The organism is Wolbachia endosymbiont (group B) of Limnophora tigrina, from assembly GCF_964263235.1.
In the GTDB taxonomy this organism is placed as follows: Bacteria; Pseudomonadota; Alphaproteobacteria; order Rickettsiales; family Anaplasmataceae; genus Wolbachia.
Genome location: NZ_OZ181655.1, coordinates 57,672 through 173,014 on the forward strand (window position 1 = coordinate 57,672; position 115,343 = coordinate 173,014).

94 protein-coding genes, 1 tRNA gene and 3 pseudogenes (2 of these 98 cut by a window edge) are annotated in these 115,343 nt (G+C 35.3%); 42 read left to right on the forward strand and 56 right to left on the reverse strand.

The genetic code is table 11. The features are described 5' to 3' along the window. Positions 1 to 225, forward strand: the 3' portion of a protein-coding gene (locus ACE38O_RS00260) for an SURF1 family protein (protein ID WP_374698661.1). The gene continues 393 nt to the left of window position 1, outside the view; the window shows 225 of its 618 coding nt (coding positions 394-618); its start codon lies beyond the left edge, outside the window; the stop codon is at positions 223 to 225. Positions 226 to 255: 30 nt separating this feature from the next. On the opposite strand, the gene ACE38O_RS00265 is transcribed toward ACE38O_RS00260, so the two are convergent. Further along, complete coding sequence (locus ACE38O_RS00265; protein WP_374698662.1) at positions 256 to 1,974, reverse strand: monovalent cation:proton antiporter-2 (CPA2) family protein; 1,719 nt, start codon at positions 1,972 to 1,974, stop codon at positions 256 to 258. A gap of 5 nt (positions 1,975 to 1,979) precedes the next feature. Then, positions 1,980 to 2,552: a thioredoxin family protein gene (locus ACE38O_RS00270; RefSeq protein ID WP_374698663.1), complete on the reverse strand. Its 573-nt coding sequence runs from the start codon at positions 2,550 to 2,552 to the stop codon at positions 1,980 to 1,982. Between the two features lie 102 nt (positions 2,553 to 2,654). Between ACE38O_RS00270 and tmk the strand changes: the two genes are divergently transcribed. Beyond that, on the forward strand, positions 2,655 to 3,245 hold the full coding sequence (gene tmk / locus ACE38O_RS00275; RefSeq protein WP_374698664.1) for a dTMP kinase: 591 nt from the start codon (positions 2,655 to 2,657) through the stop codon (positions 3,243 to 3,245). A 74-nt stretch (positions 3,246 to 3,319) separates the two neighbouring features. Here the strand turns inward: tmk and ACE38O_RS00280 are convergent, their stop codons facing one another. From ACE38O_RS00280 to ACE38O_RS00300, 5 genes and pseudogenes are all read right to left on the reverse strand, one after another. Further along, a complete protein-coding gene (locus ACE38O_RS00280) occupies positions 3,320 to 3,448 on the reverse strand; it encodes a hypothetical protein (RefSeq protein WP_374699115.1) in 129 nt (42 codons plus the stop codon). Then, positions 3,443 to 3,550: pseudogene (locus ACE38O_RS00285) on the reverse strand (WPE palindromic element domain-containing protein); the annotation flags it as partial. The pseudogene ACE38O_RS00285 and the gene ACE38O_RS00280, both read right to left, overlap by 6 nt. 647 nt (positions 3,551 to 4,197) lie before the next feature. Then, positions 4,198 to 6,030 carry an ATP-dependent zinc metalloprotease FtsH gene (gene ftsH, locus ACE38O_RS00290; RefSeq protein ID WP_374698665.1) on the reverse strand — a complete coding sequence of 611 codons (1,833 nt, stop codon included), beginning with the start codon at positions 6,028 to 6,030 and terminating at the stop codon, positions 4,198 to 4,200. A gap of 12 nt (positions 6,031 to 6,042) precedes the next feature. Next, entirely contained in the window at positions 6,043 to 7,335 is a 1,293-nt protein-coding gene (gene tilS, locus ACE38O_RS00295) for a tRNA lysidine(34) synthetase TilS (protein WP_374698666.1), read from the reverse strand. 142 nt (positions 7,336 to 7,477) lie between these two features. Further along, positions 7,478 to 7,957, reverse strand: coding sequence for an OmpA family protein (locus ACE38O_RS00300; RefSeq protein ID WP_374698667.1), 480 nt, complete (start codon positions 7,955 to 7,957; stop codon positions 7,478 to 7,480). A gap of 277 nt (positions 7,958 to 8,234) precedes the next feature. Here ACE38O_RS00300 and ACE38O_RS00305 point away from each other — a divergent pair, with 277 nt between their 5' ends. From ACE38O_RS00305 to ACE38O_RS00350, 10 genes are all read left to right on the forward strand, one after another. Further along, positions 8,235 to 9,650 (forward strand): carboxypeptidase, encoded by a 1,416-nt coding sequence (locus tag ACE38O_RS00305; protein ID WP_374698668.1) that lies wholly within the window; start codon positions 8,235 to 8,237, stop codon positions 9,648 to 9,650. Positions 9,651 to 9,670: 20 nt separating this feature from the next. Beyond that, a complete protein-coding gene (locus ACE38O_RS00310; RefSeq protein ID WP_064124930.1) occupies positions 9,671 to 10,747 on the forward strand; it encodes a rod shape-determining protein in 1,077 nt (358 codons plus the stop codon). A gap of 229 nt (positions 10,748 to 10,976) precedes the next feature. Beyond that, the gene (gene mnmA, locus ACE38O_RS00315) at positions 10,977 to 12,089 is read left to right on the forward strand and encodes a tRNA 2-thiouridine(34) synthase MnmA (protein WP_374698669.1); all 1,113 of its coding nucleotides are present in this window, start codon (positions 10,977 to 10,979) and stop codon (positions 12,087 to 12,089) included. Positions 12,090 to 12,187: 98 nt separating this feature from the next. Continuing rightward, on the forward strand, positions 12,188 to 13,417 hold the full coding sequence (locus ACE38O_RS00320; protein WP_374698670.1) for a hypothetical protein: 1,230 nt from the start codon (positions 12,188 to 12,190) through the stop codon (positions 13,415 to 13,417). Between the two features lie 70 nt (positions 13,418 to 13,487). Beyond that, the gene (ppa, locus tag ACE38O_RS00325) at positions 13,488 to 13,994 is read left to right on the forward strand and encodes an inorganic diphosphatase (protein WP_182319818.1); all 507 of its coding nucleotides are present in this window, start codon (positions 13,488 to 13,490) and stop codon (positions 13,992 to 13,994) included. Between the two features lie 499 nt (positions 13,995 to 14,493). After that, a tRNA-Ser gene (locus tag ACE38O_RS00330) sits at positions 14,494 to 14,584 on the forward strand. Positions 14,585 to 14,743: 159 nt separating this feature from the next. Then, positions 14,744 to 15,889 (forward strand): SurA N-terminal domain-containing protein, encoded by a 1,146-nt coding sequence (locus ACE38O_RS00335; RefSeq protein ID WP_374698671.1) that lies wholly within the window; start codon positions 14,744 to 14,746, stop codon positions 15,887 to 15,889. Between the two features lie 95 nt (positions 15,890 to 15,984). After that, positions 15,985 to 16,605, forward strand: coding sequence for an oxidoreductase (locus ACE38O_RS00340; RefSeq protein WP_374698672.1), 621 nt, complete (start codon positions 15,985 to 15,987; stop codon positions 16,603 to 16,605). Continuing rightward, positions 16,589 to 17,140 carry a 5-formyltetrahydrofolate cyclo-ligase gene (locus ACE38O_RS00345; protein WP_374698673.1) on the forward strand — a complete coding sequence of 184 codons (552 nt, stop codon included), beginning with the start codon at positions 16,589 to 16,591 and terminating at the stop codon, positions 17,138 to 17,140. Before ACE38O_RS00340 ends, ACE38O_RS00345 begins: the two co-directional genes overlap by 17 nt. Before the next feature lie 90 nt (positions 17,141 to 17,230). Next, positions 17,231 to 18,469 carry an IS256-like element ISWpi15 family transposase gene (locus tag ACE38O_RS00350; protein ID WP_374698228.1) on the forward strand — a complete coding sequence of 413 codons (1,239 nt, stop codon included), beginning with the start codon at positions 17,231 to 17,233 and terminating at the stop codon, positions 18,467 to 18,469. Between the two features lie 77 nt (positions 18,470 to 18,546). On the opposite strand, the gene ACE38O_RS00355 is transcribed toward ACE38O_RS00350, so the two are convergent. Beyond that, positions 18,547 to 19,590 (reverse strand): hypothetical protein, encoded by a 1,044-nt coding sequence (locus ACE38O_RS00355; protein ID WP_374698674.1) that lies wholly within the window; start codon positions 19,588 to 19,590, stop codon positions 18,547 to 18,549. 149 nt (positions 19,591 to 19,739) lie between these two features. Here ACE38O_RS00355 and elbB point away from each other — a divergent pair, with 149 nt between their 5' ends. Together elbB and ACE38O_RS00365 are read left to right on the forward strand one after the other, a co-directional pair. Further along, the gene (gene elbB, locus ACE38O_RS00360) at positions 19,740 to 20,447 is read left to right on the forward strand and encodes an isoprenoid biosynthesis glyoxalase ElbB (protein ID WP_374698675.1); all 708 of its coding nucleotides are present in this window, start codon (positions 19,740 to 19,742) and stop codon (positions 20,445 to 20,447) included. A gap of 178 nt (positions 20,448 to 20,625) precedes the next feature. Further along, entirely contained in the window at positions 20,626 to 20,934 is a 309-nt protein-coding gene (locus ACE38O_RS00365) for a hypothetical protein (protein WP_374698676.1), read from the forward strand. 2 nt (positions 20,935 to 20,936) lie between these two features. On the opposite strand, the gene ACE38O_RS00370 is transcribed toward ACE38O_RS00365, so the two are convergent. Further along, positions 20,937 to 22,562 carry a peptidoglycan D,D-transpeptidase FtsI family protein gene (locus ACE38O_RS00370; protein ID WP_374699101.1) on the reverse strand — a complete coding sequence of 542 codons (1,626 nt, stop codon included), beginning with the start codon at positions 22,560 to 22,562 and terminating at the stop codon, positions 20,937 to 20,939. Positions 22,563 to 22,582: 20 nt separating this feature from the next. Between ACE38O_RS00370 and ispH the strand changes: the two genes are divergently transcribed. After that, a complete protein-coding gene (gene ispH, locus ACE38O_RS00375; protein ID WP_374699102.1) occupies positions 22,583 to 23,512 on the forward strand; it encodes a 4-hydroxy-3-methylbut-2-enyl diphosphate reductase in 930 nt (309 codons plus the stop codon). A 229-nt stretch (positions 23,513 to 23,741) separates the two neighbouring features. On the opposite strand, the gene ACE38O_RS00380 is transcribed toward ispH, so the two are convergent. From ACE38O_RS00380 to rlmB, 4 genes are all read right to left on the reverse strand, one after another. Next, positions 23,742 to 24,719, reverse strand: coding sequence for a quinone oxidoreductase family protein (locus ACE38O_RS00380; RefSeq protein ID WP_374698677.1), 978 nt, complete (start codon positions 24,717 to 24,719; stop codon positions 23,742 to 23,744). A 270-nt stretch (positions 24,720 to 24,989) separates the two neighbouring features. Continuing rightward, the gene (locus tag ACE38O_RS00385; protein WP_374698678.1) at positions 24,990 to 25,526 is read right to left on the reverse strand and encodes a cytochrome c oxidase assembly protein; all 537 of its coding nucleotides are present in this window, start codon (positions 25,524 to 25,526) and stop codon (positions 24,990 to 24,992) included. Further along, positions 25,527 to 26,249, reverse strand: a complete 723-nt coding sequence (locus ACE38O_RS00390) for a Bax inhibitor-1/YccA family protein (RefSeq protein ID WP_374698679.1) — start codon at positions 26,247 to 26,249, stop codon at positions 25,527 to 25,529. Between the two features lie 80 nt (positions 26,250 to 26,329). Next, positions 26,330 to 27,085, reverse strand: a complete 756-nt coding sequence (gene rlmB, locus ACE38O_RS00395) for a 23S rRNA (guanosine(2251)-2'-O)-methyltransferase RlmB (protein WP_374698680.1) — start codon at positions 27,083 to 27,085, stop codon at positions 26,330 to 26,332. 92 nt (positions 27,086 to 27,177) lie between these two features. On the opposite strand from rlmB, the gene ACE38O_RS00400 reads away from it, so the two are divergent. Further along, positions 27,178 to 27,672 (forward strand): Smr/MutS family protein, encoded by a 495-nt coding sequence (locus ACE38O_RS00400; RefSeq protein ID WP_374698681.1) that lies wholly within the window; start codon positions 27,178 to 27,180, stop codon positions 27,670 to 27,672. Positions 27,673 to 28,191: 519 nt separating this feature from the next. Here ACE38O_RS00400 and ACE38O_RS00405 read toward each other — a convergent pair. The 5 genes from ACE38O_RS00405 to rpmF form a co-directional block, all read right to left on the reverse strand. After that, complete coding sequence (locus ACE38O_RS00405; RefSeq protein WP_374698682.1) at positions 28,192 to 28,440, reverse strand: hypothetical protein; 249 nt, start codon at positions 28,438 to 28,440, stop codon at positions 28,192 to 28,194. A gap of 172 nt (positions 28,441 to 28,612) precedes the next feature. Next, positions 28,613 to 28,801: a hypothetical protein gene (locus tag ACE38O_RS00410; RefSeq protein WP_374698683.1), complete on the reverse strand. Its 189-nt coding sequence runs from the start codon at positions 28,799 to 28,801 to the stop codon at positions 28,613 to 28,615. A 202-nt stretch (positions 28,802 to 29,003) separates the two neighbouring features. Then, positions 29,004 to 29,951, reverse strand: a complete 948-nt coding sequence (locus ACE38O_RS00415; protein WP_374698684.1) for a beta-ketoacyl-ACP synthase III — start codon at positions 29,949 to 29,951, stop codon at positions 29,004 to 29,006. Continuing rightward, a complete protein-coding gene (gene plsX / locus ACE38O_RS00420; protein WP_374699103.1) occupies positions 29,944 to 30,981 on the reverse strand; it encodes a phosphate acyltransferase PlsX in 1,038 nt (345 codons plus the stop codon). The genes ACE38O_RS00415 and plsX overlap by 8 nt, the downstream gene beginning before the upstream one ends. A gap of 10 nt (positions 30,982 to 30,991) precedes the next feature. Next, positions 30,992 to 31,174, reverse strand: a complete 183-nt coding sequence (rpmF, locus tag ACE38O_RS00425; RefSeq protein WP_010962967.1) for a 50S ribosomal protein L32 — start codon at positions 31,172 to 31,174, stop codon at positions 30,992 to 30,994. Between the two features lie 332 nt (positions 31,175 to 31,506). On the opposite strand from rpmF, the gene ACE38O_RS00430 reads away from it, so the two are divergent. The 9 genes and pseudogenes from ACE38O_RS00430 (at position 31,507) to ACE38O_RS00470 (ending at position 40,511) form a co-directional block, all read left to right on the forward strand. Then, positions 31,507 to 32,289, forward strand: coding sequence for an MlaE family ABC transporter permease (locus ACE38O_RS00430; protein ID WP_374698685.1), 783 nt, complete (start codon positions 31,507 to 31,509; stop codon positions 32,287 to 32,289). After that, the gene (locus tag ACE38O_RS00435) at positions 32,282 to 32,983 is read left to right on the forward strand and encodes an ABC transporter ATP-binding protein (RefSeq protein WP_374698686.1); all 702 of its coding nucleotides are present in this window, start codon (positions 32,282 to 32,284) and stop codon (positions 32,981 to 32,983) included. The genes ACE38O_RS00430 and ACE38O_RS00435 overlap by 8 nt, the downstream gene beginning before the upstream one ends. A 107-nt stretch (positions 32,984 to 33,090) precedes the next feature. Continuing rightward, complete coding sequence (locus tag ACE38O_RS00440) at positions 33,091 to 35,457, forward strand: hypothetical protein (RefSeq protein ID WP_374698687.1); 2,367 nt, start codon at positions 33,091 to 33,093, stop codon at positions 35,455 to 35,457. Between the two features lie 233 nt (positions 35,458 to 35,690). Then, positions 35,691 to 36,188, forward strand: a complete 498-nt coding sequence (locus tag ACE38O_RS00445; protein ID WP_374698688.1) for a hypothetical protein — start codon at positions 35,691 to 35,693, stop codon at positions 36,186 to 36,188. Between the two features lie 73 nt (positions 36,189 to 36,261). Continuing rightward, positions 36,262 to 37,425: a 1-deoxy-D-xylulose-5-phosphate reductoisomerase gene (dxr, locus tag ACE38O_RS00450; RefSeq protein WP_374698689.1), complete on the forward strand. Its 1,164-nt coding sequence runs from the start codon at positions 36,262 to 36,264 to the stop codon at positions 37,423 to 37,425. Positions 37,426 to 37,668: 243 nt separating this feature from the next. After that, positions 37,669 to 38,810 (forward strand): annotated as a pseudogene (locus tag ACE38O_RS00455) (IS4 family transposase). 224 nt (positions 38,811 to 39,034) lie between these two features. Continuing rightward, positions 39,035 to 39,694: a RadC family protein gene (locus tag ACE38O_RS00460; protein ID WP_374698690.1), complete on the forward strand. Its 660-nt coding sequence runs from the start codon at positions 39,035 to 39,037 to the stop codon at positions 39,692 to 39,694. Between the two features lie 102 nt (positions 39,695 to 39,796). Next, complete coding sequence (locus tag ACE38O_RS00465) at positions 39,797 to 40,126, forward strand: helix-turn-helix domain-containing protein (RefSeq protein ID WP_006012370.1); 330 nt, start codon at positions 39,797 to 39,799, stop codon at positions 40,124 to 40,126. Between the two features lie 22 nt (positions 40,127 to 40,148). Then, entirely contained in the window at positions 40,149 to 40,511 is a 363-nt protein-coding gene (locus ACE38O_RS00470; RefSeq protein WP_374698691.1) for a helix-turn-helix domain-containing protein, read from the forward strand. 180 nt (positions 40,512 to 40,691) lie between these two features. On the opposite strand, the gene ACE38O_RS00475 is transcribed toward ACE38O_RS00470, so the two are convergent. After that, entirely contained in the window at positions 40,692 to 41,765 is a 1,074-nt protein-coding gene (locus ACE38O_RS00475) for a hypothetical protein (protein ID WP_374698692.1), read from the reverse strand. A 198-nt stretch (positions 41,766 to 41,963) separates the two neighbouring features. Here ACE38O_RS00475 and ACE38O_RS00480 point away from each other — a divergent pair, with 198 nt between their 5' ends. From ACE38O_RS00480 to ACE38O_RS00495, 4 genes are all read left to right on the forward strand, one after another. Next, complete coding sequence (locus tag ACE38O_RS00480) at positions 41,964 to 42,887, forward strand: hypothetical protein (RefSeq protein ID WP_374699104.1); 924 nt, start codon at positions 41,964 to 41,966, stop codon at positions 42,885 to 42,887. Positions 42,888 to 42,923: 36 nt separating this feature from the next. Then, positions 42,924 to 43,262, forward strand: coding sequence for a helix-turn-helix domain-containing protein (locus tag ACE38O_RS00485; protein ID WP_374698693.1), 339 nt, complete (start codon positions 42,924 to 42,926; stop codon positions 43,260 to 43,262). Between the two features lie 34 nt (positions 43,263 to 43,296). Then, positions 43,297 to 43,704, forward strand: coding sequence for a helix-turn-helix domain-containing protein (locus tag ACE38O_RS00490; protein ID WP_374698694.1), 408 nt, complete (start codon positions 43,297 to 43,299; stop codon positions 43,702 to 43,704). Positions 43,705 to 44,022: 318 nt separating this feature from the next. Further along, positions 44,023 to 53,586: an ankyrin repeat domain-containing protein gene (locus tag ACE38O_RS00495; protein WP_374698695.1), complete on the forward strand. Its 9,564-nt coding sequence runs from the start codon at positions 44,023 to 44,025 to the stop codon at positions 53,584 to 53,586. A 12-nt stretch (positions 53,587 to 53,598) separates the two neighbouring features. Here ACE38O_RS00495 and ACE38O_RS00500 read toward each other — a convergent pair whose 3' ends face one another. The 5 genes from ACE38O_RS00500 to ACE38O_RS00520 form a co-directional block, all read right to left on the reverse strand. Further along, positions 53,599 to 62,607, reverse strand: a complete 9,009-nt coding sequence (locus ACE38O_RS00500; protein ID WP_374698696.1) for a neuraminidase-like domain-containing protein — start codon at positions 62,605 to 62,607, stop codon at positions 53,599 to 53,601. Between the two features lies 1 nt (position 62,608). Then, positions 62,609 to 63,031 (reverse strand): hypothetical protein, encoded by a 423-nt coding sequence (locus ACE38O_RS00505; RefSeq protein WP_374698697.1) that lies wholly within the window; start codon positions 63,029 to 63,031, stop codon positions 62,609 to 62,611. Then, a complete protein-coding gene (locus tag ACE38O_RS00510) occupies positions 63,032 to 70,249 on the reverse strand; it encodes a SpvB/TcaC N-terminal domain-containing protein (protein WP_374698698.1) in 7,218 nt (2,405 codons plus the stop codon). It lies immediately after the preceding gene. Positions 70,250 to 70,349: 100 nt separating this feature from the next. After that, positions 70,350 to 71,267 carry a patatin-like phospholipase family protein gene (locus tag ACE38O_RS00515; RefSeq protein WP_374698699.1) on the reverse strand — a complete coding sequence of 306 codons (918 nt, stop codon included), beginning with the start codon at positions 71,265 to 71,267 and terminating at the stop codon, positions 70,350 to 70,352. Positions 71,268 to 71,276: 9 nt separating this feature from the next. Beyond that, positions 71,277 to 71,501, reverse strand: a complete 225-nt coding sequence (locus tag ACE38O_RS00520; protein ID WP_065094365.1) for a hypothetical protein — start codon at positions 71,499 to 71,501, stop codon at positions 71,277 to 71,279. 131 nt (positions 71,502 to 71,632) lie between these two features. Here ACE38O_RS00520 and ACE38O_RS00525 point away from each other — a divergent pair, with 131 nt between their 5' ends. Continuing rightward, positions 71,633 to 72,160: an ankyrin repeat domain-containing protein gene (locus tag ACE38O_RS00525; RefSeq protein WP_374698700.1), complete on the forward strand. Its 528-nt coding sequence runs from the start codon at positions 71,633 to 71,635 to the stop codon at positions 72,158 to 72,160. Here the strand turns inward: ACE38O_RS00525 and ACE38O_RS00530 are convergent. The 27 genes from ACE38O_RS00530 to ACE38O_RS00660 all read right to left on the reverse strand — a co-directional run bounded on the left by ACE38O_RS00530 (position 72,126) and on the right by ACE38O_RS00660 (position 96,630). Beyond that, positions 72,126 to 73,115: a phage late control D family protein gene (locus tag ACE38O_RS00530; RefSeq protein ID WP_341824330.1), complete on the reverse strand. Its 990-nt coding sequence runs from the start codon at positions 73,113 to 73,115 to the stop codon at positions 72,126 to 72,128. The genes ACE38O_RS00525 and ACE38O_RS00530 overlap by 35 nt on opposite strands. A 1-nt stretch (position 73,116) precedes the next feature. Next, the gene (locus ACE38O_RS00535) at positions 73,117 to 73,323 is read right to left on the reverse strand and encodes a tail protein X (RefSeq protein WP_264685331.1); all 207 of its coding nucleotides are present in this window, start codon (positions 73,321 to 73,323) and stop codon (positions 73,117 to 73,119) included. After that, positions 73,301 to 73,717, reverse strand: coding sequence for a phage tail protein (locus ACE38O_RS00540; RefSeq protein WP_374698701.1), 417 nt, complete (start codon positions 73,715 to 73,717; stop codon positions 73,301 to 73,303). The genes ACE38O_RS00535 and ACE38O_RS00540 overlap by 23 nt, the downstream gene beginning before the upstream one ends. 3 nt (positions 73,718 to 73,720) lie before the next feature. Beyond that, positions 73,721 to 75,892, reverse strand: coding sequence for a phage tail tape measure protein (locus ACE38O_RS00545; RefSeq protein WP_374698702.1), 2,172 nt, complete (start codon positions 75,890 to 75,892; stop codon positions 73,721 to 73,723). Positions 75,893 to 76,004: 112 nt separating this feature from the next. Beyond that, entirely contained in the window at positions 76,005 to 76,256 is a 252-nt protein-coding gene (locus tag ACE38O_RS00550; protein WP_374698703.1) for a phage tail assembly protein, read from the reverse strand. 16 nt (positions 76,257 to 76,272) lie between these two features. After that, positions 76,273 to 76,776: a phage major tail tube protein gene (locus ACE38O_RS00555; RefSeq protein ID WP_374698704.1), complete on the reverse strand. Its 504-nt coding sequence runs from the start codon at positions 76,774 to 76,776 to the stop codon at positions 76,273 to 76,275. Further along, positions 76,776 to 77,966, reverse strand: a complete 1,191-nt coding sequence (locus tag ACE38O_RS00560; protein ID WP_374698705.1) for a phage tail sheath subtilisin-like domain-containing protein — start codon at positions 77,964 to 77,966, stop codon at positions 76,776 to 76,778. The genes ACE38O_RS00555 and ACE38O_RS00560 overlap by 1 nt, the downstream gene beginning before the upstream one ends. Positions 77,967 to 77,979: 13 nt before the next feature. After that, the gene (locus ACE38O_RS00565) at positions 77,980 to 78,549 is read right to left on the reverse strand and encodes a hypothetical protein (protein ID WP_374698706.1); all 570 of its coding nucleotides are present in this window, start codon (positions 78,547 to 78,549) and stop codon (positions 77,980 to 77,982) included. Between the two features lie 14 nt (positions 78,550 to 78,563). Continuing rightward, positions 78,564 to 79,763: a hypothetical protein gene (locus tag ACE38O_RS00570; RefSeq protein WP_374698707.1), complete on the reverse strand. Its 1,200-nt coding sequence runs from the start codon at positions 79,761 to 79,763 to the stop codon at positions 78,564 to 78,566. Then, a complete protein-coding gene (locus tag ACE38O_RS00575; protein ID WP_374698708.1) occupies positions 79,760 to 79,963 on the reverse strand; it encodes a hypothetical protein in 204 nt (67 codons plus the stop codon). The genes ACE38O_RS00570 and ACE38O_RS00575 overlap by 4 nt, the downstream gene beginning before the upstream one ends. A 3-nt stretch (positions 79,964 to 79,966) precedes the next feature. Next, a complete protein-coding gene (locus tag ACE38O_RS00580; protein ID WP_374698709.1) occupies positions 79,967 to 81,193 on the reverse strand; it encodes a hypothetical protein in 1,227 nt (408 codons plus the stop codon). Between the two features lie 17 nt (positions 81,194 to 81,210). Further along, on the reverse strand, positions 81,211 to 82,758 hold the full coding sequence (locus tag ACE38O_RS00585) for a DUF4815 domain-containing protein (protein WP_374699105.1): 1,548 nt from the start codon (positions 82,756 to 82,758) through the stop codon (positions 81,211 to 81,213). Positions 82,759 to 82,846: 88 nt separating this feature from the next. Then, positions 82,847 to 84,085: an IS256-like element ISWpi15 family transposase gene (locus tag ACE38O_RS00590; RefSeq protein ID WP_374698228.1), complete on the reverse strand. Its 1,239-nt coding sequence runs from the start codon at positions 84,083 to 84,085 to the stop codon at positions 82,847 to 82,849. Between the two features lie 75 nt (positions 84,086 to 84,160). Continuing rightward, a complete protein-coding gene (locus ACE38O_RS00595; protein ID WP_374698710.1) occupies positions 84,161 to 86,119 on the reverse strand; it encodes a PD-(D/E)XK nuclease domain-containing protein in 1,959 nt (652 codons plus the stop codon). 10 nt (positions 86,120 to 86,129) lie between these two features. Next, the gene (locus ACE38O_RS00600; protein WP_374698711.1) at positions 86,130 to 86,651 is read right to left on the reverse strand and encodes a phage baseplate assembly protein V; all 522 of its coding nucleotides are present in this window, start codon (positions 86,649 to 86,651) and stop codon (positions 86,130 to 86,132) included. Further along, positions 86,641 to 87,159, reverse strand: a complete 519-nt coding sequence (locus ACE38O_RS00605; protein WP_374698712.1) for a hypothetical protein — start codon at positions 87,157 to 87,159, stop codon at positions 86,641 to 86,643. The genes ACE38O_RS00600 and ACE38O_RS00605 overlap by 11 nt, the downstream gene beginning before the upstream one ends. After that, positions 87,156 to 87,626, reverse strand: coding sequence for a phage tail protein (locus ACE38O_RS00610; RefSeq protein WP_374698713.1), 471 nt, complete (start codon positions 87,624 to 87,626; stop codon positions 87,156 to 87,158). Before ACE38O_RS00610 ends, ACE38O_RS00605 begins: the two co-directional genes overlap by 4 nt. Beyond that, entirely contained in the window at positions 87,619 to 87,939 is a 321-nt protein-coding gene (locus tag ACE38O_RS00615) for a hypothetical protein (RefSeq protein WP_374698714.1), read from the reverse strand. Before ACE38O_RS00615 ends, ACE38O_RS00610 begins: the two co-directional genes overlap by 8 nt. A gap of 102 nt (positions 87,940 to 88,041) precedes the next feature. After that, complete coding sequence (locus tag ACE38O_RS00620) at positions 88,042 to 89,046, reverse strand: major capsid protein (RefSeq protein ID WP_374698715.1); 1,005 nt, start codon at positions 89,044 to 89,046, stop codon at positions 88,042 to 88,044. Between the two features lie 34 nt (positions 89,047 to 89,080). Continuing rightward, the gene (locus ACE38O_RS00625; RefSeq protein WP_374698716.1) at positions 89,081 to 89,449 is read right to left on the reverse strand and encodes a head decoration protein; all 369 of its coding nucleotides are present in this window, start codon (positions 89,447 to 89,449) and stop codon (positions 89,081 to 89,083) included. 77 nt (positions 89,450 to 89,526) lie between these two features. Then, complete coding sequence (locus tag ACE38O_RS00630; RefSeq protein ID WP_374698717.1) at positions 89,527 to 90,594, reverse strand: S49 family peptidase; 1,068 nt, start codon at positions 90,592 to 90,594, stop codon at positions 89,527 to 89,529. Next, positions 90,591 to 92,018, reverse strand: coding sequence for a phage portal protein (locus ACE38O_RS00635; protein ID WP_374698718.1), 1,428 nt, complete (start codon positions 92,016 to 92,018; stop codon positions 90,591 to 90,593). Before ACE38O_RS00635 ends, ACE38O_RS00630 begins: the two co-directional genes overlap by 4 nt. Further along, positions 92,019 to 92,243, reverse strand: a complete 225-nt coding sequence (locus tag ACE38O_RS00640) for a hypothetical protein (protein ID WP_374698719.1) — start codon at positions 92,241 to 92,243, stop codon at positions 92,019 to 92,021. Position 92,244: 1 nt separating this feature from the next. Next, positions 92,245 to 94,071 carry a phage terminase large subunit family protein gene (locus ACE38O_RS00645; RefSeq protein WP_374698720.1) on the reverse strand — a complete coding sequence of 609 codons (1,827 nt, stop codon included), beginning with the start codon at positions 94,069 to 94,071 and terminating at the stop codon, positions 92,245 to 92,247. Beyond that, complete coding sequence (locus ACE38O_RS00650; RefSeq protein WP_374698721.1) at positions 94,068 to 95,537, reverse strand: ankyrin repeat domain-containing protein; 1,470 nt, start codon at positions 95,535 to 95,537, stop codon at positions 94,068 to 94,070. Before ACE38O_RS00650 ends, ACE38O_RS00645 begins: the two co-directional genes overlap by 4 nt. An 18-nt stretch (positions 95,538 to 95,555) precedes the next feature. After that, positions 95,556 to 96,026, reverse strand: a complete 471-nt coding sequence (locus tag ACE38O_RS00655; RefSeq protein ID WP_374698722.1) for a hypothetical protein — start codon at positions 96,024 to 96,026, stop codon at positions 95,556 to 95,558. Between the two features lie 133 nt (positions 96,027 to 96,159). Further along, positions 96,160 to 96,630, reverse strand: a complete 471-nt coding sequence (locus ACE38O_RS00660) for a Holliday junction resolvase (RefSeq protein ID WP_374699106.1) — start codon at positions 96,628 to 96,630, stop codon at positions 96,160 to 96,162. Between the two features lie 881 nt (positions 96,631 to 97,511). On the opposite strand from ACE38O_RS00660, the gene ACE38O_RS00665 reads away from it, so the two are divergent. From ACE38O_RS00665 to ACE38O_RS00685, 5 genes are all read left to right on the forward strand, one after another. Further along, positions 97,512 to 98,003, forward strand: a complete 492-nt coding sequence (locus ACE38O_RS00665; protein ID WP_264376794.1) for a sigma-70 family RNA polymerase sigma factor — start codon at positions 97,512 to 97,514, stop codon at positions 98,001 to 98,003. A 51-nt stretch (positions 98,004 to 98,054) separates the two neighbouring features. After that, positions 98,055 to 98,852, forward strand: coding sequence for an ATP-binding protein (locus tag ACE38O_RS00670; RefSeq protein ID WP_341820695.1), 798 nt, complete (start codon positions 98,055 to 98,057; stop codon positions 98,850 to 98,852). A 23-nt stretch (positions 98,853 to 98,875) separates the two neighbouring features. Further along, positions 98,876 to 99,364 carry a hypothetical protein gene (locus ACE38O_RS00675; RefSeq protein WP_374698723.1) on the forward strand — a complete coding sequence of 163 codons (489 nt, stop codon included), beginning with the start codon at positions 98,876 to 98,878 and terminating at the stop codon, positions 99,362 to 99,364. Next, on the forward strand, positions 99,361 to 100,587 hold the full coding sequence (locus tag ACE38O_RS00680; protein WP_374698724.1) for an AAA family ATPase: 1,227 nt from the start codon (positions 99,361 to 99,363) through the stop codon (positions 100,585 to 100,587). Before ACE38O_RS00675 ends, ACE38O_RS00680 begins: the two co-directional genes overlap by 4 nt. A gap of 261 nt (positions 100,588 to 100,848) precedes the next feature. Beyond that, the gene (locus ACE38O_RS00685; RefSeq protein ID WP_374699107.1) at positions 100,849 to 102,615 is read left to right on the forward strand and encodes an AAA family ATPase; all 1,767 of its coding nucleotides are present in this window, start codon (positions 100,849 to 100,851) and stop codon (positions 102,613 to 102,615) included. Positions 102,616 to 102,627: 12 nt separating this feature from the next. Here the strand turns inward: ACE38O_RS00685 and ACE38O_RS00690 are convergent, their stop codons facing one another. Both ACE38O_RS00690 and ACE38O_RS00695 read right to left on the reverse strand, forming a co-directional pair. After that, positions 102,628 to 103,737: a hypothetical protein gene (locus tag ACE38O_RS00690; protein WP_374698725.1), complete on the reverse strand. Its 1,110-nt coding sequence runs from the start codon at positions 103,735 to 103,737 to the stop codon at positions 102,628 to 102,630. Further along, positions 103,703 to 104,899, reverse strand: coding sequence for a hypothetical protein (locus ACE38O_RS00695; protein WP_374698726.1), 1,197 nt, complete (start codon positions 104,897 to 104,899; stop codon positions 103,703 to 103,705). The genes ACE38O_RS00690 and ACE38O_RS00695 overlap by 35 nt, the downstream gene beginning before the upstream one ends. A 305-nt stretch (positions 104,900 to 105,204) precedes the next feature. On the opposite strand from ACE38O_RS00695, the gene ACE38O_RS00700 reads away from it, so the two are divergent. Then, positions 105,205 to 106,836, forward strand: a complete 1,632-nt coding sequence (locus tag ACE38O_RS00700; RefSeq protein ID WP_374698727.1) for a recombinase family protein — start codon at positions 105,205 to 105,207, stop codon at positions 106,834 to 106,836. On the opposite strand, the gene ACE38O_RS00705 is transcribed toward ACE38O_RS00700, so the two are convergent. Both ACE38O_RS00705 and ACE38O_RS00710 read right to left on the reverse strand, forming a co-directional pair. After that, positions 106,813 to 107,037, reverse strand: coding sequence for a hypothetical protein (locus tag ACE38O_RS00705; RefSeq protein WP_374698728.1), 225 nt, complete (start codon positions 107,035 to 107,037; stop codon positions 106,813 to 106,815). The two genes, ACE38O_RS00700 and ACE38O_RS00705, sit on opposite strands and share 24 nt — an antisense overlap. Positions 107,038 to 107,097: 60 nt before the next feature. Next, on the reverse strand, positions 107,098 to 108,555 hold the full coding sequence (locus ACE38O_RS00710) for a hypothetical protein (protein ID WP_374698729.1): 1,458 nt from the start codon (positions 108,553 to 108,555) through the stop codon (positions 107,098 to 107,100). Positions 108,556 to 108,711: 156 nt separating this feature from the next. Between ACE38O_RS00710 and ACE38O_RS00715 the strand changes: the two genes are divergently transcribed. From ACE38O_RS00715 to terL, 6 genes and pseudogenes are all read left to right on the forward strand, one after another. Beyond that, entirely contained in the window at positions 108,712 to 108,927 is a 216-nt protein-coding gene (locus tag ACE38O_RS00715) for a hypothetical protein (protein WP_264687826.1), read from the forward strand. 82 nt (positions 108,928 to 109,009) lie between these two features. Then, positions 109,010 to 110,044: an FtsH protease activity modulator HflK gene (gene hflK, locus ACE38O_RS00720; protein ID WP_353282974.1), complete on the forward strand. Its 1,035-nt coding sequence runs from the start codon at positions 109,010 to 109,012 to the stop codon at positions 110,042 to 110,044. Positions 110,045 to 110,046: 2 nt separating this feature from the next. Next, positions 110,047 to 110,919, forward strand: coding sequence for a protease modulator HflC (hflC, locus tag ACE38O_RS00725; protein WP_010962867.1), 873 nt, complete (start codon positions 110,047 to 110,049; stop codon positions 110,917 to 110,919). Positions 110,920 to 110,922: 3 nt separating this feature from the next. Next, positions 110,923 to 112,407: a DegQ family serine endoprotease gene (locus ACE38O_RS00730; protein WP_374698730.1), complete on the forward strand. Its 1,485-nt coding sequence runs from the start codon at positions 110,923 to 110,925 to the stop codon at positions 112,405 to 112,407. A 15-nt stretch (positions 112,408 to 112,422) separates the two neighbouring features. Then, positions 112,423 to 112,536: pseudogene (locus ACE38O_RS00735) on the forward strand (WPE palindromic element domain-containing protein); the annotation flags it as partial. A 57-nt stretch (positions 112,537 to 112,593) separates the two neighbouring features. Next, positions 112,594 to 114,015, forward strand: coding sequence for a phage terminase large subunit (terL, locus tag ACE38O_RS00740; RefSeq protein WP_374698731.1), 1,422 nt, complete (start codon positions 112,594 to 112,596; stop codon positions 114,013 to 114,015). Here the strand turns inward: terL and ACE38O_RS00745 are convergent. Then, positions 114,012 to 115,343 carry the 3' portion of a hypothetical protein gene (locus tag ACE38O_RS00745; RefSeq protein WP_374698732.1) on the reverse strand. 753 nt of this gene lie beyond the right edge of the window, so only the last 1,332 of its 2,085 coding nucleotides appear in the window; its start codon lies off the right edge, out of view — the gene reads right to left on this strand; its stop codon occupies positions 114,012 to 114,014. The two genes, terL and ACE38O_RS00745, sit on opposite strands and share 4 nt — an antisense overlap.

Here is a 115,343-nt window from a genome sequence, read left to right on the forward strand (position 1 = left end):
AACGATACTGCTTCGAATGCATGGTTTACCCTGAGTACAGAAGAAATTTCCAATGAGTTAGGTATTAAGCTAGAGAAGTGTATATTGTGGCCGAACAATTTTGGCAGCAAATTAGCTATACGGCCAATGAAGCATTTGGAATATGCAATCACTTGGTTTGCACTTTCCTTAACTTGGTTGATTATGTGCGTAATTTACTATAGGCAAAACCTCAATAAAGTTTGAAGCTTTCTGTACATAAAATTAGAGGAGTAGTCATTCATCTTTATCACTACCAAGGTCTTTTAACATACTGTAATTGCCTTTTCTAAATCTACTTTTTAAAGACGTAACTCCACTTTCGCTAATACCACTGAGGCTCAGTGCAGCTCCACCTAGCTGCAATCCTATCTCAGATGTTTCAGGAATAATTTTACTAGCTCCTAGATCTCTATAAACCTCCACATTACTCAGATCTGGTAAGCGTATTACAATATTTACATGCGGAAAATTTGCAGCAACTAAGGAAACAACTTTTTTTATAGTAACTTCATTCTTTATTGAAATAACGAGAGCTTGAGCTCTTTCTATTCCTACTGATTTTAAAATTTCACATCTTGTAGCATCTCCAAGATATATAGGAAAACTATCACTTTTTCCTTCTTTGACTATTTTTGATTGAATATCTACAACAACGTAACTTAAATGCTCTGCAGTAAGCATTTTTGTTACCATATATCCCACTCTACCAAATCCAGCAACTATTACATGGTTATAAAGATCTTGTGTATCTGTTTCAACAGCTTCATCATCTAATATTGTTTTCTCAGTGCTAAATGAGTTTGCTATCCAGTCTCCAAGCCCCGATAAAAGAGGAGTGAAAGCCATGGTTACTGTAGTTACCATCATAAGTACTTGAGCGATTTCACTTGGTAGCACATTTAGCTCATCTGCTAAGCGAAATAAAATAAACGCAAATTCACCGCCTTGTGAAAGCAGTAACCCAGCTTGTATAGCAGGTGCACTCTTAAACCCAAAAAATCTACACAATATATATATGATAGATGTTTTTAAAACGATAAGGATAATCGATAATAAAGTAATTAGTGGTAACTTATTGAGTAAAAGTTCGGTATTGATAGACATACCAACAGTCATGAAAAATAAGCCAAGAAACAAATCTTTAAATGGCAATACTGCGTGTTCTACTGAGTGTCTGTATTCTGTTTCTGCAACTAACAATCCAGCGACAAATGCACCTAATGCTAGCGATAGATGAAATTGTTCAGTAATAAATGCTGCTCCTAATACTATTAAAAGCGTTGTTGATATAAAGACCTCATTACTTTCCATTTTAGCAATAACCGAAAATAAAGGTCTAAGCAATAATCTACCAGTTATAAATATCAGCACTAATGCAATAGCTGCTTGCACCAATGAACCTGCCAATGAGCTTATCAGGCTGTGCTCAGAATTGCCAGCAAGTAAAGGTACCAATACTATTAATGGTACCACTGCAAAATCTTGCATTAATAGTACTGCTATTGACAACCTACCAACCTGACTTGCTTGAGAACCTTTTTCTTGCAGAACCTGCAACACTATTGCTGTTGAGGATAGCGCAAGCCCACCACCAATAACTGTTGCTATACTCGTATTCACTCCGAAAGCAAGAGCGATGCACCATATTGCTACCATGGTAACTATAACTTGAAGAGAACCGAACCCAAATACATGAATACGCATAGCGATCAGGCGTTCAAATGTCAATTCAAGGCCTATAATGAATAATAGGAAAACTACACCAAATTCTGCAAGATTATCCATTGCTTCAGCTGAGTGTATCAGATTAAATCCATGAGAACCAATAACTGCACCTGCAACGAAGTAACCGAGCACTGGACTAATATTCATTTTCCAGAACGCTATGACTATAAACACAGCAGCAGAAAGTAAAATTATAATATCAAACAAATGCTGAGAGCTACTGTGCATGATATTTAACCTGTAGAATTAGACCATTTAATTGAGCAGCCAATACTTGATTTTTGGTCAATCGGAGAATTACCAGTTTCTGCAATGAATTTCATAGCTTGAAATAAGTCACTACTTCCTACTTCATAGTTTTGAACCTTTTCTTTTTTTGTGTCATTAAAACGTCCACGATAGCAAAGGTTTAAATTGGAATTAAAGCCAAAAAAGTCAGGAGTGCAAACAGCCCCGTATTCTTTAGCTATTTTCTGTGTACTATCAATTAAATATGGAAATGTAAACTTATTTTCCTTGGCAAAATTAATCATATTTTCAAAGGAATCTTCTGGATATTCATTTACATCATTTGACATTATTGCAACGGTGTTTACCTGATAATCTTTTTTCAATTGATCAACATCGCTTACCAGATTGCTAATAATTGACTGAACGTAAGGACAGTGATTGCATATAAACATTACAATAAGACCGTTTTTTCCACAACAGTCACTTAATGTATAGTATTTATTATCTACCCCCAAAAGATTAAAATCTTTTGCAGTAAAACTAAAATCGACTTTAGGAGTATTCAGAGCAACCATAGACTATTATTATACCGTATGTAATTTACGGTCTTATTATTTAAATGTCAAACGGTTTCTATGTATACTGTTTGCATATTCTTTTTTAGTATTATAAAACTTATGTTCATAACTTTCGAAGGAATAGACGGCTCTGGTAAAACAACACAATCTAAGCTACTTGCAAATCATTTTAAGCAAATTCACGGCGAAAATAATGTAGTGTCAACTCGAGAACCAGGTGGCACTGATTTTGCAGAAAAGATAAGAGGAGTGTTGTTAACAAATAATATTGATCCTATTTCTGAACTCTTGCTACTTATCTCGATTAGGCACGAACATATGAAAAAATTAATATTACCAGCTCTTGCAGAAGGGAAAATAGTGATTTGTGATCGGTTTATTGATTCAACCATTGCATACCAAGGATATGGGTTTGGAGTTGATTTAAAACTAATAGAAGATTTGCACAGGTTGGCTGGAGTTAGATATCCAGATATTACATTTATTCTAGATATTGATGTTAAAGTTGGGTTAAGTAGAGCGAAAGACAAGAATAAATATGAAGAAATGGATGTTAATTTTTATAATAAAGTTGGAAAAGGGTTTAAAGAAATCGCCATAAAAGAGCCCGGTAGGTGCCATGTCATCACTGAAATTGAAACAAAAAATGATAATCAAGTGTATAGTGAAATTATTAGATTTCTTGCATAACCCAAACTAAAAGGCAATTATTTTTGGCATTTTTTGTAACGCTGTGATCAGCTGATAATTGTGATTTAAGTACGTCACACTCCGTTCCTGTCGTCCCATTCTTCTGTTATCCGAGTAGTTTGACTACTTGGATCTAGAAAAAAGGATGATGTCATCCGAGTAGCCCCTTTCTTGTCATCCCAGTACCCTCCTCTCCCTGTCATCCCAGTGCTTGACACTGGGATCCAGCCTTTGTTATACAACTGCCTAATGTGCTCATTTGCGGTTGAATTTTCTGGATCCCAGTGTCGGAGCACTGGGATGACAACAAAAGGGCACTGGAATGACAAGCGTAGGCAAACACCAAGTCTACCACGTCATACCGCGATTCATTCGCGGTATCTCTAGATCCCGCTAACAAGTAGCGGGATGACGGTTGTCGTTTAGCTACAAACATTTAAGAAATTTACCAAACGAAAAAAAGGCAAAAGAAGCCCTGGTCATTATCTATTTTCAGTATTTGGCGTTTTTTAAGTCTTAAACACTGCAATTTAGCTGCTTTTAAATGCAACTCACCTTAGTTTAAATGTTTAAGAAATTTACTAAGCAGAAAAAAAGGCAAAAGAAATCCCGTGTTAGCTAGTTGTCACTCTCTAATCCTGCAAATTGGCGTACTATACTGTCTTAAACGACTTATAAGCGCGTTTCAGCTTATATAGGTAAAAACCTAGAAATATTGTGAAGACATAAGATGCACATAGTGCAAAAAATTAAAAATAAGACGCCAACTACGTTGTTTTCTTGCTGTTTAATCTGCACAGATGAAGATAACTGAATACCTTCAGTTTCATGATAAGGGAGGTGGCGGAGTTTGTCAAGGAATTTTAGCTCCGTTTCTGTGAGTCAGATAGCTACCTGATGACGCCATTGCTGCAACTAAAAACTTTCATTTAGCAGTTAAACAAGGCCAAATTTAATAGAGAGAAGATTTTTTTATTTTCTCATTCTTCTCATTTTCCTCTCTAACAATTTTTTTTCCGCTTAATATGTCCTTTATTTCATCTCCTGTTAAAGTTTCAAACTCCAGTAGATTTTCGGCAATGAGATCTAAGCCTTTCTTATGCTTGGTCAAAATGTCTTTCGCTTTTTCATAGCAAGAAGACACAACTTTCTTCACTTCTTCATCTATAAGTTTTAACGTATCTTCAGAAATTATCTCAGAACCATGCATAGTTTGTTCGCGATTGTGATAGATTGGACCTATTTTGTCGCTCATTCCCCATTTTGTTACCATAGAACGTGATAAATCTGATGCTAGTTTTATATCTGAAGATGCGCCGCTTGTGACTTTATCATAGCCAAAAATTAGCTCTTCTGCCACACGTCCACCCATTGCAACAGTTATATCTGCTAGCATCTTTTCTCTTGTGAGGGACACTCTATCTGTTTCTGGTAGTCTCATAACTAAACCGAGTGCCCTACCGCGTGGAATAATTGTTGCCTTGTGTATAGGATCAGAAGCAGGCATATTAACAGCAATCACCGCATGACCAGCTTCATGGTATGCAGTCAGTCTCTTTTCCTCTTCTGTCATAATGAGAGATCGCCTTTCTACGCCCATCATCACTTTATCACGCGCATATTCGAAATCATCCATGGTAACAATCTTCTTGTTTCTTCTTGCAGCAATAAGCGCAGATTCGTTCACTAAATTTGCTAAATCAGCCCCTGAAAAACCAGGTGTTCCTCTTGCAACTGTTTTCACATTTACATCAGGGGCAATTGATATTTTCTTTATATGCGTATTTAATATTTTCTCGCGCCCATTTATATCGGGTAAAGAAATAGTAATCTGCCGGTCAAAACGACCAGGCCTAAGCAGTGCTGGATCTAAGACATCCGGACGGTTAGTCGCAGCAATTATTATTACGCCCTCATTAGACTCAAAGCCATCCATCTCAACTAATAACTGATTTAATGTTTGTTCTCTTTCGTCATTGCCACCACCAAGACCGATGCCACGATGTCTACCCACCGCATCTATCTCATCTATAAAAATTATACAAGGAGCATTTTTCTTGCCTTGATCAAACATATCACGAACACGGCTCGCACCAACACCAACAAACATCTCAACAAAATCAGATCCAGAAATGCTAAAGAATGGCACATTAGCTTCTCCTGCAATTGCACGAGCAAGTAAAGTTTTACCAGTTCCAGGAGAGCCAATTAAAAGGCACCCTTTTGGTATTTTTCCACCTAATATTTGAAATTTTTGCCTTTGTTTAAGGAAATCAACGATTTCTACTAGCTCTTCTTTTGCTTCATCAATTCCGGCAACATCATCAAATGTTACTTTTTTCCCACTAGTCATGAGTCTAGCCCTTGACTTGCCAAAGCTTATAGTTCTGTTGCCCCCCGCTTGTGTTTGTTTAAGAAAGAATAGCAAAAAGCCAATAAAGATAAATGTTGGAACCCATGAGATAAGTAATCCACCAATTACGTTCATGGCAGAATCTCCAGTTGAAAAGGAGAATCTCACTTTTCTATCATGTAAATTTTTTATTAGGTCGCTATATATAACACCGCTTGAGTTGAAACTTGAACCATCCCTAAACTTGCCCTCAATGCTCTGGTTTTTTATGACAATATTTTCTACATCATTGTCTTCTAGTCTAGTTAAAAATTCCGAAAAAGGTATGGTTGTTTTACTTCTACCTACATTTCCGCTGAACTGAATATAAGCAACTGAAATAAGAACAATAATCACTAACCAGATCAATAAGCCTTCTAAAAATTTTTTCATTTCTACTTCTAACTAAACACTAATCAAGCTTACCAGATTTTGTTTTATTATGCTATTAGTAATGCATTGAACCTTATCATCATTGGTATCTTTCCCGTTATAATTTACATCAGGATAAGCAATCACCTTTCCATCTTTTTGTACTGTAGGCAAAGAATAGAAAACTTCAGGGTAGCAGTTGTAATCCTTCAGAAATTCAGGAACTTTTTGTGTTTTTTTTAATGGAGCGATGATAACTGAACACTCTTGATTTCCGAGTATTGTGCAGCTAAATCTGTTATCCCATTGAGTAGGTTCATTTAAAGGTAGGTTTACGGTAATTTCTTGTATCTTTGACGATTCTCTAATTATTAAGATATTTTCTCCATATTTTCTTATTTTGCACCCAGAAAGTGTACAGTTAACATTACTATCCTTTTGCAATATTTTATTAAATATCGCAATAAGGCTATTGTACCTTGGTTTATAATGTTTACTGGCAATTGCCATTATAGAGTAAAGAAGAAGCCTCAAGGCTATTTCCTCTGGCAATTGATAAAATTCACTTAGTTTAATTTCAATATAACCAAGATCATGAACATTAACACAGTCATTAAATGCAAGGCGTGTGTAGTGCATCAACGCTTTTGCAGCTCTTTTCATATGAAGGGCTGTGAGGCATATTCGCTCTGTTAAAATCTCTTGATTGTCACTTGCTTTAAGTAAGCTACGGTATAAAGTTCGCCTGTATTTTAAGTTATAGTTGCTTCTATCTTCGATCCATTTTAACCGGTGAAGCTTAGCGTACTTTTCTATTTCACTACGACTAAAATTTAACAATGGCCTAAATATATAAATACCATTTAAGAAAGATTTGTAATCCATTGATGATAATCCATCTACGCCACTACCTCGCTCCAATCTTAATAAGAACGTTTCTGCTTGATCATCTTTGTGATGAGCAACGAGCAAACATTTAACATTATTGTTTTCACACCACTCTGCTAGTAACTTATATCGTGCTTTTCGTGCCTGTAATTGAATATTACCTTTAATATTTTGCTTCTCCCAATTTAATATGAACGATTCCTTTGCTCCAAGTTCTTTTGCATAACTTATAACAAAATCAGCTTCTTTTTGAGACTCTGAACGTAACCCATGATTTACTGTTAATGCTATAGGAAGTGAAAGCTTGTTTTTTTTTGCCCAGTTAGTCATTAAGTGCAGTAAGACTATACTATCTACACCACCTGATACTGCAACTGCGATTTGGTTGTAGAAAGCAAAGCTATTAGCTATATTTTGAAATAATAACTCTAATTTCATTATGTTTCTTGATGGTAAGATAGTCTCTACGTCATACAGCGACTTATTTGCGGTATATATAGATCCCGCTAACAAGCAGCGGAATTGCTCTCTTTTGTCATCCCAGTGCTTGACACTGGGATCCAGGTTTTAATGCAAGAAACTATTTCTTTATTCCAGAAAATGAAAATTCCACTCTACGATTTTTAGCATGCTCTTTTTCATATTTAGAATTTCTAGAATCATCTTTTACATTAACTAAAGGCTCAGTTTCACCTTTAGAAGCAGTTTTTATTCTATTTTCTAGGTAGGGTGTACAACTAACCATAAATTTTTTAGCTGCATCTGCCCTTCTAGCGCCTAGCGCAAGATTATATTCATGAGAACCACGATTGTCAGCATGACCAGTTACAGTAACCTTCGCGTCAGGGTTATCTTGTAACACTTCCATTACATCAAGTAATGTATCTGCACCTACTTCGGTAACATTAGATTCATCATAACCAAAGAAAACTCTCTTATCACCTATCTGCTTAACAACAGAGTTCATTTTATTTGTTGTATTTGCTCCTTTTTTTGGACAAGAACTTACACCAGTAAGCAGTAAACAAAAACAGCACATTATAACCAGTCTACTCCACATTACTAAACCTCCATAAATTTTAAAATAGTGCGTAACTTTAATTTTAGCACCTAATATCTCCCCATATTGTAATATAGTCAAGAGAAATAAAATACTAAATACTTTTTCTACAACCTTACAATTAATTTTCTTATAATATGCTGGACTCTGAGTAGAAAAATCCAATAAAGGAATAAAAAGTACAATTTTTTATTGTACTTTAAGCAAATATACTTTTAACTTTATTATTAATCTATTACGATATTAAACAGATGTTTTCTAAAACAATGAACAAATTATGAAATCTTATAAGTTTTTAGAGGAAGTATTATATAGGGTAAAGAATATCGAAAATACGCTAAAAGTACTAAACCAAAGCCAATTAAATGTAGAGGACAAAGTTGAACAAATGAGTCTTCTAGAAGAAATCAGACATGAAATTATCTCTCATGACGCAATAAAGGAATCATTAGCAGATGCTCTTGGTAACAAAAAAAGTGCAAATATTCAGCAGCTAAAGTTAATAGAGAGAATACATAAAAGCAACAGTGCTGTTCCTATTGATTTAGTAAAGTCTTTATCCAAAGCTAAGGTTGAATGCCAAAATTTATGGAAACTATCTCATTCTGAAACCAGTAACTTAGAAAAACTAAAAGAACGTTTTACTGATTTAATCACACTCATTCGCGAAGTAGCTTCTATAAAATCGCAGCAATTAAAATGCTCAAAATACGATTCATTGCTTGCTGACTATGATTCTGATATCACAGAAAAGAATATAAAGGAAATATTTCCCAAGGTAGGCAAATTTTTTAGCGAAAATGTGGATGAAATAATTGAAAAGAAGAAAAAGGATAAGGTTACTAATATACAAAGAGTTGCTACTCAGAAGCAGATTGAACTTGGCTCATTATGTTTACAGCAAATGGGTATTGCACTAAATGAGATTCGTACTTCTTATTACTACCCTATAGATTATGATGAATCTGATTTTTGTTATGGTTTATTTTCACTTTTACGGCATAGTGGTTATGCAATTTATCAAAAATGTTTAGCGCAAAATTCTATAAGTAGCTCAATTACGAGACATGTTATGTATGAAACTCAAGGGTTATTCATGGAAAGGATGATTGGAACATCCAGAGAATTTATTGAGTTTATTCAACCACACATAAAAGAGAAATTTGCTATAAAAGGCAAAACTAATAGCAGTGTTGAAAATTTGCACTTGGTTTTCAATGAAATAAACCTTTCCTCTTCTTTAAAGAACGCAGATGAATTTAGTCTGTTAGCTCATATTATGTTGAGAACTAGGTTAGAACAGGATATAATAAATGGTACACTGGAAGTTAAGGATCTGCACGATGCGTGGCTGGAAGGTATGAAGCACTATAAAATTCCAGTAAAAGCTAAAAATGAGCTGGACACTTATTTTCAAGATGAATATTGGGCAAGCGGTGTTATGGGTTACTTTCCTATAAAAATTATTGCTTTAATTGCTGCTGTGCAGATTTTCTCTTTCGTTAAAAAGAATCATTACGAATCATTAAGTGCTATAATAAAAGGAGATTTTAGTTTACTTATCAGTTGGTTATCTCAAAATATATACAGTGCAAAGTGTGGCCTGGAACTGCTAAAAAAAGTAACAGGCAAGGGTTTAGACGTTGAGTGTGTTACTTACTACCTATCTGAAAAGTATAATTTGTCTCAATAAATGATTTTCTTGGGTTGTATATGAGTTTTGTTCGAAAATTGACCGGAAAGTTTTATAGCCTTTTTACTTTCAAAGGTTTGTTTGCTAGCGATATTGCCATAGACCTTGGTACTGCAAACACTTTAGTTTATCAGAAAAATCAGGGAATCGTGCTTGATGAGCCTTCAGTTGTAGCAAGAGTAAAAGAAAAAGGAAGCTACGTTCCTTACGCTTTTGGTAAAAAAGCTAAAATGATGCTTGGAAAAACGCCTGGAGAAATAGAGGCGATAAGGCCCTTAAAGGATGGAGTTATTGCCGATTTTAAAAGTGCGGAAGAAATGCTAAAATATTTCATACGCAGTGCAAACACAAAATTCACTGTTAATAAACCTAATATTATCATATGCGTTCCATCTGGATCCACGCCAGTTGAAAGGCGTGCTATACAAGATGCAGCAGAAAGTGCTGGTGCAAATGAAGTATTTTTGATTGAAGAACCAATGGCTGCAGCAATCGGAGCTGGGCTCCCAGTTACTGAACCTGAGGGTTCTATGATCGTTGATATAGGAGGCGGTACAACTGAAGTTGCAATTATTTCTTTAGGCGGAATTGTTTATTCACGTTCTGCCAGAGTAGGTGGCGATATTATGGATGAAGCAATAAAATCGTATATTCGTGAAAATCATAAGTTATTAATCGGTGAAACAACTGCTGAAAAAATTAAGAAAAACGTAGGTTCAGCAAGTCTGCCAGGTGAAAATAACAAAGAGGGAATGATAATTAAAGGCAGGGATTTAGTGAGTGGCATGCCAAAAGAAATGCTTTTATCAGAATATCAAGTTGCAGAGAGTTTAATAGAGCCTGTACATCAGATAATTTCTGCTATTAGGACTGCACTGGAGAGCACTCCACCTGAACTTTCTTCTGATATAGTCGATAGAGGAATAATTTTATCCGGTGGTGGTGGATTATTGCGTAACTTGGGCAAAGTTATCAGTGAAACAACAAAATTACCAGTTCGTGTTGCAGATGACCCACTTTGTTGTGTTGCCTTGGGTAGTGGAAAAGTGCTTGAAAACATGGATTATTTTGGCCATGTTTTATTCAAGCAAGATTAAATTGTTTTTGAAGGTAGTTTATCGAATTGTTTTGATGGAATTATGTAATATAAATGAGATCCCAGTGTCATGCACCAAGTAATTTGAAGGCAATTGCTAGCAGAAAAGGGTGTCATCCCAGTGCCTAGACACTGGATACTTGACTATAAATAAGTATGCTGTTTCGATGAAATTGTGTAATAGAAACTAGATTCCAGTGCTTGACACCAAGTTTGTGTTTATAAATTATATGCTAAAAGAATTTGAAATTGAACCTTTATTAAAAGATAAAGCTCCGCACCAAACCAAGGCTATTGTTGCAATGTCCGGGGGAGTTGATAGCTCGGTTGCTGCAGCACTGCTACATAACCTTGGGTACCAGGTGATAGGTGTGACTCTTCAACTCTATGGCACCGATGGTAATGCTAACGCAAAAAAAGGTGCATGTTGTGCTGGACAGGATATTTACGATGCTAAGCGTGTAGCTGAAAGTGTTGGCTTTCCTCACTATATTTTAAACTATGAGGAAATATTCAAAAAGGAAGTAATAGAGGATTTTGCGAGTACCTATATGCGTGGGGAAACTCCCATACCATGCGTGAGATGTAACCAAACGGTAAAATTTCGTGATCTATTGCAAGTTACAAAAAATCTTGATGCGGATGTGCTTGTAACAGGACATTACGTGAGAAGATTAGAAAAAAATGGTGAGGTAAAGTTGTGCAGAAGCATTGATAAAAGTAAAGATCAAAGCTATTTTCTATTTGCTACAACAAAGGAGCAGTTGAAACTTTTGCGATTTCCACTCGGTGGGTTCTATAAAAGTGATATAAGAAAATTAGCAAAGTATCTTAGTTTGCAAGTTTCTGAAAAACCAGACAGCCAAGACATATGTTTCGTTTCTGAAAGCTATAGCAAAACAATAGCTAAACTAGCTCCACAATCTGTACAGAAAGGTAAAATAGTGGATGTTAATGGAAAAGTGCTAGGCGAGCACAGTGGCATAGTAAATTTTACAGTAGGGCAGAGAAAGGGCTTGGGTATCGCACACAGCGAACCTCTTTATGTGATAAAAATTAATACAGAAAATAATGAGGTTATAGTAGGTCCGATCAACGCATTAATGCAAAAAAAAATATTGATCAAGGAGTTAAATTGGTTAGAACAACCAAAGGAAGGTATGGAAGTAACTGTGAAGCTGAGATCATCACATGCGGGAAGTTTAGCAACAATACATTCAACTGACGAAAAAAATAAAGCCTGTGTCATTTTAAACGACGATTACTTTGGCATCAGTCCTGGTCAAGCTTGTGTGGCATATAAAGGTGAACAAGTTATCGGTGGAGGGTGGATATGTTCTTAACTAAAAGCTTTAATGCAGAGTGCAAACGTACAATAATATTTATTGCTATTTTACCCTGTATCACTTATACTATAAAGTAGGATATTATAGGTTTTGCAATGGTAAAAGAAATTGAAGAGCTGATAAAAATTGTTGGTAAGGGCAATTTACTAGAGGCTGCATTTATTTATTTGGGCAGTTTTCAACATGCTGACTTAGATCGTAGTATGGACCGCAGAAATCACATAGGTCTTTCTGCATTCATACAGAAGCAAGATGAACAATTAGATTACTATTTTAACTTAAAATTTAGTCTACAAGGGCTGTTTTTAATTTATGCTCAAGCTTATAAGATACTTAGTGAAAATAATGAACTAAGTACTGAGGATGTTATTAATCGAATATATAAAGTTGTTGAAGAGTCTGGACTAAATCAAGATATAAATGAAGTAGTAGATGGAAGAAAATTAGATTTACTTAACATCTTAGCAAATCCAAAGAGAGAACCAATATTTAAAACAGAAGAAGATTTTGAAAATAAGGTACTTATTGATGTTAGAAAGTTATTAAGTGAAGAAAATATATTAACCAAATATGACAGAGAATTTGCATTAAATAAGTACATTATCAACAGATATTATTCCACCCACAATATAAAAGTAGATAAGGATGTAGCATTGTTGCTTTCCATAGGTAGTCACTATAAAGAACTCTCACCATCTAATAAAATAGTAAAAAGAGAAATATTAGAGCTAGTTGAGAGTCCGTTAATATCATTCTTAGCTAAAATGCTAGAGTGTATCGATTTACCAAATGAGAATGGACCTACTCAATATACGCTGAACCGTGAAAAGATAGGTGGAGTAAACAGAATATTTAATATATTGGCAAATCAGAATAATCAAGATTTTTTAACCTTTAAAAGCATTGGGCCGATCTTGAAGCAATTGCTAAAAAAGCAAGATAGTGATGAATTTGAACAATTAGTAACAAACCCTAAAAATATACACTACTCAGTACCACAAAAAGAAAATGAATGTAAGCCAAGTTTCATTATTAGCAAGAAAAATCATAAAAATACATTCTATAAACTAGCTTTAGGCATGTTTATATTGTCTGTTGGATTATATGTTGCTGACTATTTTCTTATGGAACAAAGGTTATTCAACTCAATAACAAATATCTTGCCACAAAACAATCTCATCAATTTTATAGTTGCTACAGTACTGACTATCGTAATAGTATATGCTTTATTTCAACTATTGAAATCACCACAGGAACCACCGCTTTCAACAGTCGATGATGTGCAGAATAAAAAATTAGAACCGCTCCATGCAAAACAAGCTTAGAACTACATAAATGTAGCAACTTAAAAGTACATATTGTATAATGCTTATTCTTAAGTTAAGAAGGTAATTTATGGATTTAAGTAAAATAACAGCGGTACCAAATGCGGTGAATGTGGTAATTGAAATAAGTGCAAATGCTGAGCCTGTAAAGTATGAATTTAATAAAGAGCTTGGGTTGTTACAAGTTGACAGATTTTTATCTACCTCAATGACTTATCCTTGCAATTATGGGTTTATACCAAATACCTGCGCAGGTGATGGTGATCCTGTGGATGTTTTGGTGCTAACTCAATTTCCCTTAGCATCTAGTGTTTTAATATCGGTGCGTCCGATAGGCGCATTACTCACTAAAGATGAAAAAGGAGAAGATGAGAAAATATTAGCTGTGCCTGTTTCCAGTGTTGATAGCTATTATGACAATATAAAGGACTATTCTGACTTATCTAAAAACCTACTAGATAAAATTGCTCATTTCTTTTCTCATTATAAAGATCTAGAAAAGGGAAAAACGGTAACAGTTGGAGAATGGGTCGGTGTAGAAGAAGCAAAGAAAATCATTGAAAAAAGCAGAAATTAGTTTTTATTGATTTATAGCTAAAGTGGCTTAGGTTTGCCTACAATTTGAAAAACAACAAATTCGTCATTCCGCTACTTGTTAGCGGAATCTATGCTGAGATACCGCGCACAACTGTACGAACATTCATTCTTGAAGGTAAACTGCACAGCAAATGGTGTCATGCAAGTAGCTGACACTGGCTTGCCGTAATCTCATCAAGAACGTTGTGTTTTAACATAAGATCAGCCACTTTTATGCTTACCAACTTAGTGCCCAATCAAAATTCCTGGATCCCAGTGTCTGGGCACTGGGATGACATTCTTCTGGTAGGCTCAAATTGTAATGTTCGTACAGTTGTGGAATGAATCGCGGTATGACGTAGGGAGACCTTTCTTGGGTTAGCTATAGATTTTTGTACCACAGATCTAAAAATTACAGTTGTTCGGAAAAATGTTGCTGTTAAAAGCATTAGACAGGCGGTAGAGGTCTTGGTATTATATAATCTTTAGGTTCTAAATTTGGAAGGGTGGCCGAGCGGCTGAAGGCGGCGGTTTGCTAAACCGTTATACGACCCAAAAGTCGTATCGAGGGTTCGAATCCCTCTCCTTCCGTATACTGTTTTAGCACGGTCTGAATTCGCTATATTGGCATGTTTTTAGCCTGTTTACCTGATCTTGTTGCAATAGTTTTTATTTCCGTCTTTAGCTATTAAAAAGTTGGCTAGCGTTGACTCAGTATTTATTATAGAATTAGTTATTAACCTTACTTATATGCATAAAATACTAATTTTGCTGTTGATAGTGTTGCCACTTAGGTTGCTTGCAACCGAGATTGAAATTGTTGCAGATGTAAATGGTGAGCCAATTTCAAATTTAGATATCGAAAAACGCATCAACTTTATAAATTCATTGTTTGGCACTCAAAGTGTTAATCAAAAAGAAGCAAAACCTCAAATTCTTAGGGAGCTAATAGACGAAATTATCATTATCAATGAAGCGCAGAGGCTGAATATAAAATTGAGCAACGAGGAGTTAGATAATGCTATCATATTATTTTTAACCCAAAGTTTTAAACTTAAGGCTAATGAAGTTGATCAATACATAAAAAAGCATAATATAGATCTTAGTATTTTAAGAAAACAAATAAAATGTCAGTTACTATGGAGCAAAATTATTGAAGTAAGAATTGTGCCATTTATTAATATAAGCGATAAAGAAGTGAATGATGTAAAAAGGCAAACAGAAAAGCCAGATTATCTTATCACGTTCCAAGAGTTTATAATTCCTGATCAAAAAGACAAGGATGTTTATGGCATAGCTAAAGATTTAGTAAAAAAATTACGTAATAGTAATAACCCGGAATCTCCAATAAAGATGCGTAAAGCAACAGTTAATTTAAGTCAGCTCAAAGATAAACTTAAGAGCGTTTTAGAAAGACTAGAAACCGGCGATATAGCAGGTCCATTCAGTTTCAGTGAAGGTTACTCTATTATAAAAGTCATAGACAAGGTACAACTTAATTATGCACTGCTGGAAAGCACTTTAAAATTAAAACAGATTGTGGTTGAGGGTTCAGAAAGTTTATTGGATAATTTTAAAGAGCAAAAGGTCAATTGTTTAAATTTTGACAAATTAGCAGATGATTTTAAGTTGCCAAACGCAAAAGAGTTTGAAATAAAAATGCGAGATTTAAATCCTGATTTACAGATTTTATTTAGTAAAACAAGTGTGAATGAAATAGTAGAATTAAGAGAAAATGGCACTGCAAAGTTAATGATGTTGTGTGATATCAAGAGTAATGCAGCGGATATAGAAGCAATTAAACAGCAGATGTACCAACAAAAGATTATGATACAAAGCAACTTGTTATTAGATGATATGCGTAAAAATTCAGCTGTCAGTTATCGGTATAGTTGAAGTCAGAGAGTGTCCTTGTCTCTGTCTTTGTGTACGAAAATTACTTTGTTCTATAAAATTTCAAAAAATTTGAACAAATATAGTTAAAATAGCACATGAAGAATATAATGCTAATTGGTGGTGGAGTTGGAAATGCAGTATTATTTTCGATAGGGAAGGTGTGTCTTAAAAATAATAATAAGGTTTTGTATTTTGCTGGCTATAAGAAATTAAGTGATGTATTTAAACGAGCACTGATAGAGCGTGCATCAAATGCAGTAGTTTGGGCATGTGAAGAAGGATTGATAGAAACAAGCAGAGATCAAGATAAATCCTTTCATGGTAATATAGTTGATGCAATAGTCTCTTATCAACAAGGAAGATTAGGTATTAATTTAAACACTATAGATAAAATTATCACTATTGGTTCTGATAAAATGATGAAAGCTGTGAATGAAGCTAGAAAAACAATTTTAAAGCCATATCTGAAGTCAAGTCACATAGCAATATCGTCAGTTAATTCTCCTATGCAGTGTATGATGAAAGAAATCTGCGCTCAGTGTGTTCAGCAACATATAAATACGGAAACAGGAGAAAGGAGTTTTGTTTATAGTTGCAGTAATCAAGACCAGGATATGGAATTTATTGACTTTGATTTTTTAAGTGAGCGCTTAAAGCAAAATAGTTTACAAGAAAAACTCACTGCGAAATGGATAGATCATGTTCAAAGATATTAAACAGCACAAAAAGGAAATAAGAGAGCAATATAGAGCTATAAGAAAAGATATTGATGAAAGTTATTCCAGTTATGCGGCAAGTTCCCTTATTAATCTCTTTAATCAGAACTTAAGTTACGTTAAAGGCAAAACAATTGTGGCTTACATTCCAATGGATGGGGAAATAAATGTTGTCCCTTTGATGTGTCGTTTGCTCTATTTAGGTTATAAAGTAGCAATTCCTGATAAAAATCAGTTGCTAAGATTTGAGGGATGGAACGAAACAAATGAAGATGTAGTTCCCGACACAATCATTACTCCTGTTATTGCTTTTGATGATCATTTTAATAGATTAGGTTTTGGCGGTGGTTGGTATGATACAATGATAAAAAAATTACGGCCGCTTGGAAAAATATTTATAGGTGTAGCTTATGAGAAACAATATTGTAAAAATTTACCTGTAGAAAAACATGATCAAAAATTGGATATTATAATCACTGAAATGTGTGTTAGGTGTAGAAGTGGATTGCTCAAAAAAGTGGATGAAAAGGAGTAGCGTAACCCCACTTTCTGAGGGAGTGTTAAATAAACTGTGTCAAACCGAAAAAAAAGTAATAAATTGATATAAAAAAATGGAGGTTTGACAATGAGTCAGAAAGTAGTAAACAGAACTACCGGTTTGGTAGATTATAAAGAATTAGAAACAAATATCCTGTCGTCTATACGAGAAGGAAGACCGTTGACAGGAAGAGATGGAGCATTAACACCGTTTATAAAAAAGTTGCTGGAGGTAAGCCTGGAAGGTGAAATAGAAAACCACTTGTCGGCTGAAAGCGAAGAGAATAATCGAAGAAATGGGAGGAATGCAAAGACTTTACGTACAAGCGCAGGGTCATTTGAGCTTTTGACGCCAAGAGATAGGGAAGGAAGTTTCGAACCACAAATAGTCAAAAAAAGGCAAACAAACTTACATCCAGAGCTTGAAACGAAGATTTTGAGCACATTTGCCAGTGGTATGGGCTATAGAGATATAGTGTCACATGTTGAGGAAATTTATGATCACAAAATATCGGCGGCAGAGATATCAAGTATTACTGACAAATTGCTACCAGTAATCAACGAATGGCGTAGTCGCCCGCTGCAGTCTGTATATCCGATAGTTTTCATGGATGGCATGTTTTTTAAAGTCAAAGAGGACGGGCATTGCGTAAGTAAATGCATGTATAACATATTAGGCATAGATCAAAATGGCAAAAAAGAAGTATTAGGTTTTTATTTGGCTGAAAGTGAAGGAGCTAACTTCTGGTTGGGAGTGCTAAATGACCTCAAAGAAAGAGGAGTAGAAGATATCCTTATTGCCTGCGTTGATGGGCTGAAAAGCTTTCCTGCAGCTATAAACAGTGTCTTTCCTAATGCGGAAGTGCAGATGTGTATAGTGCATCAGATACGCAACTCACTGAAGTATGTGGCCAGTAAAGATGCGAAGAGTTTTTTGAGCGATTTAAAGAAGGTATATCAAGCTTCAAGCAAGGAAATTACCGAGAATTATCTGTTGGAATTGGATGAAAAATGGGGCACAAAGTACCCTATGGTTATAAAATCTTGGCAGAATAATTGGGAAAACTTGTCTGGTTATTTTAAGTATTCTGGTCCAGTTAGGAGGATAATCTACACCACCAATCCCATAGAGGGGCTACATAGGCAAATTAGGAAATTCACTAAGACCAAAGGCTCATTTACCAGCATAAATGCCTTGTATAAGCAGGTATATTGTGCTATAAAGAAGGCAGAGGAAAAGTGGACGATGCCTGTACATGATTGGGCATTAACTATCTCTCAACTTGATGTTTTCTTTCCTGGCAGATTGAAAATTGAGTTGAACTAAAAATGCGGTTTGACACAGTTTATTTAACACTCCCCTTTCTGATAGTAATTTTTGCGTCAAAACGCTCCTCAAATGCATCAACACGGTCCTGTGATTCCTTTTCCACTCACTCGTTTAGAACTTGGATCATCTAATTGAGGAACTGGTGGCTTCATTTGGTTAACTTTATCATTAACCATTTTTTCTACCTCCTCTATTTTACCGTCACCAATTGCCATAATTGCAGGTTGAAATTTCTCCATAAGACTTTTAAATTCTGTCATATCTTCTTCATGAGTACTGAGACCCTTGCTTATAAGTCTGCTAATATCATCTTCTGAAAAATCCTTAGTAACCCCTTCCTTTACTAACTCCTTTATAGCCGATCGTTGCTCTTCATTTTGAAGCATTTCTAATATTTTTCTCCTATTACCAAGAGCTTTTTCAACGTCAATGTCTTCGTTGTTTTTAAGACCAATATTTGCAATAGTTTCAAGCACGTTTGTTTTTAATCTACTAAAGTTATTCTCTCTTGCTTGAATCGTAGGTAATTTATCTATTAAATCTTTATATGAACTCTTCACTGCTTTTCCTGCATCAATTGCCCCTTCTTTTATTTTTTCCCCTGCCTTTCCTATACCTATTCCTACATAACGCGCTCCAATAGCTACAAGCGCTATTAATGTAGCAAGCACAATAAGCGGAGAAAATGCTACTCCCAATACTATTCCGGTAGAAGCTATTCCAATTTTTTTATTTGCAGATGCTGATTTAAAATAATTGACTAGATTGTCCAGCGGACCTTTATTATTATTTATAACATTACTTATTGCTTGCTGATTAACAGATTTTAACGCCTCTTCTATTATTTTTGAGTCAACGTTTTCAGAGGTTAACCCCTTAAGTGCTTCTTCAATGAGTTTTATAAATAATTCTTTATTTACCTCCTTTTGCAAGCCTTGGTCATTAATTGCTAAACCTAAATCTTTGAGGTTCATCCCTCTAACTTGTTCTGATAGGGCTTCAAACAACTTCCCTTTTTCTTCCTGTGGGGACTGTGCAATGCTTTCTATTATATCTGAAATAGCTTTTCTTAGTTCTGGGTAGTCAGTGTCAAAAAACGTACTGTTTGTAGGTGCCATATTCAACTTCATCAACTATAAATATGCCTAATTATATATACTAATTATTAATTATATTATAATAAATATGAGATAATTAATATAATAACCTCTTTCCAAATATAGAATTTGTATTAAAATATCTAGATTACATGAAATTAAGGTACTTTATGGGTGAAAAAAAATTAAAGGCTGCTGTGGTTTTATCAGGGTGTGGTCACCTTGACGGTGCAGAGGTGAGAGAAGCGGTTTTAAGTTTACTTGTGCTTGATCAGCAGGAAGTGGATGTTAAATGCTTTGCACCTGATATCAATATCACACAAGTTATGAATCATAAAACAAAAGAGGCAACAAAAGAAAAAAGGAATGTACTTGCAGAAGCTGCAAGAATCGCAAGAGGCGAAATATATGACTTAAAAGAAGCCAAAGCTGAAAATTTTGACATGCTAGTTGTACCTGGTGGATACGGGGTTGCAAAAAATTTGTCTGACTTAGCTGAAAGTAAAGACATGGTGACAGTAATGCCTGAATTTGAAAGATTAGTTTCAGAATTTTTTGTTACAAAAAAGCCGATAGGAGCGATATGCATATCTCCAGCCATCATTGTTTCAATTTTAAGTAGCAAGATAGGTAAAGAAGAAAGTAAGGTTAAGGTAACTATAGGAGATGACAGAGAACAGTTGATAGAGAAGCTTGGTGGTGAACACATAAAGTGTGATACAGGATTATCAATAGAAGACGAAGAACATAATGTATTTTCCTGTTCTGCTTATATGCGTAGCGACGAAAGTATATACTCTGTATATCAAGGGATAAAGCATATGATTGACAGCATGGTAAAAAAGATTAACAAAAAAACTAAACAGCCATTCCTCTAAGATGTAGTAATTTAGACTTCCTTACACAATTAACTGTTGAATTTTACATTCCTAGCTGTATTATGGTTATATAGCTAAAGTGCTCTAGGTTTACGACTATTACTTGTTAGCGGCGTGGCGTAGGGCTGCACTAGCTATATATATTTAGCTCTTTTTTTATAAACACAAGGTGTTTTATATGTCAGACCTTTTCTATATTGAAACTACGTGTTGTGTGGATGGTCAGTGTGATATTTATACAGGAGAAGTGAGTTTGAGTGACGTCATGTCAGGCAAGTTCAATCTAAATTCGTGCGACGGGAAAGAAGCTGTGATAGATCTAGACATTATTACATTTGATATTAATATCGCTATCAATGGTCAAAATGGAAAGACAATAAAGAGAGACCTTAAAGGCCTTGAGTTTGTAACTAAAGATGATGGTTCTTGGTATATTAATAAGAATTTTGGTAATGATAAATTTAAAATTATAGTAAAACAATCATAATTTTACATCTCAGGTGTAACATTTAGTATAGGTGCTATTCTATTTATAATGTCCTTTACTATAGGTGCAGCAATTATTCCCCCGGTGTGGTACATCCCTTGAGGCTCATCAATAGCAATTAGCATTATATACCTTGGGTCAAGCATAGTTAGCACTCCTATAAATGATGCTATGTTTGCATCTTTGCTATATTTACCATCTACAACTTTTTCCGCTGATCCAGTCTTTCCCCCTATTGAATATGCCTTTATTTTTGCTCTTCTGCCAGTACCATCTGTTACTACTGCGCGTAATAATTTTCTCATTTCCCTGGAAGTTCTTCTTGAGATAATCTGCTCTCCTATACTTCTTTTATTCAACATCAAGGTTGCGTTGTGAAATATTCCATCGTTGATTAATGCTGCTGCAGTTTGTGCAAGATGTATAGGAGTTATAGCTATGCCATAACCATAAGATGCCGTTATTAAAGTACTTTCACTCCATTTATCCGGGATTATCGGTGTAGATTTTTCTGGTATTTCTATTTTCAAAGGAGAAAATAGCTTCATAGCTTTAAAGTATTCTACTTGTTTTTCAATACCTAATTTAACTGCAATTTTTGCTGCACCAATGTTGGATGATTTCACAAATATATCTCGCACAGTGATTTCCGGAATCTTAAATTCATGAAGATCATAAATTTTATATTTCCCAATAGTGATTGGCTTTGACACGTCATATAAATCATCAATTTTTACAACGTTTGCATCAAGCGCTGCGGCTATTGTAAAGAATTTTAATACCGACCCCATCTCATACACCCCAAGACTGGCGCGATTAAACTTTTGTACGTCTTCTGCCTTATTCTGTAGGTTGGAGTTAAAATCAGGCAGACTGACCATTGAGATGACTTCACTATTTCTCACATTTAAAACAATTCCTACTCCGCCGAGTGCCTGATATCTGCTTACAGCTTTAGTTAGCTCTTCATGCACTATGCTTTGCACTCGTGTATCTAAGGATAGTTGAATACCCTGGTAAGGTGTTATTCCAGCGCGTAATGCTGGAATCCACGTATTTTTTTTCTGGACCCCAGTGTCAGCTACTTGGATAACAGAATGTTGTTTGTTTTTACTTATATATGCCTCAACTCCTGCAATACCGTTGCCATCTATGTCAGTGTAACCAAGCACGTGTGAAAATAAATTACTGTGAGGATATATACGTTTTACATCGTTATAAAAGTTTATTCCTGGCACGCCGGCATTTTTTATTGCTAACAGTTCTTTTGGAGTCAAGTGCCGCTTTACCCAAGCAAATTTCTTTTTTGAAGTAAGTACTCTATATGAATTCTCGTATTCAAGATCATTCAAAATAGAACACAGTTGTGCTGCTATACTTTCCGGATTCTTTACTTTAGTTGAATCTATATATAGTGATGTTGTGGGCACATTTGTTGCTATTACCACTCCATTTCTATCCAAAATATCAGGTTGTTTATGTACTATATTATTTTTTCTAAAATTTTCTGAAGTAGTAAGTTGATCAAATGTTAAAGAGAATATGCGAAAAATAATTATTATATAAAATATAAATAATGGTACTATAAAACATAGTGAGCGGAGCTTATTTTTAAGTAATGCTTGCATATTTACTTGATTTGACAAAAATGGAAATCATCTTAGCTGAGCCACGAGGTTTTTGTGCCGGGGTAAAAAGAGCTGTGGACATATTAGCTATTACTTTAGAAAAATACAAAAACAAGTGCCAAGTTTATGTGCTACATGAAATTGTTCACAATAAATATATAGTAGAGAACTTTAAGAGACAAGGAGTGGTTTTTGTGAACAGTATTGAGGAAATTGAAGATAATGGAGGAATACTGATCTTCAGCGCGCACGGAGTGTCAAAAAATATAGAAGATGAGGCAAGAAGAAAGGGTATTCAAGTGATTGATGCAACATGTCCTTTAGTTAGCAAAGTGCACAAAGAGGCAAAAAGGTATGAAAACAGCGGTAAAGAATTAATTCTCATTGGGCATGAAAATCATCCAGAAGTTAAGGGAATTAGAGGAAGAGTAAATAATCCTATCATTTTAGTGCAAACTGTGCAGGACGTACGCAATTTAAAAGTTACAGATCCAGATAATTTATCTTATGTTACACAAACCACGTTAAGCATCGACGATACCCATGAAATTATTGCTGCCCTGAAGCTCAGGTTTCCAAGCATAACAGGTCCAGATTTAAAGGACATATGCTATGCAACGCAAAACAGACAAAATGCTGTTAAAAAGCTAGCTGAAATTGTAGACATGGTGTTAGTTGTAGGAAGTAAAAATAGCTCAAATTCAAACCGCTTATTAGATCTGTGCACTGCCAGAGGAAAAAGAGCCTACTTGATTGATAATTGCAGCTATGTGAATAAAAGCTGGTTGCAGGGTGTAGAAAAGATAGGAATCACTGCAGGTGCTTCCGCTCCTGACATATTGGTTGATGAATTAATAGACTATCTAAAAGTAAGCATGGATGTAAAAGTTTCAGTTATGCCAGGTGGTATTACTGAAAATGTTCAGTTTAAAATACCGAATCTGGTTTAAAACACAACCTGTCTACTAAGCTTCTCTTGAAATTACTGGGAGCACACAAACCAGCATCTATAGCTAAGACGTCATACCGCCGTGGCGCTAACAAGTAGCGGGATGACGGTTGTTGGTAAGCCTAAGTCAGTTTAGCTATATGCTTTTAATTCCCCCAAAAGGAGAATTAAATATGTGAAGTTCTAGTTGATATGATTTAATGAATGGTTAGTTTAAATTACTAATTTATTTAAGAGATTTTGATAATATTTAACCCACTCGCTTTTCTATTTTCCATATCGCGATGAGCTTGAATTATTTCATCAAATTTATATTTTTTATTGATCCGTACAGTTAAAAGTTTTTTTCTTATCATCTCGAAGATTTCCATTGTGGTAAGCACTAATGTGAATCTATCATGCTTATAATGGTATATTGAGGTTCCAGTTGCAAATAACGAACGTGAACTAAGTAAAGAAAAACTAATAGGAGCGTTACCTGATATCTGCCCATAGGAAACGTATATGCCGAACCTGCCTAAAGATTCAAAAGAAAGCTTGCTTGTAGCGTAACCTATAGGGTCATACACTGCACCCACTCCTCTGTTTTGCGTAATCTCCATAACTTTAGAAACGAAGTCTTTATCATTGTAGTTTATTGCGTATGTGCAGCCACTTTGTAAAGCTATCTTCATTTTTTCATCAGAGCTTACAGAACCTATCACTACACCTTTTTTATCCTTTGCCCATTGGCATATTATTTGTCCTAAACCACCATTAGCCCCATGAACTAGCACGAAAGCACCAGGCCTAACTTTATAAGATTGATTAACTAAATAGTGAGCTGTCATACCTTTAAACAGCACTGCAGCAGCAACTTCATCAGATATGTCATCTGGAATTTTTATCAGATATTTCTGGTGTATAATGCGCTTTTCACAATATGCCCCTGGAGGAGCTGTGCAATATCCAACTCTGTTTCCAACTTTGAATCCATCACTGATTTTTTTACCAAGTTTTTCAATAACCCCAACTGCTTCCACTCCAAGCACTGATGGTAAATTTTTAATTTTGCGTGTACCTTTTCTGTGCTCTAAATCATAACGATTAAAGCCGATAGTTGTATGACGTATTAAGACTTCCTCGCCTTTTGGCTCACCTATATTCTTATCTACAAATTCTAATACTTCTGGTCCCCCAGTTTTTTTTATTTGTATAGCTCTAACCATGATGAATGTAAGATAAAAACTTTAATTATGTTATCTAACAATTAATATTTTGCAAAGTTATTGTTTCCACAATCAATAGACTTCTTGCGTTACTTCCTGTCATTCCAGCGCGTGACGCTGGAATCCAGATTTTTTTATATAATCAAGTCATAAGATGGCAAAAAGTCAACCTTATCTGTATGAGCTATACATTTTTTCTGGATCCCAGTGTTAGCTACTCGGATGACACCCTATTGATTACTTGAAATGACATGGTTTGCAAACATTCTGTTACTTAAGCTTAAAAAACGTGTATGATAGCGTTATTTCACTTAAATCTTTTGTATTACTATCAAGCATTATCTCAGGATCTATATAGAAAGATACGGGCATAGCTGCTTTTTGTTTTGGTAGCAACATTTGCTCTTCAAAACAAAAGCATGCAACTTTATTGAAATACTTACCTGCTTTGAAAGGCGTAACGTTATATACTGCCATACCAAATGAAGGATGATCAGATAGATTTTTTGCGTAATAAAATGCTAAACTTTGTTCTCCTATGTTTACGTCAACGTAGTTAGTTTCTGATTTAAATTCCCAAGGTAGATCGGACATTATATCAGCATTGAAGTGAACCCTGATTTTTTGGTCAGTTGCACTTATTTTTGCATTAGTTACTTTTCTTGTTGTGCCACCATATCCAGTAGCTTTACAAAAAATGCTATATAGTGGCACCGATGCATATGTAAGACATAGCATCAACACGACTAAAGATATTAAAAAGAAAACTATAGAATTCTTACTACCTTTCCTTAAAAAGGAAAACATCTAGTCCCTATTGTTGAACAAGTTAAGTAACCTGAGTAGATTGAGAAATATATTAATAAAGTCAAAATAAAGATTAGTTGCACCGAGTATTGCCAATTTAGTAGTAGCAACTTCTGATCCGTCATTATGTTTATAATAAACGTCCTTGATTCTTTGAGCATCATATGCAGTCATTAAGGTAAAGACTATTACTGATATGAACGATATTGCAAAGTGGAGAGGACTACTTCCAAGAAATAAATTTACTATAGACGCAATGATTAACCCCCAAACTCCCATAATCAAGAAAGAGCCCATACTTGTAAGATCTCTTTTTGTAGTATTACCATATAAAGCCATAGAGCCAAACATGATTGATGTAATGAAAAACGCCCTTGCTATATTTTCTGCAGTATAAACTATAAAAACATAAGATAAGGAAAGCCCCATTAACACTGAGAACGAGAAAAATATAGTAACGGCAGACTGAGCACTTAGGTGTTGAATTCTATAAGACATGTAGAACACCAATGCAACCGGAGATAACATTACCACAAGCGATAGAACGGGATTAGAATAAATTACTTGAAAAAGACCGGAAAATACCGTTAGGAATGCAACAAGCCCTGTAACGCCTAAAGCTAAAGCCATGTAGTTACATACTTTAGTTAGGTAACTTCTGAGCCCAGCGCTATAATAAACGCCCTGAGAGCGGATATCCTGTTCATTTCTCATGTAAGACATAAATATAACTCCTTTTGTCCATTATTTAACACATTATAATATAAAACCACATTTTTATCAAGTATTTTTATTATAAACAGCTATACGCTGGCAGTTGTTTTAATATAAATAGAATATAGGCCTATTGCTGCTGCATTTGAAACATTTAAACTGTTAATTGCATTTGACATTGGTATTTTTAAAAGATAATCACAATTTTCTTTAACTAACCTCCGCATTCCTTTCTCTTCAGAACCAAAAATAATTACTCTTTTTTTCTCAAAGCTCTTTATTTCATCTATATTTTCTTTAGCATTGCAATCAAACCCGTAACACCAGTAGCCGACCTTTTTTAAATACTCCATAGTTTTTACTATGTTTGTGACGTGTATTAGCGGAACAATATCCAATGCTCCACTTGCTGCTTTTGCAATAGATGCATTTTCGCCAGGTGAATGATTATGTGGTAAAACCAATGCATTGACATTAAAACAAGCTGAAGTTCTTAAAATTGATCCAATATTGTGCGTGTCAGTGACTTGATCTAAAATGACTATGGTAGAACTGTCTTCAGCTATTTCTTCTATGCTTAAATTATGAAGAATAGGGGCAACATTTAAAGTAATTCCTTGATGGTTAGCACCTTTAGGTAAAACGTCATTAAGTATTTTGTTTTCTACTAATCGAACTTTAATGCCCTTACTATTTACACATTGCCTAATTTCTTTTTCATGTTCTCTATAGAAATTTTCTGTTACTAACAGTTCTATACACCGCCTATTTTTATTCTTCAGTGCTGACATGCAGGTGTGCTTTCCATACAGCCAAAAATTCTCATTAGTTTTTGACGATTTCATCGTATTATCGAAAATCGGGTTTTTATAGAATAAGCAACATTTTACTATGTTTGGATATTGTTGTAAAATTATACAATTCGATTAATGCGTTTATGTCGGACGATGAGTTGGATTGGCAAAAAAATGTTAAGCCAATAGAATGTGGAAAAGTTACTTTGAAAGTTGATCATAAAGTAAATATAAAGTCTATGGTTGATAAAGGTACCTCCGACTTACAAAGGAATTTTCTTAATACCAATAATGGTAACTCATCATTTTGTCTTGACCAAAACACAAAATCAAAAGTTGATAGGGGTAAATATTTTATAAGCGATAAGCTCGATTTGCACGGCTATAGTATAGAGGATGCTTACTGTGAATTGATAGATTTTATTATCAAAAATTATCGAGCAGGAAATAGATGTTTATTGGTAATTACGGGATACGGCAGTGCAACAAATAAAACAGACAATATAAAGAATAACTTAAATAAGTGGTTAAATGATACTAAAATCCAGCATATGGTTCTATACTACCAGCAAGCTACGAAAAAACATGGTGGTAAAGGGGCTTTTTATGTTTTATTAAGAAGGCTTAGGCCCTATTAGCTGCTTAAGTTTCCTTTTAAGCCTTAATTTTTCTTGTATAGCCATATAAAAACCAGTGTTCGGCAGCGCGTTACGCACAATTGTACAAACATTGTAGCCGTATTCAAGTAGCTCATAGAAACGGATTAAACGAAAAACTTCCTTGACAAACTCCGCCAGCCCCCTTATCATGAAACTGAAGGTATTCAGTTATCTTCATCTGTGCAGATTAAACAGCAAGAAAACAACTTAGTTGGCGTCTTATTTTTAATTTTTTGCACTATGTGCACCTTATGTCTTTATCAAATTTCTAGGTTTTTACCTATACAGGCTGAAATACGCTTATAAGTCGTTTAAGACAGTATAGTACGCCAATTTGCAGGATTAGAGAGTGAACACTAATTACCACGGGGTTTCTTTTGCCTTTTTTTCTGCTTAGTAAATTTCTTAAACATTTGAACTAAGGTGAGTTGCACTTAAAAGCAGCTAAATTGCAGCGTTTAAGACTTAAAAAACGCCAATACTGAAAATAGACAATGACTAGGGCTTCTTTTGCCTTTTTTTTCGTTTGGTGAATTTCTTAATGTTTGTAACCAAATGAACTGGGCAGCGCGTGACACTGCCCTCCTTTGTCATCCGAGTGGCCCCTATGATGTCATTCCAGTGCTTGACACTGGAATCCAGGAAACTTAACTTTACACCAGGTAATAAGAACTGGATCCCAGTGTCTGGGCACTGGGATGACAAAGAAATAGGCACTGGGATGACAGCTAGCCTGACAACCGTCATCCCGCTGCTTGTTAGCGGTATCTATGCTAAGAGATACCGCGCACAACTGTACGAACATTCATTCTTGAAGGTAAACTGCACAGCAAATGGTGTCATTCCAGTCTGGAATCCAGCCTTGCCGTAATCTCATCAAGAACGTTGTGTTTTAACATAAGATCAGCCACTTTTATGCTTACCAACTTAGTGCCCAATCTGGATCCCAGTGTTGGCTACTTGGATGACAGGAGAAGGAGGCTACTTTCATGACACCATTCTTTTTTCTGGATCCCAGTGTCTGGGCACTGGAATGACGAGAAAGGAGTACTGGGATGACACCCTCTTGGATGGAAACCAGTTTGGATGACACCCTGACAATCGTCATTCCGCTACTTGTTAGCGGGATCTAGAGATACCGCGGCGGTATGACAGCGTTAGCTATACTTTTATACTCACCAACTCAGCATCCAATCAAGTAGTCAAGCTACTTAGATCTGGTGGACTCAAATCACAATGTTCATACAGTTATGCTGTGCCCTATGGTGTGATGTTCTACGAGTTGGGTAACAGGAGGTAATGCAAGAAGTCTAATAGCGCAGCAACACGGAACCCCATGTGAGACCTGCACCTATTGCAATCAGCAGTACCAGATTTCCTGATTTTATTTTTGATTCTTGTATTGCATAGTCTAAAGCCAGTGGAATTGACGCTGCTGAGGTGTTTGCATGCTTATCAACGGTATTAATCACTTTTTCTATAGGAAAATCTAATTTCTTTACTACTGCTTCAATAATACGAATGTTTGCTTGATGGGGAATTAACCAGTCAATATCAGTGATTTTCAAATTATTGCATCTTAGTGTTTCCTCTACTGAGGCTGTTAACTTATCCACTGCATGTTTAAACACTTCTCTTCCATTCATGCATATTTTTCCAGAATCATCAATCCCTCCGTTCGTACATAATATGTCCACATTGCCATCAGAGTGTAAGTTTGTTGATATGATGCCGCTGCTACCCATTTCCGATTTTATTATCACTGCACCAGCACCATCACCAAAGAGTACACAAGTTGACCTATCTTCCCAGTCAACAATCCTAGACATTATTTCAGCACCAATAACGAGCGCATATTTAATTCTATTGTTAGATTTTATGAGCGAATCAGCAACTGTAACTGCATATATAAAACCAGAGCATGCTGCTTGTACATCAAAAGAAAATGCGTTTTTACATTTTAACTTACTTTGTACAATCGTTGCACAGCTAGGCAAAGTTTTATCAGGCGTTGTTGTTGCAACTATAATCAAGTCAATTTCATCTACTGAAATTTTAGCTTTTTCTATAGCACTTTTTGCTGCATTTACAGCTAGATCTGACGTTAATTCTCCTTCATCTGCTATATGCCTTTGAACTATTCCTGTTCTCTGCTTTATCCATTCATCGCTTGTCTCAACTATCGATGCAATTTCGTTGTTACTCAACGTTTTTCTTGGTAGATAAGATCCTGTGCTTAATATGAAACTTTTATTCAATATGACTTACCCCGTTAATTATCTTTTGATTTAAATTTTCACTAATTGCATTTACTGCAAATTTTATAGCATGGGCAAAAGAAATAGCATCAGAATTTCCATGACTTTTAATGATGATACCATTCAGCCCTAAAAACATAGCTCCACTTCTAATTTTGGGATTAAAACGCGTTAATGCTTTATTTAGTTTAGATTTTAACAATATACCAATAAGCATTTTCGCTATCCACGAGTTGAATACTTCCTGCTTTATTAGATTGATAAAAGTACTAGCGGTTGCCTCAGCTGTTTTGAGCATTACATTGCCAACAAAACCATCAGCAACAATCACATCTATATTACCCTCTAAAAATTCACTTGCCTCTATATACCCTTTGAAATTAATGCCTGGAGCGTTTTTAAGCAACTCAAAAGCGCCGCGCACTGAGTCATTACCTTTAACTTCTTCTGTACCGATATTTAGCAAAGCAACCTCAGGATTGTCAATTTTTAGCGCTACTTTTGCAAATATACTTCCCATTAATGCAAATTGGAATAACGAATCGGCATTACAATCGACATTTGCACCAAGGTCAAGCAAAGCGAAGCTTTTTGTTTTAGTTGGACAGATAGAGACAATAGCAGGACGATAAATATTTGGTAATGTTCCTAAAATAAATCTGGAAATTGCCATCAACGCCCCGGTGTTGCCTGAAGATACCACTCCGAAAGCTTTACCTTCTTTCACTGCAACAATTGCAGCTTTCATACTTGAGTCTTTACGATGTCTCAGCGCAAAAGATGGCTTATCATTTGCAAGGACATTGTCAGAACAATGAGTAAACTCAGAATTGTTACTTACTTTTTTATATTTCAAAAGCAAAGGAGATACTTTTTCCTTATCTCCATAAATATGAAAAAGAACTTTAATGCCTGGGTCAACAAGATTATCCAAAAAAAAACCAGCACCCTGAATTACGGAAAGAGGCGCAAAATCGCCCCCCATAGCGTCAAGTGCAATAATTATGTGATTATTGACCGTAGGTAACATACCATAATAGTCATTCTGCCTGTTGCTTAATGAAAACTCGTTTTCCTTTGTAACTGCCATCAACTGCTACATTGTGAGGCAACATGAATTCCCCAGTTGTTGAACATACCACAACATTCTTAGGCTCAATAGCATGATGAGAACGATGCATATTACGCCTTGACTTTGACTTTTTTCTTTTTGGAACTGCCAAAACTTCCTCCATTCTACTACAAAATTCAATTCATTAGTAACATGTTTTTTACAAGAAGTAAACAGGGATAATAAAATAAGTAAGGTTTGCTTATGTAATTGAGTCTTATGGGTTTTATAGCTAAAGTGACTTAGGTTTACCGACAACCGTCATTCCGCTACTCGTTAGCGCCGCGGCGGTATGACGTAGGGAAACCTTTCTTGGGTTAGCTATATGAGCTTTAAATTAAAACATCAAGTATATTGAACTTAAAACATATCTCAGCTATACTTTGCGATAAAGTTAATAAAAATTTTAATAAAATCAGTAACTCTAGCTAAAATGAATACAAAGTGAGCTTTTTTGATATAAATAGTGTTAGAATAATTGGTAGGTACTTTATCAATTTTTTGTTAAGGCTTGGTAGTGCATTCATATTTTTTATTCAATCTCTATACCACTGCTTTGTGCCGCCATATTATTTTAGCAACGTAGCAAGACAAATTATAGAGATAGGCTTTTTCTCTCTGCCAATTGTTGGGCTCACTGGAGTTTTCATAGGAGCGGCAATAGTTTTACAAAGCAGCTTGAGTGACTCATTAATTAACCAAGAGCAGATAATACCCAAACTTGTTACGATCACTATTATTAAAGAGTTAGGACCAGTTTTGATCAGCTTAATAATGGTAGGAAAGGTTGGATCATCAATTGCAGCAGAAATTGGTACAATGCGCATCACCGAGCAAATAGATGCCCTTACAACTTTGAACATCAACCCTTTCAAATATTTAATTGCACCAAGGATTTTAGCGTCAATCATAGTATTTCCCATACTTACAGTATGTGCAGATTTAATAGGAATATTTGGAGGATGTATCACTGCAGTCTTCGAATTTAACCACAATCTAAATATATACATTAAATACACAGCTCAATTCTTTAATATGTACGATTTTATTGTTGGGCTAATAAAAGCAATTGCTTTTGGCGCCATAATTTCTGTCTCAAGTTGCTATTACGGTTACCATTGCAAAGAAGGTGCACGAGGAGTAGGTGTTGCTACAACATCAACTGTTGTTTTATCGTCCATACTGATCATTTTAGCAAACTACATGATTACTTTGATACATGCGTAACTCCGTAATATCAATATTGAACTTAAGCTTATCTTTTGATGATAGGACAGTACTAAAAGATCTAAATTTTGATATATTAAAAGGGGAATCATTAGTCATACTTGGCGGCTCAGGAAGCGGCAAATCTGTACTAACAAAAACAATTATCGGCTTGCTTGCTCCAGACTCAGGGTCTGTTAAAATAAATAGTAAAAGCAAAAATAAATTTGGGGTTTTATTTCAAAATTCCGCTTTATTTGACTACGTTACAGTGTGGGAAAATATATCTTTTAATTATAAAAAGCGCTTTAATATCAGCAAAAAGGAGGCAAAACAGCTAGCAATCGAGAAGTTAAATGATGTTGGACTGGAGGAAAGCATAGCAGATATGTTTCCAATAGAGCTATCAGGTGGAATGAAAAAAAGAGTAGCACTTGCAAGGGCGATTGCACACAATCCAGAAATCATCATATTAGATGAGCCAACTTCAGGATTGGACCCAATTATGTCAGATATAGTAAACGAGATAATAATAAAATTATCTAAAGATCTTAACACTACAATTATCACGATTACACATGATATTCATAGCGCATTTAAAATAGCTGATAAAATAGCAGTGTTATATGAAGGGGAGATCATTTCCCATGGAACTGTTCAGGAAATACAAAATACTAATAACGAATATATAAAAAAATTCATTCGTTATATATAGCTATAGGTTCACAAACGAGATTGTGAGTACTAAACAGTTTAACATAAAAATTGACAAAGCTCGATTCTTAAAGTATGTTTAATTGAAGTAGTAATTACGAAACTATAATGGCGGTAAAGCTCATAAGAAAACGTTTATATCAATCTATAATGCTGCCACTGACAGCACTGCTCTTTATAGCAGCAGCTCCATTCTTCTTGATTATTGCTATCTGGGAGACAAAAAACATAAATATAGCATTAAAGTACATTATTGTTGCTCCATTGGTAGTGCTGTGTTTGCCATGTGTAATAACAGTTTTGGTGTTACATTTATCGATTAGCACCTTGTTGGCAGTTGCGAAAATTACACTTTTTCCTGAGTTCTTTTTGTCTTTGTGGATTAAGGAAGGAATTAAATTTAGTAGAGTTTTTAGCTTATCTATTACCCAGTTCTCCGGTGACGGTCTATATACAGCAGACCTTGAAAATTTTCTTGAGGTAAAAGATAGTAACAAAGAACTTTTAACAGAGCTTCTCAAGAATGGTGATTTTAGTATAAGGGAAGTTATCTCTTGCTGCGTAGGACACTCAAGGCTTATAGCAAGTGTCACTACTAAGATTCATGACAAAGAGAAATCAAAAATCATATTCGATTATTTAGGCCTAAGTAACTCAAAACCTTTAATTCAGAAAGAGGGGTATGGCAGATATCATATACATGAAATCTATAACACACATGAAAGGCTTGCTAGATTAGTTAATGCTATCGATATAGAATTACTTAAAACACTGTTTAAGTTAGATGGATTTTTACTAGGGAGGGATCCAAGATATGCACATGCCTCACACTTATCTAACTTCGTAGACTTATTTGACAACCATGATTTAGTGAAGAATATGTCTGATGCCTTTAGAGATAAAAAGATGCTTGCTGTGCAAATAACTAAATATATACCAGTAATCCTTTGTTGCTCATATGATAGATATGATGGGTACCACAAAAAAAGAATAATTCAAGATAATCTTAGAAGATTACTTTTAAAGAAAGATTTAGTTGAAGCCCTACCTTCTGATTTCAGTTATCAGTCCAGTCTGTTTGGAGCGATCAAAGATTTTTTGCACAGAAAGATGAGTGAAGAAGAGTTTTATAGCTTCGCTTCAATGTTGGAAAATAAAAATGTGATTGATAATTTAAAACATATTGATGACCTCAAAGATACTTTTCCGCCTGATGAATCAGAATTCTTCCGTAGTCGTATTGGTTTCTTAGGATGCAAAGAGATTTATGACAGTCACGTATCTGCATCATTTTTAATAGAAAAGTTACACCCATTTTTGGCAAATAACAGGTTATTTTGTAAGCTAATGGACATTCCTACTGAGGTTCTTAAGAACATTTTCAGTACTAAGCTATATGAAAACTGTGCAAATGTTGACGAAGTTTTAGCATTCTTTGATTGCTTGGATGATAAAAGTAAAAATAAAAATATTTTAGATAATCTAATAGTTGCTTTCGAAAAAGACCCTGATGCAACTAATGCGCTCTTAAATAGTAAATTATTCAATTCTCGGGGTGAAGTACTACAAATGCTTTCAGGTAAGAGGTTTGATGGCAATAAAGTGAGAGAAATATTGAATCGCATTAACTTGCTATGGATATTGCAAGAAAATAGTATGTTTGATGATATGGATATAGAGGACAAGCTTTTTTATGCATTTCGTCGTCCACGTTCCATAGATGTTGAGTTTTGTGTGTGTACACAATCTTATGCTCTATTAAATGGAATACATAATAATCAGCAAACAGAAAGAGTTTTTTCTGGAAGTGTTAATCTGTTCCGGTTCTTCCTCAAAGAAGCTATGGAAACCAGGTATGAATTTGTATTTCCCATTATAAAAGATACTAAACTTGAGCACTTAGCTGATGGCAGATTTATCTCAAAAGTAAGAGATAAAATGAACCGCTATCTTTCTCACTTACTTATTTTTGAAGGAACCCTGTTTTCAGATATAAGTAACACATTTAGATTACAAATAATAGATATCGTTTTTTCATTCAATTCTCAAACGAAACTGCATACCACTCTAAAAGAACGATGGGAAAAAATATTGAAAATCAAGTTTACAGAGCTTTTTGTGGCACAGAAGTATCAGCAAATTACACCAGAATCTTTAGCAAAAATTCAAGATTTAACAATAAAAGACTTATCAGCAATACCAGAAACTGAGGAGATAGAAGAATTTTTAAGAAAAAAAGGAATAACAAATTCAGATGATCTATCTTTACTAGCAAAATTGATAGAGGACGGTATTCATATTGTAAACACAATTGCGGAGAGGATAAGTCTCAAAAAAGACATGATACAAACAATTTATGATACATCTAAAGATATCCCTGTAAGCGATATTTTAGAAGTAACACCATCAACTCTCCTTGGTTTGTGTAAGACAAATATAATTAAAAGCTCATTAAATGAACAAATAAGCTGCTAGGCAGGTTTAGGGATTTATTTTAAAACTTTTGGCATTCGGCGCCTTGATGCTTTACCACAACGCTTTTGTTAAAATCTGTCATCTGGAAAATGATAGTTTTTCAAATTGTCGTAAGTCAGTTTAGCTATATATAGGATGACAGAAATTGTTTGTATTAGCTATATTCAAAAGCTCTATTGATATTTTGCAATATTTGTGATAAAATAATAGCTTAAGGTTGAGAGTAAAAATTTATGAGTGAAGCTCAAGGTCCAAATATTGCAGAATGGCAAGCGCAGCAGCAACACCAAGAAGCCGCTGGTGAGAAAAGTGGTTTTGGTCTTGGTCATAGTGACTCTGTTTCAACAGTCGTGGATGGAATGAAATGGTTGTTCAACTTTCATGAAGGAGCAATTGCTGCTTATAGTAACGTGTTTGAAGGTTTGGTAAGTGGCAGTAGTTTAGTAACACTGTTTGGAAAATCAGGTAATATGTTTGGCATAAAATTTCTTGAAAGCCTTGCAGAACATTTTTCAGGTGGAGGTGGGGAAGATATGCCATCAGAAGGAATGGATATGGCTCATGGTGATGAGGGACCTCACTCAGATGATTACCCTCATGCCAATAATGAAATGGCTCATAATGCTGATGGTTTGCAAGACATGCATGATGCAGGTGATCACCATGGTCAATCTTTTTCACCTGGTCCTTCACCATCTGTTGGCGATGACCACGGACATGAACTTGGTTAAACGCTTAAAAACTGCTGAATAGTATGCGAGAAGACCTAATAAGAAAAGTTGCTATTGTTGTGAGTTTGTCTTAGTGAAAAAGGTTTCAGTTTTAGGATCAACAGGAAGTGTTGGAAAAAAGACTGTAGATTTGCTCTCAAGGAGAAAAGAAGAATACCAAGTGGAAGCACTAAGTGCCCATTCAGACTTTGCTCTACTGGCACACCAAGCAAAACTGCTGAATGCAAAATACGTTGCTATCTCCGATGAAAGGTTTTACAAAGATTTAAGAGAAAACCTACTTGGTACAGATGTAAAAATAGCAATTGGCGCTACAAATATTGCTACCATACCTGTTGATCTCTCAGTTGTTGCAATAATTGGCATTGCAGGCCTTGAACCAGTTGTGCACATCATAGAAAGCGGTACTAAAGTCATTGCACTAGCAAACAAAGAAAGCATTGTTTGCGGTGGAAAGTTATTACTCAAAAAAGCTAAAGAAAAAAACGTACAAATAATCCCTATCGACTCTGAACACAACGCAATTTTTCAAGTTTTGCAAAATGACGACAAATGCGTAGAAAAGATCATACTTACTGTTTCTGGTGGACCATTCTTAAACTATAGTTCTGAGCAATTAAGAAATGTCACGGTAGATCAGGCGCTTAGTCACCCCACTTGGAATATGGGAAGGAAAATCTCAGTTGATAGTGCAACAATGATGAATAAGGCACTAGAGATAATAGAAGCACATAACTTGTTTAACATCAGCCCGGATAAAATTGAAGCAATAGTGCATCCTGAGTCAATAGTACATGGAATTGTAACTTATAAGGATGGGTTCAACTTTGCTGTGCTTGCAGAAACTGACATGGCAATTCCTATTTCATATGCTTTGTCTTGGCCGGAAAGATCAGCTTTAAATCGTAAATTAGATTTAACAAAGCAAGGAAAATTGACCTTTCAAGAACCAGACCATAAGCGTTTTCCTGCGCTAAAGCTTAGCATGGCAGTGTTAAACTCTTCTGCTCCACAAACGAACAGTATTGTGCTCAATACTGCAAATGAAATAGCTGTTAATGAATTTTTGAAGTCACGAATTGGCTTTTTAAAAATAGTAGAGGTAGTGGAATCAACAATGGAAAGTTTTGATAGTTACACTGATATTAATTCACTATCTGATATAATAAATATTGATTGTGAAAGTCGTATTATTGCTAATAAAATTGTTGAAAGTAAAGTTGTTGCGTATAGCTAGAGTAATGTAACCAGACTGCATTCTGTGATTTTAGCAAAACACGATCTTTCATTTGAGCTTTCTTCAATTTAAAATAAATACAGAAACTAGCTATCTTCAAAAATATGGTTGAATAATTTTATCCGTTCAGGCAATGGCGTCAACTTAAGGGATGTTAAGGAGTAAAATACTACAAGAGAAAGCACTTTTGTTTCAATTTTATTTCAACAAAAAAGTTTAAAATGTGTCATTTTTAGGTGAGGAATGCAAAAAGGAAAAGATCTTATCTTACAAATTAAAAATGCAATATATTCGAAAACTTTTCAGAAAATCCATTGTGTTGAGTTTTACACGAACAAGAAAACTTCCTTTTTCGACAGTATTTTCTATAGTTAGTTAAAAAAAGTTTGGAAATAGAATGTGAACTTATGGAGCCGTTGACATGTAAAACTCCACCCTCAAAGCAAGCTTTTTCTAAAGCAAAATATAAATACAGGTTTTCAAGAATTTAAGCATCCAAACAGCCTATCAAGATGAGCCTGAGCTGGAGAGGCTATAGGCTTATTGCAGCAGATGGTTCTGGTATTCGATTACCGAGCTCTGAAGAAATTGTATCCGAGTTTGGCCGTTTTAAACCAAATGGAACAACAGGCACCATTGGCAATTTGTTTGTTGATTTATGTACTTCGCTGATTTGCAGTGCTCGTCTTGCGGCTTGGAATATAGGCGAACAAACGTTGGCGGAAGAGCAATTGCCCGAATCAAATGCGTTCATTAAATCAAATTATTTATCTATGATCGTCTTCAGTAAAATTCATTCAGCAGCATTATGATTTGAAAGTAGATTTTATTTTTCGCTTGCAAAAAAGAAATTATAGCAAGCTATGGGAACGCTGGAGAATTAGATTTTGATTTTATACTAGAAAACAAAAAGCTAGAAAATAAAATGAAAGGACAAAAAGTAAGAGTTATAGCGCTTACGTTAGCCAATGGGGAAACAGAGGACTTCACTTTTTGACCGAGACTTTGGAAGATATCAGCAAAGCTTATGTATTAAGGTGGCATATAGAGGAGTGCTATAAACGACTCAAAATAGGTGCAGAATTAGAGAATTTTTCTGGAATAAATTTAGAGGCTATATTACAAGAATTTTGGGCAAACTTAGTTATGTGTAATATATTATCGCTTCACATGTGTGATGCTCAAGGGCCTTCCCAGACCAAATTACTGAGTATCGTTTAAATTTTTCAGTTTTATTTGGTGTAATGAGGCAGAAACTCTATCAAGTACTTATTGCGCCAAAAGATTTTCAAGCCCTTTTTAAGTATACGTGCTAAAGTTAACAGGACAGCCGCAACAAGGTAGATAAGCCCAAACGCCATCATGTCTTTAGGAGAGTTTGCTAATGGAGGCTCTTAAGTTGACGCCATTGGGAGAACAGTTGCTACGTGTTAGCGGATGAGATACCGCGAATGAATCGCGGTATGACGGTTAAGTAGGGTGTCATCCCAGTGCCCAAGCAACAAGGACAACATTGCAAATTTAGAGTTCAAAAGGGTTATTCCTCGAGAACTACTGCGTCAGAAAGCTGGCGCTGAATTTGTATATAATGTTGATCTTGGAGGTTTTTATGAATAATAGTGAGAGAAAAGAGAAGTTAGAAACTCGCATTCTATCAAGTAGAGGCAGGTCTTTACTTGACCATGAGCTACTGGAACGTACTCTATCTGAATATGCAGAAGGAAGAGAAGTGGCAAAAAGGCTAATTGAGCTCTTTAGTAGTTTAGGAAGGGTAATTAATGCTGATTTTCATGAGCTAAAAAACGTTACAGGAATGAATGATGGAGCAATAGCAAATATCTTTTGTCTGAAAGAGATTTTTGATAGGATACTGAAAGGTAAGTTAAAAAAATTGTCAATTCTTGATAATAGAGAAGAGCTACTAAAATACTTTAAAGCAGCAATAGGGCAGTCACGAAAGGAAAGCTTACGAGTGGTATACTTAGATCGAAGTGGTCATTTAATATATGAGTATATTCAAGACTGTGGAACTATAGACAGAGTACCTCTGTATATGAGGGAAATAATAAAACAGGGATTACTGATTGATGCAGCATCTGTTGCAATTTCACATAATCATCCAAGTGGAGATATAGAACCATCAAAAGAGGATGAGGATAACACACTTACATTAGCTGCAACCTGCGAAAATGTAGGAATGAAATTGATAGACCATATAATCGTAACACAGAAGAGCCACTTTAGTTTTTATGATAGTGGTTTATTGTAATCTGTAGACCGGAAGGAAAGTTCTCCAACTTTCCTTCTTTTTTTCACTTCATAAATTAAAAAATTCAATATAAGCTTGAACAGCTAAAATTAGTAATGAAAGGTGGAATTAGGCAAAAAAATAAAGGAACTTAGGTTATACTGTGGCTTGACACAAACTGAATTAGGAAAAAGAATAGGTGTTTCATATAGACAGATACAAAGGTACGAAAATGGTTCAAATTGTATTTTAGCCAGTAGACTGTATGACTTAGCAAAAGCCCTATCGATTAATGTTGCTGATTTTTTTACTGATATGCACGCCGACTCACATGAAAGTTACGATGAAGAAATACTAAAACTAGTCAAAGGATATAACGAAATTAAGAGCAAAAGGTTACGTAGTGTAGTTTATATATTGGTAAAATCTTTTTCTCAAAGTGATAATACATAGCTAATATTACCTGATATGTAAAATGACCATACAACATCCTATCGATAAGCAAATAGCTGAAAGAATAAGAAAAAGAAGGCTAATATGTGGTTTTAGCCAAAGGGACTTAGGAAAAAAGCTTGGAATTTCATTTCAGCATATACAAGGATATGAAACTGGAGAGGTAAGGCTTGTAGTTGATAGATTGTATAATTTGGCAGAAGCTTTGTACGTTGATATGTCATATTTTTTTACCAAAGCCTCTGAAGACTTGCATGATAAGGCCTTCCGTAGCGATGTGGGCAGCGAAGAAATATCAAGATTAGTAAGAGAATATAGAAAAATTAAAGATGAAACATTGCGTGATATTGTGCATTTAGTGATAAAGGCTATTGCTAACAAATAGTACAAATTTTAAAGTTCAGGTATTTTTTATAATATAAAACACTTCTACAAGCAATACTAATTAAAGTAAATTATTTATGGTAAATTGGATCAAGTTTTAAAAACCACTTTACTTTGTAATAGTTAACCATTTATTTCTGATATACAAGTAGCTATGTGAAACATAGCCACTTGTCTCCAATCAAGAACGTCCTACGGATGTCGTTTTGTTGTCTTTTAATTTATTCACCCAAGAAAAGGTCTCACTACTTTTAGAATTTTGGTCGCCCCACCTTCCACATCTAGTAAAACTGCCTTTTTCTACTGCTTCTTTAACAGACATTCCACCAAATAAACAACCCTTTCCTACGATTTCTCCTATTTCTTGCAACTCGTTCCACATTTCTTCATCTTCTACCTCAATTTGTACTTGATGATAGTCTGCTGTGTCATGATATACCATTAAATTTAGCTCTCCTATGCTAGTATAAAATGTGACTGCAAAAGCACTGTTATCCGATATATCCACGTAGTCTCTTTCACCGCCTTTCCCAGTTTTGACTTCAACTTCACCATCACCTATTTTTATAATATTGCCACCAAGGTTTAAGTCTCCTTTACTTAAGCCCAAATTTTTTGCACCTTCTACAACTTTGGCAACATCAACTATGCAGCTATGTGAAAATTCCATATAGAAGGTCTTATTATCAATTTCTACATTTTCAATAGTTCCTTCTATAGCAGCATTCTCTCCAACTTCCCTAAGTTTTTTGAGCCTACTATATATTTGCGGCTCAATTTCTTTTTGCACTTTTTCAGTTATTTTATTATCAACTTGTACATTAAAATCTGCTCCATGTAAGGCTAACTTTCTGATTATATCTTCTTGTTTATTTCCTTTGAATTCATCACGATGCATCTTAAACATTGTAACGTTAGCGAAACTAAAGCCATCTTCATTGGCAGCATTGATTCTTATTCCTAAATCCAAAGCTTCATCGACGATTTTACTTAATTTGTCTATATTTTCAGATGCAATAGCTTTTTCCAAGAATTCATTTAGTTTCATATTTTCATATTCACTTAGCCTTATCTTGGATAAAGCTGATCGAAATGGATTGAGCTCCTCAGGATATGTTAAGACAGATAATTTACTAATCTTTTTATTCGCTGTTGGAGCAGCTTTTATAAAATTAGGTAATAACCCTTCTTTTGCTATTTGCTCTACCGCTTTTAACATTTTACTAGATAATTTTTTACTTTTTATCTTTTTCATTGTAACCCTCACTTAATTTCATTACTATTCGATCATATCGTGATAAATATTATTTAATTGTTAATATTATACGACTTATTGATTTACTATATATTATAATAACAAGCTTTACGGGCATTTACACTAGAAAAACACATCCTATAAAAATTATTTCAGTTTCAACAAAAATGGGGTATCGTAATCGTAAAATTGAAAAAAATGGATATCCTATCTTACTCTACTGAAAAGCTGAAAAAGCATTGTCATCTACTTGATGATGAAGAAAAAATAGTTCTATATGAGCAGCTGCTAGACAAGGCTAAAGATATACTTGAAAACTCAAGAGATGATATTGCAAAGTTGAAAGAGGTAAGCAAAGCAGTTGTAGCAATAGAGGAAACTACCGATAAGCAGTTACTAGAAAAGTTTAATGATGATCACCCGCTAAGAGAAGTGGACATTTTAATCTACTCTCCTCAAGGAAATACTGAATATCTATTCAGCATAGATAACTCATCAGAGCTTTATGATTTAAAAGAAGATAAAGAAAAAGCTCTTTATAATGCAGTAAAGTTAAATGATGTTGAGCTTGTAAAAAAGCTGCTAATGATCCTTTCACCTACAGAAGTAAGTAATTTTGACACGAAATACTTGGAAGAATTGAAAATATTGCTGTCAGGAATTCACAAAGAATTGCAATTATCACAAGATATGAAAAATTATCTTGAGAAGACGATAAAGTTCTATAGTTTTTTATGTAGTAATTTTAACTTACTAGTTACAAATCCTACTGACGTAAAAGCCATAATTGATCTATTTGCTGCTCAACCAAATATTGATTACCAAATAGATAAGCTTCTACTTTCTTTTATTGTAAGAGATGTTGAGGAAAAAAAGCTAAACTCTGAAATTAGTCATATGATAGAACTTCTTGAGCAACACGAAAGATTTGCTGAGCTCGAATACAAGGTTAGAAGATTAAGATCAGAGTTTGCAAGTGGTAAAAGCAGATATTCGGCTGAAGTAATGCGAAATAGCATTGCAGAACGAGAAAAAGAGATGAGGGAGATTGAGAAAAAATATATAAGGCCAAACGATTTAATTAGCAAGAGGCAGAAATTATTAAAGCAGTTACTTTGCTAGCTTTTTCATAAAATTTGTTGTAAATTTGAGTAAGGAATGAAAGTGCAGTTAGGTAAAAAAATAAAACAATTAAGGCTAGACCGTGCTTTGACACAGACCGAATTGGGAAAGAGAATAGGCGTTTCGTACAGGCAGATACAAAGGTACGAGAATGGTTCAAATTACATTTTAGCCAGTAGACTATATGACTTAGCAAAAGCCCTATCGACAGATATTGCTAATTTTTTTACTAGTATACACGCTGACTCACATGAAGCTTACGATGAAGAGGTGTTAAAGTTAGTCAAAGGATATAATGAAATTAAGAGCAAAAGGTTACGTAGTGTAGTTTATATGTTAGTAAAATCTTTTTCTCAAAGTTACAATGAAAGTTAGTATTGTTTGTATATATGAATTAAGACATTAACAAATGGATACACAACATCCTATTGATAAACAAATAGGTGAAAGAATAAGAAAGCGAAGGTTAATGTGTGGTTTTAGTCAAAGAGATTTGGGAAAAAAGCTCGGAATTTCATTTCAGCACATACAAGGATATGAAACTGGAGAAGTTAGACTTATAGTTGATAGGTTATATAAATTGGCAGAAGCACTGTCTGTTGATATGTCATATTTTTTTACCAAAGCCCCTGAAGACTTGCATGATAATGCCTTCCGTAGCGATGTGGGCAGCGAAGAAATATCAAGACTAGTGAGAGAATATAAGAAAATTAAAGATGCAACATTGCGTGATATTGTTCATTTAGTGATTAAAGCTCTTGCTAACACAGGCTTCAAAGGGGATGTTAAATGCACATCAACCTCAGAGCAAATTTAGAGAAGTTAAGGTATTGTTTCAGCATTCTTTCCTCAAGCCACCTAATCAGTTATTTGTACTTTTACTATAGTAAAGACAGCAATCCCATTTTTTTAATTCTTTAATATGGATAGCGCTGTTTCGCGCAGAAAATTACTTTATTCCAGCAGACTGTTTTTTGTAATTATTGAGTTTACTCTACTTTTCGGTCTTTTTTGTTTTCCTTTAATCCAAAACTTGCATTTTTAAAATAAATATTGCACTGTAAAATATTTATATATAACCTATTAATGTAAAGGGCTTTTCGGTGAGGATTCTGTCAATTTTAGAGAGGGTTGAATGGAGTTTGAGAGTGTAAGACAAGTTATAGCAAATAATGATAACCAAAAAGTTCAAGAGCTTATAAGCGTCAATCCAACTGTTGTTGAGCGTTCTGACGCAGATGGATGGAATTTACTGCACTATGCTGCTCAGTATGGCAATCTGGAAGCCATAATGTTTTTACTAAGTAAGGGCGCTAATTTTAATGTTACAACTCCAAATCGCAATAAGCCTTTACACATTGCTGCTGAGTATGGCCACAGAAGTATTGTAGAGTTCTTTGTTAACCAAAAGGGAATGGATGTTGATGATTCAGGACAAGATAACCTGACACCACTTCACTATGCCGCTAAAAAAGGTGAACTTGAGGTGGTAAAGTTTTTAGTAGGAAAGAACGCAACGATTGATGCTCTAGCTAATGGTGCTTGGACACCATTGCATTACGCTTCTGAAGAAGGTAAGTACTCAGTTATGGCATTTCTCGTAGAAAATGGAGCAGATATTAGCAAGAAAAATCCTGATGGTAAAACATCATTGCAGCTTGCTGAAGGAAAAGGGTATCAAGCTATTACGGGCTTTTTGAAGAGTAAAGAATCAGAAAAGGAAAAGTTACAACAAAATAAAGCACTGCTTGATGCTGGAAATAAAGGCAATCGTGAAAAAGTAGAGGAGTCTCTTGGGAATGGTGCAAGTATTAGTTATAAAGATCAGAATGGTTGGACAGCCTTACATCATGCTTCTAATAGAACAGTAGATGATTTGGAATTTGTAAGGTTTTTAGTAGATAAAAATGCAGACATTAATTCTAGAAATTCTGATAATAATAAGCCTTTACACATTGCTGCAAGAAATGGGCACAAAGATATTGTAGAATTTTTTATCGATCAACAAGGATTAAGTGTTAATGAACAAGGGGAAAATAAGTGGACGCCACTTCATTATGCTGCTGAAAGTAATTGTATTGATGTCGTTAGGTACTTAGTAGAGAAAAAGGAAGCAAATATCAATGCTAAAAATTATGGCAATGAAACTCCATTTGAACTTATAAAAGACAAGAATTATAAAGAAGTAAAAGAAATATTGCTGGGTAAGGCATTAATTGATGCTGTAAAGCAGAATGATATTACAGAAGTTGAAAATCTTATTCAAAGGGAAGCTAAAGTTAGCTATCTATATGAAAGTAATAAGTGGACTCCATTACACTATGCTGCAAGTTTAGGTTATAAAGCTTCAGCAGAAGTGCTCATAGCAGAGGATTTAAGCGTTATTAATGATAAAGACCATGAGAGAAATACGCCTTTACATATTGCTGCTGATCAAGGTCATAAAAATATTGTAGAGCTTCTTCTTGAAAAGGGAGCAAATATTGACGCTATAAATTCTGGCAACAAAACACCGTTACAATTAGCTAAAGAAAAAGACCATCAAGCAACAACACAGTTATTGTTGAGTAGAGCATTGCTTAATTCAATAGAAGAAGGAAATATTAACAAGATCAAAAAATGCCTTGAGGAAGGAGCTGAAATTAATCGTGAAGATAATAACGGCTGGGCCCCGTTACACTATGCTGCTAATAAAAAAACAGAAGCTCAAGAGCTGGTGAGGCTACTAGTGGAAAGAGGAGCAAACATTAATGCTACAACTAATGATGGAGATAAACCCTTACATATTGCATCCAGCCATGCGCATACAAAAGTTGTAAAATTCTTCATTGAAGAGAAGGGAGTAGATATTAATGATCAAGGAAAGGATAATTGGACACCGCTACATCATGCTGTTAACAGAGATAGCAGCGATTTAGTAAAGTTTTTTATAAAAAAAGAAGCAGATATTTATGCTGAAAATTCTGATAGTATAACTCCACTTGAGCTTGCTCAACAGCTTTCCCAAGGTGAAAGTAATCGGCAAGAAGTTAAAGTAATGTTGCAGGGCAAGGCGTTGATTGATGCTATAAGGAAAAATGATGTATCAAAGGTCAGAAAATATATTCAAAATCTTAATTATTCATACGAGAAAAATGGATGGCAGCCGTTACATTACGCTGCTAGCTTAGGATATAAAACGCTAGCAACAGAACTTATCAATAAAGACCCCAATGTTGTTAACGCTGAAGATTCTGACGGAAATACACCTTTACATATTGCTGCTGCTTATGGCAAAGATGACGTGGTAGAGCTTTTTTTGAGTAAACAAGCAAGTATTAATGAAGTAGGAAAAAATGACTGGACACCGCTTCACTATGCCGTTTATGAAAATCGATTACCGGTAGTAAAATTTCTTATAGAAAAAGGAGCAAATATTGATGCTACGGGTTTAAGTGGAGAAACACCATTGCAACTTGCTGTTGAAAAAGGAGATAGTCACAAGGAGGTGGCAAAGTTATTGCGGAGTAGAGAGTTATTCAATGCTGTAAAAGGAGATAACCTGGGTGATGATATTAATAGGATTAAAGGTCTTTTTGCAAATGAGATTGATATTGACTATTCAGATCTAAATAACTGGACACCACTCCATTATGCTGCTCGCAATGGTTATACAAAAGCAGCAGAATTTCTGGTAGAAAAAAAAGCAAATGTAAATGCAAGAACAGATAGTAGAGAAAAACCTTTGCACATTGCTGCAAAAAATGGGCACAAAGATATTGTAGAATTTTTTATCGATCAACAAGGATTAAGTGTTAATGAACAAGGGGAAAATAAGTGGACGCCCCTGCATTATGCTGCTGCAAGCAATAGCCTTAATGTTGTACAGTATTTGATTGAAGAAAAAGAAGCTACTATTGATAGCAAAGATAGAAATAATTGGACAGCTTTGCATCATGCTTCTAAAGAAGGTCATATTGAGATTGTAAAGTTTCTTATAAGGAAAGGAGCGAATATTAATGCTCATAATTCTCAAGGGAAATTACCAGTAGATCTGGCAAGCGAGCCTGAAGTAATTCAATTCTTACTAAATGAAGGGTTGTCTGGTGCTGTAAAACAAAATAAGGCGTTGGAGGTGACAAATTATCTTAATAAGGAAGTTAACGGCACAAGAGTTGAGGTTGACTATAGGGATCAAAGTAACGGAACTTCGCTTCACTATGCTGCGCAGCATGGCTATTTAAATATAGTTGAACCTTTAATTGAGCATGGAGCTAATGTAAATGCAGCTGATGTAAATAAGTGGACTCCTCTACATCACGCATCTAAAGGTGGAAATTTAGGAGTTGTAACATTTTTAATAGACAATCAAGCAGACATTAATGCTGAAAATGTCGAAAACGATAAGCCTTTACATATTGCTGTTAAGAATGGCCATCAGCCAATTGTAAGGTTCTTTATTAATGAACGAAGCATGGATGTTAATGATAGAGGCAAAGACGATTGGACACCACTTCATTATGCTAGTGCAAACAACTATTCACAAATTGTAAATTTTCTTGTCAAAGAAGGTGCAGATATTACTATCCAGAATGCCCAAGGTAAAGCACCTTTAGAGCTTATAACTGGTAACCAGGAAATTGTCAGGTCATTACAAAATGAGGCATTATTTGATGCTGTAGAACAAGGAGAATATGCTCAAGTTCAAAGATATCTTGACAATGGAGCTGATCCTAACTCTCTGAGCGGTAATGATTGGACGTTGTTGCATCGTGCAGCTGAAAAAGGTCATTTGCTAATAGTTTCGCTTCTAGTAGAAAGAGGAGCAAGCATTGATGCTGAAAATTCTGATGGGGACAAACCTTTGCATATTGCTTCACAATATGGCCACATAAACATTGTGAAGCTTCTACTCAACGGTAAAGTTAATGATAAAGGTAAAGATAATAAAACACCACTACACTATGCTGCTGAGAGCAATCACTTTGAAGTTGTTCGATATTTAGTAGGAGAAAAAGGTGCAGATATTAATCTTAAAGATGCTGATGGGGATAAACCTATGCATCTTGCTGCAAAGAATGGACATACGGATATAGTAAAGTTTTTTCTTGATAAAAAGCTCAGTGTTAACGATTTAGGTAAAGATAGCTGGACACCACTCCATTATGCCGCTGAGCAGGGCAGGTCGGAAGTTGTGGAGCTTTTGATAACAAGAGGTGCAAATATCAATGCAGAAAACTCTGGTGGCAAAACACCTCTACAACTTGCCCAGGATGAAGGAGTCAAGGAGTTATTGTTAAATAAAGCACTTTTTGATGCTGTGAAAGAAGGAAATTTAGTTAGAGTACAAGACTCTTTCAGAGATGGAGCTAATGTAAACTCTACTAACAGATGGGGATGGGGGCTTTTACACGCTGCTTCTGTGAGAAATAATTTGCCATTGATCAGGTCTTTAGTGGAAGAGAAGGGAGCGAATATTAATGCTAAAAGTAGAGATGGAGATAAACCTTTGCATATTGCTGCCGAGAAAGGCTCTTTAGATGTTGTAAGATATTTTCTCAGTAGAAAAAATGGTGTGAATGAAGCAGATGCCAACATTAATGATAGGGGCAAAAATAATTGGACACCGCTTCATTATGCTGCCAAGTATAACCACCCTGAAGTTGCAGAGTTTCTCATAGAGAATGGTGCAGATATTAATGCAATTGACTATGATAATCTAACACCTCTGCAACTAGCTAATGAAGGGCCAATTAAAAGGTTATTACAAAATAAAACATTATTACATGCTGTAAAGCAGGGAAATTTAAATGATGTAGAAAGATACCTTGATAATGGAGCTAACGTTAATTATTCAGATAAGAATGGATGGACAGTATTACATGAAGCTGCAAGTAGAGGACATCTAAGAGTTGCTCAGGCTCTAATATCAAGAGAGGCGAACATTAATACTAGAGATCAAAATGGCAACAAGCCTTTGCATATTGCTGCTGATTACGGTCGTAGAGACGTGGTAGAATTCTTTCTGAAAGAGGAAAGAGCTGGCCTTAGTGTTAATGATGCAAATAGAAATGGATGGACACCGCTTCACTATGCTGCAAGCAGAGGTGGTTTGGCAATTGTAGAACTTCTGATAACAAAGAGGGCAAATATTAATGCTCAAGATTCTAACGGAAATAAGCCTTTACATATTGCTGCAGATAACGGGCATAGAAGTATTATAGAATTTTTCCTCGGGTGGCACGGGGATGAGCTAAGCATTAACGATAAAGGTAATAGTGATTGGACTATGCTACACTACGCTGCTGACAAAGGGTATCCAGAAGTTGTAAAGTTTCTAATAGAAAAAGGAGCAGATATTGATGCTAAAAGTACTGACAACAAAATACCTCTGCAACTAGCAAGCGGTAAAAACCATCAGGAAGCAGCAAGATTATTGCGTAATAAAGCATTATTTAATGCTGTGAAACAAGGAGAGTTAAGTAAAGTTGAACAGTATCTTGCTGAAGGAGCAGACCCTAACTACAAAGACGAAAATGACTGGACATTGCTGCATGATGCCGCTAGCAAAGGTTACATTGAAATTGTTAGGCTTCTAAAGGCGCAAGGAGCAAATGTTGATGCTAAGTCTTATAATGCAAAGCCTTTGCATTATGCTGCTAGGAATGGATACGAGGACGTAGTAGCATTTTTGATAGTAGGGAAAGAGAAAAGTGAGGGTGTTGACAGTCGTGGTAGGAATAATTGGACACCATTACATTATGCTGCTAGACATGGACGCTTGGCAGTAGTAGAATTTCTGGTAGAAGAGGACGCGGATATCAACCTTAAGGATACTAACAGAAATAAGCCATTGCATGTTGCTGCTCAATATGGTCATACAAATGTGATGGAGTTTTTCCTAAGGAAAAACAGAGAAGGGTTGAGTATCGATGACAAAGGTGCAAGTGGAAAAACAGCTTTGCATCAAGCAGCTGAGAAAAGCCATTTAGCAGTTGTAGAATTTTTGATAGAGGAAGGCGCAGATATCAATATTCAAGATTCTGAAGAAAATACGCCATTGCAACTTGCAACTGACCCTGAGATTATTAAATTGTTACAAGATAAGGTGTTATTTAATGCCGTTAAGCAGGGAGATCGTGATAAAATTAGTGAATATCTTACTAATGGAGCTGATGTTGATGTGACTAACAGGTGGGGATGGGGAATGTTGCATATTGCAGCAGAAAATGGCGACTTATCAATGATAAGGTTTTTACAAAGTAAAGGAGCGAACCTAAACATGAAAAGCATTAGTGGTGAAAGCCCGTTACATGTTGCTACCAAAAATGGATACAAAAATGTTGTTGAGTTCTTGCTTGAACATGGAGTAAGTTCTAGTGAACCAGGCAAAAATAATAAAACGCCATTACATTATGCTGCAGAGGAAGGTTATTTTGAGCTTGTAAAGTTACTAATAGAAAAGAGAGCAGACACCAGCGCAAGGGATTCAAACGGTAAAACACCATTACAACTTGCTAAAGAAAAAGAGAATGGAGAAATTACTGAATTACTGTTAAATGAGGCTATGTTTCATTCTATAGGAAGGAATGACATACAAAGAGTTAGAGGTTATCTTAAAGAAGGAGCTGATGTTAATTATTCTAGTCACAATAACTGGACACCACTGCATTATGCCGCTTATAGAAACCACATAAAACTCATAAAACTTTTAGTAGAAGAAGGGGCAAATGTTAATGCTGGGTCTCATTACATAAAACCTGTACATATTGCTGCTCAATATGGCCATAAAGGCGTAGTGGAATTTTTGCTTAACAGCGGATCAAATATTAATGCTTCTGGTTGGAATAGCTGGACACCACTCCATTATGCTGCTGATTCTGGTCACTCAGAGGTTGTGAAGTTGCTTATAGAAAGAGAGGCGGATATTAATGTTCAAGATTTTCATGGCAAGACACCGTTACAACTTGCTACAGAAAAGCGCCACCTAGAAGTCATAAAAGCTCTTTCAAACGCAGGATTATTTGATGCGATAAGTCAGAAAGATTTTAGAAAGGTTGAACACTATTTTAATATAGGTGCAGATGTTAACTCTAGAGATGATAACGACTTAACACCATTGCACAAAGCTGCTCAAGGTGGTGATTTAGAGATTGTCAGGTTTCTTCTTAGAAAAAAGGCTTATACTAATGCTAAAAATAATAAAGATTACCTTACCCCGCTCCATGAAGCTGCTAAGAGTGGTAACTTAGAAGTTGTGAAACTACTTATTAACTTTAGATCAAATATTCATGATCAAACGATAAGCGGAGCAAAACCTTTGCATATTGCTGCTGAGTATGGACATAAAGATATCGTAGAGTTTTTCCTCAATAGGGGATTAAGTGTCAATGATTTAGATAAGAATAAGTGGACGCCATTACACTATGCTGCCAAGAGTGGTAACTTAGAAGTTATAAAGTTCCTCATCAGTAGAGGAGCAGATATCAATGCCAAGGATTCTAACAATTTAAAGCCTTTACACATTGCTGCTGAGTACGGTCATAAAGATATTGTAGAGTTCTTTACTGTAGAAAAGCAATTAAGTGTTAGTGACCAAGATAAAAGTAGTAAAACATTGATGCACTATGCTGCTAAAAGTGGCAACTTAAACGTTATTGAATTTCTTGCTGGTAGAGGAGCAAATATTATCGCTTTTGATATTAACGGTGTGAGTCCTTTACATATTGCTGCTGAACATGGACATAAAAACGCCATTGAGTTTTTTCTTAGTAGAGGATTAAATGTTAACTATCAAGATCAGAATAATCAAATACCACTACATTATGCTGCCAAGGGTGGTAGTTTAGAGGTGGTTAAACTTCTTGTAAGTAGAGGAGCGAATGTCAATGCTCAGGATTCTAGTAATGCAAAACCTTTGCATTATTCTGCTCAGTATGGTCATAAGGATATAGTAGAATTTTTTGTTGTGCAAAAGCAGCTAAGTGTTGATGACAAAGGCAAAGACAATTGGACACCTTTATATTATGCTGCTAAAGGCAGGAATAATAAACACATTGATGATGATAAACTTTTAGAGGTTATTAGGTTTCTTGTTCGTCAAGATAGAAACATCATCAATAATAAAGATGCTTACGGTGCTGGGCCTTTACATATTGCTGCCCAGCATGGACACAAAGATATTGTGGAGTTTTTTATACAAAAAGAATTAAATGTTAATGATGCTGATTATCAGCAATTAACACCTTTGCATTATGCTGCCCTTCATGGTCGCTTGAGGGCTACTAAATCTCTAGTTGAAGAAGGTGCAGATATTAGAGCTGTAAGCAACGATGGAAAAAAACCTATACACTCTGCAGCTAGCAATGCACATAAGAATATTGTACTGTTTTTCGTACAGCAGGGGCTAAGTATTAATGATCCAGATACTAATTTAATGTGGACGCCACTGCATTATGCTGCCCATTCTGGTAATTTGGATTTTGTCCAATCACTTTTAGCTGAGGGAGCAAATTTTAATGCTGTAGATGCTGATAACGCAAAACCTTTACATATTGCTGCTGAACGTGGGTACCAAAGAGTTATAGAACTTTTAATAAACCAAGGAATGAATGTTAATGATTTAGGTCAGGACAATTGGACACCGCTGCATTATGCTGCAAGACGTGGTCATCTGGAAACTGTAAGGTTTTTAGTAGAAGAGAAAGGAGCAAATTTTAATGCTGTTGATCTGAGTAGTAAAATGCCTCTACATGTTGCTGCTGAGAATGGACATAAAGACATTGTAAAATTTTTCCTTGATAAAGGAATAAGTGTTAATGCTGTAGGTGCAGATAATTGGACGCCTCTCCACTTTGCTGCTAGTAATGGTCATTTAGAAACCGTAAAATTTCTTGTGGAGGAGAAAGAGGCAAATATTGATTTTCTCAGTATTGATCATGAAAAACCACTTGATGTAGCTATTTCTGCAAACCATGTAAGTGTAGTAGAATACCTAAGACAAGCTCTAGAAGAAAAAGAGCATGTTGCTAATATCAGGTATAGACGCCATCTTTTTGCTACTGCAGGTCAGTTTCAAAGTAGTGGGGCAAGCAGCAGGCATTCTTCGCTGATAGGTAGCTGGGTTTCTTGGGTAAAAGGTTGGACTGGACAGCCATTTTTACCGAATAAGGTGGCCAGCTGTAAATCAGCTGTGCCTATTATTCAAGAAAAACTTGAGAATATCAGTAATGCAGATATTATGCTTTGTTACTTATTATACAGCTGGTTCAATGGAAATAAATGTAACATAAACAGAGCTTATGAAAGTAATACTTTATCAGAAGAGGAGATAATAGGCTGTGCTTTACATATAGTGAAAGAGCTAGAGTCAGTAGTGAAGCAAACAGCTCGTAGTAGTGGTATAGCATGCAAATCATTAAGAATTGATTTTTTAGAAGTGCAAAAAACTATCACAGCAAAAATTACAGGCGGTGACTATAATGCAATCCCTAGTCTTTTGGATTCGTATATAGACAGAGCATTTTCAGAAAATTTAAGTCAAAAGCAAATCGATAGATTTAAAAAAGCCTATAATGGTAAGAAAGACCGAATATTAAATAGTGCTGATCTGCAAACCCAAGCTAGCATCCAAGTACCTACCTCTATACAAAGTGTTCTTATAGAAAAAGGTATCACAAATGAAAAAAGCAAAGAGACCTGCTACTCATTATTAAAATAGCAGGTATAGAAGTTACCAGTTAATCGTTGCTTTATAAGGAACCATAATTATGATTTCCTCAAGTTTACTTATATCTGCATTGTTGACTTGAATATTCCAGTCAGTGCCAATTGTAAGTGAAGGATTAACAATCTTTTTAGAATTACGTTCCCAGTTGTAGTTATCCAATTTTATAGTTATTTTATCTGCATCTGGCGTTGCAGGTATGATACAGATATTGTTACCATCATTTAAATCAACTTCTGGATTTTTTACATAAATAGGGAAGATTTCAGGAAATAGCTTGAACTTTAACTCAGAAGATTGCCCGTTTGCCTGTTTAAACTTGTTCCATTCTTCTGGGTAGACCGCACTTAGATTGACAATGAACGTGCCTTGATAATACTTTATTTGATCAAGATTTTTTACTTGACGACTTAAAACCTCACCTCCATTTAGAGCTGTATAGTCCAAATGAATTATCACATCAGAAATAGTACTAATATCAAACCTATTGGTTGCTTGAGGAAGGCTTAATTCCCAGGTAGAAACTGCACCTGTGCCTTCAAATGGTAAGTAACGTTCATCACCAAAACTAAGTTCAAAAAGACCACTATCTTGATCAGCTTTTGAGATAGCAATTTCTTGATTTGGCTTCCAATTAACTCTTAAAAGATCAGTTTCAGGCTGTTCTTCTTCACTTGGGTTCACTAAGTATTTAATTGCGTTTATTGCACCATCGCTTTTTAACACTACTTGGTTACTTGTTTGTTGCAAACTTGCATGAACATTTTCATAAGGACCAACTACTGATGGAACAGTAATCTTTATATCTTTAATCTTACGAGCATAGTGACCAGGGAAATCAAGGTCAAATAATTTTTCCGTGAAGGAGAATTTACAGCTTCCCTTAGTTTTAAGCTCATGAAGTGCTATAGGATCAAGAGATTTAAGTGAGATTACTTTAGTGATTTCTAACCTTCTTTCATTGGTATCATGGTACTCTTTGTCAAGTTGCTCAAGTTCAAACTTTAACTTTTGCCCTGAAAGTAGGCCTTCTTTTAAGCTATTCCAGTGCCCTGGTTGAATGAACGCTTTGCCGTTATCAATCTCATACTGATAAGCCCTTTCAGCTTGCCTTGCAACTTCTAGTGCAAGTCTATAAACCCTAATATATAAATTTTTAAGCTCTCCTTTCATCCAGCTGTAGAGTTCTTGATTAGTAAATTTACTTCTGAAAAATTGTCCTTTTTCCTTAATTTGTTTTATCGATTCTTTATGACCTTTAAGGTCTTGTACAGCGTTTGCTTGATTTATTTTATTTGCTTCTATTTGATAGCCGATCTGATCAACGTCATGGGCGGCCACAATCTTCTGTAAATCCCAATCTTCAGCTCTTCTTTCATAACTTGCTGAAGTACTAAGGTTCTGTGAAAGAGCACCAGCCACGCTAGAAAATATTTCAAGCCCACGTGCTATTGAATCTGCAGAGCTACCAGGTTGAAAACCTCCACAAGAAAAGCCAAATATTGTAGGGATAAGGTGTATTGGTGCTGCGACTTGTCTAGCAATACCTGCTGCAGTTAATGTAATTGTTGATGCTACAGACGTAGCCATGGAAGAAATCTCAAGAGCAGACCACCCTTTATTAATTAATTTTTCATAATGAGATTTTCGGTCTTTTGCGCTACTCAAACTTGCATTAAGTGCCTTAGCCTCTTCTTTTAATGCTTCAATGGATTTTTCCTTAATGGTTGTCATCAAGTTAGCCATTGTAGCTTCTTGTTTGTTGTAAAGTAAATTAAGTGCCTCAGCATCTTTTTTCTCTAAAACGCTTAATAGCTCTGAACCAATTTGAGTAACAGTATCAGCAATTGATTTAGCATAAGTAATCATGTACTTAAAACGGTAATGAGACACTTGAGCTTTTGGCAGCATTACAGTACTTCCTCCAGCTGCAGCACTGATTAATTGCCTTGGGTCAATTGGTGGCTGGAATAAAGGAAGCTCTAAACGTTTACCTTTGATGTCCATACAATGTCTTATTTTATAAAGGCGATCTTCAATCCTATCCCACAAGGCAATAAAATCTTTATTTTCTGGAGTGCAGAAATAACTGCAATATGTAGTGAGATCAACTACAGCAGCACTAGAACTATTGCGTGTATTTTGAACAGTATCTCTCGGAGCTTCTGCTTCTATTTTACATATGTCATATTTATTATTCGACAACTCACATATACTCTCAGGCTCAGCTTTGAACTTTCCTTTCTTTTTGGGCTTTTCTCCAAGAAGGTCCCAAGCTCTTATATAAAGCATCGTTGCTTGGTTAATTCCTTCCCATGAATTTTTAGAAAAGAGCATATCCCCCCAATCGACTAAATTATCCACGTATGACATTATTACATACTTCTCATAAGAGATCTTTTTCTTGTCAGCCTCTTTGTACGGATCAAGTAAATCTATTAACTTTCCACTATCACACTTCTCATTACCATATGAATTTCCGCATTTAGTTTTAAAGGGAAGAAATTGCCATGCATTGCAGCCCGTATTGGTAGGATTGAAGACGTATTGATACCACCTGCGTGCCTCAGCAAACTTCTGCTCCTGGTTGAAAAGATATGCAACCAGTGTTGGAATATGGAAGAATATTTCCCATAAATATATCCCGTAAAATCCATAAAAATAGCAGTCTTTTGGCTGCTCCTCTGGTGCTAAGATTGCTTCTGATCCCTTAATGTAAGCTTCTTTATATGACTTATTGATTAAATTAAAAATTTCTATGCTTTTGTATTTACTTTGATCTACGTTATCGTTTTTCTCTTGAATAATTAATTCTCTTACTAACTTTATCTCTTTATCTCTTTTTCCATCCAATTGCTTATGCCTTTCCTGTTCAGCAACTTTATTATTAACGTCTTCTATTTCTTTTTTATCTTTTTGTAATTGTGATATTACATTCTTAAGATACTCTTTTTCTTTTTCATACTTTTTTATTTCATCATCTAACTTCTTTATCTCTTTTTCATGCTGTTTTATACTTTCCTCTAATATACCCTTCTCTTTTTTTAATACCTCTATAGTTTTTTCTGGCTCTTGCAATCTGTTTATCTCACTTTCCAAATTTGTCACTTTTGTTTCTAACTCTGTTAGCTGCTTCAGCAATTCTACTTTTTTGCTTTCTGTACTTTGCTTGAGTAGTGCTAACTTTTGTTTCAAATTATCTGCAGCTACTCGAAACTTCCCTTTTTCTCCTGACTCCTCTAGTGGATCTAGCTGTGCTTCTTGTAATTGTAAATCACTTAACCGTTTTATTATATCTTTTGTTTTTCTCTGTAAGTTATCATCCACAGTTTCCTCTGTTGCTAGCTTAGCTATGTTATTGATCAAAGTTGCCGTTTCCGTTTCTAGTGTTATTAACTCTTGCTGTAATTCTACATTTGTACTCTCTACATTTTGCTTGTGCTGTGTTAGCTCTTGTTTCAAATTATTTATTACTGCTCGTAAATTGCCTCTCTCTGCTGCTTCTTCATATGAATCACTTGATCTATGCGGAAATAAATTATTCAACTTTACTTTTAAATTCTCTATATCCTGCCATAATCTTCTCTTTTCTTTTATATCTTGTTCTACAGAATTTACCTTGCTTTGTAACGCATCTTTACTCCTTTTCTCGCTATCTTTTTTGTTTTCTAAACTAATTAACTCACTTTGCTTATCATTCTCTCTTGCCTTCTTTTTATCTATTTTTTTCTGCATTTCATTTATCTGGCGTGTAACAACTTTCTTCTCCTCTTCCTTTTTCTTATCGTAGAATTCTTTTATACTTTTTTCTGCCTCTGCAATGCTGTTCATACTATTAAAGTAACGCGTATAGGACCTTTCTGATGTTAGGTCCTCTTTCAGAATAAACTTACTATTTTGAAAACCGTCTTCACAAGATAAAATTAATATTTCACTATTCTGTACAGCTACTTTCAGCTTACCATTAAATTTTATATCTTTTGACTCTTTTACCTTATCTTTTATATCTTTATCCCACTTTTTGACCTTACTTTTAAAATATTCTATAGCCTCTTCTACAGGTCTATCTGTAGTCCATTCACCATTTTTGCTATAATTTACTTTTGTTTCTTGATCCTTCGCTTTCCAACTTTCACACAACTCTTGCTGACTTTTCTCCCAATTCCTGGAAGAAAAATATTGTCTTATGTGAGATTCACACTTTTCATCTACCTCAACATCAAATGGCAACTTTTGTTGAGCTGACCAACTGCCATCTGCTTTCTTAAACATATAATGCACAGCCAAAGTAGAATCATTAATTGACACATTTTCAACTTGTTTTTCCTTTTCAGTCTTTTGTAGCCAAAAAACAAATATCCTACCAAATACATGGACTATTCTTGCTATACTAACTGGTACTTGTGCTTCAATTTTCTGCCAAGCCTCCCAAATCTGTTGGCTTCCGGTTTTACCATCTTCAAAATTACCAACCCGATAATAGTAAGTATAAGGCTCTGCTATTGTTCGACCTAAAATATATAGCTCGTTCTTTTCACTTATAAAATAGGTATCTACTATTTGCAGATTCACAAGCTGTGCAAAATCCTCAAAATACTTAATATATGCATTCGCTGCTTCTTCATCTGTAAGATTACCTTGCATTAAAGTGTTTTGTAATACCTTATATTCTGCAGTTGCAGATTTACGTAGCGTAGGGTTGAGGTAATTTTCAGGGTATAATGCAATTTTCTTAGTTGCCTCCCATTCTCTATAATTATCTAATAAGTCCCACATTTCTTCAGTTAATTCAGAATTAACTGCTACTCCTTCTTCTAGCCCTAATATACAACGATGAATATATAGCTGAAGGCTATTTAGCCCTGCTTTAAGTGGGGAGATTTTTGAGCAGTCACTTATTTCAACATCAATCAATAAGAACGCATACAGACCTCGCATATTCTTATTTTTGACCTCAGAATATGTGTACAGCATATAGTTTGATAGGATATTGCGCTTCTGATTTTCTAGATGTTCTTTCACTCCCTCTACATAACTTAGCGATTCCCGTAGTTTCCTTTCAATGTTATTGTACTTATTCCATCCAGTAGATGATAGCAAATTATGTAAGTCTTTTAGTTCTAGCAAAATTTGACCATCAATACCTGTTCGTTCTGCCATATCTACAAGAGACTTAATTTTTAGCAAAGAGTCTATAGGATGATTTTCTTTACTGAAACATTTTTTAAAAGCATCAATTTCTTTGATTTGACTTAGTAACTTTTTGTCCCAATTAGTAAGCTGCGTTATTTTTTCTGTGACTTTGCTTTCATCATAACTGTCATGTAGCCATTCTACATATTGTGAAAGAGTAAGTTCATTACCAGAAAAAGCATCTTGCAGTGCTTTATGATTTGAAAGGGTTTTAATCTGCTTCTCTGTCCATGTTGCTTTTAGGCCATAAATATTTGAATGACATGTAATGCTTTTTATATCTTCTGCACTAAGCTTAAATGTTGTAAAAACTGCAACATTATTTAGAAGTTCTTCAATCATTGCATCGTAAGTTATAGATAAGTCTATTGAGTACGTTTCTTTATATGTTTTTCCAGATGAATCTTTGCAAGTTAAGATCGCTTTATTATTTCGAATGTCTATCGAAGTACATTCACTAGGCTTATAAACATCAACAGTCTTCCAAGTTTTAACTATATTATCATAAATATCTATTTTTCCAGAGAACCTTGCACTACTCGTGATTTCTGCAAGCAAATCGTCATGCATTTCATTTCCTTTTGCAATACGTCTTGTCCAGTTTTTAGCTATAGAATTATTTGCAGAATAACCAGTAGAGTCGTAAATATATACTTGGCCAGCAATTCTATTATCCATCTCCTTTGTAAAGAATATAGCCCTTGTACCAATTACAGCTACTGATACGTTGTTATGCGCTCTGCTAATCTCACCTGTAAACTTCCAGCTATCAGTAGCGCCATCATAGACGTCTATATATTTAGAATATTCTTGATTTCCTTTGTTTCCACCAAAGAAAATAGCTTGTTTATTAACTACAGCAACTTGCACCATATCACGTGCTTCACTGGCAACGTGTTGAACTTCTATCCATTTCTCAGTTTTAGCATCATAAATATCTATTTTATTAGATCTCGTTTGACCTACTTTACCACCGAAGAAAATAGCTTTGCCATCAACCACAGCTACTGATGCATTTTCACGAGCTTCACTAACTGTATGCGTTGTCCATTTTTCAGCTTTACTATCATAGATATCAACCTTTGAAGAACATTGGTTATCACTTTTACTACCACCAAAGAAAATAACTTTCGTATCAATTATAGCTACTGATGCGTTTGATCGTGCTTCACTAGCTGTATCTGTGCGATTTACCCATTCTCCATTATTATATATATCTATCGCACTTGATCTTGTTTTATTAATTTTACCACCAAAGAAAATGGCTTTTTCACCAACTACGGCAACCGAAGCATTTGAGCGAGCTTCACTGGCTGTATGTTTTGTCCACACGCCATTATCATAGACGTCTACTTGTAATGAACATCGTCTATTATCTTTATTTCCACCAAGGAAAATAGCTTTGTTGCCAACAACAGCAACTGCAGCACTATCACGTGCCTCGCTGGCTGCCTCAGTTATCCAGCTTTTGGCTTCTTCATCGTAGATGTCTATTTTTCGTGAGTATTCATTTTCACTTTTTTTACCACAAAAGAAAATAGTCTTCGTGCCAATTGTTGCTACTGCTACGTTCTCTCGTGGTTCACGCATTGAAGACTCTACAGAATTTTTGCTGTGTACTTCACTCTTTCCAAGAAAAACGGCCTTGTTGCCAATTATACCTACATCATGAACAATATTTTTATTTGGAGACTCAAGTCTTAATAACTGCAAATTTGTTGGCTGCTTTTCTGTAAATTGATGAGCTGCGGCTAATACGTCAGAGCTTACGTTAAAATGTTTACGTATTTCATTATGAAGATTCTCTCGTTCTTCTATTACCTCACTTATTCTTGTTTTGCATTTTTCAGAAAGTGTAGAATCATTGATTAATGCATCCAACCTTTCCTTGCTTGTTAGTTTTTTGTTTCCTGTTTTTTCTATTATTTCTTTTATTTTATATTCTTCAGAAAGTGTAGAGTCATTAATTAGCGAATCTAATTTTTCTTTGCTTTTTAATTCTTCCAATATACCTTTTATTTTCGTTTTACAATCCACAGAAAGTGTAGAATTATTCATCAATGCATCTAATTTCTCTTTGTTTTTTAATTTTTTGATTTCTGATTCTTCCAGTATTTTTTCTATTTGTATTTTCCACTCGCCAGTAAGCTCAGCGTGACTCACTAACGAGTCTAGCCTTTTTCTGATTTCTAATTCTTGATTCTTTTCTATTTCTTCCTCTATCTCATTTATCTCCTTTACATGCTGGTGAGAAAGTGCAGAAGAGTTGATCAATGTGTTTAATTGCTCAATGGTAATAGAATTGTTATTTAGCCAATTATTTAATTCAAAAATACGCTCTATATTATCTAGATTTAGATCAGTGATGTTTAGCTGCAGTAAAATTTGTACTATTTCTGCTGTTGATATATTCATCAACCTTGCTAGCAGGATTTGCTTATGTACTTCTGAGATTAATGATTTTCCAATTTTGTCAGAAACTTCATCGTTATAGTTGACCAAAGAAATGAGTTCGTTATCACTAATATTCCAAATTTTCTTTAGTATAGTACTATTATCTGTGTTTGTAACTAAATCCTTAAGCTTAAATTCACTTGGTAACACTGCAATTAGCGCGTTTAACTTACCAAATAACAATTTTAGTTGCCCAGCAAGCTGAGTAAAGTTGTGTAGAAACTTTTGCTCTTTAACACTAATTTTTTCTTGTTTCTTGGCTTTCTTGCTATGAGTAGTAGATTTATAGTTATCAAGCAGCCATTCCACTTCCTGACGTTTGACTCCAGTTCTTGCAATGAATTCATCAAAATTTTCTTCTTTAAATGGTTCAGAAGGTTCCTCTATACCATAAATTTTCTTTAAGTCTGATTCTTTTACTCCTTGTAAAAAGAATAGAGATTCTGCTGCATTACTAGCATCTTCTTTATTTTTACTGGCTTCTATTGATATAGAGGCATCTTGGTACAGTTTACATACCTCACTCAAAGGCTTCTTAAATTTTTCCTGTAAGTTTTTTATTCTGCTTATCTCCTTTAAAGAATTTGCATCGATTTCTTTTATTTTTCTATTATCAACAGCAATCAGTACGCCACTCAGTTCGTCAAATGACCAGCCAAGTTTATTTGCAAGGCGAATAAAGCGATGTAGAAAGCCTAATGCCTGATCAATGTTATCTATATTACCAGAATTGATACTTAGCTTATTGGCAGGATCAATTCTGTTATAGCAGTCAATTAGCCGCTCTAATTTATCAGAGTCTATATTAGTTTGAGCAATGAACTTCTCAACGTTTTTAAGTTCACTTTCACTTGTACCATAAACTTCGCTTAAGTTAGAATTTGTAGAAGTGATAAGATCATATTCTTCTGGAGAAAGGCCTAAAGATTCTGCAACATTATTAGCTTCTGGTTTTAGCACCTTATATAGGTCAGCTAAAGTAATGCCTTGTTTTTCGAGATAAGCGCGTATGCTAGCTAAAGGAAAATTAGCAGGCAGATTAAATGGATATTTAGCTGTTGCTAACTTCTGTAGAGCATTGCCACCTAGTTTCCTATCTAGATTCTTCCCCATTATCTCATTAGCAATCTCTAGGTATAACTTTGTTTTGTTAGTGCTATTACAATCTAGTGGAAGCTCAAATAAGTCAGGACGACGTTCTTTAAGTTTATGCCCTGGAATATACTTTTCAATAGTCTCAACTAGCTTAACAAAGTAAGCTGCAGGACTTAAAACTGACTGGCAATGGTCACATTCGTTATAACCATCCTTAGTTTTAAATATATCTTCAACTATGTTGCTATCTGCATTAGTACTTGTGGTTGTCATATTATTCCCCTTGTAAACTATGTATAATTGCGTCGCACTTCTCTGCAGTATCATGATCAATATTGCAAACTCGTAGTGCTCGGTAATGTGGTTCGGTCATTTCTCTGGCATTTTCTATATACCGAGAGACGAATTCTCTTCTATTTAGCGCTTTCTGGTAAATATCTTTAGCTTCCTGCTCTGTGATTGTATCTTTTACCCTCTCAACAAAGACATCATCACATAAATCTGTTATTTTAAATGCTGAGTCATATAAATACTCATCATTTTCATTTTTAAAGCTGAGTAATTTCTCAGCTTCTTCAACGCTTTCTATTCCCATCTTCTTTAAGCGAAATTGAGAATCATTAATTGTATTTTCATTCATCGTAATTTCTCCTTTGATTGTAAAAACTCTTATGTTTTTGAGGTTATTCAGACTCATTTATCCACCAGGAGCTCTTTTTTTCCTTTGATTAGAACTACTAACCAGATTATTATCATTTGCTGCAATCCTTTTTTCTTGCTCCACATTCTGATGTTGCTTTTCTAGATAACGGTTTTTGGCTTTTTCAAGTACTGATTTAACATCATGTTTTACTAAAAGTGTTGCTAAAGGATTTTCTTCACCACCAACCGCTGTTATATACAGTTTTTTTATTTCATTAGCTAGTTTTACATTATCAGGACTTGCACCTTGAGAAAAATCAATCTGCCGTAGCAATGTTAACCCTGCATTCTTTTGAACACTATCAATGTTCTTTCCGAATGTAAGATTATCTTTTTTTGGTTGTAATTGAGTATGAGCTACCTTTAAAAGGAGTTCGCTTAGACCCTTAGAATTACCTTTAACACCTAGCGCAACAGTATGAGACCAATTCATCTTAGGAGCAGAGCTACCATCATCATATTTATTTCCCTCTTCTCCAAAACCACTTTTCCGATCGTCTTGTACAACAGGATTAGGTACAAGCAAATCTCTTGTTGTACTAAGTTTTTGTTCAATAGCACCTGCATAGAGAAAATGTTCAAATCGAGACAGCACATGACTTTCAGACTTGCGAATTTTTGTTTCTCTTTCTCTCTTTCCTTTTATTTTTATAATATTTTCTGCTTCAGAATCTGAACCAGTTTCCATAGGGTATCTTTTTCTTGCCTCTTTTTGATTGAATGGTTTTTCATTCTCTTTATTGCTTTCTGTATATGGCCCAAACAATTCAAACATTTTATTCATTTGTTCTATTCCTGCTTCTGCAGCTTTTCTCTTTGGCCTTCCTTCTCCTGTTACCATTCCACCAATATCAACACTGTTAACAGGATTACCCTTCACAAACTGATAAAGATTCAATCCATCCACAGTTCCAGCAGGATCAGGATTAATCCATCTTGCAAGCCAGGTAGCATAGTAACGCATACCATAGTAATAAAGACCTGTGCTATCATCTCTTTCTTTCCCTGAATACCTATATTCTTTTTCTGTAACTTCACGAGCTGTTTTACCAGCAATCAGAGCTGTACCACCAAACGGCAGATATTCCTCATAACTCATGATTTCAGCATTATCATTTAATTCCAAAGCTACTGAATCTAAATGATTACTGAGCTGATAACGACTTTGACTATTTCTAGTTTCATCAGGTGTTCCTTTTGTCCAATAATGATGCAATGCTACTCTACTTTTATCATCTGCAATATGAACAGTGTATTTTTCTTTAATTAAGCCACTCTCTTGATAAGTTCTCGTAACCTCAATATCACCAAAATAAATTTTTTCTACTTTAGTATGATTAGCTTCATTATTCTGATAAGTTTCAGTAACTTTTCGTACCCGTTGTCCACTACTGTCATAAACATAGTATTCACTATCATTTTTACCACTTGGGCGAGTTATGATATCAACGTAAGCTATGTTATCTCGGTAATTCCAATGCAAATTTTGTGAACCATGAAGCTTAAGTAAATTACCCCTTTCATCATAACTCTCATCTATATTGCTTTCATTGACAGATCTTCTATCTATTATTGGCAAACTACGATTGGATTTATTTGAGATGTAAAACTCTTTAGTGGAACTATTTTTTCCGTTATGCCTAATTTTCGTAATGTTACTTCCATAATCAAAGTCATAATACTCAGTATAGTTACTAATCGCATTTTGATTATTTAGATGCGGAATCGGTGTAATAATTTCTTCCTTTTTGCTCAGTGCTGGATGTTCTTTTCCTGTTGCTTGAATTAGCCGATAAAGTGAATCGTAGTGATAATCTGACTTAGTATCTATACTCTTGTTATTTGGAAAAATTGTCTTATAAGACTCATCTTCCATTGTAGTAATATTACCAACAGGGTCATACGTGTAGTTGATACTCTGTAATTTTTTTTGTTCTTTGACGCTTTTAAGTTCAGTTAATCTAAATGTCTTCGGATCATAGCTATAGCTGGTAATAACACCATTGCCATAGCTAATAGATGTACGCTGACCTTTAGGATTGTAGATAATGTCTGAAACATAGGTTTTTATATTTTCTCCTTGCTTCTTAAATTTAATTTGTTTTGCTCTTCCTGCTATATCATAAATTGGACTATGAGTATTATTTTGTGGATCTGTTTTTTCAATGATTTCACCAATTGCATTATATTTTATGCTTGAATTAAATATTTCTGATTCAAGATCTGCATGAGTTGTCACGATACTTTCAACATCTTTCCAGTCTGCTTCTTGTTTATAATTCTTCCTCAGAATGTAGCTACTTTTTAATATCTGACCTTTAAAATCATTTTCTTTAGCTTCAGTTAATCCTGCTTGATCGTAATGAGCAATAAGCGTTCCATAACGATTGATAGCCTTATCTTGAGTATTCTCAGAATAAAAGAATCTTTCAACGACATTGCCATTTAAATTTAGGTCCTTATCAGTAACTTTTACTCTTATTGGCCGTTGCAATTTATCATATTTTATGTAAGTAAGCGATCCTTTGCCATCCCAATTGTACACTGCACTTCCAGCAACATTTGCTAAACTCCAGGTTTCTCCAGCATCAATACTGCTACTCTTTAAAAGCCCAGACATTGAATAGATGTGAATAAAATTCTTTATTTTTTCAGTTTCTTCCTTACCCTGGTTTTGCTCATAAAATCTTGCATCAACACTTTCCAGCTCATTTCCTTGAATATCAAGTTTGACGTAGGATTTTAATTCTACATTGCTTTGTTCGTTGTTGCTTAAAATCTCTATCTGCAAAAACTTTCTTCCTAAACTATCCAAATGCTCTATGGTTGGCGTATTATAATGCTTTTCTGCTTTGCTGAGTGCATCTTTTTCGTCTTTTAAAGCTATTTTTTCTTCTTCAGTTGCGCCATTCCATTTTTCGCTAAATTCTTTATAATACTCTGAATCTTTTACCGTATCGTTAAGATCAAAATTTTTAGTACTCCACGAATCAAATTCTACTTTGCTGAAAAACCCTTTTGCCGTATCAATGCGAACATTCCTCAGCAAAGGATCATAATAAAGAGTGTCAGATACTCCTTGATTACGCACACTCTCTTCGAGGTCATAAAAAGGTGAATTACTATAAAAAGGTTCATACTTTTTCACCTCCGTGCCTTTATTGTTATATACAACTCTTCCTGATGCTATCCACTCTCTGGTTTCAGCATTAGTCAGCATTTTAGTCTCAAGGTTTCTACCAAAACCATCAATGTGAGTTATAATTCTCCTGATTCTTGTCGAACTTCCTTCTGAAACATGAGTTTCTCTCTGCAGATTGATTACATGTACAGGTTGGCCATTTTTTCTCCAGCTATCTAAATCATAATAAAAAAAGCTAGTTGCATTCTGTAAATAATACTCAGGACCATTTGCTCCTGTTGCTGTGCCTAAAACATCTTCAAAATTTGGATTTTTTCTCACTTGATATTCAAGTAGTGGTTTATCACCTTTCTTTTCCCCGTTTTGGGTGCCATAAACTGAAGTAGCAATTACCACTCCCAGTGGATTTAAAATAATCTCTGAAACATTATCATTGTGGTCAGTTAGTTTTACTGGCGTTAAACGTTGATAATCATATTCTACAGTAGTTTCATAATTTGAGCTTTCAGTTGCTTTTACTATCGTCTTTATTGGCAGTAAATTATACTGATCATAAATAACTGCTGTTTCGCTACCGAAAACATCAATTACTTTTTCAGGTAAATAGTATTTATCACTACCATAATAGTATTGTGTCGGACTTGGTGCCCACCAAAAGTCAGAAGTTTTTTTATAGCCAAGGTCTTTTAGCATTTGATCAGACGCGATTTTTTCGGCAAATACTTCTTTTACTTGGCTATCTGAAAATGCTATAGCTTCAGTATGGTGGAGAAGTGCTTGCTGAGTTACTAAGCCAAGTGCTAAGTTTTTAGTTTGTTCTTTATTCCAAAAGTAATTATGACTTTCACTTAAGAGTCTTACTTGTGGACTCGTATAATTTAAGTTCTCTTCAAATTTTATCGTATTTTGCAAGGACTGTGTTACGTGAGTCCTTAAGTCATTAATATTAGTATAACCACTAACTGCAACTCTTAGGCCACCGATCTCAAAAGCTTGTGATTTATAGAGAGCTCCAAGTAAGTAAAATTCTTTAGTATTATTAACGTAAAAATTACGTTCTAAAGTGGCATGTAATTTTTGCTGCTCTGAATAATTATTTGGCTCTATTCTACGAGGGTAAGTAATACTTGCTGATTTAATGACATTACCATACTCATCAACTTCTAAAACAAAGTCGTGCTGAATACGTGGATCACAACAATTTCTTTCATAATGGTAATTGATAGTTTCTTGTAAATTCACAAAGAAAATTCCGTATTTGAATACTTTATGAGAGCTGTTTGTACTAGATTGTAGCAATTTTACACAAGCACTGGACTCTGTTACCGAATATGGATGCTGATAAAGATCAGGATTTTCATCCAAACCATATACTTCTTGTCTTAACATTTGCCCTTGAATAGCTCGGTATGCTTGTCTTTTATCCTCTATTGAGATGATATTTTCATCAAACACTTGCGGTGTTATTTTTAACGCTTCTCTATCTCCTTGGTAAAATTCCTTTCTATAACTTTCAACTAAATCTTCTGCCTTTTTATAAGCTCCAGTATGGTACCAAGTCTTGGTATAAATAGGAGCAACATAATGCTCTCTTTCAGTTTGGTCAGAACTGGAAAAATCTTCTGTATCCCAGGTTTCAACAAAACCAAATCCGCGAAATTCTTTTTCAGTGTAATCATAAAATCCATGATGATAGCGATATTTATTGGTAAGTTTACTTCCTACTATGTTGTCTATCGTTTCTATTCTTTCAATTACTTGTACTGGAAATGGCAGACTTGTTGCCCATGGGCGATTTTCTTTTCTATCCTCTAAATAAAACTTAGTAGAAGCTGCATAATGAAGACGGGTAATGTTACCCATATTATTATCTATTTGCTTCAGTAAGTGCGGTTTTACTCCATTGTAAAAATCATAGTATAAATGTTGTAACTTTAAGTTTTGATCAAGATAACTAATAAGCAAACAATTGGTACCATTCCCTAGAATGTCAGCAAACTCAATTCGACCAATATGATTGTAATCTACCGGTAATTTCAAAGTTACTGGTTTACTGAAAGAATTACCGCTGTTGTTATAGTAGATATCTAAGCTATTGTGATTTGCATAAACTAAATCTGTAGTACCAGAACCATCAATATCAGCAAAGTAAAGTCTTTTCGCATTGAATCCATCCCTAAAATATGGAGCGTTCTTAAATGTAACTTTCTCGCCAAATTTACCATAACCAAGATTTGGCCAACATTCTACTTTACCATTTTCTATTTTAACTAGATGGCTCTTACCATCACCAAACATATCAGCGAAGCGTACTAAAGTACTCTCTGAACTGGCACGTTGATTTGGCAAGTCTTTTGGCGCTTTACTGTAAATAGCTTTTTTGTATCCTTTTTTACCAGCAGATGGATATACTCTAACGCTTTCTCCTTCAAATACTACGATATCAGTTCTTCCATCTTCTGTGACGTCTATCATCTCTTGAATTTCGCTGCTCAAGTTGATTACTTGCGATTCAAGAGGCTTAAATTCACTCCATTTACTATTACCATCAAAATCATGGTAACCCTGAAAACCACTTTCATTCACATAAAGCTGTAACTCACCGTTACCTTCTAAGCTCGTCAGTGAATAAGTAGTTTTACGAAGCAGCGATGGAAAACGCTCCAGTAGTTTAGCTTGAGCAAACTCTCCATCACCATTTGGTCTGAAATAAAGGATTGTGTTGCCATCGTTATATAATATTCCTTCAATACCTTCTTGATATAGATCTACCGATTGAAATCTTCGGTCATTTAGGTACCCAGCAAACCCTTGAATTTTTACCGGTTTAAAAGAGTTTCTATTATTTGAATTGTGAAGGTCTAAAAAATTTCCTTTTTCTTTTATGACAAGAGTTTTTTCACTGTCTTTGATTCTCCAATTTGAGTTTTCTTCAGAAATTTCTGCATTTTGTTCTGAAAAGACAAAATCTTGTTCTTTTAAAATCTGCAAAAGCTGTTTAGATGGTTTCTTGAGTGTTACCGATGAAACTGTTGAAATGTAGGTAGAATCATCGCTGGTATGAGAAAAAACTAGAATTGGCGTAGTCTTAGTAAATCTTTTTTCTCCTCTTTCATAATAGCCAACTTGTTTTACCGCTCTTAAATACGTAATTGTTGGTTTTTCGTCGTAATCAAAGTACGTTCCATTTATTAATGTTGGCTCTCTACCCAGCTCATCAAATCGATGGTAAATCCTTATCGCTCGACACAAGAGTTCAGTTCTAACTGCAAACCCTGTAATGTGTGAGGTAAATGGATCCGGGCGGATGATAGCTTTTCTCTCTTCGTTGTACTTTTTATCTATCGGGCTGGTAAAATCGTTTTTACCATAATCAAACAGAACTTCAAAATGGTTGTACTTTAATTCTTTATTATGTCCATAAGTAATGCGATCAATTACTCTGCCGCTACCTTGTTCTACTTTGCTGGAGCGGTAATAGTAGGATATTTTATTTCCATATACATCTCTTGATTCTTCAAGTAACCATTCTGCTATGCGGCTATTACTCTTTGGATCATAGATTTGTGCTTGTTTATCTTTGCCATAAATGGAAATATTCCCATCTTTGCTGGTAACTTGCCAATGAACCGTATTGTCGTTTTTACTTATCAAGCGTTCTATTTTAGCAAATAATCCTTCAACACGCGGCTTATAATAAGTAATGTCATATTCGCTATTACTTGTTTGATTAATCGCAACCAAGTCATCTGCTCCTGTAAGTACGAAAATATCTTCATCATCATAAGTTGGAATTTTTTTTGATGTTTTTCTGATAATACTTGCTATTGAAACATTAAACCCTACACCAAATACTCCATTACCACCACCAGAGCTATAATCAACACTTAAAGAAGGCGAAAAATTACGGCACGTTGGAAGTGGAATTGGTATTGAGAAGGACCCAGTACCAGTGAACGAATTAGCTTCAAAAGCTTCGCTTATTCCTTTTATCGCTCCACCACCTTTTGGTAGTTCAAGCTTTTTGGCCTCAATAGTAGACTTTTGTGAAGTATCTTTGTTATGTTCCATTTGATTTGATTGCGTGAAAACGCGCTTTTATGTTATATATATACAAGATTGGTAAAAAAAACGTCCAAATTATTTTTATCAAAAAAGTCTTGCCTTAAACTTATATTATTTTGATAGCACAAAAATCATCAATTACTCTTTGATGACTTTCTATTATTGCCTTTGCTTCTTGCTGCAAACATTTAATATTTTTAGATGTTATATCATCCATCTCAGCTGATGCTACTTGCAATTGTGATTGTATTCGTATATATCTACTACCTATTACTTGCTCTAGTTGATAATCAACGCAATCCAATCCAGAGGCAAACATCACATTCAGTAGTGGCTTGACCCACCCTATTTTTCCAAATCTCCTTGAGTTAGCATACTTTATACTTCTATCTGTTCCACCAGTGCCTATTGATAGCAGTATAATCTCATCATTTCGAAATAACCTCTTAGCACTTGCATATGCACAAGCCGCTGGATTATTGGCAAACACTCCGCCATCTATCAATACTCTCTCTGTTTGGCTAATTTTCAGACGTTTTGGTGTGAAGTACGTTGGAGCAGCTGTTGTAGCTCTGAGTGCATCTTTCAACTTAATGTTTTTTTCTTTCCAACTTTTGAAGAAAAATTCACAACTATTGTGAATGTCATAACTGGTGAGCAGTAGATTACTCGCAACATCGGCCATAGTACTTTCACCAAAGTATTTGTTGAGAATAAATTCCATATTTCTATACGAGTACTGAGAACCACTCAGCCAAGAAGCAATTGATTTTCTCCAAAATGATGATTGAAAGATATAAGCTCCATACTCTTGGTAAAGTCCAACTAAATCATTGGCAGAGTATTGAGGTTTATTGCTTTTACAAAGTCCAGCAACAATAATCCCACCGGTTGAGGTTCCTGCCATTAAGTCAAAAATTTGAGAAATTGGCTTTTTTGTTCTAGATTCAATTTCTGCTAGAATAATGGCAGGAATTATTCCTCTAATTCCTCCTCCATCTACAGATAAAATGTACTTTGTCATTTGTTATAGTTATTTTTGTCTCTGCTCAAGTTCATTAACTTCCTCAGCAAGGTTTTTGACCCTTTCTTCAAGGCGATAGATGATTTCTGTAGTCCTTTGATTTTGCTCTATAAATTTATCATGCATATGCACTCTTAAATCGAGTTTGGCCAGCCACCAGATAAATGCTATTGTTTGTATCACCATAGTAGCAATTACTGCTACAGGGATCTTTCCTGTACTTTGGTTTTTCATCTTAAAGTTCTCTTGCACAAATAGCTGCCTATTGATATATACAAGATTCATCAAAATTACGTCCAAAAAATCTTTTCTAAAATAAAGTTAATTGGTTGCACTGAACAAGCGATGCAAATAATATAAGAGACATGAAATCTAGCCTTCTTGGAAAGTTATTAATAAACTCGATAATACCAATAATATGTGCTATCTTTTTGTTTCAGCACTTTAAACCTTCAAAAAACATACCAATAAAAAGTAAAACAACTAGTGAGGATAGAATAGCATTACGCATTGCAGCTGAAAGTTGCAATTTGGATAACGTAAAATCCTTAGTAAAAAACACAGTAAATATCAATGATACCTATTATTTTGGTGCAACATCATTACACTATGCCACAAGCGGAGATTGTTTAGAAGTTGTAAAATTTCTAATTGAAGAGGGCATTGATGTAAATACTACTGACGCTTTTAGCTGGACAGCTTTGCACTATGCTGCACAAAAAGGACATCTGGGAATTGCTAAATTTCTACTGCAAAATGGAGCAAATCCTCTTGCTAAAAACAAAGATAAAAAAACTCCTTTAGATCTTGCTGTAGAGGAATTAAACAATAATAAAGAAGATATTTATGAGGAAATTATCAATTTACTTTCTCACTATCAATTATTCCCATAGCAGCTGTGATGATAGTACGATAACCCAGGTTATCAATCACATGCTCAGCCTTATTTATTATCCATTCACCATAAACTCCCTTGTGAAACCCCAAAAGGTTGATCTTTGCTTCGGCAAATAATTCAGGACTCCCTGGCATTGTGATATTTAGTGTTGCTGCACCACTCATCAGCTGATTTAATTTTGCAGATGCTGCACTTTGCGCCAAATCACTATTTGCATAAATATCTCGTAGAATATAGCTTGGTTCCTGATTACCCATTTTTTCCGTCATCGTCTCTGCTTTCTCATAATCATACCAATAGGCAATAACCGAGCCATATTGATTACGCTCATTAAATCTTACTTGCCAACTTGTAATATCTCTAGGTGTTAAAGTAATAGTGCTTAAAGTTTTTCCGGTAACTGATTTTGCTTTCCCTTTTGAAACAAAAAGTAAATATCCTCCAGCAGGTTTTGCTATTGCTCCATAAATTTGAGCAAGCCTGGTCAAAAAATGCATATCGCTCTCTGCAGCCTGATCAATATGTGATATCATGATATTTGCAAACTCTGCAGCAACTTTAGCTTTATAGCCATGGTTACCTGCAATTTTTTCCACCAAATCATTTAAAGTAATTTGATGCCACTCATTAAATACTTGTTCCTTTAAAGACTGTTTCAAATCTGCTGCATGACTTTTAATCTTTAGTGCTTGTGGTGGACCTTGTATCGTAATTTCATTTACTATGTAATCTCCCATCGGCATAATGCCAGTTTCCTTATATCCAAGCAAAATATTCAGCTTTGCTCCAGTTCTAGGAATCTCAAATAATGAATCACGGTCATCAAGATGAATTACAGCAGTATCACTTATTACTCCAGCTTCATCAGTAATATGCATTGATACTAACCGACTTTTTATCAACTCAGTGATGGAAATGCCTTCTACTGAAATACTAAAGTCTGGTGTCATTTTAATCCCATAGTTTTACTACTTGCTTTTGTATCGTTCTTTGAATGACAGGCAATTTAATAATTAAGCCTGCAGGAAGAAGTTCATACTCTGCAAGTCCAGGATTAGCTCTTAACACAACCTCAACTGCTTCTGAGCTGAATCCATAGTGCTTCCAACAGATCAAATCTAACATATCATTTTCTTTAGTTTTGTAGTACATCATCATCAAGTTGTATATTGTCAACGGGATTATTTAGTGATCCATCTAACAACACGTTATCGTAGTGCTTCAAACTTAAGTGAAACTCAATCTTTCTTGGTTCACCATTTGGAAAAAAATATTTCTGCGTTTCTTCTATTTTCACGATAACAAAATGGCCTAAAATGTTACCTTGGCCATCAATGAGTAAGAAAGGGTTTGATGAATTTCGCATATTATTTATTTGCTTCAGCCCTCCTGAATAGATTACCCCTGCAAGCTCAACAATATCCTCTCCAGGACCAATACTTTGAAGCAACGGCTTTTCTCCAATACGCTCAAGTGCAGGCCAGCGATATTCATTCCTGCGTGTGAAACCTCGCTCAGTTAATGAAAATCTATATGGACCAAGAAATAACATAATTCAATTTGTATCATAAAGTGCGCCACTAAATTGCTCTCTAATTCGCTCCATTACTTCATCAGCAATACTACGTGCATCTTGTCCAGGGCTTGGATGAATATTGATACTGAAGTGATTACTTTGCGTTCTGTTCTCTACAGTCTTACTGTGCGCTGCAATGGGGTGCTTAAGAGAATTGCTTACAACGTTATTTACAGACTTAACTTCTAGTTCAGCCTCATTTTTTTTGCTCCACAGATTATTGATTGTTTTAAAAGGCTGAGTAATATTATTCCAAAATTTTCCTACCCAATCAGAAAAAGATTTCCATACAATTTTTACTGATTCCCAGATAGTAACAAAAAAGTTCTTCACCACTTGCCATTTGGTAATTATCAAAGTTGCAGCAACAGCAAGACCACCAATAATCAGCCCCATAGGGTTGCTCATTACGGCAATTGTCAATGCTTTAAATCCAGCAATTATTGCTGGAAAAACTGCAGAAAGACCTATTTTTACCAAAGTAATAACAGATCCAAACACTTTCCAAGTAGATAAAAGAGCCAATAAGGAACCTTTTACAAAAGTCCAAGCATATCCAAGAGATATGGCTGCTATTTTAATGCTAATCAACGTAGTAATCATGCTCATGATCACTGTAGTCAGTACTGGATACTCCTTGGCATAAAGTGCTACTTGTGTAGTTGCTGACTTCAGAAGATTAACAGTAAAATTTAAAGGTGGTAATAATACAGAACCAAGATTCATTCCCACTTCTGCCATTGAGTTTTTAAGTAACTGAAGGTTATTTGCTGTAGTATTTGCTCTGTTTTCAAACTCCCTTTGCATTGAGCCCTTATATTCCTCGTTTATTAATCGTAAAGATTTTTTGTACTCATCAAGACTACCAATGAGTAGTGCTATATCATCTTGATATTCAAGGCCAAAGAGATCAAAGAGAACACTAGAACGCTCTTGCTTACCTAATTTTGCAACTGTTTCTAAAAACTTAACTAATGTGCCTTGTGCATTCTTGCCAATTGCTTTTTCAAATTCCTTAGCATTTATTTTTAGCTGCTGAAAAGCTTTTTGAAAATTGCCACCTTGCTTACTTGCTGTTTGCAACTTACTGAGCATTGCATTAATTGCTGTACCTGCTTTTTCAGGAGTTTTACCTAGGCTAATGAAGCTACTTGCTAAAGCTCCTGCTTCTACTGCAGTTAAACCAAATTGCCTTGCTGTACCACCGATTCTGTTTAGCGCAGGAATAATGTCTTTAGCTTTTGCTGCAGTGTTATCAGAAATATGATTTATTGCATCACCAATATTTGCCATTTCACCAATTTCAATTTGATAAATATTAGAAAGTTTAGCAATAGCATCTCCTGCCTCTTCTGCTGACATATCAAATGCAGTTGCCATCTTGGCCACAGTGTCTGTAAAAGTCGTAAGATCTTTAGCTTTAATACCAAGTTGACCACCACTTGCAGTAATTTGCGCAAGTTCTGCTGCAGATAGCGGAATTATACGCGACATTTCCTTTAATGTTTCCCCAAGTTTTGTTAAGCCATTTACATCTGTATCTTCAAACTTTACAACTTTTTTTACATCAGCCATGGCACTCTCAAAACTAATTGCAGCCTTAAGTGGTGCAGCAAGTGTGAGGCCAAGTGCTACAGCATCCATCATTTGAGCTCTAAAATTTGCTCTTTGCGCTAAAACTCCTTTACGTTTTTGCATTACGGAATTTAAAGCCGTATAGTTATTTTTAAGCTTTTCAATAGAAGAGCCAAGTTTAGCTTGGTCTCCAATAAGAGATTTTATATCTCTACCACTTTTACTGAACTCCGTGCGTAAATGGTGGAGAGCACTTCTTTTTTGTAAATAAGCTGTTTTAGCTTTCAGTGCTGCAGCTTTAGATTTTGTAAATTCATTTTGCAGGCTCTTACTTGGTGCTTCTGCATTTTTTATCTGTTTAGCCAGAGATTTTGTTTTTATTTCTAGCTCATTCCAAGAACGCCTAGCAAGCAGAGCATCGTGGCTGAGCTCTTTAAACTTGGATATTGATTTACTTGATGATTCAAGTTGTTTTATCGTACTACCAATACGAGAAAGCTGCTTCGTACTACCTGCTATCGTACTATTAAAACTGCTTTGCAGTGTTGCTCCAATTACTATAGAAATTGCCTTCATTTGTATAATTTTCCGCTACTTTCAAACCACGTAATAAATTCTTCAATATCCATATCAAGCCACTGATTGATTCCACCACCAACCATTGAGCTAAGCGATAATACGCTCAGCCTCAAGTCTTCTGCTGAGACAAAAAACCTTGTAATGCTGCTTGAATCTTATTGTAGTCTGCTAAATCAAATTCTTCTACTGCTTCTCTTGAAATACTTGCAAGATTTGCAATCAGTGCTACTTCTTTCTCTGCATCACTATTACCCATACGTTCAACAGCTAAACGATCTCGAACTTTTGGACGGCGTAGAGTTATCTCTGAAACTAAAATTCCATCGATTTTTATTGGTCCAGTTAATTTAATTTTTTGCATTGTTTTACCCTTTTAGTTAAATTCCTAAAGCTGTGCGCATAGAAGTCATTTGATCAACACCATCGATCTTGCGAATCATATTCTCAGCGTCAATTTCAATCAATTCTCTGCCATCAATGGTAAGCTTATAATAGTTGGCAGCAATTATACATTTTAGTGTTGCTTTTTCAGCAGCCTTCCAGTTACCAAAATCAAGTTCTTTAAAGAGCCCTCTTAAGTTAACTACTACAGATTCAGCTTCACTATTACTTCCTTGTAATCCTCCCCGTAAAGTAAGAGAGACTGCATTATTGTTTATCAATCCGAAAAGTCTAAAGAGCTCAGAGTCATATTCAGCAAAAGTGAGCTCTGCTTCAAGTTTTTCCATACCAATATCAATGCTGACTGGTATATCCATTCCACCTCCGCGATATTCCTCAGTTTTAATTGCAAGTTTTGGTAAGCTGATTTCATCGATACGCCCTGCATAGCCTCGGCCATCAACAAAGGCAGTAAAATTCTTTAAAATTTTTGGTAGCATTATATTAACTCCTCAATGTAATCATTAATTAAATGTGAGCGGAAAGTAATCTGCTCAGCCGGATAAGGTGGAGTGAAGTTGAAATCAAAGTAGACTTTACCATCGGCAATACTTGCTTGAGTATTCAAGTCTGGGTTTGCATAACATTTTCCTCCAAGAATAGCACCAACTGCTTTTAAATGTGCAAGGTAAGCATTTACACCTTCAATTACATCATCCAAATATGTACGAGTAATGTTTCGATCGACTGCCCAAAGGTGTGCACGAAGAAGACTATCGTTAATTAAATCAGCTGTTCTTCTTACTGATAAAAATGCCCATTTTGCATCACTAGAGCAAGTTCTATTGCCCCATAGTCTATATCCTTTTTGATGAATAATCGTTGCAATTTCATTTTCATTTAAATGATTAGCCCTGCAGTTTGCATCACCAAGTGTAAAATCAACAGGTCTGGCAGTACCAACAATACCATTAATCTCCTGATTTGAAGGTGACCACCAGAATCCATGCCCATTATCAATTTTAGCAATCAGTCCTGCAACAAATGGGCTAGCAGGTAGAATTTTTTCCTCTTCATTAAAAACCTTTACCCAAGGATCAACAACATAAACGCGAGGGCTACCAACACTTTTACGCCACTTGATTGCTTCTGCATCATTAGTATTTGGTCCATCTGCAACAACAATTGCTCTTAGTTTTTCTGCTATTCCAATTAACCCTGCAACTACTGGATTTCTACTATCTGAGCTAGGTAATTCATGAGTAAAATTAGGAGCAATAAGTATTCTTGGAGTTACGTGAACATTGCTCTCACTACTGAGGAAAGCTTTTATACCTTTATATTCTCCTGTTGCTGCATCAACTCCACCAATTATATTTTGTAGCGTTTCACTTGCTTTTAGTTCTGGATCAGTGTTTTCGCTTTCTGCAACACGAATCACTACAACAGTAGCACCTACTTGATCAAAGATTGCACTTATTGCTGGCAAAAGTGTTCCGGTTTTTCCAAGCTTTGCTGCTTCTTTTTGGCTGCCTGCAATAAGTACTGGCTTATCCAGTGGAAATACATCCTCATCTGCGCTTGGTGCTGTACCAATCAGGCCAATAACTGATGATTTTGCTGCATGAATCGTGCGTGTGCCTGAAGTTACTTCAATCACATTGACACCGTGTAAAAAACTTTCTGTCATTTCTTTTCCCCCTTTATAAATTGGCTAGAGAATTTTGTATTTCCTGTTCAAAGCTGTTTAAAAAATTTCTCAGCTCTTCTTGAGTTCTTGCTTGTTTTATTCTGCTTTTAGCAGTATCTTCAAGCTCTTCACACTTTATTATTGCTTTCGTTGCTTTTGTTGCCTTTTCTTGAATGAGTCTAGCCATTTCAATTACTGTAATACCACGAACTTTTGCAAGAGGCTCTATAAGTGCAGAATCATTTTCATCGATAGACTCTGGTGCAGCTAATATCTTTTCTGCAGCTTTCGCTTGAAAGTCATAAGATTTAGCCTTTTGGTGAGAATATCCTGCATATTTGTAAGTATGGCTATTAAAATAGCGAGAAAGGCTAGAAAGTGCAGCAGATTTCTCATTTTGTAATAACTCATCTTCAATATCCTTTTCACTACGCTGAACAACTTCTCCTCCTTCAGTTAAACAATAACTTTTTTGCCAATTAAAATTCTCTGGCGCTTCTTGCCAATCATTCCCCTCTGGTTGATTCTCCAGAGTTGTTGTTTCAACTTGTCTGTTGTTTTCAAAGCGAATATAAATAGGCATTCTTTTCCCCCTCTTTACTGCCAAATTTGATAAGTATGTTCTAGTCCTGAACACTGCCAAGCTCTTAGCGTCCTCTCTACATCTATCTCAAGTCCCGTAGTTAAAAAATTGCTGCGAAAATTATATATTCCCCATTGCATGAACTGAGTGTAGTAATTATTGCTACTTTTATAGTAATACGGTGATGTATAAAATAAGACCGCCACTGTTTTTTCACTTGGAATAATTATGCTACCTGAATTAGAAAATCCACTACTTGAGCTTCCTAAATTATAAATATTCTGCCAGCTAATTGACGATATTTGCCCTTTATTAGTATTGGTATTATTAGGCGTTCCTACAAATAACCCTGCACCTTCATATTGTGAATTCCAATATGCTGAACCAACAAAATTCAACGTTCTTGTTATCTCACTACTTGTAGTATTTTTTACAAATATTATGCCTAGTAGAGCATAGGGGTATTTAAAGTGATTTTCACTAATCGTATAGCGTGAATATAACTTTCTATAGATAAATGTTCCATTTTTTCCCTGCATAAAATATATACTTGGTGGCTTATAAAACGAAACGTAACTCGTGTTATAGTTATGACAACCTACTATAAGACTAAACATGTTGTTGGTATACGACGTATCAAGATACCACTTACCAAGTTCAGTTGTAAAATGGCCATAGCCCCAAGTATAGTCATTATTTCTACTTATAACGCCAAATAAAAGTGGTAATGATCCAGGCTGAATAACAGCTCGTGGTTGTATTTCCTTCATTATCGAAGAACCTTCTGGAAGATCATTAATAGCTTTAAGTGTGTTTTTTATGCTACCAAGATCACTAGCACTATCAATTGCAGCAATATTGGCATCTTTTCTCGTATCAAGTAGTGATATATGTGAGTCTGATGAGGTTTTTAGAGCTTTTAAAGAGCTGGTTTTGAGTGTGTTTATTTCATCTAAAGATTCTGTTTTTGCTGTAGTTATTGCAGATAATGAATTTGTTTTATTATCACTCAGGTCCTTTAAGTGTTTTGTTGCTGTACTCAGGAGTTCTTTAAGCTTTTCATCAGTTATTTGTACAATATCAAGTACTGTACTCTGTCCAGCTATAGACTCTAATGCTTTGGCAAGATACGCTATCTTGTCAGGTGTAGCATCTACAGCCAATTCTTTCAGTCTTTGGTGCAGTGCATAAACTACTTCTTTGGCAATAGTCATCTGTTATTACTCCATAAATTTAAAAAGGTTTCAAAACTAAAGCGCTCAAATGCGCTTTTAAGCTCTGCATGTTCAGTATTTCTTGATGAAATATCCACATCTATTTGCTCAATGGTTTTACGAATACGCACCACATCCTGAGCAGCGATATTATCTGGATGAGGCAATAAATATCCTCTTTCTGTTTTATCTTTTTTCACCTGCTAAGATATTACTACTCTTAAAGCTCTCACTTTAGGGCGGTATTCTACCGTACCAGAGAGAGATAACTTTATTCTTGTTTCATTAGCGTTAAAACTTGTTAGCACATGAGTACGCTCTACCCAATTATCACCTACAGGTTTACCTATTGTTAAATCAACCAATTGCCATTCACTGTTACTTTGCTGTACATAAGTTTTAATATCTGCAGTACCAGGAATCAAAGCTTCATAAGTAATTGTTACTTTAGTGTTAGATCCTGCAGGAATACTTCTTGTTACATAATCTCCAGTCTCTGCAATTTCACCAAGAATCAGCTGCAACCCAGGATAAAATACTGGACTTCTTTTTTCTGATCCACGCAGTGTTACTTTAACTATTAATTCTCCATTTAGCCTAGATCTTAGTGCTATTGGCAAATTATCAGATAAACTATGCTCTTGTTTTTCACCAATTTTAGCTAGTGTAAGCTCAACGTTGGTGTCAGAAGACACTCGATCAATATTCGCTAATGCTATTAAATCTGATGTATTATTTGCAGTAACTTTCCCAAGATCAAAAACGTGAAAAACCTCAGTGAATTTTGCTGCTAAAAGCCTAAAAGTTAAATCACGATTTTGATGTGGTGTCCACGTACTTGCATTGCTTGATGAAAGCAGTACTCCTACTTGGTAAGGCTGACTTGTTACCCAACGGTTGTTTACACTGTCATGCTTGCCAAGTTCTGCTATCTTTACTGCAGTGTTTGCATCATCAGTAAGTAGTACTAAAGCATATTCTTGTCCTGCTTCACACCAAACTGGTGACCAAGTTATACGTGTTGCAGTACCATTAGTATTGATATCAGAAGGTAATATATAACCTTCTGCAATGACCATTTGTGTTGGCATGCCAACACTTGTTTCTCGAATCTGTGCAACAACACGTTTTTCACCCTTGTTTGTAAACCACAAGTCTACACCTGCAATATGCCTGCTTTCATTCAAAGTAAAAGTCTGTGCTAAGGGGTCATAACGCTGAGACACTACTGTTGTTTCATCACGCCTGGTATCAGGGATCACTGTAACGCGTCTTCTCTCTTCAGTAGTTATTACTCCACGACCAGTATAAGTTGCTTCACCATAACTACCTTGGCTACCAAAGAATTGTACTAGCTTTGTTCCTGCTGGAACATTGCTTGGTACAGTAAATTTTCCTTTCAATTTTCCTTGATCGTTAGCTTTCAACATGTTTTTCTTCTCTTAAATTATGCTATAGGTGTAATAGGAATGCCATCGAATTTTAATTCCTTAAGCTCTTCACCTGGCGAAAATCCTTCAATTTCAAAGTTTTGTGTTGTTTCTCTCATAAAGGCAATTTCATTACTCCTACTGTTTAAGAGTTCCATAGTATCACTTGTCTCCGTACCAATTAGTACACTTTGTGTAGAACGTGATTGCTCACTGAATGCTAAACCAGATCCAAGTATTACTTCTTTAGTAATTGGACTTGATGTAATGCTAAATCTTCTGGTTACTGGACTTGACCAATTGGTTTCTACCTTTGTCCAACGATCTATGTTGAGGTTAATAGTAACCTTTGCTGATACTGGTGCAAAAGCCTGATAAGGATTGATCTTCATTTCCATAGTTTGCAAAGGTTGCTCTAAAATTGATTCAAGCTCATACGGCAAAACCCAAGGTTTCTTACCTTTGCCAATATCTGCTATCGTGACTTTAATTGGTAAAGTTAACTCCCTGTCAACAATTGCTGCAGTCTGAGGAATACCTTGATCTCTCATGTCATCATCAAAGAATGGATCAACAAATACTCCTTTTTTAGCCGTTGGTTCTCTAAAGCTTGCATCATTGCGTAAACGTTCTTGCGCAACCAGTGCATAAAGGTTACTTATACTACTTCTCATAGCCTCTAAGTCACTCATTGGCACTACATGAATAGCATTGTTGATGACACTAGGATTTGCTTGTTCCTTCCACTGCTGATAAACATAACTCAGTGCAAGCTGCCCTACAGGCGCCTTTGGAATTGATGGCCGCCAAGGATGAGCTATGCCTTTTATACGACGCACTACTCCACCTATATCAATGGTGATTAGGTCATAACGTGGCATTTTCCAGCTATAATCAACTAGCACCAATGTACCACTTACAGCACCTGAAATTTTACATCCTTTTTCACTCTTGTCTTGTGCAATAGCACGAGTACGTATCCGGTAAGTTACTTCATAACTGCTACCAGGTGCTGGCTCTCCACCTGATGGACTCCAATCAATCTTTCCAGAATCTAAGCGATAATCTGTACCCTTTACATAGATAGTACCACCTTGCTTAACTTGAATGATTTCAACTATTGCAGAGTCAGGTATTGGATCAACGGCTCCTGAATATGACCCATGAGTTAAGGTAACAGTTTTTTGTACAGTAATATCTATTTTAGTAATCTCTGTAACTGGTGTATCACTCAGCTTCAGTTCCATTGCTTCTTTATCGCTTGGCTGAAAAGTATGAGGCTCTGATTCAACTTGTTTAATGTCTGGATCTTCGTCAAAACGTACACGCATACTATGTGGTAGCTCAATCTCATAACCTTCTACATGAGCTTTACCTTCATTTACTACAAATACTTGTTGTGCTTTACCTTCTTTTTCTTCCTTCTGTAAAAACATTACATCAAGGCCATTTACTACATATGAACCATTTGATTCTCGGTCATAACGAGCAAGAGCAGTATTTACTGCATTTGCTTGTGGTGGTGGTGCATGCTGAATTAATACGCCGTTTTCTACATTATAAATAGGGTAAAATTCTCCATTAACAGAACGCTTGGTTACTCCCTCTGCCTGATAATCGGGAGTGTTAAATAAACTGTGTCAAACCGCATTTTTAGTTCAACTCAATTTTCAATCTGCCAGGAAAGAAAACATCAAGTTGAGAGATAGTTAATGCCCAATCATGTACAGGCATCGTCCACTTTTCCTCTGCCTTCTTTATAGCACAATATACCTGCTTATACAAGGCATTTATGCTGGTAAATGAGCCTTTGGTCTTAGTGAATTTCCTAATTTGCCTATGTAGCCCCTCTATGGGATTGGTGGTGTAGATTATCCTCCTAACTGGACCAGAATACTTAAAATAACCAGACAAGTTTTCCCAATTATTCTGCCAAGATTTTATAACCATAGGGTACTTTGTGCCCCATTTTTCATCCAATTCCAACAGATAATTCTCGGTAATTTCCTTGCTTGAAGCTTGATATACCTTCTTTAAATCGCTCAAAAAACTCTTCGCATCTTTACTGGCCACATACTTCAGTGAGTTGCGTATCTGATGCACTATACACATCTGCACTTCCGCATTAGGAAAGACACTGTTTATAGCTGCAGGAAAGCTTTTCAGCCCATCAACGCAGGCAATAAGGATATCTTCTACTCCTCTTTCTTTGAGGTCATTTAGCACTCCCAACCAGAAGTTAGCTCCTTCACTTTCAGCCAAATAAAAACCTAATACTTCTTTTTTGCCATTTTGATCTATGCCTAATATGTTATACATGCATTTACTTACGCAATGCCCGTCCTCTTTGACTTTAAAAAACATGCCATCCATGAAAACTATCGGATATACAGACTGCAGCGGGCGACTACGCCATTCGTTGATTACTGGTAGCAATTTGTCAGTAATACTTGATATCTCTGCCGCCGATATTTTGTGATCATAAATTTCCTCAACATGTGACACTATATCTCTATAGCCCATACCACTGGCAAATGTGCTCAAAATCTTCGTTTCAAGCTCTGGATGTAAGTTTGTTTGCCTTTTTTTGACTATTTGTGGTTCGAAACTTCCTTCCCTATCTCTTGGCGTCAAAAGCTCAAATGACCCTGCGCTTGTACGTAAAGTCTTTGCATTCCTCCCATTTCTTCGATTATTCTCTTCGCTTTCAGCCGACAAGTGGTTTTCTATTTCACCTTCCAGGCTTACCTCCAGCAACTTTTTTATAAACGGTGTTAATGCTCCATCTCTTCCTGTCAACGGTCTTCCTTCTCGTATAGACGACAGGATATTTGTTTCTAATTCTTTATAATCTACCAAACCGGTAGTTCTGTTTACTACTTTCTGACTCATTGTCAAACCTCCATTTTTTTATATCAATTTATTACTTTTTTTTCGGTTTGACACAGTTTATTTAACACTCCCATTTTATTCTATTACTGTAATTTTATGCTCGTTGTTGTTTTTCCCAAATAGTGAAACGACTAAATCTACTCTTCCTTGGCCTGAAGGATTTGCCTCTGTAAATACTAAAGTTTTTTTGTCTTCTTTCTTATAATTCATCAGCAAACCTTGCATCACTGCCTGAAAGTGGCTTTCTGATTCTATTAACCCTTTATGTGGAAGTAACTTCTTTTCCAACATATTTATTGATTCGTTTTGGCTTTCTTGATCTTCTCTAGTAACATCTTTGCTATCTCCTTCTTTTATATCAAAAAAGCTATCTAAAGTGATGTTTTTAATTTCTGATGACTTACCTTGATATTCTTTCTCTGAAAAATCGTTAATACAACTAACGCTTATTTCCAATGACTTCGTTTTTACTGACTCTGAATTTATTTTTATATTGAACTGTGTATATTGATTATCAAATTTAATTTCTGCAGTTGAAACATGTCTATTTTCAAAATGCACCGGTTCTACACTTCTGGTTCTGGGTACTCCTTTTCCTTTGTATTCAAGAATATTAAAAATAAATTTTTCACTTTGTTTCTTGATTATAAAAGTACTGACTTGCCTACTTTCAACTATTATCTCATCTGTACCATAAAAAGAAAAATGTTGACTATTATGAATAAAAATATGCTTACTACCGTTTGGTACTTTTGCAGTTAGCATTTGTCCTAAAATTAACCTGCTTAGGTAATTTTCTGTCTTCACTCCAGAAGCTGCAAAGTATAGGTATTTTATTTCTTTTTCTATTTTTTCCTTCAAATCATTTTTAATATTATCTCTCTGCTCATTATCTGTAGCTCTAAGCAGACCATTTATTCTACTTAACAACTCATCTATAAAGCCTTGTGATTGATATATTTCTACTTTCTCTGCAACAACTGGAGGGTTAAGAGCAAAATTTACTCCTACCATTACTCCTTCCTTAGCAGAAGTTCTCATACTAAGTGGAGTGTATAGGTAACCTCTATTCTTTATTTGTTCTATTGCTTTGTCTACACTCTCTGTTCCTGCTTTAAATTCTACTACCACAGGAATTGCATTCCAATCTTTATTTCTTTTACGCGAAATCAGTATCAAGTCTGTATAACCTTTGCCTTCGATACGTTCCACATAACAGTCAAGGTCATACCTATATTTGTAGTTCATTGCCAAAAAACCATAAACAAAGCTATGATATGCTGACTCTGTTTTATCAAGGTGTTCTTTATATATATCAGCAAGTTTCTTAAAAATCCCTTCTATAGCTTTTTCCACTTTATCTATGTTAAGACTAGAAAGTTCCGATAAAAGATCATCAAAACTGCTATTGCGTGATCCTACGTTAATTTCATGAAATTCCTCACTTATTGTACTTAAATTTCGTATTTTTTCCAACGCTTCATGTAATGCTTCTCCTTCTTCACCTTCTGACTCTTTTACTTTTAAATCTTCCACCTTTAACTTAAACGACTTACCCTTTTTCTCATCTTTGTTGCTATCTTCCTCTTCTAAATTCTCTGCTGCTCGAATGTGAAATATTTTACCGCTAATATCGCATTCATTCATGAACACGCCTTCTAATGCTCTTTTTTTAAGTTCTTTTAACTCATTGTTATTATAGTGCTGAAGCAAAGAAATATCTTTGGCAGTAGTAACCGTTCTGAATATCAACTTGTTTTTTCCATCATCACTAATCTTAAAAATTAATTTTAGTGTTGTAATTTTAGCAGTCTCATCTCTTATAATTTTCCAAAATATATTATTAATAATGATATTTTTCATCAATTGAGTGTGAGCAATAGTTAAAACTGAACCAAGAAAAAAATGCGTAAAGAATTCTATCTTATTAGGCGAGTGAATATTCGGCACTCTACTTAAAAGCTCTTGAAACTTTTTCTCAAATTCTTTTAAATTAGTAAGTAATAACTCTATTAGCTCTGGTTTATTTAACATTTTTCTCAGTTTAGTTTAAATTTATTTTTTTCGCATTTAACTCAATGCCATTCTCAGTAATCTTTAGACTTGACGTTCCAACCTGTAAGGTAATCTCTTTATTAGCTACCTCTATTCGTGCTTCTTTCACCGCAAAAATAAGTGTCCATTCTTCTTTAACAGAAACTGTAAACTTGTAGCCATTTTGATCATAGTAAACAACTGTTCCATCTTTAAAAACAAAACTACTTACTTCTTCCTTACTTCCCTCTGGGGAAGGATATTTTTCATAGTAAATTGCCGGTAGGACAATTCCTTTAGCAGTTTCACCAGACGGCGAAAGTACTATTACCTGTTCTCCAATACTTGGCGCAGACCAACTTCTATCTTCTCCAGCTCTTGTTGTTATCCATGGCAACCAGTCTGTTAATATATTACCTATCGTTTTTACACGTACTTTAGCCTTGCTACAGTCCACTTCTTCCACTGTGCCAAGTCTAATCAAGTTATCCAATTTTCTTGGTAAATCTGCATCTTTAAAATTATCCATCATTTTTTACATATTTATCCTTATTAGCAACTCCAATATCAGGCGTAAACCCAATGTAAACAGTACTCGGCAGAATATTACTTTCCGCCCACACTGAGTCACCAAGGTGTACCTCATGAACCCATTCAACTAGCCACACAAGATAAGCATCTAGTTCTGGTTTAAACGCATCTGGTTCTGCAGATAAAAATTCTGCTGGTGAAATTTTTTCCATTTTCCAAGTATTTTTATTTACTACTCTTGCTACTTCTGCTGCTAATGATCTTACAATTACAGGAGCATTTTCTATTGTGCTATCAATCACAATTCTTGCCTCAAATCTAGCTTTCAGCGCTAATTCTTCTGTTCCCGAATCTTTTCCAGGTTCTAAACTTGCAAGCTCTACAAACACTGCCGGAGTTATTATTTCTCTATGTATTGCTCTATACACTTCACATGTTTGTACTACTGGTATTTCTGTTTTTAGTGTATTACAAATCCCCTGATGTAAATTAGTCCAAAATGTCGTCATAAAATATAATTCAATTCACGTTCAAAAAACTTTGTAAAGACTTTCTCAACTTCATAATTAACAAGATTCTCTATTATTCTTGAAGCCTCAGGTTCAAGTGGTAATTTTACTTCCCTTATCGGTAGTGCTGTTCTTTCTACACGTTTAAAAATACCACGATAGCCTCTTGGCATCGTTGCCATAAATGCATCATTAAATGCTGTTCTTATTTTTGCTTGTTTTATATTTATATCATACAGATATGCTCTAATTAAAACTTTCAAAGTGCTTTTTCTTGCCTTGATAATTCTTAGTCTTTTTCTAATTACTTTCAGGCTAATTTGCTTTTCCTTACTTATTTCTCGAGTAGCCTCCAATTTTAACCATGATGCCGTTTTGTTCAGCGCTCTTACTGCTGCCAGTTCTACTTTAGCTTTACTGGCATCAATATTGTGAATAATTCTCTCAATAACTTCAATTTTAAACACCTTTCTCCCCAAGTACCGTGCACTTTATATTCCATACTATTCCTGAGTTATCTCGAAGCGGCGGAGAGTATATTTTATATTTACGATTATCAATAACAAAAATATCTCCTACCATTGGCTTTAATACATCAAACACACTTACTTCTAAAGTCAAAATTTCTCCCACAAATTGCCCTTCACCAATCTCGTATAATTTATCTGGCTGTCGTTTTAGTATCTGCACCACATATGACTTATCCTTTGACTCATACAACGCTTGCTCTCCCAGATGTGCAAAACAATCTTTCAATAATCTTTTTATTTTTTCTTGCATCTTTTTCCTTTATGCACTAATCTCTACATACATGCTAAGAAGGGGCGTACTGGCAGGGCAGTTTTATCCCTCACCATTTTTCTAGTTGCTCTGCCAGTATTGTTATGCTGCAACGACTTTTACTAATACTCCCGGTCTGTGGCACATTGGTAAAGGGTTTGACTGAGTATGTAAATCGGTCCCTCTATCAAATCTTCTTGGCTCTTGTTTTGCATATAATGGTTGACCAAGCGTATTCACCGTCTCATTAAAATCTGCTGGTGCAAAATATGTTGTAAATGTGCTTGCTGTTCCTAGTGGAAAACAGTTTCCACTTTCTCTTTCTATAAACCTTCTCACATTTCCTTCAGGATCAGTTGCTTGTCCTCTATATTCCTCAAATGTTATTCCACAGAACGTAAATCCTGACCTCATGTCATTCCTTAGCGCTGCTCCTTCTTGCCATCTCTCATATGCTTCTTTCACTTTAGTATGCGAAGTTAATGCATCAAAAAACTCAGGGCTTACCAAGGCATGAATTCCAGTCATATATTCACCACTTAGATTATCTTCTATATGCCGGAGTACTTCCAGACACTTACGCTTTACATCAGTTGTTGCTGTTCCCAGTGCAAAATTTACTACTTTTGGTGTGATTTCAAATTCGTTGTACAGATTTAATAATTCACTACCATCAGCATCTAAAATTATTCCTTTGAGTGCTCCCATTCGCAAATGCTCTAACGTTATTGCATGTTTGTTTCTCATTAGCTGCAAATGATCAGTTATTACATCTGCCAGCGCTTTCAGTTCACTCTCTGATCCAAATGCTCTTATTCCTTGTACTTCTTCTGGCAGCACTACATCATCATGAGGAATGTGCGGAATCGTAAATGTTCTTATTTTCCGTTTTCCTCGTTTTCCCACTGTTGCTGGTGCTCCGGGGACTTGCGTTGGTAATAAACTCAATACTCCGTTTTGCTCTTCTATGGTAATATGTCGAAATCTTACTGATCTACTTGGAAACAAATTTAAATTTTCAACCCGTCCATAATTTATCGGCAATATATTTATCGCATTTGTTAGTGCTGTCATGCTAAATGCTGTATTTGTAAATGGATTTTGCATTCTTTCCCCCTTTAATGCTGTTTTTGTCGGGCTTTTAAGCCCCCTTGCGGATAATGATCCCTCGTCCTTCAAGTTGCTTTATTGCTTCAGCTTTCTGTTCTTCAGTGATATTTGCTGGCCACACAACTGCATAATCAGCTAGCATTGCTATACGAGTAATGATTACTGCTTTGGTGTTTTCCGTTGCGTTTACATCACTTGTTATTACACCTATTGCTGTTTGTGTGCCATCTGTGGTAGTTGGATTTATTATCCTAGTCATGTTGTCTTTATCACGACCAACAACTGTCCCTAGCTTCAGATTTTGACCCTTTGCTACCGTTATTTGGTCTCTTGAATATAGACTTGATGCCTCATACTTTAATAAGTCACCCAGATTATTTTGTTCAGTTATACATGTCATATTTTCTTTTCTCCTTTTTTTCCTTTAGTTTTACCGCCATGTTTATGGTTGTTATACACGGCGGTTATACAAATACTTTAAATGCCTGATTGCGCACGACTTTTTGCTACTCCCATCATCAAATCTTCTGATGAATTCTGTGGTATTGCACTTAGTATTTCTGTCTTCTTCGTTCGCTCTGCAAGTAACTCCATTAACACTTCCCTGGCTTGCTCAATACTTACGCCTTGCTCAATAAATTCTCCTATTTTCTCTGGCATTCGTGATAAGTTACACAAACGTATTAATTCAACAACTTCAGTACGATACTTAGTTAAATGATTAGTTTCTTCTTTTAGGTCAGTTATAGTTTGTTCGTTCATAGTAATACTCCTGTTTTTATTAATAGATTTTAACTCCGAAAGAATTGTAATTCCGTCTGCAAGACCATTATCCACAGCGTTCTTGCCAAAATATAGCCCTGCTTCTGTTGATTTGATTGCTTCTATAGAAAGATTTCGATTACGTGCTATTAGCTGGACAAACATCTCATATAAACGATCTATTTCCTCTCTCAAACTTTCTAAACCTTCAGAGTTAATAGGCTTATGCGGATTTAAATCATTCTTTCGGCTACCAGCAAAGATTGTGGTATACTTAATACCTTGCTTTTCATTAAACCCACTTTGATCTATGTGGCTTGCTATTACTCCAATACTGCCAACACCAGAAGTTCTGCTCACAAATACCTTTTCAGCACTAGAAGCTATAGCGTACGCTGCAGAATATGCATCATCATTTGCTATCGCTATTATCCTCTTTTTTCCTCTTACACTGTAAATAAAATCAGCAAGGTCAAATACTCCATTTACTTCTCCTCCTGGACTGTCTATATCCAACAGGATTGTTTCTATATCACTATCTTCTATTGCTTGTGTAATTTGTGCTTCTATTTGATTATAGGAAGTCATTCCAAAAATATCATCAAAAGTTTCTGACTTTTTTGTCAAGATTCCATGTATCGGTATTATTCCTCTTTCACTATTTCTTACTGCATGTTTTATATTTTTAAAGATAGGCTGCTTTCCTGTTTGTAGTGACAGTAATTCAAAACTCCTTGGTTCTACCATTACACATCTGTTTAGCCATATTGTTTGTTGTTTCATATCACCTCTTGATTGGCCGTAACGTCAGAATCAAAACTTAAGCCCAGTTCACTTGCACGTCTTTGATCTTCTGCTATTTCTTGGTCAATTTCTTCTACATCATAACCCATTTCTGATACTACTTCCGCTCGACTCTTAAACCCATTTCTTACTGCCATTTGCTGTGCTTGCTGATCTTTTAGCGGATCGACCCAATCAAATCCCTGTGGTATCCATTTTACTTCTTTTTTTGCTCCTTCTTTTCCCTTTGTCCATTCTTCACCTATGTCTAGCTCTCCAGAAAGTAGTGCTAACTCTAACCACCTATCCCATACAGGACAGCAAAACTGAAATACCATAATGTTATGCTGTAACATCGTGCACCTCCTGCGAAACTCTATCAATCCTGCTCGAATGGATGAATAATTAACGCCTGTTAAATCTCCTGTTAGCTGTTCATATGTTATCCCTGTACCAATCGCTATTGCCCTGAGTTGCTGTCTTATAAACGCTTCATAACTTCCTCCAACATCTGACGGTTCTGAAAATTTTATGTCTTCTCCTGGGTCTAAAAGCTGCATTGTTCCTGGCTCTAAACCTGATAGTGCCACTCCTTGCTCATTACTTTCACTTTCTCCCATGATATTTGCTTCTGGATCGAGTCTCGTAATAAATCCAGCAAACATTGCTGCAGTTTTCTTTCTCACCAGCTCTGCATCATCATATTGATCAAGCTCATAAAGCTTCAGCAGTATATTAGAAAGCCAAGGCTCCCCTCTGATTTGCCCAGGTCTTAATGGTCTATAAATATGTAAAACATCATTTGCTGGCACTCTCACTGATTCTCCAAACATACTTTCACCAGGGTGTTCTTTAAATAGGTAGTATGCTTCTCTTTGCCCAAGCCTGTTAAACTCAATCCCGTTTCTTATTACATTACCATTTCCTAAAGTTTGATTTGTTTTATTATCTAAATGTTCAGACTCAAGTACTTGCAGTTGTAATGGTACAGAAAATCTATCTTCCAGCTTTCTCGTTCTTAAACGTACAAAACATTCTCCTCCCTCTATCATACTTCTGCACACTAGAGCTTGTAATCCATAAAAATCACTTACTCCGTTACTGTCTGCTTCATCTGTCCATCTTAGCCATAATTCTTGTACTTTCTTTCGAAATTCTCCATCTCTTGCTTTTGATTGCGGTTTTATTCCTGTTCCAATAGAGTTACTCACTATTGTATCAATGATATTTGCTGCATATGGATTTTTTCTCACCATGTCACGAGAGCGGCTACGTAAGTGCTCAAGGCTTTGAGACAGCAAATTGTTTATACTTCCTAACTCTGGTTGAAAGTGAAAAAATCTCCTTCCTGAGCCTGCCGCATCCCATGCAGAGCTTTTTATCTTTGGTTTGTTAAATAATTGCTTGAAGGTTTTTAGTAGCATTTATAAAATTCCTTTATTGGTTGAAAAAATAATCTTTCTCTTTGGCTTCATACCTGCAACTTTTAACTCAGCCTTAATTCGTTGTCTTAAGCTTAGTAAATCATTTATATCTACTTCAGCATATCTTACCACATGGTCACCATATGCAATTGATACCACTCGCTCTCCATTTTGCAGTTTCTTTATCGCTTCTTCGACTTGAATTAAATATTCTTGATTGTACATTTCACTTCTCATTCAACCATCTACTTTGTCTTACTTTTTTAGGTTTTTTACTTTCTGGTTTTTCACTTAAACTATTCCATTTACTCTCTGGCCATCTATCTATTCCCAGTGCTATCGATCCAGCTCTTGCGTAAATTCGGCAATCTAGTACTTCATTTCTTTCTCTTACCTTTTGCCACTCTTGTTTGGTGTATCCTTTTACTACCTTGCTGACTAATTGCTCTGCCGTTAGCTGCTTAAAATATTCAGGTGCATACTCAGGAAAATGACAATATCCTGCTGGCACTTTCTCTTCTTCTTTTAAAACATTAAGTAATTGAAAAAGCTCTGACTTTAAGATTGATACTCCTACTGGCCAGAGCTTTATTCCTCTTTTCAGCTTTTGACCACCAACTGTTATATCTACTCTACTTGGGCTGCTAAGTGGCACTAGGGCTTTATTTACACCTTTGACTGCCATTACTCTTCCAGATCCTTGATGACCTCTTACCCAGTTGTATACTTCCTGTGTTGCATAGCCTGCATCAACCGCCATCATACTTATCATATATTCAAGCCCATTTTCACCGATAAAATGATGATTTAAGAGCTCAGAGAGTTTTCCCCATACTTCCCTACCTCCTGTATCTCCTTCAAATACTCGGTAGTCTATTGACCAATTTTCACGGCTTTTTCCCCATGCTACAACTTCCACCTCTAGACGATCTTTTTGCACATCTACTCCTGCAGTAAGTACTACTTCTCTCCTAGGTACTGTGCCAATCTGAAAAAATTCTCTTCTGTTAAATAATTGCTTCCAGTCTGGTACTTCTCCTTTATCTACCCAGGTTTCTCCAAGCGTAGTATTTATCCAAACCTTCAGTAATTGTTCACTTTCTTTTGCATGGAGAAAATCTTCTACTGCTTGTTGCCAACTATACCAGCCAACTGGACTATAAAGACTTGAAAGATGAAATCCTTTTTTCTCACCTTTTACTCTATTAGTAGGTCTCCATTCTCCACGCTCAAGCATCTCTGTCTTTTGATGATTTTCTATCTTTTTACCACATTCTATACATATATAGTGTGCTGTATTTGGATTTTTATCTTCCCATTTTATTTGTGACCATTTTAAAACTTGATAGTAATTACAATGCGGACATGGAACAAAAAAATATCTCTTATCTGTTGCTTCAAATTCTTTCTCAATTCTGCTTATTCCATGAATTGTTGGCGTTGATACTAAAAAAATCTTTCGCCGTGCAAATGTATTAGTTCGAGCAATACTGAGCAGCACTGGATCTCCTTCACCACCTGAATCTCCTGGATAGGCGTCTATTTCATCAAGAAAGAGATATTTTACTGGCATAGATCGGAGGCTTACACTGCTGTTTGCTCCGGTTATTACTACTATTCCACCTTGAAATTCCTTACTCTGCACAGTATTGCCTGAGTCTCTTGATCTTGGGTCTTTTACTTTACTTTTTAAACATGGCGTACTCTCTATTAATGGAGCAAATCTTCCTTTTGACCAACGTTTTCCCATTTCAACTGTTGGCTGTACTACTAGCATTGGCCCTGGTGTTTGGTCTATAATATAGCCAATCCAATTGTTACCAGCTTCTGTTCCTCCAATCTGCGCTCCTTTCATGAATACTACTTTTTCTGCTGGTGAGGACGGAGAAAGTGAATCCATGATTTCTTTTAAATAAGGAGTTCTTTCCGTTCTCCATTTACCTGGCTCTGATGCTGCAGTTGCTGCTAAAACTCGATACTCATTCGCCCACTCTGATACTTTAAGTTGCGGGTCTGGTCTTAAACCTTCAGAAAAAGATGTGGCGTATATCATTGTCTGCATCTACTCATAATTGGTTCTATTTCAACATCATTAACAGTAGAACTACACTCTTCCAGTTCCATAAACATCTTTTTCTGAAACTCTTTTTCTATATATCTTTTGCTCATCTCACTTATCATTATTGCTATAACAAGCGCAAATACCCCTGTTATTGTTGCAAAAATGATTGCACTGCTTATTGCTGTTACCGTTAAACCTATATATGCTGCCATTGCTACTGCACTTACTGAGGTAAAAACACAGATCACATTATTGTATTTTCTTACTTTTGCATCTCTATATTCTATACATCTATGATAAACTGGTACAGACTTGCCTATCTCATCTGGTAATTTGATGCTCTTTTCTTTAAATAAAGTTTTTAGTAACTCTAAATTGTTTGATTTGATTGCTAAATGCAAAACAGGTATATAATTTGCTCCTTTTTTCAGCAATAACTTTACTACATGTAAATGCCCTTTTTCTGCAGCAAGATAAATCGGTGATAGACCTTTATTATTTGAAATATCAATATCAATTTCTTCTTTTAAGATAGACTCTACAAGCTCAATTTCTCCTCTTTGTGCAGCTAAATGCAATAGACTATTCTTTTCAGAACCGTATTTATTATTCATCAAAGCCTTCTTTATCTCAGGTTTAGCGTAATCAAATGGTGTCTTGCCGCTATCGTCTTTTACCAGAGGATCTATATCTTCTCGCGTTAGTAAGACCTCTATTGTTTTAAGTCTTTCAGCGTAATGTAGTGGTGTTTTATTTTCGTAGTCTTGCAAATTGACTTGAGCATTAGGCTCCCTTATTAAGCATTTGAGGATATCAAGACATAAGTCTCTTTCATCGTAATTAGTATTACTTACAGCTATATGAACAGGTGACAATTTCATTGAGTTTTGCCCTATACGTGCGCTATTTACATCTGCTCCTAGCTTTAGCAGTAACTTTACTATCTCCAACTTTTTATTATTAACTGCATAGTGCATTGGTGTCTGATTTCGCGCATCAAAGACATCCATTTCAGCGTTTCCTTCTCTTATCAAAATCTTTACAACTTCTGCATGTCCTATGCCTGCCGCTAGATGTAATGGCGTATGATGCAAAGCATTTCGTACATTAACGTCAATACCTTTTCCTATCAAATATCTAACTGCATTAACTTCACCTATCATTGCAGCTAAATGAAGTAAGTTATCTTGTTCTGATCCGTATTTGTTATTAATTAGCGCTTGTAATATCTCTGCTTTTTTCCCTTCTTTGGCGTAATCAAGAGATGTTTTACCATCATTATCTTCTAGAAAAGGATTGATATTCTTTTTTGTGAGTAGCAGATCTACCATGCTTAATTCGTCAAACTCTATAGCGCAATGTAGTGGTGTCTTTCCATTTAATCCTCTAACATTAACATCTAATCCAGGTTGATTGATGAGACACTTTATTAACTCTAAACTTAAGTTATCAGTCATTTTATATTCAAAATCTTTTTATATTTGAAATTTAGTGTTAGATAATTCTTCGAGTGAGTTTGTAATCTCTTCAGTTAGCGCCATATGAATCTTTTCAGTGTCACTCAGTGATGCAAGCAGCGCTGAAACTCTATTTGGAATATTAAGCAAATTATTACGGACAACTCTTGCTACGTTAAATGCTTCAGTTTTTACCTCTTCAATTGACACAAATTTGCCTATTTCAGCTTTCACTTTAGCTTCCAAAAGTTTACCACGCTCGGTTTCATTTTTTATTCGCGTTTTTAGCAATATCGTTGAAAGTGTTTCTCCGCGCTCTTTTCTCCTAAGTGGTTGACTTGGATCTCTTATTGCTGCTACCGCTTCATTTGCTTGTTCTCGGTCAATGAGTCCATCTTCCAGCTCAACTATTCCTTTTTTTACTAAAGAACAGACATATTGCCTCGAAAAACCTTTTTCCCTTGCCCATTCTGCTTGCGTAATTTTCACCTTTTTTTCTCCTTTTTTAGCACTGCTCAGCTATAATTTCGTAAGTAGTTAACATTTGAAATATATCTAACGCTAAAGAAGGCCCGAGGTCAGCACCACCAAACCCGCCAGCCTAGCTAAAAGGACCCACTTTCTATGATATTTTTAATACACTAAAATCTTTACTAACGTTCATAACATAGAACATTAAAGCTAAAGAATCCGCTTCATTATCATCTGTTGGACAAAAACCCTTTTCCTGTACTGCTTCAATGACATCAGCTTTACTTGCATTTCCCTTGCCAGTTATAAAACGTTTAATAGTCTTAACCGAAACACCTTGATAGGGAATATTGCTTTCCTCGCACCAAGCAGAAAGGTGTGCTAAAAACCCTCCATAGATATGTGCAGCATCAGTTCCTAGATGTCTTCTCACTTCTTCAAAGTACACAACTTCAATACCTGGAAATTTACACTTAAGTGCATTAAGCCAATTACGAAAGTTTAAAAACTGCACTCCACCACCACTAAACCTGCTAACATGAAAACTCTTACTTCCACTTTGTACTATTCCATCATGTAAAATAGTCCAACCAGTTTGTTTACCAAGATCTAGTGTAAGCATTCCCCTTTCAATCGTCAGGTACATATATATACAAGATTTGAAAAAATTACGTCCAAAAAATCTTTAATTTTCGAAATTTAACAACTAAAAACTAACATGAAAACTCTTTTACAGCAGTTTGTTTACCAAATCTTTCAATTGTTGTGTACATATATATACAAGATTTGAAAAATTTTCGTCCAAAAAATCTTCAATTTTTGAAAAATTTTTTATAATTCTCGAATTTGAAAACCTTACTTATTCTAAACATGATTTTTCTACTTCTAGAGGTTTTTTTATTATTCTAATCTTATATTTTATATGTTTTTATATATGTGTATATTTTTATATATGTATTATATATATATTATATATAAGGGTTCTAGGAAGCTAGAATCCTCCATATTAGCAGACTTCAGATATGCCGTTCCTAGGAACGGTTTTAGGAACGCATGGTGAAAACCCGCCATACAGGCTAGTTCTAGATTCCTAATTCCTGATTTAGGAAGCCAGTAATTAGGAACGGAACTTAAGGTTATAGAGAGCATACTTTTCAACTATTTTCCTCTTAAAAATTTAAGCTATTCTTTTAATAGCGAAATCCACATTTTTAGCTCTTTAGGTGATATTGAATTTCAAAATATGAAATTCTTATATATTTTTAATATAACTTTAGGAAGCCTGAGCTACCCATTCTTAAAAATATTGAAATCCATTCAAAATAGGTTCCAAAAACCTGAATTGTATTATTTTAAATTGTATAAGTATTATTCTCAAAAAAAAATAACAGAATATCAATAGATTAAAAATCGCATCAGTATTATTTATTTTTGCTCCTGTCCTACATAACAGCATTAATAACTCTCATCCTTAAAAGCATCAATTTGTTTTTAAGGAAAGTTATGAAATTACAAAACTACCATATAGTTATTAAAAATGTAAAATATCAAGCTTATAGACTGAAACTTGCTAAGTGCTTTATTAATGAAGCTCACGAAGATCTTGAGCAAGAACTCTTCTGTGAAATTTGGCCATGTCTTGATCAGTATAATGAAGATAAAAGTAGCTTTAACACTTTTGTAGCAAGACTAACTGAAAACAAAGCTATTAACTTGCTAAAGAAACAGCGATGTGCAAAACGCGATATCAATAACTATATTAGTATCGATGTAACAGAGCTACTTGAGAGTGAAATAACAAAACGCATTGATGTAGACTATATGATCTCGGTTTTACCAAAGGAATGGCAAAATATATGTGAGCAACTTAAGTTTTTCAACTTACATGAAGTTGCCAAAATGAACAACGTTTCAAGAACCACTTTAAACAATATTATCAAGAAGATACGTGCCAAACTTTCTCCTATTTACTACGAAGGCAAAAAGAAAAATTGAACAAAATTTTTGCCTTTCTTGTATATATATACATCGTAGCATGGATAAATAATGGTTCTTAAAATTTTGAATAATAATGAAAGATTGCAAACAATATCAACTGTAAAAATGGTCATCTTTGGTCCTTATGGTATTGGTAAAACAAGTCTCCTAAAGACCGTAGATGAACCAACACTTTGCCTTGATTTTGAAGCAGGGCTTCTTGCTGTTCAAGATTGGCAAGGAGATTCAATTAGTCTTCGCACTTGGAATGAAGCTAGAGATATTGCTTGTCTTATAGGGGGGCCTAATCCTGCGCTGAAGTCTGATCAAGCATATAGCCAAAGACACCATGAACATGTATCTGGTAAGTACAAAGATCTTTTCTCTGAGTTTTCTAAATACCAATGCATCTTTGTAGATAGTATAACCGTTGCTTCACGTTTATGTCTTTTATGGGCAAAAATGCAACCTGAAGCTTTTTCTGAGAGATCAGGAAAACAGGATATGAGAGCTGCCTATGGATTACTTGCGCAAGAAATGATGGCCTGGCTCAACCAATTTCAGCATATCAGAGACAAAGACATCATCATAGTTGGCACTTTAGGTCAATATCTCGATGATTTCAATCGTCCAATTTGGCTACCTCAATGTGAAGGGACTAAAACTGCCAGCGAAATTCCTGGGATAGTTGACGAAGTAATCAGTATGGTTGGAATCAAGAAAGATGATGGAACGGAGAAGCGCTCTTTTGTTTGCCACACTTTAAACCCTTGGGGATACCCAGCTAAGGATCGTAGTGGACGTCTGAGTATGGTTGAAGAACCACACCTAGGTAAGCTGCTTACAAAGATTAAAAGCAAGTTTTAAAATTTAAACATGGAGAATGATATATGTTAGAAGACCTGTTAACTGACTTTAACACTGTAAAACCGCAAAGTAGATTGATACCAAAAGGTACAATAGTAAAGGTAAAAATGACAATCAAGCCTGGAGGTCATGAACACTGGTTTACTAAAAGCCCCACTACTGGTAGCATTTATTTAAATACAGAATTTACCGTTATTGAAGGTCTATATGAAAAGCATAAGATTTACCAAATAATTGGTATTAAAAGTAGTAAAGCAGAAGATACTTGGGGAGAAATGGGTCGCTCTATGCTTCGCAGTATTCTAGAATCAGCACGTGACATTCATCCACATGATAACTCAGAAAGTGCAATCCTTGCTCGTAAGCTAAATTCAATTGCAGAATTAAATGGCTTAGAGTTTACAGTAAAGGTAGGTGTTATAACTGATGAATATGGAGAGAAGAACAAAATTGCTTCGGTAGTTACTCCAGAATACCGCAAAAATTATGAAATTGACAGAGTACCATTTTGAAGTACGACGAGGAAAAGCTTTGGTCTGCTGTCGTTACTAGAGGTATTCAGGACGCAGTAGGAAAAAACCCAAAGCTAAGAGAAGAAGCAATTCATTGGCTGAATTCAAAATCTTTTGAAACTGTTTGTGAGCTAGCTAATCTCAACTTTACACGTATGAAAAATATGTATGGGAATTTTATGTCTAAAAAGCAAAAAGAGTTAAAGATGTTATTGATTGATAATATCAAGGAGTGTGTTTCTTACCTACTTCCAAATGGTGAGTTTTACCGAGAAAAAACTTATATTGGAGACTTAAATGGAAATACAATTACAGTTAAAATAGTAGGTAAGGAAGCTGGTGATTGGCGTAATTTTACCAAAGGGACTAGCGGTGATATTATTGATCTTTGGATTTTAATTAAGGGTGATATATATTCTGCTAGAAAGTGGCTCAATAAGAAATCAAAGAGTGGGGAAAAAAAGGAGAGAGAAGAAAAAGTATTTTCTGTAAAGCAGTACTTGAGTGATCAATCACCAATACCAGAAGATATAATAGCTCCACGAATTCTCACTCCAGGTGGTCTTTTAGTTATTGGTGGTACGCCAAAGGTTGGCAAAAGTTATTTTCTTCTCTCTTTGCTTGCACATCTTGCAGCAGGAGTGTCATTTCTCAAGATGAAGTCAGCAAGGCCACTAAAAATAGTCTATCTGCAAAATGAGATGGAGTACAATTATATCAGGGAACGCATACAACAAATCATAACTAATCAAAGGCTGCCAAATCTAGCAGAAGAAAACTTGATTGTTACTACAAAGATGAGATTAATTTTAAATGATGAAGGTATAGAGAAAATAAAAGATATTATAAAAGAAAAGTTTGATATCAAAATGATAGACCTTATCGTTTTGGATTCTCTTGACTATGAAAATATATTTTCTGGCCTGCAAAGCAGAATAGAAAGACTACGTTCTGTGATTAATCCTACAGCTGGAATAATTATTACACGTCATACCAGAAAAGTATCGACAGCTACACTCGCAAAAAGTCCTTTTCAAGCTTTAATTGGTGCTAATGCTTTAAGAAGTTTTTATACGTCTGGTATGGTAATGTTTCAACCAAATAAACGTACAAATGTCTTGCAAGTAGTATATGAGCTAAGAAACGGTAAATCAATACCAGCAAAATTCATTAGTAGAGTAAATGGACGTTGGCAGAATTCTAAAGTTGTAGCTACGGCTTAATTTGTCTGCAAAAACGTGAAAACTCAGCTTCTGCAAAACATCAGATCTTGTCTTTTTCACCTACTACCAAGAGGAACATTTCGTGGAGATAAGTTTTATGTAGGTGATGTACAGGGTAACAAAGGCAAAAGCACTGTAATAGAGTTAACAGGTGAAAGAGCCGGATTATGGAAAGATTTTGCAACAGGAGAAGGTGGTGACATTATTGACCTTTGGGCAACAGTACACGGGAAGAATGCGAAAACAGAATTTCCTGAAGTAATGCTCTCAATAAGTGAATGGCTTGGCATCAAAGAAAAAAATAATATTAGAGATCTAGAACAATACCTGACTTGTAGTTGGAACTACTACGATGAAAATAACCAATTGATTGTAATAGTCTACCGTTATGATCCTCCTTTAGAGAAAAAACAGTTTAAACCATTTGATGTTAAAAAACAAAGATTCAAAGAGCCAGAGATAAGGCCACTCTACAACATTCCGGGTATTTTAAAGTCCAATAAGGTTATTCTGGTTGAAGGAGAAAAATGCGCAGAAGCACTTATAGAGAAAGGAATAACTGCAACAACAGCAATGTTTGGAGCAAATGCGCCTATTGATAAAACAGATTGGACTCCGCTTAAGGGCAAGCATATTATTATTTGGCCAGACAATGATGAAGCAGGTAATAAATATGCCAAAAACGCTGAAAAGAAACTTTTAGAACTTGGTGTTGCATCACTTGCTACGCTTAAGATTCCACCGGATAAACCAAAGAGTTGGGATGCTGCTGATTGTGTGTTAGAGGGAATAAATATTGAAGAATTTATCGAAAAAAACTCAAGAAAAATAATTATTAAACCACCATTTGATATTTTCAGCTGGAGCGTAGAGCGTTTTGTAGGACCGGTACCAAAACAAAAATTTCTTGTTGATGGATTATTTCCTTTGGGTGTCACATCTATTTTGGCTGCAATGGGAGATACAGGCAAAGGTATGCTTCTTCTTGACCTAGCCCTCAAGGTTGCAGGTAGCATAGATCAGGTGTGTGGATTTGGCCCACTTGTTACTGAACACGGATCTGTGGTGGTATTTTCCGCAGAGGATGATACAAATGAAATACATCGTCGCTTAGAACGACTCGATCCAAAATGCGAGAGATTAAAATATAAAGATAGGCTATTTATTGTACCACTGCCAAATATAGGAGGATCATTTACCATACTTAAGAATGTTCGCGGTAAAGTTGTAGAAATATCTCCAGAATTTGAGTCGGTAATGAAGCAGCTGAGCAGAATAAAGGATTTAAAGCTCATTATATTTGATCCCCTTGCTTCTTTCATTCATGCAGATTTAAATGCTGACCCAGCAGTAGGGGATTATCTCATGTGTTTATTATCTGATTTAGCATGTAGCACTGGAGCTTCAATAATTACTGCCCATCATATGAGGAAATTAAAGGGAGAAAAACCTATATCAACCGTAGAGCAAGCACGAGATGCTATTCGAGGCACTTCTGCTCTCGTAAATGGAGTCAGGTGTTCTTTTGCTTTTTGGCCTGTTGAAGATATGACTAAACCAATGATTTTTAGGTCAATTGGAAAAATCCCAAGACAAAATGCACTATTTTATGGAGCTGTTGTTAAAGCAAATGGCCTGGCTGATCGTACTATACGTACTTATCTAAGAAATGAAGAAACAGGGCTATTAGAAGACATCACTGAACAATTAAAAGCTCAAAATATTAGCGATAAAGATCTTAAAATATATCTTATTGATTCAATTGCGCGAGCTGCTAGTTCAGGACATCCATTTACTCATACAGGAAGTGCAGGAATACATAAACAACGACATAGACTGCCTGAGATTTTTCATAGTATGGGAAGGGATAGATTAGAGCGTATAGTGCAAGAGCTTTTACAGGCAAAGCAAATAGTTAAAGGAATGGCTAATGGCTCAAAAGAGGATAAATGGCTTGATGTAAAAACAGGACCATTTGCACGTGGGGTGGGAAAATTTATTCATGGAGCTGAAAAAAACTATTTTTGATAACAAAAAACTCTATTTTTTTATAGTCAAAGTAAAAGGGTTAATCCGATAACCATGTGATAATCTTTGCCAACCAAGTGTTTGTATTACATCATCACGTTCAATACTTAATCCTAATTTCTCAGCCAATGTAGCTTTGATCGTTTTTTGCATCTTGTTTAATGGTTTTCTGATTTGCTGTTCTAAGTCTGCTTCTAAACTAAGTCCCAAGAGTTTTTCTAACTGATTAATATTGAGAAGTGTATGTTTTTCAGGTGGTAATTCTTTCTCACAGTCATGTAAAAATTGCTTGAACAATATTCGAAAAATATTAAGACATGATACAGCTTTTTTATTTATAACTTCAACGCTATTAACATATACCATACCTTTAACTACCTGTAACTCCAAAAGCTTTGTTGGTACAATTGGTTCAACACGTTTAAGCGAAATATATGAAGCTGGTAAAACTTGCAAAGAAGTATTTTCTACTACCTTTGGTACTCCTCTTTTAGCTGCCTCTTGGAATATCTCAGTTAAAGTCTTAAGCTGACAAAACAGTTCTACCATTGGCACTATATATAGGCTCAATAATAGATTCGGTATATCTTTTTTTAGGGTGATGAGAACTGTCGTATGGACTCTAAGTTTATCTATGGTTAAAAATATTGCATCAGTACAAAAATCAAGGATTATTAGATTTACAATGCGACCTTGATTACAAATATAATAAACTCCTTTTTCCACTTTTTCCCACATAAGTCTTGAATCATTCAACTCGGTTTCAAACCAGTCTATGATTTTCTCTATATTTAAGTATATGGATAAGAGATGAAATCTCTGTTTTTGATAAGTATTAGGTAAAATATGACGAGAACAGTTTTCACAAATAGCGTCATCACATGCTTCATCAAAGTCTGAATCGATGAAAATCTCATTGCTACAACTTGGATCAACTACATTTGGCCAATCAAGATGGTCTTCTTCACGAGAGCAAACAATATAGTACCTTTCTTGCATTTTTATCAATCCAAGATCGAGTAAGTACCTTGCTGCTTTAATATGATTTTGACTTGGATTAATCCAAGAACTATTTGAACTTAAAAGATCAGCAATTTGCTCGTGAAAGGATTTTAAGACCATAAGATTGTTCCATATGTTTCTTCAGGTCCTCTCTTTCTTTTTTATTGAGCGGATGCTCTGAATAATAAATTTCCCCACTTGATTTGAAAGAAAATGTTACCTTTTTGTTTTGGAACATTACTTTAGCTGATTGAATAGATTGTAGTATGTTGCCAATAGATGGCTTTAAAATATGTAACTCTGGTGCAATAGGATCATACGGCTTTACACTTAAAGTAAGATATGTATTACTATTTTTAAAATAATCTGACTTAAAATTTAACTCAAATATACAAATATCAGGATCAGAACCCTCTATACATGCTTGAAGAAATTTATGCACTTGTAGTGGAAAGTTCTTATCTTGTATATTTACAAAAGTACATTCACAGTTAAAATAACCACTTGCAATACTATTTGCTATTTCCACAGCTTTATTAGTATTTTTAGCACAGAGATTAACCTTTGTACCATCAAGCGAAAAATCTAAAATCATCCACTCAGGTTTATGACCATGAACAACTTTGTTTGAATTAAGCAGTAAATCCATGTCACTTCCTCGACGTACAAACATATATATTCGATCTTGATGATGGAAAAAACCCTGCAACTGGTCATCATCCTTAAGTATCTGCTCTACGGCTTCTTGTGACATAAATTCCTTAAATGAAGTATTTATTTGTCTTGGTGGTTTCTGTAGAGCAAATGATATGAAACCTTTCTTTTGCACTTTATCAAAGTGATAAACAGATTTTAGAAGTTTGCAATTTATGTGAAATAGTAAAAACAATAAGGATCTTTTATCATACTTGGTATTATTTTTTATCAGATACGATCTCATTAACTTCTCAGTCAGAGCAAATCTTGCTACTTCACTAACTGTAGCCTCAAGTTTTGTACGATCAAAGTAGCTAATGAGATAATAGTTAAAAAGAGAGTCAGAGTAACTGGTAAGTATCTTACGTTTTTGTTGAGTAGACCTATCATCGTAGTCTCCATCTTGAAAAAGCTGCCCATTTAAATGACTTTTAAAGCAATGCTGAAAAATGATGCTCAGTTGTTTACCAGAAAGAGAATCTAACCAAGACTGACGTATCTTTGAATCTTGAAAGCGATCTAGTAAAAGATTAACCGGAACTTCTAAATCACTTTCCCAGAATTCGTAACTTGGATGAATATTCATAACAGATTAAATAAGCCATGTTATACATAATATGACAATTCAAGAAAAGATTTTTTGGACATAATTTTTTCAAATCTTGTATATTTAATTAAGGAGAATTTGTGTGAACTAGATAGCTTTCTTAAATAAGGTGTGCATTGGTTTAGTTTAATAGAAGTCTCCTGAAAAAATTCACAGGAAGAAAAACATGCAAAAAGGGGAATTAACTATTAATTGCCGTTATGAACCTCACAGATTGGCGAGTACATATTTGGCAAATGCTTATGAACAATTATTGAAATATAAAATAAAGGAGGTAGAAGAAAATGACAACCGTAAGCTTGTATGCAAGAGTTTCATCAAGACAACAGGCACAGGAGAATACAATAGAGAGTCAGATTGTAGAGTTGGAGCGTCGCATTGGTAGTGATGAACATGAGTTATTAGATGAGCACAGGTTTGTTGACAATGGCTACAGTGGATCAAACTTAGAACGTCCTGGCTTAGAAAATTTACGTGATAGAGTAACAGAAGGTAAGATTGATAAGATATACATTCATTCACCTGATCGGCTATCACGTAAATCTGCATACCAAGCGCTCTTACTCGAAGAGTTTAGAAAAGCAGGATCAGAGGTTATTTTCTTAAATCATAAATTTGAGGATAACCCAGAATCTAATATGTTTTTAGGAATTCAAGGATTAGTAGCAGAGTATGAACGTGCAAAAATTATGGAACGTAATCGCAGGGGAAAACTTCACGCAGCTAAAATTGGCCGTATAAGCGTAATGAGTAATGCACCTTATGGTTATCGCTACATAGCAAAACACGTAGGTGAAGGAAGTGCTCAGTTTGAAATTAATCAAGAAGAAGCAGATGTAGTACGCAAAATATTTAATTGGGTTGGTCAAGAAAGAATAAGCATCAATGAAGTTATACGTAGACTTAGCGAGATATCGGTAATAACACAAACAGGAAAGGAGCGTTGGAAAAGAAGTACTATCTGGAAGATGTTAAGAAATCCTGCTTATATAGGACGAGCAGCTTATGGTAAAACTAAGGCATGCTCGAAGCCACAAGTGAGGAAATCAAAAAAAGGAACTTGTGGTAAACTTAAAAATGGTCATTTTAGTAATGACAAAGAGAACTGGATTTACGTTCCAGTGCCAAAAATAATCAGTGATAATTTATTTGATTCAGTGCAAGCACAACTAGCTGAAAATAGACAAAGGGCAAGAGCCAGGGAAAGAAAAGAAACGTTTTTGTTGCGGAGTTTGATGGTATGTCAGCGTTGCCAATATACTTATTGTGGTGCATATAGTAGAAATAAACGTTATTCTTACTACCGTTGTTCTGGTTCCAGGTTTAATGGCAACAGAATATGTGACAACAAATCAATACGTACTGATGTACTCGATACAGTTATATGGGAAGAAGTTAAGAGTATATTAAAAGAGCCAGATAGGATTGCAAATGAATATCAACGTAGATTTTTAGAGAACAAAAAACCTCTACATAATCAAACACATGAAAAGCAAGAAAGTAAGCTAAGATTAAGTATCAAAAAATTTATTGATAGCTATGCCAAAGGGTTTATAAGCCAAGAAGAATTTGAGCCAAGAATTACAACAATGAAACAGCATTTGAAAGAAATTGAAGAGGAGAAAGAAAAAGTACTTGATCAAAAGAAATTACAACAAGAATTGAGCCTTGTTACAGATAGCTTGAAAAACTTTTCCTCAAGCGTTGAGTCAAAGCTTGATCAAGTAGATTGGCAAACTAAGCAAAATATTATTAGAATGTTAGTTCATCAAATTGAAATCAACCACAATCACTTATACATAGTATTTCGCATAAAAAGTCTTGCAAATTTTGATCAAAATGGGCATAATAGAATTATGCAATGTTGTACTAGTTGTACAGACACTGGGATCTCATTTCTTAATTTCACAATATAAATCATTCCAAATTGCACCTATTTGCAAGTATATAAATATAATAATTTTGCATAAAAACTTAGATCCCAGTGTCACGCACTGGGATGACAAGAGGGGGTATTGGGATGACAAAAAAGTGCACTGGGATGACAAGAGAGGGTATTGGGATGACAGAGGATAATGTAAAAACTCTAATTGTAAATTTAAGTCGACTATAGTCAAAAACAAAAAAGGATGTTACTCATTGAGTAACATCCTTTTAGAGAAGGTGAGTGGTTTTGCTTAGTTCATTTTCACTTTCACATCTGCAGGATGATGAACTCTATTCTCATCTACTTTTGTAGAAGGCAATTGTGATGCTAGACGGTCTAGTGCTTTCATAGCTTCATCAAGCTTCAATTCTTCTATCGAAAGACTTTGTCCCTTTGGCGTAGAAGAACCAGAGCCCATTCCACTATCATCACTATTTAGAGAATTACTTCTAGGTTGCTTTGACAAATAAATAGGATTCTCAACAAAATCCAAGTCTCTATCTTCCATTCCCGTAGTTTTTTCTGACTTTTTGCCACTTTTGAAAGGTGATGAAACCTTATCCCAAAGTGAAGTAGCTGTTTTCACTTCTTTATAGTTTGCAGGATTTAACAACTCCGCTTCGCTGCTAATAGTACTGTCAGTCCTTACAGAATCTAGTGAATTGCTTCTTGGTAAGCTGTTAGATAGCATTGAACCTCTTCTGCTTTCACCATGCCTTTTTGCCACTCCATTAAGCTTTTCCACAACACTAGAAAGTTTGTGCTCTGTTTTGCATTCTCCAATAACCTTCTTAATTTCATTGTGATGTTCAGAGAAAATTTGATAGAGATTGTTATCATTTTGAGCCAACAAATTTTGCAACTTCTTATCGCTTAACTTATTGACAAAATCTATTTGCTGTTTCAACCGGTTGATCAACTGGTCCTTTTTGGCACTTTGTTGACCATCAACAGAGTAAGCTTTCTCTAATATTTTTTCTCCCAGTTTAGAAAATATTTCCTTAGTTAAAGCAGAGCTATTCACGGCTTTGTCTTCAAAAACCTCCTTAACGAACATTTCCTTTACACTATTGAAATTACTTGTTTCTTCTTCTGTTCTCAAAACAACAGTTTCGCTCTTGTTACCTGCTGAATATGGGATGCTGTCTAAACTAGACATACTTTCGCTTAAATTACTTAAACTGCGCCCCATTTTTCCTAACGTAGCACCAGTTCCCTCTCTTGTTGCTCGTCCCACAGAACTTATAGCTCCTTTTACTGAATGATAACCTTCTCTTGCTTTTTCTGCAGTATATACTGACGCGTTCTTAACTTTCCCAGCAGTATATTTCGCCCCATCAACTGTTTTTTCTGCTGACCACTCGAGCCCTTTATATCCAAATTGAACTGCTTTTACGGAGAAAAATAAAGCAAGACCAATCATTGCACCTGTTGCAGCAAGTGGTACAGCAGCTAACAAAAGTGGTAATGCTGTTGCAAGTAACCCACCTGCTGCACTTACTGCAAGAATCTGCTTTTCTGCAGGCCACATAGAGAAATCTTTTATTGACTGTTTTAGTAATCCAAAAAGTTTATTTTGTTGAGCTTGTGAATTATCAATAAGCTCTGCATTTGATGGATCTTGTATCATTTTATTTAAATCAAGACTACCTTCTGGTTGATTTTCTTGAGTTTCAACAGAACTTGAATTTATTTTATTATCTAGCATTTTAAACCTCACTATTAATTAAATATATTCATATTGTACACCCTCGATTCTTAAGTTAGTGTTAATTTGGCTGTTAATGTTCATTTGTCTTTGAATAATTCTGCTTGACGTGTTTTTTGGAAGCGTAGAAAATTAGGTCAAGAAGCCGGAGTATTTATGAGGTGCATAAAAAGGGCACTCATCTTTTTGGCTGTTATAACTTTAATAATAATAGCTTTACTATTTAGGTATAATTCCCATTTTCACGAAGACGTAGTGCACTTAAAGAGTGACAACAAAGAATTCAAAAAAAAGCCAGAAAATTCTATAGAGTCGACCATACTACATAGAGAAAAGGAAGTGTACGATCATGTTTTCCATCCTGATGATTAATTTGTAAATAAAATAGCAATTTATGTTTGCATTTTCTTATTAAAGAAGTAATATTAGCGTATTAATTATAGAATCAATCATTATGTTTGATGAGAATAATCCTTGGAATTTGGGAAAGAAACCGGTAGGGAACAAAACTCCTAATAATGAAGATATTTTAAGTAAAGCTGTATCTGATGTAAGATTCTTTCTTAATGGATTAACCAGAAACAGGGGCAAAAAACCTTATTTCATCATTTTCATTATTTTACTGTTCTATGCTTGCACTGGCTTTTATATTGTCCATCCTAGTGAGGAAAGTATAGAACTTACCTTTGGTAAATATTCTAATACAGAAACACCTGGTTTGCGTTATCACTTCCCCTACCCTATTGGCAAGGTTTTTAAAGTGAACGTTAAGGAAGTAAATCGTGAAGAAATTGGGGTAAGTAGTTCTTATGGGCGAGATACAGATCGCGGTGAAGGTGTGATGCTAACTGGAGATGAAAATATAGTCAACGTTAACTTCGAGGTTCAGTGGCGCGTTAGAGATGCTAAGGACTATTTATTCAAAGTGCGGGATTACAAACCCGGTTTTAGTGTTAAAAATGCTGCTGAAAGTGCCATGAGAGAAATAATAGGTAAAAACACGATCTCTTTTGCACTTGGTCAAGGCAGACCAGAAATTTCTAGAGATACTAGAATTCTATTGCAGCAGATTCTTGATGGATACCAAATGGGCATAGAGATTTTATCTGTTCAAATGAAAAAAATTGATCCACCAGAAAAAGTAATCAGTTCGTTTAGAGATGTACAAAGTGCTCGTGCAGACAAAGAGCGTACTATAAACGAAGCATATGCTTATAATAATGATATTATACCTCGAGCAAAGGGTGAAGCGATAAAGATAAAATTAGATGCAGAGGCATATGAGAATGAAGTAATAAATGAAGCAAAAGGTAATGCAAATCGCTTTTTATCTCTTTATGAGGAATATAGACAGAATCCTTCTCTCGTTAAGAATCGTATTTATCTTGAAACTATGGAAAATATTTTCAGTAAGGTAGACAAAGTTGTTGTAACTGATGATCTGAAAGGTATGTTTTCTTATTTACCTCTTACAAATTTAGGGAAATAACCATGAGTAGTAATATTAAAATTGTTTTTGTTTCTGTATTTGTTGTTTTATTGATTGTTTTATTTAATTCAATATTTGTTGTGCAAGAAACAAAGCAAGCGATAGTTATACAACTCGGTAAAGTTGTAAGAGATGTTAGGGAAAGTGGCTTATATTTTAAGTTACCATTCATAAATAGTGTAGAGTTTCTTGATAAAAGAGTTTTAGATTTAAGTCCTGATAAGATCCCAAGGGAAGTGATAACAGCGGATCAAAAACGTATTATAGTAGATGCGTATGCAAAATATAAAATAACAAATCCTGTTACTTTTTACCAGGCTGTGAGGAATGAATCAGGGCTAGTTAGAAGATTGTATCCGGTTATAGAAGCACACATAAGAGAAAATATAGGCAGATTTTCGTTGATTAGTTTGTTGAACGAAAAAAGATCAGAGGTTATGCAATTGATTCAGCGTGGAGTTTATTCTGAAGCTGAAAAATTTGGCATAGAAATAATAGACGTAAGAATTAAGAGAGCAGATTTACCAGAAGAAAATAGTTCTGCAATATTTCGCCGTATGCAAACTGAAAGGGAAAAAGAAGCAAAAGAAATTAGAGCAGAAGGAGAGCAAGCTGGGCAGGAAGTTAGATCAAAAGCTGATAAATTAAAAAGGGAAATTATCTCCAGTGCAGTAAAAGAATCATATGAAATAAGGGGCCGTGGTTATGCTGAAGCAACTAGAATTTATAATGAGGCATTTAAGGTTGATGAAGAGTTTTTTAACTTTTATCGCTCTATGAGCGCTTACAGTAAATCATTTGCCGAAAATAATACTAAATTTGTACTTTCACCAAACAATAACTTTTTAGATATTTTAAATAAAGGATGGAAATAATTTATGAAAAGTAAGGCATTGATTTTATCTATATTTGCATATTTTCTAATTGCGTTTTCTTCATACGCTAATATGTTTGATTGGAATGCAAAAAAGGTCGTTGATGCTAGCACTACTGCATGTAACTGTAATCAAGGACTTGCCGATTTAGTGGAAGAACTCATTCCTGCGGTTGTAAATATTTCAAGCGAACAAATAATCAAACAAGAAAGTAACAATAGAACTAAAATCCCTTTTATGCCAAGAAATAATTTCTTTGATGATTTTAGAGAATTTTTTGAGCATTTTGATCAGTTTTTTATGGATAGGGGCCCTAGTGTTAACAGAGAGGTGGTGTTGCTTGGTTCTGGGTTTATTATAGATAAAGGTGGAACTATAGTAACCAATTATCACGTTATTAAAAACGCCCAAGATATCACAGTTAATATGAACGATAATACTTATTTCAAAGCAGAAGTTTTAGGCTATGATGCAAGAACTGATCTTGCTGTGCTTAAGGTTCATTCTAATAAAGATCTTCCTTTTGTTGCATTTGGTAATTCTGATACAGCAAGGGTTGGCGATACAGTTATTGCAATAGGTAACCCATTTGGTTTGGGTAGCTCTGTAAGCACAGGAATTATATCTGCAAGGTCCAGAGACATTAGTATCGGCACTATGAATGAATTTATTCAAACTGATGCTGCAATTAATAGAGGCAACTCTGGAGGGCCATTATTTGATTTAAATGGAAAAGTTATAGGCATTAACACCGCTATCTATTCCCCATCTGAGTCTGGCGGTAACGTGGGTATAGGCTTTGCTATACCATCTAATTTAGCTATGTCAATTATTGACACATTAAAAAGTGGCAAAAAAATAAAACATGGTTGGCTTGGTGTGCAAGTTCAGCCTATAACGAAAGAATTTGCTGAGTCTTTGGGTTTAAAAGATACAAAAGGTGCACTGGTTGCAAGTATAGTAAAGGATAGCCCTGCAGAAAAAGGTGGAATTAAGGTGGGTGACATATTATTAGAATTTGATGATAAAAAAATTGATAGAATGACACAACTGCCTCAAATGGTTTCAAGAACTGAACCTGGAAAAAAAGCACAAATTAAGTTACTTAGAAAGGGCAAAGAGGTCAACATTAAGGTTGTGATTGACGAATCTGCAAATGATGGTCAAGGTAATAATCGAGAAGAAAATAAATCAACATCCGATTACATAACTGGTTTAACTGTTTCAAACCTGCCAAAAGAATCAAAAGAAAGTAATCCTACAAAAGGTGTGATAGTTACTAATGTAGATAGTAACAGTAATGCCACGCTGCGTGGTATTAAAAAAGGAGACATTATTATCCAATTAGATGAAACCGATATAGAAAATACTAATGATTTTCAAAAACAAGTTGATTCAGCAGTAAAGAAAAACGGTAAAGATTCAATAATGTTGCTCATTTACCGCAATGGAAATCAATTCTTTACTTCGATAAAGTTGAAGAAATAGCACTATAAAAAACCAAAGGATGTCATCCCAGTGCCCAGACACTGGGATCCAGAAAACTTCACTGTAATGAGCACATTGAGCCAGCTGTATAATAAAAACTGGATTCCAGTGTCAAGCACTGGAATGACACCGTCATAAAGGAACCAGTGTCAGCTACTTGTAAGAACATTCACTAAAATATAAATCATGAACTTCCTAAAATTCATTGAATTATGCTTTCAAACGGTGGTGCCGGGATGTGAATATAATGATTATCAGTATATAGAAGTCATAGCAGATAGGTTGGAAACAGCGAGCATTGGCGAAGTAAGGCGCATAATATTCAATATGCCTCCGCGTTCAATGAAGTCCATATGTGTAAGTGTTGCGTGGCCCGCATGGATACTGGGAAATCAGCCAACTGCAAGAATAATAGTTGCAAGTTATTCTCGGCTGCTCAGCGAAAAGCACTCGCTTGACACCAGGTGCATAATGCAATCTGATTGGTATAAAGAGCTGTTTCCAGAGGTAAAATTATCCAAAGACCAGAACACTAAATATAAATTCCAAACAGTGCAGAGAGGATACAGAATCGCAACATCTGTTGGAGGGACGTTAACCGGTGAAGGTGGTGATTTCATCATCGTGGATGATCCGCTTAACCCTACCCAAGCTTTGAGTGAAACGTTTAGAAAGCGTGCCACAAACTGGTTCGATCAGACTTTGGTAACGAGGCTCAACGATAGGAAAAAAGGAGTAATTGTGCTTGTTATGCACAGGCTGCACCTGGAAGACCTAACCGGGCACCTCTTATCTAAGCCAAAAAACATATGGCATCACATTTGTTTGCCAATGATTTCTGAAAAAGTGGAGATAATCGACTCAATTACGACACAAGAAAAAGGTTTATACTCAAGAGAAGAGAATGAGTTATTATATCCCCTGGAGGGAGGAAGAGAAGAAGTTGAGATGATAAAAGTTGAACTCGGGAGTTACGCTTTTGCTGCTCAATATCAACAAAACCCCCTGCCGCTTTCAAGTGGTATAATAAAACAAGAGTGGCTAAAGCGCTATAAAAATTTCCCTGATAATCCCTCACATGTAACTCAAAGCTGGGACACTGCAGTTTCAACAAACGATTCCAGCGACTTTAGCGTCTGCACCACCTGGGCAAAAATAGATAATAAATTCTATTTACTTGATGTATATCGAGCAAAGCTTGAGTACCCAAAGCTTAAAGAGCAAGTTCTGTCACTAGCTGCAAGATGGGCACCACATGCAATTTTGATCGAAGCAAAAACAAGTGGTCAGCAATTAACACAAGAGCTAAAGGCAAACAGCGATCTACCGATTATTGAAATAGTGCCATACAATGACAAACTCACTCGATTTTATCAAATTGTTCCGGTGATAGAGTCTGGTAGGGTTTTTCTGCCACAGCAAGCAGTATGGCTCAATGATTTTGAGTATGAGATTTTAATGTTCCCAGAAGCTCGCCACGATGATCAGGTGGACAGTACGGTACAATATTTACAATGGATGAGAAAAACTAACACCAGTGCTTTCAGGGTCAGGGGCTTTGGCCCCAACCCTAATAAAACACTTAGGTGGCTTAGAGCAGTGGATTAGACCTCATTGCTTCTAAGTTTTTTTGCGAGAGAGGGCTGCGGAGCATTCAGTGTTGTGGATATTGCCAAATTTTCCATACTCAATTCTAGAGAACGTTTTGGCAATCCTCCTTCAGTGTTCTTCTGATCAGAAGTAGATTGATTATTGTCAACATCAGTTGCATCCCCTGAAGAGATACCGCTGTCTTTATTATCTTCGGACTTCATCTTTTTAGCTTTTGATGTACGTTTAGCAGGCCATTGCTCTTTCGAAAACGACTTTACTTCCGAAGCATCATAATTACGGTCAATCCAGTGTCCACCTTCGCCTTTTGTAATTGAAATATATTCTAATGCGCTTTCATCGGGACAACAGGTTTTAATTGCTGCTTTAGGGGATAACCTATGTTCTCGCACCTGAAAATTTACCCATTCGTCCTTTTCAGATTTCACTGCCTTTTTGACGATGTTAATGTCGATATCTTTTATTTCTACTTTTCCCTCATACTCCTGACTAAAAAGTTCTTTTAAGTTAAGTAAGGCACCACGACTTATATTAGCAACAACTGTTGTTTCTTGGTTTTTCTCACAATTAGAAAGAAATTTAAATGGAAACTCATTGAGATCATAGGCCTCTTTCTTATTGACACAATACTCTTCTTTCGTTTTATCTATTACCTCCTGTAAATATTCTTTTACATCAACACTATCACCAATTAAACTAGCAATCTTCCCATTTTTTACAATAAAGTTAGTATGAGGAGGATCCAAAGCATAATTATTTAAGTTAAACCAATAAAGCAATGCTTCAAACAACTCTTGTTCTTCCTTTGAAAGTGATGAATCACTTACAATTTTTTCATAAGCCTCTTCAAAATCCTCATAAATCTTTTTACAATCCTCCTTTAAATTACTGCTTTGTAATGACCAATGGTTCGTTTGCTGAACCCAAGGGTTAACCTCTACTGGATTAGCACCTCTCCATGATGAAGGTCTACTCGGTTGCCATAACGAGGGTTCTGCACTTGGAGCCGGTGATGACCAAAAGCCTATTGGCTTAGACCAAGCACTAGTCCCTACTGGATTAGCACCTTTCCATGATGAAGGTTCACTCTGTGACCATAACGAGGGTCCTGGGATACTACCACTAGCTGTCGCAGCACCTAGATTTCCCCCTTTAGATGGCCCTGAAACACCATAACTAACTGCAGTATAACTCAGATGTGACCGTGGCGGGAATTCTTCACTCGGTCCATCTGGATCTACATGGTAATAAAGCAACCCTCCTTTTTCTTTTTCTGATCCTTGCCTGGGAGGCCCCTCTAATGCTCCATCCTGACTCCGCGTGGG

Excerpts from the sequence above, each read along its gene's own strand:
- ACE38O_RS00265 (WP_374698662.1), bottom strand. The coding sequence starts at position 1,974 with ATGCACAGTAGCTCTCAGCATTTGTTTGATATTATAATTTTACTTTCT.
- ACE38O_RS00270 (WP_374698663.1), bottom strand. The coding sequence starts at position 2,552 with ATGGTTGCTCTGAATACTCCTAAAGTCGATTTTAGTTTTACTGCAAAA.
- tmk (WP_374698664.1), top strand. The coding sequence starts at position 2,655 with ATGTTCATAACTTTCGAAGGAATAGACGGCTCTGGTAAAACAACACAA.
- ACE38O_RS00280 (WP_374699115.1), bottom strand. The coding sequence starts at position 3,448 with ATGACAGGGAGAGGAGGGTACTGGGATGACAAGAAAGGGGCTACTCGG.
- ftsH (WP_374698665.1), bottom strand. The coding sequence starts at position 6,030 with ATGAAAAAATTTTTAGAAGGCTTATTGATCTGGTTAGTGATTATTGTT.
- tilS (WP_374698666.1), bottom strand. The coding sequence starts at position 7,335 with ATGAAATTAGAGTTATTATTTCAAAATATAGCTAATAGCTTTGCTTTC.
- ACE38O_RS00300 (WP_374698667.1), bottom strand. The coding sequence starts at position 7,957 with ATGTGGAGTAGACTGGTTATAATGTGCTGTTTTTGTTTACTGCTTACT.
- ACE38O_RS00305 (WP_374698668.1), top strand. The coding sequence starts at position 8,235 with ATGAAATCTTATAAGTTTTTAGAGGAAGTATTATATAGGGTAAAGAAT.
- ACE38O_RS00310 (WP_064124930.1), top strand. The coding sequence starts at position 9,671 with ATGAGTTTTGTTCGAAAATTGACCGGAAAGTTTTATAGCCTTTTTACT.
- mnmA (WP_374698669.1), top strand. The coding sequence starts at position 10,977 with ATGCTAAAAGAATTTGAAATTGAACCTTTATTAAAAGATAAAGCTCCG.
- ACE38O_RS00320 (WP_374698670.1), top strand. The coding sequence starts at position 12,188 with ATGGTAAAAGAAATTGAAGAGCTGATAAAAATTGTTGGTAAGGGCAAT.
- ppa (WP_182319818.1), top strand. The coding sequence starts at position 13,488 with ATGGATTTAAGTAAAATAACAGCGGTACCAAATGCGGTGAATGTGGTA.
- ACE38O_RS00335 (WP_374698671.1), top strand. The coding sequence starts at position 14,744 with ATGCATAAAATACTAATTTTGCTGTTGATAGTGTTGCCACTTAGGTTG.
- ACE38O_RS00340 (WP_374698672.1), top strand. The coding sequence starts at position 15,985 with ATGAAGAATATAATGCTAATTGGTGGTGGAGTTGGAAATGCAGTATTA.
- ACE38O_RS00345 (WP_374698673.1), top strand. The coding sequence starts at position 16,589 with ATGTTCAAAGATATTAAACAGCACAAAAAGGAAATAAGAGAGCAATAT.
- ACE38O_RS00350 (WP_374698228.1), top strand. The coding sequence starts at position 17,231 with ATGAGTCAGAAAGTAGTAAACAGAACTACCGGTTTGGTAGATTATAAA.
- ACE38O_RS00355 (WP_374698674.1), bottom strand. The coding sequence starts at position 19,590 with ATGGCACCTACAAACAGTACGTTTTTTGACACTGACTACCCAGAACTA.
- elbB (WP_374698675.1), top strand. The coding sequence starts at position 19,740 with ATGGGTGAAAAAAAATTAAAGGCTGCTGTGGTTTTATCAGGGTGTGGT.
- ACE38O_RS00365 (WP_374698676.1), top strand. The coding sequence starts at position 20,626 with ATGTCAGACCTTTTCTATATTGAAACTACGTGTTGTGTGGATGGTCAG.
- ACE38O_RS00370 (WP_374699101.1), bottom strand. The coding sequence starts at position 22,562 with ATGCAAGCATTACTTAAAAATAAGCTCCGCTCACTATGTTTTATAGTA.
- ispH (WP_374699102.1), top strand. The coding sequence starts at position 22,583 with ATGGAAATCATCTTAGCTGAGCCACGAGGTTTTTGTGCCGGGGTAAAA.
- ACE38O_RS00380 (WP_374698677.1), bottom strand. The coding sequence starts at position 24,719 with ATGGTTAGAGCTATACAAATAAAAAAAACTGGGGGACCAGAAGTATTA.
- ACE38O_RS00385 (WP_374698678.1), bottom strand. The coding sequence starts at position 25,526 with ATGTTTTCCTTTTTAAGGAAAGGTAGTAAGAATTCTATAGTTTTCTTT.
- ACE38O_RS00390 (WP_374698679.1), bottom strand. The coding sequence starts at position 26,249 with ATGTCTTACATGAGAAATGAACAGGATATCCGCTCTCAGGGCGTTTAT.
- rlmB (WP_374698680.1), bottom strand. The coding sequence starts at position 27,085 with ATGAAATCGTCAAAAACTAATGAGAATTTTTGGCTGTATGGAAAGCAC.
- ACE38O_RS00400 (WP_374698681.1), top strand. The coding sequence starts at position 27,178 with ATGTCGGACGATGAGTTGGATTGGCAAAAAAATGTTAAGCCAATAGAA.
- ACE38O_RS00405 (WP_374698682.1), bottom strand. The coding sequence starts at position 28,440 with ATGACGGTTGTCAGGCTAGCTGTCATCCCAGTGCCTATTTCTTTGTCA.
- ACE38O_RS00410 (WP_374698683.1), bottom strand. The coding sequence starts at position 28,801 with ATGACGATTGTCAGGGTGTCATCCAAACTGGTTTCCATCCAAGAGGGT.
- plsX (WP_374699103.1), bottom strand. The coding sequence starts at position 30,981 with ATGTTACCTACGGTCAATAATCACATAATTATTGCACTTGACGCTATG.
- ACE38O_RS00435 (WP_374698686.1), top strand. The coding sequence starts at position 32,282 with ATGCGTAACTCCGTAATATCAATATTGAACTTAAGCTTATCTTTTGAT.
- ACE38O_RS00440 (WP_374698687.1), top strand. The coding sequence starts at position 33,091 with ATGGCGGTAAAGCTCATAAGAAAACGTTTATATCAATCTATAATGCTG.
- ACE38O_RS00445 (WP_374698688.1), top strand. The coding sequence starts at position 35,691 with ATGAGTGAAGCTCAAGGTCCAAATATTGCAGAATGGCAAGCGCAGCAG.
- ACE38O_RS00460 (WP_374698690.1), top strand. The coding sequence starts at position 39,035 with ATGAATAATAGTGAGAGAAAAGAGAAGTTAGAAACTCGCATTCTATCA.
- ACE38O_RS00470 (WP_374698691.1), top strand. The coding sequence starts at position 40,149 with ATGACCATACAACATCCTATCGATAAGCAAATAGCTGAAAGAATAAGA.
- ACE38O_RS00475 (WP_374698692.1), bottom strand. The coding sequence starts at position 41,765 with ATGAAAAAGATAAAAAGTAAAAAATTATCTAGTAAAATGTTAAAAGCG.
- ACE38O_RS00480 (WP_374699104.1), top strand. The coding sequence starts at position 41,964 with ATGGATATCCTATCTTACTCTACTGAAAAGCTGAAAAAGCATTGTCAT.
- ACE38O_RS00485 (WP_374698693.1), top strand. The coding sequence starts at position 42,924 with ATGAAAGTGCAGTTAGGTAAAAAAATAAAACAATTAAGGCTAGACCGT.
- ACE38O_RS00490 (WP_374698694.1), top strand. The coding sequence starts at position 43,297 with ATGGATACACAACATCCTATTGATAAACAAATAGGTGAAAGAATAAGA.
- ACE38O_RS00495 (WP_374698695.1), top strand. The coding sequence starts at position 44,023 with ATGGAGTTTGAGAGTGTAAGACAAGTTATAGCAAATAATGATAACCAA.
- ACE38O_RS00500 (WP_374698696.1), bottom strand. The coding sequence starts at position 62,607 with ATGACAACCACAAGTACTAATGCAGATAGCAACATAGTTGAAGATATA.
- ACE38O_RS00505 (WP_374698697.1), bottom strand. The coding sequence starts at position 63,031 with ATGAGTCTGAATAACCTCAAAAACATAAGAGTTTTTACAATCAAAGGA.
- ACE38O_RS00510 (WP_374698698.1), bottom strand. The coding sequence starts at position 70,249 with ATGGAACATAACAAAGATACTTCACAAAAGTCTACTATTGAGGCCAAA.
- ACE38O_RS00515 (WP_374698699.1), bottom strand. The coding sequence starts at position 71,267 with ATGACAAAGTACATTTTATCTGTAGATGGAGGAGGAATTAGAGGAATA.
- ACE38O_RS00520 (WP_065094365.1), bottom strand. The coding sequence starts at position 71,501 with ATGAAAAACCAAAGTACAGGAAAGATCCCTGTAGCAGTAATTGCTACT.
- ACE38O_RS00525 (WP_374698700.1), top strand. The coding sequence starts at position 71,633 with ATGAAATCTAGCCTTCTTGGAAAGTTATTAATAAACTCGATAATACCA.
- ACE38O_RS00530 (WP_341824330.1), bottom strand. The coding sequence starts at position 73,115 with ATGACACCAGACTTTAGTATTTCAGTAGAAGGCATTTCCATCACTGAG.
- ACE38O_RS00535 (WP_264685331.1), bottom strand. The coding sequence starts at position 73,323 with ATGATGATGTACTACAAAACTAAAGAAAATGATATGTTAGATTTGATC.
- ACE38O_RS00540 (WP_374698701.1), bottom strand. The coding sequence starts at position 73,717 with ATGTTATTTCTTGGTCCATATAGATTTTCATTAACTGAGCGAGGTTTC.
- ACE38O_RS00545 (WP_374698702.1), bottom strand. The coding sequence starts at position 75,892 with ATGAAGGCAATTTCTATAGTAATTGGAGCAACACTGCAAAGCAGTTTT.
- ACE38O_RS00550 (WP_374698703.1), bottom strand. The coding sequence starts at position 76,256 with ATGCAAAAAATTAAATTAACTGGACCAATAAAAATCGATGGAATTTTA.
- ACE38O_RS00555 (WP_374698704.1), bottom strand. The coding sequence starts at position 76,776 with ATGCTACCAAAAATTTTAAAGAATTTTACTGCCTTTGTTGATGGCCGA.
- ACE38O_RS00560 (WP_374698705.1), bottom strand. The coding sequence starts at position 77,966 with ATGACAGAAAGTTTTTTACACGGTGTCAATGTGATTGAAGTAACTTCA.
- ACE38O_RS00565 (WP_374698706.1), bottom strand. The coding sequence starts at position 78,549 with ATGCCTATTTATATTCGCTTTGAAAACAACAGACAAGTTGAAACAACA.
- ACE38O_RS00570 (WP_374698707.1), bottom strand. The coding sequence starts at position 79,763 with ATGACTATTGCCAAAGAAGTAGTTTATGCACTGCACCAAAGACTGAAA.
- ACE38O_RS00580 (WP_374698709.1), bottom strand. The coding sequence starts at position 81,193 with ATGTTGAAAGCTAACGATCAAGGAAAATTGAAAGGAAAATTTACTGTA.
- ACE38O_RS00590 (WP_374698228.1), bottom strand. The coding sequence starts at position 84,085 with ATGAGTCAGAAAGTAGTAAACAGAACTACCGGTTTGGTAGATTATAAA.
- ACE38O_RS00595 (WP_374698710.1), bottom strand. The coding sequence starts at position 86,119 with ATGTTAAATAAACCAGAGCTAATAGAGTTATTACTTACTAATTTAAAA.
- ACE38O_RS00600 (WP_374698711.1), bottom strand. The coding sequence starts at position 86,651 with ATGATGGATAATTTTAAAGATGCAGATTTACCAAGAAAATTGGATAAC.
- ACE38O_RS00605 (WP_374698712.1), bottom strand. The coding sequence starts at position 87,159 with ATGACGACATTTTGGACTAATTTACATCAGGGGATTTGTAATACACTA.
- ACE38O_RS00615 (WP_374698714.1), bottom strand. The coding sequence starts at position 87,939 with ATGCAAGAAAAAATAAAAAGATTATTGAAAGATTGTTTTGCACATCTG.
- ACE38O_RS00620 (WP_374698715.1), bottom strand. The coding sequence starts at position 89,046 with ATGCAAAATCCATTTACAAATACAGCATTTAGCATGACAGCACTAACA.
- ACE38O_RS00625 (WP_374698716.1), bottom strand. The coding sequence starts at position 89,449 with ATGACATGTATAACTGAACAAAATAATCTGGGTGACTTATTAAAGTAT.
- ACE38O_RS00630 (WP_374698717.1), bottom strand. The coding sequence starts at position 90,594 with ATGAAACAACAAACAATATGGCTAAACAGATGTGTAATGGTAGAACCA.
- ACE38O_RS00635 (WP_374698718.1), bottom strand. The coding sequence starts at position 92,018 with ATGCTACTAAAAACCTTCAAGCAATTATTTAACAAACCAAAGATAAAA.
- ACE38O_RS00640 (WP_374698719.1), bottom strand. The coding sequence starts at position 92,243 with ATGTACAATCAAGAATATTTAATTCAAGTCGAAGAAGCGATAAAGAAA.
- ACE38O_RS00645 (WP_374698720.1), bottom strand. The coding sequence starts at position 94,071 with ATGATATACGCCACATCTTTTTCTGAAGGTTTAAGACCAGACCCGCAA.
- ACE38O_RS00650 (WP_374698721.1), bottom strand. The coding sequence starts at position 95,537 with ATGACTGATAACTTAAGTTTAGAGTTAATAAAGTGTCTCATCAATCAA.
- ACE38O_RS00660 (WP_374699106.1), bottom strand. The coding sequence starts at position 96,630 with ATGCTTACACTAGATCTTGGTAAACAAACTGGTTGGACTATTTTACAT.
- ACE38O_RS00665 (WP_264376794.1), top strand. The coding sequence starts at position 97,512 with ATGAAATTACAAAACTACCATATAGTTATTAAAAATGTAAAATATCAA.
- ACE38O_RS00670 (WP_341820695.1), top strand. The coding sequence starts at position 98,055 with ATGGTTCTTAAAATTTTGAATAATAATGAAAGATTGCAAACAATATCA.
- ACE38O_RS00675 (WP_374698723.1), top strand. The coding sequence starts at position 98,876 with ATGTTAGAAGACCTGTTAACTGACTTTAACACTGTAAAACCGCAAAGT.
- ACE38O_RS00685 (WP_374699107.1), top strand. The coding sequence starts at position 100,849 with ATGCTCTCAATAAGTGAATGGCTTGGCATCAAAGAAAAAAATAATATT.
- ACE38O_RS00690 (WP_374698725.1), bottom strand. The coding sequence starts at position 103,737 with ATGGTCTTAAAATCCTTTCACGAGCAAATTGCTGATCTTTTAAGTTCA.
- ACE38O_RS00695 (WP_374698726.1), bottom strand. The coding sequence starts at position 104,899 with ATGAATATTCATCCAAGTTACGAATTCTGGGAAAGTGATTTAGAAGTT.
- ACE38O_RS00700 (WP_374698727.1), top strand. The coding sequence starts at position 105,205 with ATGACAACCGTAAGCTTGTATGCAAGAGTTTCATCAAGACAACAGGCA.
- ACE38O_RS00710 (WP_374698729.1), bottom strand. The coding sequence starts at position 108,555 with ATGCTAGATAATAAAATAAATTCAAGTTCTGTTGAAACTCAAGAAAAT.
- ACE38O_RS00715 (WP_264687826.1), top strand. The coding sequence starts at position 108,712 with ATGAGGTGCATAAAAAGGGCACTCATCTTTTTGGCTGTTATAACTTTA.
- hflK (WP_353282974.1), top strand. The coding sequence starts at position 109,010 with ATGTTTGATGAGAATAATCCTTGGAATTTGGGAAAGAAACCGGTAGGG.
- hflC (WP_010962867.1), top strand. The coding sequence starts at position 110,047 with ATGAGTAGTAATATTAAAATTGTTTTTGTTTCTGTATTTGTTGTTTTA.
- ACE38O_RS00730 (WP_374698730.1), top strand. The coding sequence starts at position 110,923 with ATGAAAAGTAAGGCATTGATTTTATCTATATTTGCATATTTTCTAATT.
- terL (WP_374698731.1), top strand. The coding sequence starts at position 112,594 with ATGAACTTCCTAAAATTCATTGAATTATGCTTTCAAACGGTGGTGCCG.